Below are 112,328 nucleotides of genomic sequence, written 5' to 3' on the forward strand. Positions count from 1 at the left end.
GGAACGCGTCGCGCAGGACCGGTTCGCCGAGGGCACGGTGGCGGTCCTGCGTGCGGTGGGTGGCGGGGACGGGCTCGTCGAGTGCGGCGACGGACGCCAGGAACCGGCTGTGCTCCCGCTCGAAGACGCTGGCGTCGTGGTCGATGTCGGCTGCGGCGGCGATGAAGTTCTCGGGGCTCGCGCTCTCCTGCAGGCGACGGGCGAGGTACGCGATGGCCGAGTCGAACTCGTCCGGCTGCACGACGGGCGTGTAGAGCAGGATCTGCCCGACGTCAGCCCGGACGGCCTGGGCGTGGGTGGACGCCATGCCGAGCAGCATCTCGACGTCGACGGCGTCGGTGACCCCGCGGCGCTGCGCGAGCACCCACGCGGTGGCGAGGTCGAACAGGTTGTGCCCGGCGACCCCGATCCGCACGGCGTCGGTGCGCTCCGGCGTCAGTGCGGTGTCGAGCATCCGGAGGTAGGCGGTGTCGGTCTCGCGCTTGCTGCCCCAGGTGGCGAGGGGCCACCCGTGCAGGATCGCGTCGACGTGCTCCATGGCGAGGTTCGCGCCCTTGACGAGCCGCACCGTGATCGGGGCACCGCCGCGCGCCCGGCGTTCCTGCGCCCACTCGGTCAGCGCGTCGAGCGCCCCCGCGGCGTCGGGCAGGTAGGCCTGCAGCACGATGCCGGCCTGCAGGTCGGCGAACTCGTCACGGTCGAGCAGCGCCCGGAACACGGCGAGGGTGACGTCGAGGTCTCGGTACTCCTCGATGTCGAGGTTGATGAACTTGGCGGGGCGTCCGGCGGCCGTCGGTGCCGCGGCAAGACGGTAGAGCGGGACGAGCCGGTCGACGACGCGCTCGACCGTCTGGTCGAAGGCCCACGGCGAGGTCTGCGGGACGACGGAGCTCACCTTGATCGACACGTGGTCGACGTCGTCGCGGGCGAGCAGGTCCATGGTGCCCTGCAGGCGTCGGTCGCTCTCGGCGCTGCCGAGGACGGCTTCGCCGAGCAGGTTCACGTTCAGTCGCGTGCCCGGACCGCGGACCTTGGCGAGGGCCGGGCCGAGCTTGCTCGTGCTCGCGTCGATGACCAGGTGCCCGGTCATCCGGCGCAGGATCCGGCGCGCGGTCGGGATCACGGCCCACGGCGCCATGGTGGCGAACCCTCCGCCGAGCGTCACCGCCCCGCGCAGGTACCAGGCGAGGAAGTCGGGGACGTCACGGCTCAGCTGCTCGAGGTTCCGTGCCGCCACGCGGGGGTCTTCGGGGCGGACGACCTTGTCCACGAAACCCCGGGTGAAGTCGAGGCCCTGCTCGTCGCGCAGGACCTCGGCCAGACGGACCGCGCCCGGGTCGGGCTTCACCCCGGCGGACGCCGCCAGCCACCGGCGCACGAGCGCGACGGCGTCATCGGTGGTGTCCTGGAGGCGAGCACTCGGCATCCCCCGATCGTATGCCGCACGTCCGACGCGACCTCGGAGCACGCCGTACGTCGACCAGGAGTCATCCGAGCGGATGAAAGGGGTCGCTGCGCGGTCCGACCGTCCGCCCGGTGGATACGCTGGTCGGCATGTCGACGGAGGGCAACGGTGGCCACGACTGGGCCACCTGGGACGCGTACCACGACGTCTGGCGACGACTCGACCGGGCGCTCGACCGGGCCGTCCAGGCGGGTGCCGGCATCTCCGTCCCCGAGTTCGAGATCCTGATCGGCCTGCACCGCGACCCGGACCACCGTCTGCGCGTCCGGGACATCGCCGCGGGCATCGGCTGGGAGAAGTCGCGCGTCAGCCACCAGGTCACGCGGATGGTCTCCCGCGGCCTGGTCGAGCGGGCAGACTGCCCGAGCGACGCCCGCGGCAGCTGGGTGGTGATGACCGCGGACGGCCGTCGCGCGGTGCTCGCCGGCATCCGCGCGCACACCGGTGCGCTCGAGGACCTGTTCTGGAGGCCCGTGGGGACCGACGCCGAGACGCTGCGGTCCGTCAGTGCGCGCGTCCAGGAGGCCATCGGCCCCGACGACGCCTCGGACGAGGCCGACGTCGGCTAGAGCGTGACGACGGCGAGCGCGCCGCGCTCACCGCGCAACCGGACCTGCACGCTCTTGATCTCGTCCCGCGGGATGTCCGTCGACGCCGACAGCCCTCGTGCGTCCGCGCCGGCAGCCGTCCACGACCCCACGGTCTGCGTCGTGCCGTCCGTCCGGACGACGACCAGGTCGTAGAGGATCGACCCGTCCGGCGACCACTCCTTGCCGCCGTACGAGCACCCCCAGTCGAAGCGGGTGCCCCACTGCTCGCCGCTGATGGCGAGCTGGACGTCGAGTCCCTGCACGCCGGTCATGTCGTAGCGGTCGGCGGTGGCAGCTGCCGTCGGAGCGGCACCGGCCTGCACCGTGGTGCGCTCCCCCGCGGCACCGACCGCGAGTCCACCCAGGACGGCGGCGACCACCGCGAGCCCCGCGGTGGCGGCGACCCAGACCCGGCGACGGCGGCGACGGTGTCGGACGCGGTGCGCGACGGAGGCGAGGTCGCTCTCGGAACGGGTGTCGGGCCTCCCGTCCGGTTCTGCGATATCGATCGCCTGGTCGGCCGGCAGCTTGCCGAGCAGCCCCGGCAGACCGACCAGCTCGGCGACGGCGGCCGCACAGCGGTCGCACGTCTCGAGGTGCCGCTCGTACTCCAGGCGTTCACCGGCCGGGAGCGACCCCAGGACGTACGCCGCATCCCACTCCGCGTACTTGTCGTCGCTCATCGGGTCACTCCTCGTTCCTGCAGTGCGAGCCGGAGGGCTCGCAGCCCGTAGTGCAACCGCGACTTGGCGGTGCCCTCCGGGATGTCGTGTCGCCGTGCGATCTCCGGCACCGTGTGCCCGAGCCAGTACGCGTCCACCACCACGCGGCGGTGGTCCGGGGTCAGCGACGCAAGTGCGTCGGCGACCACGATCCGGTCCAGCACGGCGTCCGTGCTGTCCGACTCGATCCGTTCGACCTGGTGCTCGGTGCCGTGCTCACGCCGGTTGCGGGCCGACCGCGCGTCGTCGACCACCAGGTTGCGCGCGACCGTGAAGAGCCACGCCCGCGCGCTGTCGGGTGCCCGTTCGAGCACGGCCGGACGCTGCCAGGCGCGGACCATCGTCTCCTGCACGACGTCCTCGACCGTCGAGCCGTCCCGCGTGAGGTGCCGGACGTACCGCGTGAGCGCGTCACCGTGCTCGCGGTACAGCGTCGCGAGCAGCTCGTCCGCGGAACGACTCGTCACGGTCACTTCCCGAGGTCGAGGGAGAACTCGACGGAGCCCTTCCCGTCCACGGTGACGAAGCCGAGCGACGGGGCCTTCACGCCGTAGTCGGCGAAGGTGATCGGCACGGTGCCGGCGACCTGGACGGTCCCGCCCTTGCCGACCGCGACCTGCGCGTCGGCCGTGACCGGCTTCTCGACGCCGTGCAGGTCCATCGTGCCGGTCAGGGTGACGTCCTGCGTGGAGCCGTCGAGCGCCTTCGTGACGTCGACGGGCTTCGTCAGCTCGAACGTGGCAGTGGGGTACTTGTCGGTCTGCAGCGCGGTGGAGCGGAAGTACTCGTCGCGGGCCGCTTCGGGGGTGCTGATCTTGCCGACCTGGACGGTGACGGTCGCCTTGGTGAGGGAGCCGCCGTCGACGACGGCGGTGCCCTTGACGTCCTTCGTGCGTCCGACCACGTTCACATCATTCCCCTGCAGGACCTCGTGCACCCGGTACCCGGCGTACGAGCTGCTCTTGCTGGTCCAGGTGCCGTCGGCGTCCTTCGCGTCGAGGGTGCCGGACGAGGACGCCGACAGCGAGGGGGCTGCGGCGGCCTGGCCGTTGACGGTGTTCGCGTAGATGACCGGGCCGGCGATGACGGCTGCTGCCGCCACGACGACGACGCCGGCGGAGATCCCGATGATGACCTTGGTGCGTTTGCGGAGTGCCATACCCAGACGACGAGACGGCAGGGCGGATCGTTCAAACGGTTTTCAGTCGGAGGTGCGGGCGCGGTCCTGGTCGGCGCGGTCCTGGTCGGCCCGGTCGTCGTCCGCCGCTGTGTCGTCCGCGGTCACGGCGTCGGCGGCCGGGGTCTCGCCGCGCATCCGGACGAGGCTCGCCAGCGTCGACACGGCCATCGCGGCGACGATCACCAGCAGGGACACCCACGTGTTGATCTCCGGCGCCCACTCGATGTGGTGGCCGCCGTTCAGGAACGGCAGCTCGTTGTCGTGCAGCGCGTGCAGGACGAGCTTCACGCCGATGAAGGCCAGGATCACGGCGATGCCGTACTTCAGGTAGACCAGACGCTCGAGCAGTCCGCCCAGCAGGAAGTAGAGCTGGCGCAGGCCCATCAGCGCGAAGACGTTCGCGGTGAACACGATGAAGGGGCTCTCGGTGATGCCGAAGATCGCCGGGATCGAGTCGAGCGCGAACAGCAGGTCGGTGGTGCCGATCGCGATGAGCACGATGAGCAGCGGCGTGAAGTGCCGGACACCGTCGTGGTGGGTGCGGAACTTCATGCCGTCGTACGTGTCGGTGAGGCGGACCCGACGGCGGAGCAGCCGGACGATGAAGGTGTCCTTCTGCTCGTCCTCGTCCTCGCCGCGGAGCTGCTGGATCGCCGTCCAGATCAGCCAGGCGCCGAAGATGTAGAAGATCCACGAGAAGTTCTCGATGAGCTGCGCGCCGACCAGGATGAAGATCCCGCGGAGCACGAGCGCGATGATGATGCCGAGCAGCAGCACCTCCTGCTGGATCTTCTTCGGCACCGAGAAGCGCGCCATGATGATGACGAACACGAACAGGTTGTCGATGCTCAGGCTGTACTCGGTGAGCCAGCCCGCCAGGAACTGCCCGGCGGAGTCGCCACCGGCGAAGACCAGCATGAGCACCGCGAAGACCAGTGCGAGCCCGACGTAGATGCCCACCCAGATGCCGGATTCGCGCAGCGTCGGCACGTGCGGGCGACGCGCGACGATGAGCAGGTCGGCGAGCAGGATCGCGACCAGGGCGATCATCGAGCCGACTTCGAACACGACGGGGAGCTCGGGCATGCGGAGCCTTCCTTGCTGGTGGTGGGGCGGGCGGCTTCGTGAGCGACCCGCACCAGTCTCCGGCATGATCCGGGCGGTGGCGAACCCCGGGGCTGCGTGCGGCGGACAGAGCCGTGCCGCTCCCGGCCGTTCCCGCTGGTCGAACGGGCCGTAGCCTCAGCGCGTGCCGACTCCGCGAGCGATCTGCTTCGATCTGGACGGGACGCTGTTCGACCACCGCGGGTCCGCTCGCGTGGGCGTGACCCGGTTCCTCCAGGGTTTGGGCGTCGAGGTCACGGAGGCAGCGATCGGCGCCTGGTTCACCGCCGAGGACGAGCAGTTCGAGCGCTGGCGATCCGGGGTGATCGGCTTCCAGGATCAGCGACGCGCACGGCTCCGCACGGTCTTGCCGCAACTGGGCGTCGCGGTCCCCGGGAACGATGCCGGCCTGGACGCCGTCTTCGACGACTACCTGCGCGCGTACCGCGAGGCCTGGCGGCTGTTCCCCGAGAGCCTGGCGCTGCTGCACGAGTTACGCGACCTCGGACACTGCCTCGGTCTCTTGACGAACGGCACGGAGACCCAGCAACTCGACAAGCTTGCTCGGACCGGCCTGGCCGACGCGTTCGACGTCGTCTGCATCTCGGAACGCATCGGGTTCCAGAAGCCGGACGTCCGCGCCTTCCACGCCCTGACAGCACAGCTCGACGTCGACCCGGCGGACTGTCTCTTCGTGGGTGACGACCCCGAGCGCGACGTGGCCGGGGCCCGGGCAGCCGGGATGCGGGCGGTGCTGGTCGACCACGCGCAGCCGGAGGCCCCTGGTCTCCGGGCGCTCGTGCTGTCAGCGCTCTGACGTCACCGCGTCCGCGACGGCCCGTGCGACCTCGGTGGCGGGGACCTCGGTCGCGTCGATGACCTCGGCCTCGGCGTGCAGCCAGCCGCGCGCCGCCTCGGCGTAGGCGTCGACGTACGCGAACCGGAACGTCGACGGCCCCACGATCTGATCGTTCTGGATCCGGTCGCGGAGCGTCGACTCGTCGACGTGCAGCACGAAGTGCCGGACCGGGATCCCGTGCGAGGCGAGCCCCGCGGCGATCTCACGCCAGTAGGCCTCGACCAGGACCGTCATCGGCATGATGAGCGGCCCGCCCACGTAGTCGTGCACCCGGCGAGCGGTCTCGACCACGAGCGGCCGCCACGGATCCCAGTGCTGGAAGTTGTCGCTGGCCGGGAGCCCCGGCGTGACGTCCATCAGCACCTCGCCGACCTTTTCGGCATCCAGGATCCGCGAACCGGGCAGCAGCGGCTGGAGCAGTCGGCTCGTCGTCGTCTTCCCCGCCCCGTGGGTTCCGTTCAACCAGACGATCACACCAGGACCCTAGCCGCCGACCACCCCGTGGGGCGGTCGGCGGATGGTTTGTTCGTCGGCCCGTCGGTCAGCGACCGCTGAGGTCGTACGGACGCACGGTGGAGTCGACCGTCGTCAGGTACCCGCCCCCGGCGAGCGCCGTCGGCAGCGTGATGGTGCGGAGCACGGAGGGCTTCGAACCGGTGGTGTCGATCTGGGTGATCTCCCCCTCGTCACCCCTCGTCACGAACACACTGCGGCCGTCGTCGGTCGCCGCGGTGAACCGCACCGAGGCCCCGGCGGCGGACTGTCCAGCGACGGGACCCTTGCGCAACGGCGTGAGCGGGACCGAGGTCGTCGGGCCGGAGTAGACGCCGTCGGCCTGCTTCCGCACCAGGACGAGCGAGTCCCCGGTGCCGGACGTCAGCGCGACGGCGGCGAACCGGGCGGTGACGGCGACCCGGGTGAAGGACCCGGTGCCGAGGTCGACGCTGCGGATCCTGCTCGAGGACGTCGACGAGGTGGTCAGGTACGCGGGCACGGCGTTCCACGGGGTGCCCGCAGCCGTGCTGCCAGCCTGGGTGCCGACCACGGTCGTCCCGTCCGGCGCCATGCGGGGGCGGTAGCTCTGCACGCTCGGCTTCGGGTACGCGACGGACCGGGAGCCCGTGAAGCCGGTCCGCGTCACCCGGACGGTCTGCACGCCGGCGGCCAGGTCGGAACCGATCACGGTCCCGGTGGCGTTGACGATCGGGCCGTGCGGGTAGGCACCGAGGGGCGTGGTCGCGACGGGGCGCGGATGCGTCGCGCCGCGCATGATCGCGGACACGGAGTAGGCGTCGAGGCGTCCGCCCGCGGTGACGACCAGGCGCAGGGGGCTGCCGACCAGGAACGTCTCGACCTCTTCGGTGCCGCGCTTGCCGGTCGTGGCGAGCTGCACCGCCGAGGTGTCGATCCGGGCGGTGCGCTCCACCTTCCGTTGCAGGTCGATGACCGTGACCCGCTGCCGCTCGGAGCCGTCGAAGTCGGAGCCGACCGCCAGGTGCCGGCGCGCGGTGTCGGTCGACAACCAGCCGGCACGCTCCCAGCGCTTGTCGGCGTTGGGGATCGCGTAGTGCTGCGCGATCCGAGCCGTACCGTGCGGGCCGATGGCGAGGACGTCGAGCTGCGGCTTCGACTCGTCCATGAACGCGATCTGCCCGTGGCCGAGCTGGACGGAGCCCGCGTGGGTGCCGAACTCGATCCCGCTCAGGGTGGCGGTCCGCCGACCGGTCACGGCGTCGTTGACGTACACGCGCTTCGCCGTCGGGTCAGCCGTGACGAGCCAGCTGTGGTGGGCGGTCCGGGTCACGGCGGGTGCAGCCGACGCGGGGACGGCGATCGCGGTGCCGACGAGCGGGACGAGCCCGGCCAGGACGAGCGCGGGGAGGAGACGCAGGGATCGAGGGGACATGGAACTCCTGTCGAGAAGACGGACGGTGATCGTCTAGTTGAGAACCATTATCACCAAGCTCCCCGCCTTCCACCATGAGACCGTGCCAAGGTCGAGCCGTGCAGAACTCCACGACAGTCGTCATCGCCGGATGCGGCGACCTCGGGACCGAAGCCGGCCTGCGCTTCGCCGACCTGGGCCACCACGTGATCGGGCTTCGCCGCCGCGCCGAGCTGATCCCTGCGCCGATCACCGGCCGGAGCGTCGACCTGCGACACGAGGTCCCCGAGATCCCCGCCGGCACGAGCGTCGTCGTCGTGGCCTTCGCCGCCGGCAGCCGCGACGTCGACGAGTACCGCGCCACCTACGTCGACGGGCTGCGCAACGTGCTCGACGGCATCGACGCCTCGGAGGCCGACCCCCGGGTGCTCGTCGTGTCCTCGACCGCCGTGTACGACGTCTCGGACGGCAGCGAGGTCACCGAGGAAACTCCGGCGCGCGGGGCGACCCCGACCGCCGAGGTCCTGGTCGAGGCCGAGGTCCTGCTGCGCGAGCGCGCTCCCGGCGCCGTGCTGGTCCGGTTGTCGGGCGTCTACGGTCCGGGCCGCGAGCGGCTCATCGACCAGGTCCGGTCCGGTGCCGCACGGCTGGCGCCGGGGACCTCACCGCACACGAACCGCATCCACCGCGACGACGCCGCAGCAGCGCTCGTGCACCTGGCGGCGCTGCCGGACCCGGCACCGCTCTACCTGGGGACCGACGACGAGCCGAGTCGGCTGGACGACGTGCTGCGGTTCCTGGCCGAGGAACTCCACGTCGCCGAGCCGTCGACGGGCGACGGTGACGCGCGGCAGGCCGGCGGCGACAAGCGCCTGTCGAACGCGCTGCTCCGGTCGACGGGATGGACACCGCGGTACCCGACGTTCCGTGAGGGCTACCGCGCCGTGCTGGCGGGTGCGGGCACCCGCCACCCCTGACGCCCTGCGGGACACCGGTGTTCGCACTCCGAACACCCACGTGCCGGTGTGCAAAGCGCGAACACCGGTGTTCCGCGGACCCACACACCCGCCCGACAGACGTGCTCAGTGGCGCCGGTGGTCCTGGATCGTGATCCGCGGCCCGAACGACGGCTTCCGGAACCCGGAGCCGCCGATCAACCGCACGACACGCTCCCGGTGCCCGCGCCAGGGTTCGAGCAGCTCGAGCATCCCGTCGTCGTCGACCGGGGCGCCAGTGAGTGCCCACCCGACGAGCGCCGGCACGTGGAAGTCCCCCACGCTCGGTGAGTCCGGGTCGCCGTGGGAGCGCTGGGCGGTCTCGGCGGCGGTCCACCGACCGACCCCGGGGATCGACCGCAGCTTCGTGGACACGACCTCGCCGCCGCGGCCGTGCACCAGGGTCCGTTCGAGTGCCGGCGCGAGCTTCACGGCGCGCATCACAGTGGCCGAGCGCCCCGGTTCGATGCCCGCCCGGTGCCACTCCCAGCTCGGGATCCGCGCCCACGTCGGAGCGTCCGGCGGCACCATCATGCCCGCGGGTGCCGGACCGGGCGCCGGGGTGCCGTGCCGACGGAGCAGGTACCGCCACGCGCCCCACGCCTGGCGCGAGGTCACCTTCTGCTCCATGATCGCCGGCACGAGCATCGCGACCACGGTGTTCGTGCGGAGCAGCCGGAGCCCGGGCTGCCGGTGTCGTGCCGCGGCCAGGAACTCGTTGCCGGAGACGTCGAACGACGACCAGTCGTCGCCGCGTCCGAGCAGATCGGGTGCGTGCTCGACCGCCCACGCGGCTCCGCTGCCCCACGCCGACACCGCGATGGTGTCGCCGGCCCGCCGGATCGCCACGGAAGCGGGACCACGGGGCGTGCGCAGCGCGAGCCACACGACGCCGCCGACCACCTGGAAGGCCGGGTCGCCGGAGCCGCGCTGCAGGGGCCGCAGGGTCGACGCGACGTCCACCGCGCCTCCAGGCCGGTACACCGTGTCGACGCGAGACGCGTCACCGGACGCACCAGCGGCGTCGACGGCGGCGGAAGCGAGCAGGGACACACGGGGATGGTAATGCGGAACCACCGTCAGTCATGATGGGCACTGATTCCCCACCACCCGACGACGGAGTTTCCATGCGCATCGGCATCCTCACCTCCGGAGGCGACTGCCCCGGCCTGAACGCGGTCATCCGCGCGATCGTCCTGAAGGGCATCGCCATCTACGGACACGACTTCGTCGGCTTCCGCGACGGGTGGCGCGGAGTGGTCGACGGCGACATCGTCCCGCTCGGTCGCAAGGACATCCAGGGCATCGCGAAACAGGGCGGCACGATCCTCGGCACGAGCCGCACGAACCCGTTCGAGGGCCCCAACGGCGGGGTCGAGAACATCTCCGCGACCCTGCAGCGGCACGGGATCGACGCGATCGTCGCGATCGGCGGCGAGGGCACCCTCGCCGCTGCGAAGCGCCTGACCGACGCCGGCCTGAAGATCGTGGGCGTGCCGAAGACGGTCGACAACGACCTGGGCGCGACCGACTACACCTTCGGCTTCGACACCGCCGTCGCCATCGCGACCGAGGCGATGGACCGCCTGCGCACCACCGGCGAGTCGCACTCACGTTGCATGGTCGCCGAGGTCATGGGCCGGCACGTGGGCTGGATCGCGCTGCACTCCGGCATGGCCGCGGGCGCGCACGCGATCCTCATCCCCGAGCAGAAGACGAGCATGGAACAGATCGCGAAGTGGGTGCGGGCCGCGTACGACCGCGGTCGCGCACCGCTCGTGGTGGTGGCCGAGGGCTTCGTCCCCGACCACGAGGACACGGCGCACACGGAGCGCGGGCTCGACGCCTTCGGGCGCCCGAGACTCGGTGGCATCGGCGAGCGCCTCGCGCCGCTCATCGAGGAGATGACGGGCATCGAGACGCGGGCCACGACCCTCGGGCACATCCAGCGTGGTGGCACGCCGACCGCGTACGACCGGGTGCTGTCGACCCGGCTCGGGCTGGCGGCGATCGACTCGGTCGTCGAGGAGCGCTGGGGCCGGATGGTGGCCCTCCGGGGCACCGAGATCGAGCACGTCTCGTTCGAGGAGGCGCTCGGCGAGCTCAAGACCGTGCCGCAGGCGCGGTTCGACGAGGCCGCCATCATGTTCGGCTGAGTGCGCTGCTGGGGGCGGGGCTGGGCTGGGGGCGGGGCTGAGGCGGGGCTGGGGCGTACCTGGTCGAATCGGGCGTACCTGGTCGGTTGTTCTGCCCCGGTACGCCCGAATCCACCAGGCATCGCACGCGTTCTGGGAAAGAACGGACACCCCGACGAGCCCGCCGACTCTGCGCCGAGTCAGATCGGGTGTACCTGGTCGAATCGGGCGTACCTGGTCGGTTGTTCTGCCCCGGTACGCCCGAATCCACCAGGCATCGCACGCGTTCTGGGAAAGAACGGGCAGGCCGCCGGGAGGCCCAGGGTAGCGTCCGGCGCATGACCCGCGCCGTCCTCGTGTCCAGTACAGCCCCGCCCAGCGTCACCGACGTCGACCTGCCGGATCCGGCCGAGGGCGAGGTCCTCGTCGACGTCACGTACTCGAGCGTCAACTACAAGGACGGCCTGGCCCTCGCGCGGAACCCCGGCGTCGCCCGGCTCGATCCACTCGTGCCGGGGATCGACGTCGTCGGCACGGTGTCGGGGCTCGGGCCGGGCGTGCACGAGGTCGCGATCGGTGACCGGGTGGTGTTGAACGGCGCTGGCCTGGGTGAGACCCGGCACGGGGGCTGGGCAACGCAGGCCGTGGTGCCGTCCGGGTCGCTCGTCGTGCTGCCCGAGACGATCGACGACTCCTTCGCGGCGGCCATCGGCACCGCGGGGTTCACGGCGATGCTCAGCGTGCTGGCGCTCGAGCGCTTCGTCGCACCGGACGACGGGCCGGTGCTGGTGACCGGGGCGTCCGGCGGGGTCGGCACCGTGGCGATCGCACTGCTCGCGGCCCGCGGGTACCGCGTCACGGCGTCGACCGGTCGCGCCGCCAACACGGACTCGCTCCGTCGGCTCGGGGCGACCGAGGTGGTCGACCGCGGCACCCTGTCCGAGCCGGGCAAGCCGATGCAGCGCGCCACCTGGGCCGGAGCGGTGGACAGCGTCGGCGGGGCCACGCTGGCGAACGTCCTGGCATCGACCCGGTGGGGCGGTGCGGTGACCGCGTGCGGGCTGGCGCAGGACTCAGCGCTGCCGACGACCGTGCTGCCGTTCATCCTGCGGTCGGTCTCGCTGCTCGGGATCAACTCCGTCGATGCCCCGCTCGAGCTCCGACGTCGAGCGTGGGACCGGCTCGCGACCGACCTCGACGCGGCGCTCCTGGCTGACGTCACCCGCACGGTCACGCCCGAGCAGGCCATCGAGGTGGGGGCCGAGGTCGTCGCAGGCCGGGTGCACGGCCGGACGGTCGTCGCCGTGGCGGGCTGATCCGGAAAGCTTCTCCAGCGGTTGATTTAGCAAACGTTTGCATATTGGCACGCTAGGATTTCGAGTGTCGATTTCGTCCTCGAGGAGATGACATGCCGGTCCCCAAGTCCACCGTGGAGAGTTCTCCCCGGAAGCTCCTGCGCGACGTCGTCTACGACAAGATGCTCGCGGCCCTGCGCGACGGCACGCTGCAGCACGGCGAGCGCCTGAACGACGACGAGCTGGTCCAGTGGCTGGGTGTGAGTCGCACCCCGATCCGCGAGGCCATCGCGAAGCTCGTCGACATCGGCCTGGTCGAGATGGAGGCGAACCGGTACACCCGCGTCGCCACCCCGACCTTCGAGGACTGGGTCATCGCGACCCGCGCCACCGCCGGGTTCTTCGAGCTCAGCCTGCGCTGGGGCGTCCCCGAGTACAGCGACGAGGACGTCGAAGCCCTCACCGTGCTGCTCGACAAGGCCGACCGCATGCGCAAGGTGCGGGACTACGGCTTCAGCGGCGCCCTCACCGAGATCATCGAGTTCGCCGTCGAGCACTCCGGGAACCCCCTGGTGCAGAACGCGGCCGTCGGCGCCATGGAGCGGGTCCGCTTCACGCTCAACCCCACGCCGGCGTTCGAGCAGTACGGGTCCGAGGCGTTCTTCTCGATCCTGCACGAAGCCCTCTCCGAGCGCGACGGCGAAGGCGCTGCCGAGGCCGGACGAGCCCTCACCCGCAACTTCGAACAGCACATCGAGGCGGTCCGCGCCGACCGCGGCTGATCCCCGTGGTCGACGGCGAGTGGGGTGACGCCGACCCGTGGGCGGTGTCGAACGACGACGCGTACGAGGCGCTGCTCGCCCATGTCCGCGCCGGGCCCCGCGGACCCGTCGCCGTCGACCTCGACGCGCTGCGCTGGGCATGGGCCGTCCCGCGCGGCCACGTGCGGGGTGCGGCCGCACGTCTGGAGGACCTGGGGCTACTGACCCGACGTCCGGACGACACGTGGCTGTACGAGGAACTGTCCGACGCCGACCTGTCGGATGCGCTCGACGACTGGATCGCGCTGATCGGCCCGGCGCTCCGGACCACGATCCCGACGCTCACCGCCGAGCAGCGCGGCGAGTACGAGCGCTTGGTCGCACGTGCCGCGCTGACCGCGGCCCTGCGGCTGCCGGAGCGCCCCACGGCTTTCTCCGCCACCTGCCAGTTCTGGTTCGACCACTGCCCGAACGCCCTGGTCCGCGACCTCGGCCATCGGGCGTTCGAGCGGTTGCGCTGGGCCCGCGTGCCGACCCGGGCTTGGTCGGTCCACGACGTCGACGCCTGGTTCACCACGTCCACCCGGGCGCTGGACACCGGCGACCCGGCCGACGCCGCCGCGGCAGCCGAGGTGCTGGACGATCTGTTCGACGTCCACCGCCGGAACATCGGGGTCCCCCGGACGAGTCGACCGGCCGACGACGCCTCCGAACGGCGCGCGGGTTCCGTGCACCGCGCGCTCCTCCGCGACGTGCGTTCGGGTTCGCTGCCAGCGGGGTCGACGCACTCGCTCGAGGGCCTGGCGGTCCGGACGGGAGCCCCGCCCCAGGCGGTGCTCGAAGCGGTCCGGTGGCTGCACGACCTCGGCCTGGTCGAGGGTGGCGGCGGTGGGTACCGTGTCGTCGAGCCGTCGCTCACCACCTGGCGCGACACGATGGAGCTGATCAGCGGGGTGTTCGCCCACGCGACCGTCCGCGTCTTGCCCGGCCTCGACGGTCCGGCGCTCGACGAGTTCCACCGGCTGGTGGAACGCGCCCGCGCCGACGGCCAGGTCCGCGACCACCGCTACACCGAGAGCGCCTTCGCCGTCACCCGGTTCCTGTCCGAGCAGTCCGGCAACCGCTGGACGCGTGCGGCGCTACGCCTCGTGATGTCCAGGCTCGCGTACGCACTGCCCGAGGCTCCAGCGTTCCGGCAGTGGGACGCGGAGGCACTCTGGCTCTCGCTCGACGCCACCGCCGGCAGCGGTGCCGTCGGGACCGCTCGGCTCGCAGCTCGCTTGTTCGTCGACGTCGCACGGGCGCACGTGGACGACGTCACGGCGCGGTGGGGCACGATGGGGTCATGACCGACGCGCACGACGACGTCCTGATCCACGCCACCGGGGTCCGCGTCACGCGCTCCGGCCGCGACCTGCTGCACGACGTCGACCTGACCGTCCGGCGCGGGGAGCACTGGGCGCTGCTCGGACCGAACGGTGCCGGCAAGTCCACGCTGCTCGCCGTCCTCGGCGCGACCGGGCATCCCACCGCCGGTACGGTCGAGCTCCTCGGTCGCCGCCTCGGACGCGTCGACGTCCGGGAACTCCGGGAGCACATCGGCCACGTCGACCCCCGACACCGGATGCTCTCGCCGCTCACGGTGCTCGAGACGGTGCTCACCGGGCTGACCGGCACGACGGACCTCATGATGCGGTGGGAACCCTCGGCCGAGCAGGTCGCGCTCGCCGAGCAGCACATCGCCGACGTCGGACTCACCGCGCGACGGGACGCCCACTGGCCGGTGCTGTCGCAGGGTGAGCGGGGACGCGCCCTCATTGCCCGTGCCCTGATGTCCGAACCCCAGCTGCTGCTGCTCGACGAGCCGGCGACCGGTCTCGACGTCGCCGCACGGGAGCACCTGCTCGAGACCGTCGACACGCTGCGGCACCGGCACCCCGAGCTGGGCAGCGTCATGGTGACCCACCACCTGGAGGACCTGCCGGCCTCGACGTCGCACGCGATGCTGCTCCGCGACGGCGCCGTCGTTGCCCAGGGCACCTCGGACGAGGTCATCACGTCGTCGGCGGTGTCGCACGCGTTCGACTTCCCGCTCGCGATCCTGCGGTCGGAAGGGCGCTGGGCGGCACGCCGATCCGCCTGACGCGTGCTTGAATGGCCGTTCAGTGTCCGCGGCCCGTGTCGGGGAGGGACCCCGGCACCGCACCACGGTGTCACGCCGCGGACCGTCACCAGGGGGAACCATGACGAACACGCCGCCGCCCTACCCGGGGTCGGAACCGCAGCCGAACACGGGCCAGCCGAACGGCCAGCAGTACCCGCAGCAGCCCGCCGGCCAGCCCCAGCAGCAGCCCGCCGGCCAGCCGTACGCGCAGCAGCAGCAGCAGCAGCAGCCGCCCGCCGGCCAGCCCTCCGCGCAGCAGCAGCCGCCCGTCGGCCAGCCGTACCAGCAGCAGCAGCCCGCCGGCCAGCCCTACCAGGCCCCGGCCGGAGCCGCTCCCTACGCACCCCCGCCCAAGTCGTCCTCCCGCGGCAAGCGCGTCCTGATCTCGGTGCTCGGCGTCGTCGTGGCCGTGGTGGTGGCGTTCCTCGTCCGTCAGGGCCTCAACGCGGCCTTCAGTGACTCCACGGAAGAGAAGGTCTCGAAGGCCGTCGAGCAGATCCGCGAGCAGAGCGACCTGCCCAAGCAGGTCGACTCCGTCACGACGTGGACCGGGATCGAGGCCGAGGGCGCCGCGATCCACTACGACTACACGGTGTCGTCGAACGTGGACCCGGCCTCGATCACCGAGGGGGCCATCCGCGACGCCGTCGGGCCGAACCTCTGCTCGAACAGCGAGACGAAGAAGCTGCTCGACGAGGACGTCGACATGCGGTACACCTACAAGTTCGAGGGCTCGTCGAAGACCGTCGACACGACCTTCACGAAGGCCGACTGCTCCTGAGCCCCGACGCCCGTCACGCGGTCGCGGCGGCAGCAGCCTCCGCGCCCGTCACGCGGTCGCGGCGGCAGCAGCCTTCGCGGCCGCGGGCAGGGCGTCGAGGATCCGTCCGACCGCGCGGTCGTCGTGTGCGGCCGTGACGAACCACGCCTCGAAGACGCTCGGCGGCAGGGTCACCCCGGCGTCGAGCATCGCGTGGAAGAACGGCGCGTAGCGGAACACGTCCTGCGCCCGCACGTCGTCGTAGTTCCGCGGTGCCTGCTCGGTCAACGCGAACGAGAACAGGTTGCCGGCGCGCTGCACGGTGTGGGCGACGCCCTCGGCCGACAGGGCGTCCGACGTGGCCGCGGAGATGACCGCAGCCGTGCGGTTCAGCGACTCGTACACGGACGGCGTCGCGGCCCGCAGCGTGGCGATGCCGGCGGCGACGGCCAACGGGTTCCCCGACAGGGTTCCCGCCTGGTACACCGGCCCGAGCGGGGCGAGGAAGTCCATGACCTCGCGCCGACCGCCGAGTGCGGCGAGGGGCATGCCACCGCCGATGACCTTGCCGAACGTGATGAGGTCGGGCTTCCACCCGGCGCCGTCCGGCACGACCTTCGACGCCTCGAGGCCCCACCAGCCGGCCGCACCGACGCGGAACCCGGTCAGGACCTCGTCGACGATGAGCAGGGCCCCGTGCGACCGGGTGATCTGCGCCAGGGCACGGTTGAAGCCGCGCTCGGGTGCCAGGACGCCCATGTTCGCGGCGGCGGACTCGACGATGACGGCGGCGATGCGCTCGGAGTGCTCGTCGAAGGCCCGGCGGACGGCGTCGAGGTCGTTGTACGGCAGCACGAGGGTCTGCGCGGCGGTCTCGGCGGTGATGCCCGCACTGCCCGGCATGGCCAGGGTCGCGACGCCGGAGCCGGCCTCGGCCAGCAGGGAGTCCGAGTGCCCGTGGTAGTGCCCGGCGAACTTCACGAGCAGGTCGCGACCGGTGTAGCCGCGGGCCAGCCGGATCGCGGTCATCGTGGCCTCGGTGCCGGTCGACACCATGCGGAGCTTCTCGATGGGGCCGTCGCCGTCCACCGACACCCGCTGCTTGACGAGTTCGGCCAGCTCGGTCTCACCCGGGGTCGACGCCCCGAACGACAGTCCGCGCGCGGCGGCCTGCTGCACCGCCTCGACCGTGCCGGGGTGGGCGTGCCCGAGGATCGCGGGACCCCACGACGCGACGAGGTCGACGTACTCGCGCCCCTCGGCGTCGGTGACGTAGGCGCCCTTCGCGGACACCAGGAACCGCGGGGTACCGCCGACCGATCCGTAGGCGCGGACCGGGGAGTTCACACCACCCGGGATCGCGTTCTTGGCACGGCCGAACAGCTGGTCGTTCGTGGTCATTCGGGGGCCTTCCCGGTCGAGGCGATGCCGGCGACGTCCGCGGTGCTGCCCGAGGTGCGGAGGCCCGCTTCCTCGTTGAGCTTCCGCGCGATATCGACGGCGAAGTAGGTCAGGATCGCGTCGGCACCGGCGCGCTTGATGCCGACGAGCGACTCCATCGCGGCGGCGTCGCGGTCGATCCACCCGTTCTGCGCTGCTGCGGTGATCATCGCGTACTCGCCGGAGATCTGGTACGCCCAGACCGGGACCGGCGAGGTCGCAGCGGTCTCGGCGAGCACGTCGAGGTAGCTCATCGCGGGCTTCACCATCACGATGTCGGCGCCCTCGTCGACGTCGAGCTCGACCTCTCGGAGCCCCTGTCGACCGTTCGCGGCGTCGATCTGGTACGTGCGGCGGTCGCCGACGAGCGACGACGACACGGCCTCGCGGAAGGGCCCGTAGAACGCCGAGGCGTACTTGGCGGCGTAGGCGAGCAGCGCGGTGCCGCTGTGCCCGGCGCCGTCGAGGGCGTCACGTGCGGCGGCGATCTGGCCGTCCATCATGCCGCTCATGCAGACGAGCTCGGCCCCGGCTTCGGCCTGCGCGACCGCCATGTCGCGGTAGCGCAGCAGGGTGGCGTCGTTGTCGACGGAGCCGTCGGCTGCCAGCACACCGCAGTGTCCGTGGTCGGTGAACTCGTCGAGGCACAGGTCGGACTGCACCACGAGGGCATCACCGACCTCTTCCTTGGCCACCCGGATGGCCACGTTGAGGATGCCGTCCGGGTCGGTCGCGCCGGAGCCCTCGGCGTCCTTCGTGGTCGGGACGCCGAACAGGTTCACGCCACCCACACCGACCGACGCGGCCTCGACCAGCGCGCGGCGGAACGAGTCGAGGGAGTGCTGCTGCACCCCCGGCATGCTCGAGATGTCCACGGCGTCGGTCGCGCCTTCGCGGATGAACATCGGCAGCACGAGCTCGGCGGGGTGGAGCCGGGTCTCGGCCACGAGTCGTCGCATCGCGGGGGTGGCGCGCAGCCGACGGGGGCGGACCTGGGGGAAGCGTCCAGTCACGGGTGACCTTCCTGGTGGGGGGTGGTTGGGTTCAGTGCCTCGACGACGGCGTCGAGCAGGGCTTCTGCGGACCGGGTGCGTCCGACGGCGTGCACGGGCAGTCCGGCCGCACGGGCGTCGGTCGCGGTCCCGGGGCCGATGCAGGCCACGATGGTGCGGGGGTCGAGCGGGGTCATCCGGCGGGCGATCTCGCGGGCGACGCTGCCGCTCGTCACGAGCACCGCAGCGGGCGCCGTCTCGAGGGTGATCGGCTCGTCGCCGGTCCCCACGGTACGGTACGCGACCACGTCGTCCACGTCGATGCCGCGGGCACGGAGGCCGTCGACGAGCGTGGGTGCCGCGATCTCGGAGCGGGGGAACAGCACGGTGCCGTCGGTGTCCGGCAACTCCTGCACCAGGCCGGCTGCGGACGTCTCGTCCGGCACCAGGTCGACGGCCCAGCCCGCAGCGCGCGCGGCACGGGCGGTCGGCTCGCCGACCGCAGCGACGCGCACCCCGGCCGGGAGGCCCGTTACGCGTTCCGACAGGACCGTCACGGCCGTCGCACTGGTCACCACCACCCATGCATAACCAGCCACAGGGGTTCGGTCGCCGACCGCAGCGGGCGATCCGCTCCTCCCGACCGCACCGGTGGCGACCAGGCGCCGGACCGCAGCGTCGAGCGCGGAGGGGTCGTACGGCGGAGCGTCCGTGATGAGGGGGACGACGACGGGCGCGAGCCCTCGGGCCCGCGCCGCTTCGGCGACCCGGTCCCCCCACGCACCGCCACGCGGGACGAGGACGACCGGGGGTCGCGCCTCGTCCGTCGCTGTGGTGGAGGGTTCCGTGGTGACCGCCTACTCGGCCGGCGTCGCGAGGCCGGGACCCGCGGTGTACGGCCCGTCCGTGGTGTCCTCGGCGACCGTGGTCGCCAGGTCGGCGAGGTCGGCAGCGCCGTTCTCGAGCAGCTCGGTCGCCACGCGGCCGCCGACTGCGAGCGCCTCGTCGAGACGCTCCTGCGCCGACCCGTCGAGCACGGCCGCGTGCGACGCGGTGCGGTACTCGGTGCCGTCGGGGCGGTAGACGGTCGCGGACACGAGCAGCAGTTCGGCGTCCACGACGGCCGTCGCACCGATCGGGGCGGAGCAGCCGGCCTCGAGCTTGGCGAGGACCTCGCGCTCGGCCGTCACCGTCAGGCGGGTGGGGGCGTGCTCGATCTTGCGGAGTGCGGCGAGCAGCCCACGGTCGGTCTCGTCCGAGCGGATCTCCACCGCGAGCGCGCCCTGTCCGGGAGCACTCGGCCAGAAGCCGAGGTCGAGCAGTTCCGTGGCGGCCGACAGGCGGTCGATGCGCCCGAGGCCGGCGGCGGCGAGCACCACGGCGTCGAGGTCGTCCTCCACCCGGCCGAGGCGGGTGTCGATGTTGCCGCGGATGTCGACCACGTCGAGGTCGGGGCGCTGCGCACGGAGCTGCGCGGCACGACGGGGCGAACCCGTGCCGACCTTCGCGCCCTCGGGCAGGGTGTCGACGGTGGCGCCGTTCCGGGCGACGAGGACGTCACGGGCGTCCGCACGCTTCGGCACGGCACCGATCGTCAGGCCCGGGTACGGCGCGGTCGGCAGGTCCTTGAGCGAGTGCACGAGCACGTCGACCTCGCCCGCGACGAGCGCTTCACGCAGGGCGCTGGCGAAGACACCGGTGCCGCCGAGCGACGCCAGGGAGGCACGGTTCGTGTCGCCCTCGCTCGTGACGGTGACGAGTTCGACGGGCCGACCGGCCGCCTTCGCCAGGCGGTCGGCGACGTCCTGCGACTGCGCGACGGCGAGCCGGCTGGCACGGGTGCCGAGCCGGATCGGGGTCGGGCCGTCGGGCCCGGTGGCGCTGGGGTCGTTCACGGTCGTGTCGGTCACGGAGCGACGCCCGCGGCGGCGGGCTTGAACCCCGCTCGCACGTTCTCGCAGCATCCCGGACGGCACACGTCGTACCAGGGGCCGATGTCGGTCATGTGCGGGCGCTCGGCCTTGGGCGTGCCGTTGACCCGCTCGAGCACCAGGTCGACGAGACCGGACACGTAGGCCGGGTCGATGCCGGGGGTCTGCGTGCGGAGCGACCAGAAGCCGAGCTCACCGGCGGTCTCGGTGGCTTCCTCGTCGAGGTCCCACATGACCTCCATGTGGTCGCTGACGAAGCCGAGCGGGACGATCAGCACGGCACGCGTCGGGCCGCCCTTGAGGTCCTCGTTCATGTAGTCGTTGATGTCGGGCTCGAGCCACGGCTGCGTCGGGGGGCCGGAGCGCGACTGGTAGACGAGCTTCCAGGCGGGCTTCGACGTGCCCTGCAGGTGGGCGTGCTCGGGCTGCTCGAGGAGCTCGGCCCAGGCCTGGTCGAGGACGACCTCGCCGACGGCCAGGTGCTGCGCCTCGTACGCGCCGTGCTCGTCGAACCCGCGGTAGTCGGGGCCCGAGCGGGCGGCGTCGGTCGAGGGGATGGAGTGCGTCGAGAAGAGCACCTGCAGCTCGGTCGCGACGTCGAGGCCCTCGTTCTCGGCGATCGCGCGGGCCATGCCGTCACGGACGCCGTCGATGAACGGGCGGACGAAGCCCGGGTGGTCGAAGAACTGGCGGATCTTGTCGATCTGGATGGTGTCGATCAGACCGGTCTCGTTGAGCACGCGGGCGTAGTCCTCACGGTACTGCCGGCAGCTCGAGAACGACGAGTACGCGCTCGTGGCGATGGCGACGAGCTTCGTGTAGCCCTTGTCCGCCGCCTCGGTGAAGGCTTCTTCGAGGTAGGGCTCCCAGTTGCGGTTGCCCCAGAGGACCGGCATGTCGATGCCGCGCGACGCCAGCTCGGCCTCGAGCGCGGCCTTGAGCGCACGGTTCTGCGCGTTGATCGGGCTCACGCCGCCGAAGTGGCGGTAGTGGTGCGCCACTTCTTCGAGACGCTCGTCCGGGATCCCGCGGCCGCGGGTGACGTTGCGCAGGAAGGGGATGACGTCGTCCTGGCCCTCGGGGCCACCGAAACCGGCGAGCAGGATCGCGTCGTAGGCGGTCGGGGTCTCGACGTGCTCGGGACCGGACGCCGCCGCGGGGGTGGCGGCGAGGACCTGGCCGTTCGTGATCATGCTGGTGTCGGTCATGACAGCACCTCCGGGAGTTCGGCGGTCGTCACGCGACGACCCGTGAAGAAGGGGACCTCTTCGCGCACGTGCATGCGCGCTTCGGTGTAACGGAGATCGCGCATCAGGTCGACCAGGTCGACGAGGTCCGGGCTCTCGAGCGGCAGGATCCACTCGTAGTCGCTCAGGGCGAAGGTCGCGATGGTGTTCGTGAGCACGCGGCGGTACTTCGCGCCGGCGATGCCGTGGTCGCGGAGCATCTTCGAGCGCTCCTCTTCCGGCAGCAGGTACCACTCGTAGGAGCGGACGAACGGGTACACCGTGATCCACGCCTCGGGGTCCTTGCCGCGCAGGAACGCGGGGGTGTGCCGCTTGTTGAACTCGGCCTCGCGGTGCATGGCCATCACGTGCCAGACCGGCTCGGCGTCCTGGAACAGGCCGGTGCGACGGATCTCGCGCAGCACGGCCTGGATGGCCTGCGCGTCGTCGCCGTGCAACCAGACCATGACGTCAGCGTCGGCGCGGAAGGCCGAGACGTCGTAGAAGCCACGGATCGTGACCCCGCGCTCGGCGGCGCTGGCGATCACGGTGTCGAGTTCGGCCACGGCGTCGTCGCCGACGCGGTGGACCGGACCGAGGGGCCGGCGGAACACTGCCCAGAGGGCGTAGGCCGTCAGCAGGTTCGGGTCGATCCCGGAGTCCGGGTGACCGGTCTCGGCGGGTTCCGTGTGGGGGTGGTCGTGCGCGGGCACGGGCCCGGTGTTCGTGGGCGCGTCGGAGCTCATGGATCCATTGTCCTATCGGTTGCCAGGGTGTTGGCCGCCCCGCATCCGGTGGACCGCGCTCGGGCGGTCTACCGCCGTCGGAGCACCATCACGACGATACCCCCGACCACCGCCACGCCGGCTGCGAGACCGGCCAGGTAGGGCACCGGCTTCTCGTCGAGACCGCGCTTGAACTTCGACGCCGCGATCCCGATCTGCTTCGGGACGTTGAGCTTGTCCTCGATCGCGTCGAGGGTGTCGAACAGCTGGGCGCGGGTCGCGGCGACGCGAGCAGCGAGATCGTCGTGCGGGTCGGTCACGGTTCCTCCGTCGGTGGTGCGGCTGTCGGGGCTGTCGGCGCTCAGGAGCGGCCGTCGACGTCCGGCTTGCGGCTGCCGTACTGCGTCGGCGGGGTCGGCTTCTTGCCGAGGCCCTTCACCGCGTTGATGTCGTCCTTGACGCTGGCGATCGTGCGCTTCGGCGTGATCGGCAGGCCCTTCTTCAGGCGCTTCCAGCCGACCAGGCCGAGGATCGCGGCGATGATCAGCATCACCACGGCCACCACCAGTGCGGCCAGCCATGCCGGCATCACGGTCGCGAGGCCCATCACGGCTGCGGTCAGCAGGACGCCGACCGCGTAGAGCACGACGACGAGCGCACCGACCAGCAGACCGGCTGCGAGGCCGAAGATCTTCGCCTTCGCGAGCATCTCGGCCTTGAGCAGGTCGATCTCGCCCTTGACCAGGCCCTTGACGAGCTTCGGGACGTCGCCGACCAGGCCGAACAGCGAACGCGACTTGCGATCGCGGGTGTCGGTCATGAGGTGGTGGTGTCCTTCTTCTGGCCGACCTTGCGGACGGCCTTCTTGGTCGTCTCACCGATGAACTCGGCGACGTCCGGGGTCTTGTCGGCGATGAAGTCCTCGGCGACGTGCACGCCCTTCTGGACGCCGTTGCTGTTCCAGACCTTGCCGCTGACGGTCTTGATCTGCTCGTACCGCGCCCGTCCGGCTCGCGATCCCAGGACGTACCCGAGTGCGGCGCCGGCGACGAACAGGAGCTTTCCGCGCATGTGCGATTCCTCCGTGCATTGGTTGTGCGGTGGTCATGCACCGAACGGAATACGTCCGGCGGTCTGACCAACAGTAGCCCTCGGGGGCTGCGCGGTCCGCTCAGGAACCGAGGATCTCGTCGGCTGCCTTCCGAGCGGCGGCGATGATCCCCGCCAGGCCCCGTCCGGTCGATGCCTCACCGATGCCGACGACGCCCTCGGCCAATCCGGCCGCGGTGAGGTCCGGTCCGTACCAGCCGACGCGTGCGGCGCCGCTGACGCGGTCGGCCGTGATCGGCACACCGAGCAGCGTGGACGCGTCCTGCAGGGCACGGCTGCCGACGGGGTCGGTCGGGTCGACCGGGAGGCTCGTGGCCACGCCCGCAGGGTCCGTCGCGGTGGTCGCGTAGCTGAGCCGCAGGACGTGGCGTCCGTCCGCCACGTCGGCCAGCCACGGCCACTTCACCGTCGCGTGCGTGAGGGCCTTCGCCGACACCGCCTGGGCGTCCGGGTGCACGAGCATCCCGGTGCCGCGCGGGGCGGCGTCGAGCTCCGGCTGGTCGACGACGAGCGTGACGAGCTGGATGCCCGTCCGGTCGGGGGCTGCCGTGCGCTCCGGGTCGGCGACGGAGGACAGGGTGTGCTGGGCCGGTAGCCGTTCGGTCGTGCCGTCGGCGCTGACGATCTCGACCGCGTGCGCCTCGATGCGGGTCGCACGGGCGTGCAGCCGGACGTCCACCCCGTAGGTCTCCATGTCGGCGACGAGCTCGTCCACCAGGCGCACCGTTCCACCGCGGATCCCCTGCACCGGGGTTCCGGCGGCCGCGCGTGCCCGCAGCGACAGGACGGCCCGGGCGAGTGAGCCCTCGCGGAGCAGTGCGGCGCGCAGGCCCGGAGCCACCCGGTCAGGGTCGAGCTGGTCGGGGTGCGTGGAGTGGACGCCACCGGCGATCGGCACCACGAGGTCGTCGAGCACCCGCTCCCCCATGCGTCGACGGACGAGTTCGCCGAGCGACGAGGCCTTGGCGCCCACCGGTGCCGGCAGCAGCGAGTCCATCTGGGCGCGCAGCCCGCCCTTCTGCCCGACCACGGCCAGCACGTCGGCGGCCATCGGGGTGCTCGGGATGCCGAGGAGCCCGGTCGCCGGGATCGGGGAGGTTCGGCCGTCGCGGGTCATCAGCCAGGCGCCGCGCGGGTCGGGGGCGACGACGTCGTTGCCGAGTCCGAGCTCGATCGCCAGGCGGCCGACGGCGTCCGTTCGGGTGGCGAAGGAGTCCGCCGCCATGTCCAGGTCGATCCCGCCGACGGTGTGCCGACGGATCATGCCCCCGAGTTCGCCCCAGGACTCGACGAGCACCACGTGCGCACCGCCCTTGGCGAGGTCACGGGCGGTGACGAGCCCGGCGACCCCGCCGCCGACCACGACGACGTCGGTCACGCGTCGGCTCCGTCCTGCGCTGCGCCGTCGTCCGCGCGACCGTCGCCGAGCGAGTGGACCAGTTCGACCACCCGGGTCAGGACGGCCGGGTCGGTCTCGGGCGGGACCCCGTGGCCGAGGTTCACGACGTGGGCCCGTGCGGCACCGCCCCGACGGACGACGTCGCGGACGTGCGCTTCGAGGACATCCCACGGCGCCGAGAGCATCGCCGGGTCGATGTTGCCCTGCACGCTGACGCCGGTGCCGACGCGCTGCACCGCCTGGTCGAGCGGCAGGCGCCAGTCGACCCCGACCGCGTCGACGCCGACGGTGTCGGTGCCGAAGGTCGTCATGTCGGCAAGTACCTCGCCGCTGCCGACGCCGAAGTGGATCCGAGGCACCCCGAGCTCGGCGACGTGCGACATCGCCCGGGCGGAGTGCGGGGCGACGGACCGGACGTAGTCGGCGCGGGACAGCGACCCGACCCACGAGTCGAAGAGCTGCGCGGCCGAGGCCCCGGCGAGCACCTGTGCCCGGAGGAACATCCCGGACACCTCGGCGGCCCAGGCGAGCAGCCGCGACCAGGTCTCGGGGTCGGCGTGCATGAGCGTGCGGGCGCGGATGTGGTCCTTGGACGGGCCACCCTCGACCAGGTAGGCGGCGAGGGTGAACGGCGCCCCCGCGAAGCCGATCAGCGGGGTGTCGCCGAGCTGCTCGACCGTGCGTCGGACGGCCTGCTCGATCGGGGCGAGGGCCGCGGGGTCGAGCTGCTCGAGGGCGTCGACGTCGGCGGGGGTGCGGATCGGCGACGAGAGCACCGGCCCGCGACCGGGGACGATCTCGACGTCCACTCCGGCGAGCTTGATCGGCACGACGATGTCGCTGAAGAAGATGCCCGCGTCGACCCCGTGCCGGCGGACCGGCTGCAGGGTGATCTCCGACGCCATCTCCGGGTCGAGGCACGCGTCGAGCATGGCTGTGCCGATCCGAAGCTCCCGGTACTCCGGAAGGGACCGTCCGGCCTGCCGCATGAACCACACCGGGAGCGTCTCCGGACGGTCACCCCGCAGGGCCCGTACCAGGCGGGAACCACTCGTCCGCCCTGATGCCAGGGGGTGGGAGTCGGGGAGGGATGTGGTCGTCGCTTCGGTCACCGGATGATTCTCCCATCGAGCGCGTTACCATTGACTACGTGCTCATCTGTCTCACGGCGTCGCATCGCAACGCCAGCTTCGATCTCCTGGAGCGACTGAGCATCGGTGCACCCGCGGCAGCCAGCCGACTCGTCACGGATGCCGGCGTCCTGGACGGTGCCGTGGTGCTCGCCACCTGCAACCGCTTCGAGGCGTACCTCGACATCGCGGGCGACGAGAGCGACTCCGCCGTCTCCGCCACCGTGCAGGCCGTGGCCGCCGCGAGCGACCTGGACGCCACCGAGGTCCTGGACTCCGTCAACGTGCTGGACGGCAAGGACGTCGTGCAGCACCTGTTCGCCGTGTCGAGCGGACTCGAGTCCGTCGTCGTCGGCGAGACCGAGATCTCCGGGCAGGTCCGTCGCTCGCTCGAGGACGCCCGGTCGAACGGCACCACCACCTCGGACCTCGAGCGCCTGTTCCAAGAAGCCGCGCACACCTCACGCGGCGTCAAGACCCGCACCCGCATCGGCGCCGCCGGCCGGTCGCTCGTGCGCCTCGGCCTCGAACTCGCCTCGTCGCGGGTCACCGACTGGGCCCGCACCCGCGTGCTGCTCGTCGGCACCGGCAGCTACGCGGCCACCACCATCGCCGCACTGCGAGACCGCGGCGCCACGAACATCCAGGTGTTCTCGCCCTCGGGCCGGGCACCCTGGTTCGCCGCCAAGCACGACCTCGTCGCCGCCCGCGACCTGCGCCAGGCCATCGGCGAGAGCGACGTCCTGATCACCTGCACCTCGAGCGAGGTCCCGGTCGTCGCACCGGCAGACCTCGACGACGGGGTCCGCCGCATCGTCATCGACCTCGGGCTCCCCCGCAACGTCGACCCCGCGGCCGCCGGCGTCGACGGCGTCGAACTGCTCGACCTCGAGACGATCAGCATCCACGCCCCGATCTCCGAGCTGAACGCCGAGTCCGAGGCCCGCGCGATGGTCGACGACGCCGTGTCCCGGTTCCGCGCGCAGGCGATGGAGCAGTCGACGACCCCGGCGCTCGTGGCGTTCCGCAAGCACGTGTTCGACATCCTCGACGACGAGATCGAGCGGGCCAAGCGCCGCGCGGACGCCGACGGCGAGTCCGTGGAGCACACCGAGCGGGCGCTCCGGCACCTGGTCGGCGTCCTGCTGCACCGTCCCTCGGTCCGCGCCCGTGAGCTCGGTCGCGCCGGTCGCGGCGAGGAGTTCGTCGGGGCGATCGACTCCCTGTACGGCGTCCGCCCCGCGGCCGAGCCGGAGCTGCCGTCGCCCGTCGTCCCGCTGGCCGACCGCACGGCACTGGACCCGACCACCTCGGATCGCGACGACCAGGCGGACGCGAGCTGAGCCTCCAGGCCGCTCCGCAACCACCCACGCTGCGCGTGAGTGCGCTGCTGCTGGTGCGTGACCGACGCGTCCTGATGGTGCGCGCCCGGGCGCGCGACGTGCTCTACCTGCCCGGCGGCAAGGCGGAGCCGCACGAGACCGACGTCGAGGCCGCGGTGCGCGAGGCGTACGAGGAGACCGGCCTGCGGCTCACCGCCGACGACGTCGACCCGTTCGGCGTCGTGCTCGAGCCCGCCCACGGGCAGGCTCCGGGGACCATGGTCGCGATGACGCTGTTCCTGGTCCGGCCGGGAGGCCCGCTGGACTCCGCCACGCCCGTCGCCTCGGCCGAGGTGGACGAGGTCGAGTGGGTCACCTCCGCCGACGCGGACCGCTGCCCGCCTGCGGGCGTGGAGACGCTCCGCCGCCTGGTGGCGGCGGAGCTCATCGACTGACCATCAGGCGCAGAGCGACAACGCAGAGGAGCCCATGCTCAAGGATGAGTACTCATCCTTGAGCATGGGCTCGCTTCCGCTCGGGTTCGTCAGACCTTGTCGGTGTCGGTGTACTCGCCGACCTCGCCGTTCTGGGCCGGCTCGGCCTCGCCGGGGATGTCCGAGTCGACGTACTCGCCGTCGGGTCCGGCTCCGGTCGGACGCGTCTCACCGGGGATGTCGCTCGAGACGAACTCGCCGACGGGCTCCGTCGACTCGACGTGCTCCTCGCCCGGGATCTCGCTGTCCGTGAAGGCTCCGGCGCGGGGTTCGACCCCGTCCGCGCGACCTTCGTCGCCTCGTGCCTGTTCGTGCTTGCCCGTCATGTCCGACCTCCGCTGCTCGGGTTGCTTGCCTCGGAGTGTGCCCGTGGTCCCTGGACGCCGACCGAGCCGGATGCGGCGTTCGGTGGTTGCCTGTGCAACATGCAACGCAGCAGCCGATCGAAGTTCCTGCTCGTCGTGACCGGGCTCGTCGCCGTCGGGACCCTGGCGGGGTGCGCCTCGGACGGGCAGCCCGCCGCCACCGAGACCGTTACCGCGCCCGCGCCGTCGCCGTCCGCGTCGGCGTCCACGCCGCAGTCGTCCGCGGAGTCCGCCTCGGCGGCACCGTCCGCCGGGTCCGGCTCGTCCGCCGGATCCGGTACCACCGGCGAGGCGTCCGGCGAGCGGTGCGCGGTGTCGTCGCTGGCCGGACGCATCGAGGCCGGCAGCGGTGGTGCCGCCGGCAGCGTCATCGTGCACCTGGTGCTCGAGAACACCGGGTCGACGAGCTGCACCGTGCAGGGGTGGCCCGGCGTCTCGTTCGTCGGGGGCGGCACCGGCAAGCAGATCGGAGCGGCGGCCGTCGCGGAGAAGAGTTCACCGCACCCGACTTTGACGCTGGCGCCCGGCAAGACCGCCGTCGCACCGCTCAAGATCGTCCGAGCCGAGAACTACTCGGCGGGCGACTGCTCGCCCAAGACCCCGGACGGCTTCCGCGTGTACCCGCCCGGGTCGAAGCAGTCCCTGTTCGTGAAGGACACGGACTACCAGGCGTGTGCGTCGGCCGATGCGTCGGTGCTGTCCGTGCAGGCGTTCGTGCCGGAGGGGCAGGCGACGTCGTAGGAGTCGGGCACGATGGGCACCGTGACCACCACGATCAGCGACGAACGACCGGGCACCGATGAGCTGGTGGCGCTGTACGACGCCGTCGGGTGGACCGCGTACACGCAGGACCCCGCAGCCCTGACCGCGGCGATCGCCGGCTCCCACACCGTGCTGACGGCCCGCGACGACGACGGGTACCTGCTCGGTCTGGTCCGCACGGTCTCCGACGGGGTGACGATCGTGTACGTGCAGGACGTCCTGGTCCTGCCGTCCGCGCACCGGTCCGGCATCGGTGGTGCACTGCTCGACGCCGTCCTGCAGCGGTACGCCGGCGTTCGCCAGACGGTCCTGCTCACCGACGACGAGCCGGGGCAACGAGCGTTCTACGAGTCACGTGGCTTCGTGGAGGCCCACGACGTCGAACCACAGCCGCTGCGCTCCTTCGTGCTCCTGCGCTGAGCACGGATGGGTCTCGCGACCGATTCCACGCGCCAGCAGGGCGTTCCTAGACTCGGACGCATGGGGGCTCGCGCACGGACACGTTCAGCGGCAGCCCTCGCGACCGCGCTCGGTGTCGTGCTCACCCTCGCCGCGTGCACGTCGCCACCACCGCCGGCCGGGGTCGGAACCGGCGCTCGCGAAGCTCATCACCCGGGTCGAGCGGTTGCCCGGGGTCGACACGGCCGAGGGCGAGATCCGTCAGGTCGACGCGAAGGACGACCCGCAGAACTGGATCACCTCGCTCGAGGTTCAGGCCGACACGACGGACCTCGCCGTCGCCGAACGGATCCGGCACACGGCAGCGCGGGGTGTCACCGGCACGACGCTGTCGGTGACCGTGGACGTGCCCCGCGGCCGGGCGTCGGCGCCGGTCGCAGTCGACCCGATGGACCCCGACGTCGTCGACCTGGCCGCACGGCTGCGCGCGGAGCCCTTCGTGCACCGGCTGTGGGCGACCCCGGTCACGTTCCACGATCTGGCTCGTGCCGGGCGTCAGCTTCACCGACGCCGTCGCGCAGGCCCGTCCGATCGTCGGTGACCACCCGGCCTCCCTGATCCGTGGTGACGTTTCGGTGGGGATCACGGCGACGCACCCCGGGCGAGCACTCCTGCGCACGATCGACGGGTTCGACCGCGACGGTGACAAAGACTTCGAGGGCCTGTACTACTCACCGGGCACGACCTACGCCGACGCTGCGCAGGCCTCGGCCGACGCGGCGCAGGCTGCCACCGACACGGCTGCCGAGGCCGAACGCCCGTACCTGTCGATCGACGGCGAACGACTCGGCGCCGTCGCCGACGTCCTCGTCCGGACGACGGACGAAGCCGCCGATGCACACCGCGCTCCGCGTACCGCGTTCTCCGTCGGCCTCGACGGGACAAGTGGCTGGAAGGGACTCCCCCTCGACGCGAAGAAGCCTCTGGACGCCACCGCCCCGGGCACCCCGACGTCCGGACCGTCGCCGACCCCGTGGGTGGCCGCCGACGTCAGCGACCGGGCCGCGACGCTCCGGGCGTTCCTCGAGCGCCCCGCCGACGCTGCCGGGGTCCCGGCGACCGTGACCACGGGCACCGAACAGTGCGCGCCGCCCGGATCGACCTGGTCACCCGATGCGACCGGCACCCGCGCTACGGCGTCCAGCATCGTGCCCGTGTTCCAGATCGTCGACGACGCGCAGGGGCCGTTCGACGCCGTGACCGCGCTGTGGACGTCAGAGGGCCTCGAGGTCAGCGGCCGGGCGATGGGGCGGGACTACTGGTCGTCGTCAACGGATGCGGATCCTGCCACGGCGAGCATCCGGGGCACGGTCGACTGCCTGAGCCTGAGCGCGGAGTCGGTCTGCGTCCCGCGGCCCTGACACGCCGACACCGCGTTCCGGCACCCGCCCGTAGCGCCCGCGGGTCCCCGAGTCTCGGCCCCGCGGACAGTATCGCCGTTGCTGCGCCCGCGATCTGTCCGCCGGACCGAAACTCGGCACGGGCGCCGAGCGCCGAGCGGCTACGGCGAGCGCCCTCAGCGACGAGCCGGGGCGTGCACCGCCTCGAGCACCTCGGTGCCCATGGTCCGCAGCGCCTCGACGACGGCCAACCGCCGCTGCAACGAGGCGTCGTCGAACGTCACCGTCACCGCGTAGCTGACCGACGACCCGGGCCCCCGCAGGATCCCCGCCTCGGCCCGCACGCCGGTGCTCGACCCGGTGACCGCGACGACCTGCAACCCGTGGTCGAGTGCACGGTGCGCCAGGGGGTCGAGCCCGAAGGACCCGGCGACCAGGTTCAGGTCACTCGCCAGGGACAACCAGCCGAGCACGCGGTTGGACACCGCCTCGTCGACGACCTCGCCGAGCGCCAGTCCGCGCATCACCCACGACAGCTCCCCGGTCGGTGCGACGGAGGCGTCGGGGGCGTCGTCCGGTCCGCGGCGGTCCCGCACACGGTCGATCAACGCCGTGCGCTCGATGCCCAGGGACTCCGCACGCTCGCGGACGGCGTCGATGCCGACGGTCGACAGCAGTGCGTTCATGGCCCAGGCGTCGGCGGTGGCCCCGACCAGGGTCGCCAGGTCGGGCACCTGCATGGTCGGCTCCTGCAGGAACTGCCACAGGCCGGCACCGGTCGCGGTGTCACGGGCCATGCGCTGCAGTCGGTCACCGTGCAGGCGGCCGTCCTCGAGCTGGGCGGCGACCTCGATGAGCAACAGGACGCGGCCCAGGCTCGCGACCGGCTGCACCAGGGTGTCGTCGATCGCGAGCAGGGCCTTGCCGCTCGAGGTGTCGATCACCGAGGCGCTGACCCCGGCGCCCTCGAGCGCGAGGGCGCCGAGGGCCTCGGTGGTGGCGGTGAAGCGGTCGTCGGACCGGCCGCTGTGCCGCCCACGACCGCGGCCGCCACCTGCTGGGCGGTCGTCCGGTCGCCGGCGGCGCGACGACCGGGCCGCGTCCGGCTCCGTCATCACCAGATCGCGACGCGCTCGGCGGGGTCGAGGTACATCGCGTCCTGCTCGGTCACGCCGAAGGTGTCGTACCAGACGTCGATGTTCCGCACGACCTGGTTGCAGCGGAACTCGTTGGGCGAGTGCGGGTCGATGCTCAGCAGACGAGCCGCCTCTTCCGGGCGGATCGCCATGCGCCAGGCCTGTGCCCAGCTCAGGAAGAAGCGCTCGGCACCGGTGAGGCCGTCGACGACCGGGGGCTCCTGGCCGTCGAGCGACAGCAGGTACGCCTTCCACGCGATCGACAGGCCACCGAGGTCACCGATGTTCTCGCCGATCGTCAGGGCACCGTTCACGTGGCCGTCGGGCACCTCGGTCGGCACCAGGGCGTCGTACTGGGCGATGAGGGCCTTCGTGCGCTCCTCGAACGCCGCGCGGTCGGCCTCGGTCCACCAGTTCTCGAGCTTGCCGTCGCCGTCGTACTGCGACCCCTGGTCGTCGAAGCCGTGGCCGATCTCGTGGCCGATGACGGCACCGATCGCGCCGTAGTTCGCGGCGGCGTCGCGGTTCGCGTCGAAGAACGGGAACTGCAGGATGGCGGCCGGGAACACGATCTCGTTGAAACCGGGGTTGTAGTACGCGTTGATCGTCTGCGGGGTCATGAACCACTCGTCACGGTCGATCGGCTTGCCGATCTTGCCGAGCTCGCGGTCGACCTGGAACGAGGCGACCGCGCGGACGTTCGCGACCAGGTCGTCGGCACGGACGGGCAGCGCCGAGTAATCGCGCCACTTCACCGGGTAGCCGATCTTCGGCGTGAACTTGTCGAGCTTGTCGAGCGCACGGGCACGGGTCTCGTCGGTCATCCAGTCGAGCGCGGTGATGCTCTGCCGGTACGCCTCGACCAGGTTGGCGACGAGGTCGTCCATCTCGGCCTTCGAGGTCTCGTCGAAGTGCTCCTGCACGTAGATGCGGCCGACGGCCTCGCCCATCGCGCCCTCGACCAGCGAGACGCCGCGCTTCCAGCGGTCGCGCTGCTTGGGCGCACCGGTGAGTGCGGTGCCGTAGAACGAGAAGTTCGTGGCCGAGAACGCGCTCGTCAGGTACGCGGCGGAGCCACGGATGACCTGCCAGCGCAGCCAGTCCTTCCAGACCTCGAGCGGCTGGTCGTTCAGCAGGTCCGCCAGGCCGGTGATGAACGAGGGCTCGCGCACCACGACGGTCTCGAACGCGCCAGCCGGGGCGTCGATGGCCTGCCACCAGGTCTGCAGGTCGACGCCCTTCGCGAGCGCGGCGACCTCGGCCCAGGGCAGCTTGTTGTAGGTCTTCTGGCTGTCGCGGGTCGTGACGTTGTCCCAGTGCTGGGCGGCGAGCGCCGTCTCGAGCGCGATGACGTGCTCGGTGCGGGCGCCGCCGTCGTCGAGGCCGGCGAGCGGGAACATCGCCGCGACGAACTCGCGGTACTTCTCGCGGATGTCGGCGAAGCGGTCTTCGCGGTAGTACGACTCGTCGGGCAGCCCGAGGCCGGACTGCTCCAGGAACACGACGTAGGACTCGGGGTCGCCCGGGTCGTTGTCGACGAAGAGCTGCAGGAAGCTCGGCAGGCCGATGCGCTCGAAGCGGCCGACGGCGGCGATGACCTCGGGCACGGACTGGATCTCGGTGATCTCGGCGAGCAGGTGCTCGATCGGTGCGGTGCCGAGCTCCTCGAGCCGCGCTTCGTCGGTGAACGAGGTGAAGAGGTCACCGACCTTGCGCTCCTCGGTGCCGGGGGCGGCCTGCTGCGAGCGCTCGATGATGTCGCGCACGGCGATCTCGGCGGCTTCGGCCAGCACCGTGAAGGAGCCGTACCGGGCCTTGTCGTCGGGGATCGGCGTCGCCTCGATCCAGGTCCCGTTCACGTGGCGGTACAGGTCGTCCTGGGGGCGCACCGCGGGGTCGAGTTCGTCAGTGTGGATGCCGGAGGCACGTGCGACGTCGGTCATGCGGTCCACGATAGCCACCGACCCCATGGGGCAGGTCGATCCGGGTCGTCACCGGCACACGGCTGCCGGTACGGTCATCGCATGGGACTTCCGTGGAAGCTGCACGGAGACGGCAAGACCGTCTCCGCGACGACGATCGTGGCACCCGACGAACGGCTCACCTGGCCCCGGACGATCGGCCTCGGGGTGCAGCACGTCGTCGCGATGTTCGGCGCCACGTTCCTGGTGCCGCTGCTGACCGGGTTCCCGCCGTCGACGACGCTGCTGTTCAGCGGTATCGGCACGATCCTGTTCCTGCTCATCACGGGCAACCGCCTGCCGAGCTACCTCGGCTCGTCGTTCGCGTTCATCGCCCCGATCGGTGCGGCGACCAAGATCGGCGGCATCCCGCTCGCCCTGTCCGGCATCATCGTCGTCGGTGCGCTGCTCGCGATCGTCGGACTCGTCGTCCACCTGGCCGGTGCCGGCTGGATCGACCGGCTGATGCCCCCGGTGGTCTCCGGCGCGATCGTCGCCCTGATCGGCTTCAACCTGGCTCCGGCGGCCCGCGACAACTTCACGGCGGCCCCGGTCATCGCGCTCATCACCCTGGCGGCGATCATCCTGGTCACGGTCCTGTTCAAGGGCCTGATCGGCCGGCTGTCGATCGTCATCGGTGTGCTCGTCGGCTACGTCGCGGCGCTCATCGGCGGCCAGGTCGACTTCTCGAAGGTCGGTGACAAGCCGTGGATCGGCCTGCCGGAGTTCACCGCTCCCGCGTTCGACCCGTCGCAGCTCGCGATCTACCTGGCGTTCGTGCCGGTCGTCCTGGCGCTGGTCGCCGAGAACGTCGGCCACGTCAAGGGCGTCGGGCAGCTGACCGGCCGTGACCTCACGCCGCTCACCGGTCGCGCGCTCTTCGCCGACGGCATCTCGACCGTGCTGGCGGGCGTCGGCGGCGGCTCCGCCACCACCACCTACGGCGAGAACATCGGCGTCATGGCCGCCACCCGCGTCTTCTCGACGGCCGCCTACTGGGTCGCCGCCATCGCGGCCGTCCTGCTCGGCCTGTCGCCGAAGATCGGCGCCGTCATCTCCTCGGTGCCGGCCGGCGTGCTCGGCGGCGCCACCACCGCGCTCTACGGCCTGATCGGCGTCATCGGCATCCGGATCTGGGTCGAGAACCGCGTCGACTTCTCGAAGCCGAAGAACCAGCTGACGGCCGGCATCGCCCTGATCATCGGCATCGCGAACTTCACGTTCACGTTCGGCCAGGCGAGCTTCGGCGGCATCATCGTCGGCACGATCGCCGCGATCGTCGTCTACCACGTGATGGACGTCATCGGCCGGGCCCGTGGCACCGACGAGCCCTCCACCGAGGTCGCCGACCCCGCACACGCCGCCACCGGCGCCGTCCCCGCGGAACCGCGCGCCGACTGACGCGAGTGGGCGGCCGGAACGCGCGTCCGGCCTGACGACGTGGGACCACCGGACTGGAGGCCCGTGGCGGACACGGCCACGGGCCTCCAGTCCGTCACGGGGTCAGCCGCGGACGGAGATCGCGTTCTGCGCGTCCGGACCGGAAGCCGCTCGATCCCATGCCCTCGGAGCTCGCCGGAACTCGACCTACGCGACGGCGACGATCTCGAGGAACGTCTGCTCCGTGACGATCTCGATGATCTGCCCCGTGGCGGCGAGGTCCTTTGCTCGTTGGACCTTCCCACTGAGGGTCGTTCCGGGGCGGAGCGTTGCGGGGTCGAAGCCACCCATCACGACCAGCGTGGTCTTCTTGGTCACGTTGCCCGAGACGACCGCTCCGAACGAAGCGACGAGCGTCTGCGCCTCGGCGCGGGTGTAACTGTCGAGGTCGCCAGAGAAGCACACGACCTCTCCGAACAGGGGATGAGCCGGATCCGCCTCAGTGGCCGGTTGAGGAAGGTCGGCCTTGCGCTGGTACACACGGCCAGCTCGGTTGCTGCCCGTCGACCGGGTTGGCACGGCAGCCCAGAGTTCCTCGACGCTGTCGATCTGTTGCTCCTCGGCGATGCGCAGGATGATCAGCGCGCAGGCGAGCGAGTCAGCGCCGGCTTCGTGGTGATGGAAGTCAGGTAGAGCAAAGTGTTCGACGACCAGCGGAAGACGGTGGCTGGGCAGTTTGCAGTGGTGCCGGACCACGGCAAGAGCATCGAGGAAGTCCAGTTGCGGGTCGGGCGCTCCTGTGAGCGCGTTGGCCGCGTTGTAGACGCCCTTGTCGAAGGGACTGTAGGCGACGACCGGAAGTCCGTTCGTGACGGTGCGCAGCTGCTGGAGGGTCTCAGGCCAGGTCGGGGCGCCGTCGACGTCGTCCGGCCCGATGCCGTGGAGGTACGTGTTGGTGAAGTCCAGCCCGGTGGGCGGTTCGACGTACCAGGACGTCGTGGACTGGACAGCCCCGTCGATGACCGTGGTGAGGCCAACGGCACAAACCGATGCACGGTCGAAGTTGGCCGTCTCGAAGTCGAGGGCGACGAAGCTCAGCGTCATGCTGGCAGCTTAGGTGAGAACCGCTCGTTCTTCGCTCCATCTGCCCCTCGACTGGAGTGTCCGGTCATCGCTCGAGGGTCACCGCCAGTCGAGCGAGTGCAGGGTGATCAGCGTCGACTGCGCAACGGGATGTGGCCCCACCAGCCCAGGCCAGCGGCGTCGAAATCGAGGATGTCGAGGTAAGCGCCAAGTGGTTCGCCGATGTTGAAGTCCGCGACCTCCTGTCCGAACTCCTCTGGAGTCGGCTGGTCGCCGGTTGCGTAGGCGTCCGTGCGGTCGATCGTCGTCCACCGGTCGCGGATGATCCCGACGCGAGGACCTTGCCACGGGGAGTCGTAGACGACGCGGAACTCGTCAGCCGTGGCCCAGGCGTCGTGCACGACGACGCTTGCCGCCTCGGTCGGGCCGCCGTCGCGGAGCTTTCGGAGACATGCGAGCAGAGCGCGCGGACCCCATCCCTCGGCACGAGACACCTCGAGCTCTGCGATCAGCTCAGCATGTCGAACGCTCTCCACGTGGCGAACGTATCCCGAACTGGACGGTTCACGAGCCGAGGGTGTCCCTCTGGGAGTCCGACGCGATCGCCGAAGGCGAGGTCTTCGAACCGCGCGGGCAACATGGCCGGCACAGCAGCGGTCGGCTGGGCGAGCAGGTCCCACCGGCGCCGTCCCCGCGGAACCGCGCGCCGACTGACGCGAGTGGTCGGCCGGAACGCGCGTCCGGCCTGACGACGTGGGACCACCGGACTGGAGGCCCGTGGCGGACACGGCCACGGGCCTCCAGTCCGTCACGGGGCCGCGTCCACCCCGCCCGGCGACGACGACGGGTCGGCATCGCCGACAGAATGGGTCGGTGCACCGACCGACGCGACCCGCTGTGACCGCTGAGCGGCGCGCGGTCGACCGCGACATCGTGCGGCTGGCGGTGCCGGCGCTCGGAGCACTCGTGGTCGAGCCGCTGTTCCTGCTCACCGACACCGCGCTCGTCGGGCACCTCGGGGCGACGCCGCTGGCGGCCGTCGGGCTCGCGAGTGCCGTGCTGTCGACGGTGACCGGGCTGCTGGTGTTCCTGGCGTACTCGACGACCCCGGCCGTGGCACGGGCGCTCGGTGGTGGCGACCGTCGCGGAGCCGTGCACGCGGGCATCGACGGGATGTGGCTCGCGCTCGTGCTGGGGGTGGTGCTGGCGCTGGTCGGGTGGCCGCTCGCCGGACCGCTCGTCGACCTGTTCGGCGCCTCGGCCGAGGTGTCGGCCGCGGCGACCGCGTACCTGACCATCTCGCTGATCGGGCTGCCCGGCATCCTGGTGGTGACCGCCTCGACCGGACTGCTGCGTGGGCTGCAGGACACGAAGACCCCGCTCGTCGTCGCGACCATCGGGTTCGTCGCGAACGGGCTGCTCAACGCCGTCCTGATCTACGGCGCCGGTTGGGGCGTCGAGGGATCCGCCGCCGGCACCGTCATCGTGCAGTGGGCGATGGCCGTCGTCTACGTGCGCATCGCGGTGCGGGCCGCTCGGTCGTCGGGGGCGCCGCTGCGGCCGGGCGCCTCGGGCGTCGCACGGGCCCTGCGGTCGGGGGCATGGCTGTTCCTGCGGACCGCGTCGCTGCGGATCGCGATGCTCGCGACCGTCGGGGCCGCTGCCGGGCTGGGGACCACCGGGCTGGCGACGACCCAGGTAGGGCTGACCGTCTTCTCGACGCTGGCGTTCGCGCTCGACGCCCTGGCGATCGCCGGGCAGGCGCTCGTCGGGCACGGACTCGGCGGACGCGACCCGGAGCGGGTGCGACTGGTGACGCGACGGCTCGTGCTGCTCGGGATCGCCGGCGGTGTGCTGCTCGGGGTGCTGACCCTGGCCGTGAGCGGGGTGCTCGGGCCGGTGTTCTCGGACTCGCAGGCGGTGCGGGACGCCCTGCCCGTCGTGCTGGTGCTCATCGCCGTCGGGATGCCCGTCGCCGGGTACGTCTTCGTGCTCGACGGGGTGCTGATCGGCGCCGGGGACGCGCGCTACCTGGCCGTCGCCGGAGGCGTGAACCTCGTCGTGTACCTGCCGCTGCTCTGGTGGGCCGGTGGGACGCTCGCGGGGTTGTGGGCGGCCTTCGCCCTCGGGTACATCGGGGTCCGGGCGGTGACGCTCGGGGTGCGGGCGCACCGGCGCGGCTGGGTGGAACAGGCGTTGGCGCGGTGAGCGGGCCGTCTCCGGCTGGGCCCGCTTCGTCCGCCGGGCCTGATTCTCCTGCGGCACCGTCGTCCTCGGTGGCTTCGTCGGCCGTGCTCGCCACGGTCGGCATCGGGGTGCAGGGCATCGCGAAGCTGCTCGTGACCGTCGTCGTCGGGCGTGTGTTCGGCACCGAGACCCTCGGGCAGACCACCGCCCTGCTGTCGCTCTCGGTGTTCGTCGCCCTGCTCTGGCCGAACGCCGCGGGCAACACCGCATCGCGGTTCCTGGCGATCGCGCTACGGCGTCGGCACTCCGATGCCGCGGTGAACCGGCTGCTCGGGGTGTCGATGCTGGTGTCGAGCGTGGTGCTCGCGGCGGTCACCGTGCCGATCGCGCTGGCCTGGGGCAACGGCCCCGGGATGGTGCTCGGTGGTGCCGCGGTCGTCGTCGGCTACGGCCTCTACTGCTACGCCCGCGGCGCGCAACTCGGCTACGACCGGGCACCCCGGGTCGCACTCTGGGACTCCGTGACCAGCGTGCTGGCGCTCGGGTTGCTCGTGGTGGCGTGCGTCGCCCGGCTCGAGCCGTTCGTACTGCTGCCCCTGGCCATCGGGTACACGGTGTTCGCGATCGCGTGCTGGCCCCGGGGCAACGGCTTCTCGCCGGCTTCGCACGAACCCGCTGCCGGGGTGCTCGGGTTCGCAGCGTGGAACGTGCTGGCGGTGGTGACCTCGAACGGGTTGCTGCAGTTGACGATGATCTCGGCGCAGGTGACCTCCTCGGCGCACGCCGCCGGTGTCTACGCCGCTGCCTTCACCCTGGCGACACCGGCGTCGATGCTCGGGCAAGCGTTGGGGCAGGTGCTCGTGCCGGCGTTCGCGCACCGGACCGATGGTGGATCGTTGCGCTCCCGCGGAGCGCTGCTGCTCGTCGTCGGGTTCGCTGCTGCTTCCGCCGTCGTCTTCGGCCTGGTCGCCCTGCTCGCCGGGTGGTTCCTGCCGATCGTCTACCCCGCCGAGGGTGCCGCTGCCGTCGCGGACCTGCGGTACCTGATGGTCGCGGTGTGGGTGTTCACCGTCGGACTTGTGCCGGCGGCGTTGCTGCTCGCCGCTGGGCGCTCGCGCCAGGTCGCCCTCGCCTCGGTCGCCGGGTTCGTCGTCGGCGCTGGGCTCATGGCGGTGCTCGGACCCGTCGCGGGTGTCGCAGGTGGCACCACGGGGTTCTTGGTCGGGAGTGCGGTTAACCTGGTCGCGGTGGTCGGGCTCGGGGTGCGCACCAGCGCCGTGCCTCAACAATCCGTAGGGAATGTCGCATGAAGCTCGCACGGAACCACTCGCGGACCCCGCTGCTCACGAGCATCGGGATCGTCGCCGCGGTCGCGTTGGCCGGCTGCTCCGGACACAACGTCCCGACCGATGTCGGAGGCGAACCCTCCGACGCCTCGGAGACCGCCGCGAGACAAGCAGCGGTCGAGGGTCTCGAGGAGCACGACGAACACCGCTTCGTGTCGGCGGTGGGACAGGATCAGCGTTCCGGCGCGGTCACGGCGTGGAAGGTCTGCGAGCCGCTCCTGACACCGGGTGCGAAGGTCACCTCGAACGATGCGGTGGTGACGACCATCGTCGGCGTCTTCGTGCACCCTGCGGACAAGCGGGCGAAGGACTGCTGGGTCACGCTGTCGTGGACGGAACGTCAGGGTTGGAGCATGACGGCGGAACTGTCCGCCGAGAAGGACTAGCCCGCACGCGCCGCGTTGTTCCTGTCGCCGGTCAGTTCACGGAACCCCCGATGGTGCGCGTCAACAACTCGAGCTGGCTCCGCAGCTGCTGCGCTCCATCGGTTCCGAGGACGCGCGTGACCTCCTGCTCGACGGCGTCGATGACGACCTCCGCGTCGATCAACACCGCATGTCCGGGAGCGGTCAGGTGCAGCTCGTGCACGTGTCCGTGCCGCGGGTGTGCGCGCCGTTCGACGAGCGCTCGCTCCTCGAGCCGCCGGACGAGCGAGGCCACCGCCTGCGGGGTCACACCGAGCCGCCGGGCGAGTTCGGCGCCGGTCAGTCCTGGTTCGGCCTGCAACGACGCGAGGAAGGTGTAGTGCGCTGGCGCGAGACCGAGCGGACGCAAGCCCCGCTCCTTCTCAGCCTGCACGACGAGCTCGGCTCGCCGGAGCGCCCACACGACCCGATCGGCCGGAGCAGGCGCTGGAGAGGGCCTCTGGTCGTCAGTCACGATTCCGATGCTACATCGACTGATGGGTATAAAGTGCTTGATAGTTGACAACCACGTTAGGAATCTGATGACTCGACCCCTCGCCCTCGTGACCGGCGCCAGCAGCGGCATCGGCGCAGCCATCGCAACCGATCTCGCGAAGCAGGGCCACGACCTCGTCCTGGTCGCGCGCCGTGACGACCGCCTCCGGGCAGCACGGGACCATCTCGCTGAGCACGGAGCATCGGTAGAGGTCCTCGTCGCAGACCTGTCCGACCGCGCCGCCCTGGAACGCGTCGTCGATCGCGCCGGATCCGGAGACATCGACGTCCTGGTCTCGAACGCCGGCGTCAGCGCCTACGGCCCGTTCGCGGAGATCGACCCGGACGAGCTCCGGCGGGCGTGGACCCTCAACGCGGACGCGACGCCGCTCCTCACCCGAGCGGCTCTTCCCGGCATGTTGGACCGCGCACGGGGCGGCATCATCGCGATCGCATCGAACCTGGCGTTCAGCGCTGGCGTCGCGAATGCGCCTGCCGGTGGTCGCGGGCTCCCGCACCGGGCCCTCTACGTCGGTGCGAAGGCGGGGATGGTCGCGTTCACCCGTGTGCTCGCCTCGGAACTCGCCGGCACCGGAGTGCACGCGACGGTCGTCTGCCCGGGGCTCGTGTCGTCGGAGTGGAACGGTGGCGCATCGGTGTCGCCGATGGCGATGACACCGGACGACGTCTCCGTGGCCGCCCTGGCGGCCTTCCGGAACGGCGAAGTCGTGTGCTTGCCGGGCCTGGAGGACGAGGGTCTGCTGGCGCAGCTGGGCGAGACGGAACGGGCGATCCTGTCCGGCAACATCAAGCCGGGCCTCGCGCAGCGCTACATCGCCTGAAGAACCGGAGGCGCTACCGGGCTGCGAACGCGTCGCTGCGGTCCGTCGCCACCAAGGAAGCCGCCAGCGCGTCACGGCGCCGGATGAGTTCGTCAGCCCGTGCGGCCATCTCGTCACGGAGCTCAGCGACGCGGCTCCGCACCACCTCGCAGCTCTCGACTTCGCCGATCCGATCGCAGGAGATCACTTCGCCGATGACGGCCGTCGAGAACCCGAGGCCCAGCAGCGACTTGATCGTCTCGACTTCGGCCACGGTTGCCGCGTCGTAGTCGCGGTAGCCGTTGGGCTGACGGCTCGAGCTGATCAGGCCCAGGTTCTCGTAGTACCGCAGCGACCTCGCGCTCGCGCCCGTCCGCCGGGAAAGTTCGCCGATCTTCATCGTTCCTCTTGACCTTGACGCTGATGTCAATGTTTAGCGTAAGGCCAGTAGCGACCGCCGCACCAGAACGGACTCCCATGGCTCCCTCCGCATTCACCGCACACACCACGTCTCCCGGCAAGGCCAGCGTGCGGAGCCGACTCCTGTCGACGATCATCGGCATGACCCGAACTCGGGAGACACAGTTCGACCCGGCACGGTTCACCGGTGCCCCCTCGACGCGCAAGGCGTTCGAACCGCCGCGGAAAGCTCGCCGTGCGGCGAACATCGTCGAGTCGGACTTCCAGGGGTGGCCGGTGTTCTCGGTGGCTCCGCGCTCTGGAGCGACGACGGGTTCGGTCCTCTACCTGCACGGTGGAGCGTGGGCAGCGGAGATTCGCGCCGGGCACTGGACCTTCGTCGCCGCGCTCGCTGCGATGACGGGCCGGACCTTCGTCGTTCCGATCTACCCGCTGGTCCCCGCGATCACCCACGCGGACGTCAACCCCGTCCTCGTGGACCTCTGGGACTCGCTCGCCGGGGGCGGCCCCGTCGCGCTGATGGGTGATTCGGCCGGAGCGACGATGGCGATGAACCTGCTCCGTTCGCTCCCCTCGGACACTGCCCGGCCGGACACGACGATCCTGCTCTCCCCGACCCTCGACCTGACGCTGTCCAACCCGGACATCGCCGCCGTTGCCCCGCGCGACCCGCTGCTCCGCGCGGATCACCTGCGGGCCCTCGGCACGCTCTACGCAGGAGCGGACGGAGTCGAGAGCCCGACGGTCAACCCGATGCAGTCCGACCTGGACGGCATCGGACGGGTCCACGTCTTCACGGGCACGAGGGACATCCTCAACCCCGACGCACACCGTTTCGCTGCCCGAGCCAGCGCGGCGACGGACGCGACCGTGACCGTGACCGTGCACGAGAGCCCGGAGATGCTCCACGACTGGATGCTCATGCCCATCCCCGAGGCTGCAGCAACCACCCGAGCGGTCAGCACGCTGCTGCGCGGTTGAACGACCCGCTGCCGGACCGTCCAGGTCCGCCCACTCTCCGCGCTGCCCCGCCGACGGAGCCCAACGACGACCCCGACACCCGCAACAGAACAGGACGAACCATGCTGCAGATGAAGACCCTCGACCCGGCCACGAACTTCGGCGACCAGCACACGGTCTCGACAGGACCGGTCACGATCATCAACACCTTCGTCGCTCCGGAGGGCAAGAAGGCGGAAGTCCTCGCCGCCTGGAAGGCCGACGCGGAGTACATGCAGCAGACCGGCGACCTCCTCGCCGTCCAGCTGTACGGCGGCATCGCAGGGAGCAACCTCTTCACCAACGTCGCCGTGTGGGCCTCACCGGCGGCACTCGAGCGCGCCCTCCACACACCCGAGTTCGCAGCGCACGCCGCGAGCTACCCCGACGGGACGCTCGCCTACCCGCACCTGTACCAGAAGGTCGCGGTCGACGGGGTCTGCGCCGGGGAGCCTGTCTGACCCGTGACGGTGCCGGAACGCCCCGGAACGGGTCAGCGCCCTTCGGGACGAGCCTGACCAGCGAGACCTGCGAGCCGACGCAACCGCGCCTGCGAGTCCGATCCCGGCTCTGCGGTCCACAGGACGATCAGCTGATCGTGGTCCATCGCTGAGGCGAGGATCTCCCAGTCCAACTCGACCTCCCCGACGACCGGGTGACGAAGGGTCTTCCGGCCGGTGCCACGGCCAGCGACCACGTGCGCCGCCCAGGTCGCTCGGAACTCGGGGAACTCGGCCGACAAGCTGTCGACGAGCCGACCCAGATCCGGGTCGTCCGGGTACCGAGCGCTGTCCCCGCGGAGCTGGGCGATGGCGAGGGCCACGACCTCGTGCCAGTCGGCGTAGAGGCTCCGCATCGCCGGGTCGGCGAACAGGAGACGGATGAAGGTGCGCTCGCCTGGAGGGATGGCCGCGAAGTCGGTGATGAGCGCGGCGCCGAGGCGGTTCCAGCCGATGATCTGCGTCAGGCGTCCGAGGACGAACGCGGGCGTCGTCGCGAGGTCATCGAGCGCGCGCTGCAGTGCCGGTTGCACGACCTGCGTCCGTTGCAGCGGCGGAGCGGTCTCGGCCTTGCCGGTGAGGTCGAACAGGTACGCCCGGTGCTCGTTCGTCAGACGGAGCACATCGGCGAGGTCAGCCAAGACCGGCGCGGAGACGGCGATGCGACCCTGCTCGATGCGGGTGTAGTACTCGACGCTGATCGACGCGGCAGCCGCGACCTCTGCACGGCGGAGTCCCGGCACCCGTCGTCTCGCGTCCGCGGGCAGATCGAACGCTGCCGGGTCGAGTTCCGCGCGCCGAGCACGCAGGAAGTTCCCGAGCTCTTCCGCGCGCACGTCCATCGCCACGACGGAGAGTCTGCCACCGGGCGGAGCGGGGGAGGAATCCGTGCCCTCCACAGCGTGCGCACCGGCTGGCATCGTCGTCTGCATCCACGACCACGAAGGAGCCGCCATGAGAGCGATCGGTCTGACCGAGTACGGAGCACCCGGGGTGCTGCACGAGGTGCAGCTGCCGGAACGGCACGCGGGACCGGGCGAGGTCCGAATCCGCGTCCGTGCCGCTGCGGTGAACCCCGTCGACGCCATCATCCGATCCGGTGGGTTCGCCGGCAACGACCGCGCGATCGCCGAACCGGTCGTCCCCGGCACCGACGTCGCCGGCGTCCTCGACGAGGTCGGCCCGGAACAGCCCGACGGGTTCGACCTGGTCGTCGGTGACGCCGTCACCGGGTTCGTCGTCCCCGACGGCAGCCACGGCGGCTACGCCGAACAGATCGTCCTGCCGACCCTGTCGGTGACACGGATGCCGTCGAACGGCTCCTTCGCCCACGGGACGGCGTTCCTGTCGAACGCGCTGACGGCGGAGATGACCCTCGAACACCTCGCCCTCGACGAAGGCCAGACCCTCGCCGTGACCGGCGCGACCGGCGCCGTCGGCGGGTACCTGGTGCAGCTCGCCGCCGCCCGTGGCATCACCGTCATCGCCGATGCGCGACCCGCCGATGCCGAGCGCGTCCGGGACCTCGGTGCGGCGGTCGTCCTCGACCGTGCGGCGGACTTCGCCGCAGGGGTCCGGGACGCAACGAACGGGCACGGCGCCGACGCGGTCGCGGACCCCGCGATCCGCACCGACCAGATCATCGCCGCTGCCCGCGACGGCGGACAGGTCGCGTTCTACCTGCCGACCGACGTCGACCCGGGCCGCGGCATCAGCGTGTTCGGGTCCTACGTGATGCGCTCGAACCTCCGCCACGACGCCATCGAGCGGCTCGCCCGATCCGTCGAGCGCGGTGAGCTCACGGCCGACGTCGCCGACGTCATCCCCGCCGCGGACGCTGCCACCGCGCACGAACGACTCGAACGGGGCGGCGTCCGCGGCCGGCTCGTCCTCGACTTCTGATCCACACGAACCCGAAGGAACCCCTCTTGGACACCACCGCAACCCTCCCCGCCGTCGGACAGACCTGGCTCGCCGACCTCGGTCCGGACACGCCCCTCGGACACTTCACCGTCGAGATCACCTTCGACACGGACACCCAGGTCACCTTCCACGTCACCGGTGGCGCCATCGCCGGACGGACCGAGACGATGCCGTACACGACCGCGAAGGTGCGCGACGGGCTCTACGTGGTCCGGTGGACGGAAGCCGACGCCGGCGACCACGTCACCCACATCGAGGACTACGACGCCGGGACCTGCATAGCCAGCTCCGTGGTCGGCGGGGAGTTCATCCAGCTCAGCGGCACCTGGACACGCGTCCGCTGACCGCCCTGCTCACCACCAGAACGGCGCCTGGGGCTGGTAGGGCTCCTCGATCACGGCCGCCTCGTCATCGGTGAGTTCGATGTCGAGCGCAGCGACCGCGTCATCGAGGTGGTTCGGCTTGGTGGCCCCGACGACGGGTGCGGAGACGACCGGGTTCCGGAGCACCCAGGCGAGGGCGACCTGCGCCATCGGGACGCCCCGGTCCTCGGCGATCTGCTGGACCGCGTCGATGACGGGGCCGTCGGCATCGGAGTCGAACGCCTTGGCCACCTCGTCCACGCTCGACCTCGCGGTCTCCACGCCACGCGGTCGGGTGAGGCGGCCCTTCGCGTTCGGAGAGTACGGCACGAGTCCGACGCCCTGATCGGCGCACATCGGGATCATCTCCCGCTCTTCCTCACGCTTGAGCGCGTTGTACTGGTCCTGCATCGTCGCGAACGGCGTCCAGCCGTTGACGGTCGCAGCGGTCTGCATCTTCGCGAACTGCCAGGCCCACATCGACGACGCGCCGAGGTACCGGACCTTTCCCGCCCGCACCAGGTCGTGCAGCGTCGCCATGGTCTCCTCGACCGGCGTCTCCGGGTCGAACCGGTGGATCTGGTACAGGTCGATGTAGTCGGTGCCGAGGCGGGAGAGCGAGGCATCGACCTGTTCGAGGATCGCCTTCCGCGAGAGCCCCGATCCCCCGGGGCCGTCGTGCATCTTCCCCGACACCTTGGTGGCGAGCACGATGTCCTCACGTCGCGAGAACTCGCGCACCGCGCGCCCCACGAACTCCTCGCTCGAGCCCTGCTGGTAGACGTTCGCGGTGTCCCAGAAGGTGATGCCGAGCTCGACGGCCTGCCGGAAGAACCCGCGGGCGGCGTCCTCGTCGATGGTCCAGGAGTGCAGGCCCCGCGCAGGGTCGCCGTAGCTCATGCAACCGAGGGCGAGACGACTCACGACGAGTCCGGTCGATCCGAGGCGGGTGTGGTGCACGGTGTCCTGCTCTCTCGAGGCCAGTGGCGGTGACGGTCACCTCCGACGATAGGGGCGATCCGCCCGGAGAAGGTGCCCCAGGAGGGCACCCCTCGTGCCTCGCGATCCTCGTACCGTCGGTGGTGTGCAGACGAACCCCTGGAACCCCGAGACCATCGCAGCGATCGCAGCGAGCGACGACCTCCACGTGAGCCCGTTCCGATCGGACGGGACGACCTACGGCACGCCGACCTGGATCTGGTCGGTCGTCGTCGACGGGGAGCTCTACGTCCGCGCCTACAACGGGCAGCGCTCACGCTGGTACCGCTCCGCCATCGAGCAGGGCGCCGGCCGGATCAGCGCCGCGGGAGCCGAGCACGAGGTGGTGTTCGAATCGCTCGGTCCCGACCTGAACAGCCGGATCGACCTGGCGTACGAGACCAAATACGCCGGCAGCCCGTACCTCCCGCCGATGCTCCAGGACGGACCGACGTCCGCCACCGTGCGCATCCGCCCGCGCGCGTGACCGCGCCAGGGGCGCCCCGGACGACCCCAGGGCGGACTGGAGGCGCGGTGCCAGCTGGCAGCGCGCCTCCAGTCCGATGCCCCGGCAGTGCACCCCGCGCACCGGCGCGGACTCGTAGGGTCGCCTCATGAGCACGAACCGGGAAGACGTCAGGGACTTCCTCGTCAGCCGCCGTGCCCGGGTGCGCCCGGAGCAGGTCGGTCTGCCCGGCGGACCGAACCGGCGGGTCGCAGGACTGCGACGCGGTGAGGTCGCGATGCTCGCCGACGTCAGCGTGGAGTACTACTCCCGGCTCGAGCGCGGCAGCCTCGCCGGCGTCTCCGACGGCGTCCTGCACGCCGTCGCCGGCGCACTGCTCCTCGACGACGCCGAACGCGACCACCTGTTCGACCTCGCGCGGGCCGCGAACGCCTCGCCGGTCCGCGGTCAGCGACGCGCAGCCACGCCGAAGGCGCTGCGCGTCGGCCTGCAGTACACGCTCGACTCGTTCACCGGCGGGCCCGCGTTCATCCGCAACGACCGCCTCGACGTGCTCGGTGCGAACGCCCTCGGCCGGGCGCTCTACGCCGACCTGTTCCGGAAGTCGGAACGGCCGAACCTGGCCCGGGCCGCGTTCCTTGACCGGGACTGGGCCGAAGCGTTCCATCCGGACTGGGACCTCGCCGCCGATCAGAGCGTCGCGATCCTCCGTGCCGCCGCCGGCCACGACCCGCACGACGAGGACCTGCAGGCCCTGGTCGGAGAACTCTCGACGCGCAGCCCCGAGTTCCGGGCGAAGTGGGGCGTGCACGACGTCCGCCGGCACGCCACCGGCGAGAAGCACTTCGTCCACCCGGTCGTCGGCGCGCTCGACCTGCACTTCGAAGGCACCCGGCTGATGAGCGACCCGGGACTGAGCCTCCTGCTCTACAGCGCGGAGCCCGGCTCCCCGACCGCGGACGCGCTCCGGCTGCTCGGTTCGGTCGCTGCGACCGACCGATGCGACGCGGTGGACGCGGCTGGGCGTGGCGCGACGGACCGGCGCTGACGCTGCGTCGACACGACGTCCGGGTCACTCGGTCCGGATGCGCATCGCTGCCAGTGCCGCGACGACCAGCACGGCGGCCGCCACCACGAAGCTGATCTGCGTCCCGACGACGAACTGCGACCGGTCCGCCAGGAACGCTCCGAAGACCGCGATCGCGACGGCGCCGCCGACCTGCCGGAAGGTGTTGAACACCGCGCTCGCGGTGCCCGACCGCTCGGCCGGGACACTCGCCAGGACGACCGACGTCGCCGGCGGCATCGCGACGGCGCCACCGGCACCGGTCAGGACCGTGCAGACCGCGACCGCCACGACCGAGTCCGACGGTGCGAGCACGATCATCACCACCAGGCCGAGCGCCATCGTCGAGAGTCCCGCGACCACGGGGACGCGGGCACCGAACCGGTTCACGAGCGTGCCGCTGACGACGTTCCCGACGATGCTGAACGCCGCGGAAGGCAGGAACACCATCCCGGCGGCCAGGGGCGACAGGCCGAGGTGCTGCTGCAGGTAGAGGCTGAGCACGAACACGCTGCCGAAGTTGCCGACCATGAACGCGAACCCGACGCCGAGCGCGACCCGCATGCCGCCGGAGCGGAACAGGTCGAGCGGCATCATCGGGTTCCGACCGTGGGCCTGCACCAGCAGGAACCCAACGATGGCGACGGCCGCGAGCACCAGCGCGACGACCACGAAGCACCGGTCGAAGCCCGTCGCACCGCCTTCGATGAGTCCGAAGACGAGCCCCGCGAGCGCGAGCAGCGCAAGGACCTGCCCTGCCGGGTCGAACCGGGCCGGACGCTGAGGCGACGGTGTCACCCGAACGAGCATCACGAGCATCGCCGCGCACACCGGCAGGTTGATGGCGAACACGAGTCGCCAGTCGAGGGTCGTCAACGCTCCGCCGAGGATCGGCCCCACCGCACCGGCGACCGCCCCACCGACCGCCCAGATGCCGAGGGCGTGCGCCCGTTCGCGCGCATCCGGGAAGGCTTCGCGGATCAGTGCCATCGAGGCCGGCAGCATCACCGCTGCGGCTGCCCCTTGGAACGCCCGCGCTGCGATCAGCGCACCGAGCGTCGGTGCGAGGGAACACGCCACGGACGCCACGAGGAACCCCGCGATGCCCCAGCCGATCGCCCGTTTCGCCCCGATGCGCTCGGACAGATTGCCCGCGAACAGCAGCAGCGAGGCGAACAGCAGCGTGTACGCGTCGATCACCCACTGCAGACCCGAAGTGGTGCCGCCGAACTCCTGACCGATCGTGGTCAGGGCGACGTTCACGATCAGGATGTCGAGGGTGATGAGGAAGAAGCCGAGCGAGGCGAGCAGGAGTGCCAGCCTGGCAGCGCCGCGCGACACTCTGGTGGTCGGGACATCGGCCTTCGTCGGAACGGTCACCGTTCGATCGTCCCGCCCCGGAACCAGACCGGGGATGCCCTGACGGGGAACCCCTGCCGGGTGTGAGCAGCGGACGCACGACGTCTCGCACACCGATCTCGAACCGGATCAGGACGATCCGCAGCACGTCACCGGGCTCGGCTGGTTCGAGCACCCCGTCGCGTTCGCGAAACGAGCCGTGCTCGGAAATCCACACCTGGGGCGCTAACGGTGCAGTGCTCGAGCTCGTGGTGACGTGCGTCGCTCGGCTCGAGCCCTTCGTGCTGCTGCCCCTGGCCATCGGGTACACGGTGTTCGCGATCGCGTGACCCGGGCTGCCCGATGATCTATCGCCGGTGCGCGCCACACAGCCCGACAGCGCTGCCTCGAGAGCGGGGCATTTTCACTACTCCATACCCCGAAAGCGCGGCACACCTGCAGCCCGCTATGCGAAACGAAGGCGAGGCTTGAACGTATTGCCTCCCAACTCGGTGTAATGAGCGCCCGTACTACCGCAGAAGCCGGACAGTGATCACCTCCAAGGTGCTCGAGTGCCCGCTCTGGCAGACACTCTTGCAACACGCGGACGTGTCTTCGGAGGAATAAGCGTCAGTTCCTGCGCAGTTGGCCGCGCACTGACCGTAGATGCAGTTGCCGCGCATCTCTGTCAGAGTCGAGCCCTACCAACCGGGAGACTCGCAACTCCCTGCGGACACACCAGCGTTATTAGCGTGGTGATCATTTAGCAGGCGGTTCCGCAGATTCGCCCTTGCTTTCCTGCACATGACGGAAATATGAGCTGACGTCGGGACGCTTCGGCTCCCTATCACCACGGTCTTCGTCATCCTCGCTCATCTCAACCTCACTCCGCGTCCTTGGATTCGAACGTTTCGCCACCGTCGCTCGAGTGCGTGACAGGCTTCAGGTAGTCATCTACGCCCGGTCGATCGATAGCAGCGTCATCGTCAGATGGCTGCTGAGGTGGGGGTTTGCGTGCCATACGGCTCTCCTTCGGGTGGAAATTGACCGGCGACCAGGACGAAAACAAGAAGCGACGTCACCGCCAGGAGCAGCATAACGAATCCGACCGTCACGATGCGAGCCTGCCTGTCGCTGTCGCCCTCCCTCCGTAGTACTTGCACTGTCCGTATTTCTAGAAGGATGTCCTCAAGCTCGTCAGGCGTGATCGGTTTCTCTACAAAGTCGTTTACGATCTTGCGGGTATCCGGGACGTCAATCGTGCGCGCCCAGAATGCCCAAACCGCGGAAGCCACGCCGAGCAAAGCGAAGCCAATGGGTATACCAGCCCAGGGTGCGAGGGGTGATGCTGCGGCCCTCAGCACACTGCTTCCAGCAACCAGGCCAGACGCCGTGACAATGAATACGGCCTTCGCATCGAACCGGGCTCCTCGCCGTATGGCGGCCTCGAGGTGCCTATCCACCTCGGCTGCGAGCAATCTCACACGTGCAGACCTCTGGATCTCAGTCCTCTTCCGACGCCTCATCACCGCATCCTACGGCTCTCGCGCACAAGGCATGGCAACCCGCTTGACTAAACCAGTAGATCACAGGACATGCAGATATAAAACGAGTGTCGCCCGCTCGGGGATCACTCCGGCTGACACCCCTGCTCTGGGTCCGGTCTGCCACCTGCCGGACCGTGAAGTTGAACGTACGCAAACATCCGCCATCTCAAACTACAAAATCGACGGGCCACTCGTGGGGACTAGGGGCCCTTTCCGATCGCGTCTCGCGGCCGAACCTACTCGGCACAGGGATAGCTGCTGGCCAGCGCTATCGAGCCCCAATTCACTTCAGCATGTACATCACGGGCTGTCAGTGCTGGCAACGCGACCCCCAATGAGCAAGCGCCCAATCCGCTCAGCACGCCGGCCAGCCTCGATACTCTTCTGCCAAGACGGGCCGACAGGCCCGGACCCGCAGCTGCGCATCGCCTCGCCGTCGACCCTAACAAGTGCACACTTCTAGCCAGCAAGGGCTCGTGCCAGAGCGAATCAGTCGGACGACCCCGGCTCGATAAGGCGGCCATTCTTCCCCTGAGAGGGCGAGTAAAGATGGCTGTCGAGTAGAGCGATTACGTTATACCACCGAAAGCCCTCGCTGTTGACATAGTCCTCAAGCAAAGCCTCCAGTTCGATCAGCTCCATCCGCTTCGTGAGCTGCATGCACGCGGCCGCTCGCACCGACGCAAGCGCATCATGCAGACCTTCCGTTAGTTCTTGCCGCGTGCGCTCCGGGCGATTCATAAGCCAAACCGCCACAGCCTCACGTTCGCCCGATCGCTCGCTGAGCGCCAACCCCGAGGCCACGAGCTCCCCAAGGGGCTTGTCAAGGAATTCAATCGACAACCCGAAACCGAGCACATCCGCGTATTTATTGAAGTAGCCTTCTGGCAGCCTCGTAAGCGAAGCTTCGGAGAGCTGCAGCATGACCTGCCAAACCTCATTAGAGATGAACCCGGAACCCGCAACCGCATCAAACCAGTGCAGTACTGATTCGATGTCACCGTCGATATGATGATCATTCGACGCGCGCACCAACAGGCCGGCAGCCGCGCGCTTCAACTCGTTGACGGCATATCCAACCAGGTTGGCAGGCAATTCCGCGGTCAAACGTTCTCGCAGTTTGGAATCATCCATCAACAGCGATCTTGCCTCAAAAAGCATCTCCCGAGGCCGGACTAGGGTGAGAGCTTCCCAGGCTTCGACATGCCAGGCGCGGTCCCTCATGGAGCGGTCAAGCTCATCTGCCGACAGAACAAGCGCAGTTAGTTCGGCTCGCACAGCGGCCGCAGGAGCCTTCCCCGCTGGCGCGTCCTCGGCTAGACGATGCAGGCGTTTCGCCAGATCCCTGTCGCGCCGGGCCTGGCTGATCACCGTGGTCTGCAAGTCGTCCGAGCCGCCCGACAGTAGGCCGAGGAGTGTCGAGTCCGAGAGGACCTTTTCCTGCAAACCTCGGACGACGATCGCACGATGGAGCGAGGAATCTTTGACGCGCCCGGCGAGTCCGTCGATTTGTTCGGTATCGATCTGTTCTACGCCAAAACTCAGAGTGTGCCAAATCGAAGCCGCGTCCGAGGAGTAAACTAGGCGATTTGCTAAGGCGCCAACATCACCCCGCAGTCCGTCGGCCACCTCAGCTAGGAAGGTTTTTCTCTCCGAGTGGAGGCCGGCCGGACTCCCAACCGCCTCCAACAGACCGAGGATCTGCGCCGACGAAAGGTGATTGGCTTTCGCCCCTTTCAGGAGATAGACAATGACGTCGTCGCTTGAGGGATTAGCATTAAGGAGAGCTAGCCATTGGGGCGCCGACGACGCAACATCATTCCACATGGTCGAAGGATATGAATCAGACCTTAGAGCTTCGAGCAAGGCCCCTTGCCCGACGACCCCTTCCTCCGATGCCAGATCGAGGAGTTCCGACATTGGATCCTCCCAAACCTTTCTGACCAGCGCCCATCCTGGTATCACACGCTCGGTGGAATCACGATTTGCTCCCACATCGGCCAGGATAGTTCGAACCCACGCAACGCTCTCACCCTGAACAAGTCGAAGATCGTCCCTGCGCCGATATAGCCGATTGATTAGATGAGTGCTCAAGAGGCTCCGATCGACCCCTACCGCGGAAGCGAAGAGTTCGAGTCGGTCCCTATCTAAGGACCGGATGCGCTCTCTGCTGCCCATGAGGACAGCCTTTAGGCCCTCGACCACCTCGATAACTTGCGCCTGCGCCCCGTCGGGAATGGTCGCACTCGTATCTTCAAGAACATTTTCGTCCCGCGACTGCTGGACGGCGGGAGCTCCCGCTGGAGCCGCGGGAGCAAATCGATCGAACGCGGCTTTGAGTAGGATTTCATGTAGCAGGTCGAACACTTTCGTAACCAGATTGGCCGGATCGGTGAAACTGTCATGTAGGCCAATGTGCTCGCGTTCAAATCTTTTCTTGAACTGTAGAACCTTGCGCAGGGCTGGACCGGCGTCGTCCAGCTCGTATTGTGGAAGCTCCGCAAAATACATTGCGATATACGGGTCGACGCCCGAGGCCTTACGCCGCTGTATAGCACGTTCGAATTCCTCGGCAAATCCAGAATCCGCTTCGCCCGTCGGCGACCCCCACCTTCGCCTTAGAATACCGACGAAGATGTCGCACTCGTCAACCAAGGGATTGATCTGCCCTTGTGGTCGCCCGAACCCGGACGGAAGCTCTTCCCATCCCGTTACTCGAACTCGCACCCCCGCCGATCTAAACCGCGTGTTCACTCGCTGTTCGAGGTCGCGAAGGGCAGCCCGTTCGGTCACCAGATCGCCGGGGGAAGCAATGAAGACGAGTAGTTCATTGACGTTAGGCATGAGGCATCGTCGACGATTCTTGCACGATGGGCTGTCACGGAGAAGCCCGCTCCGGGGCTTCTGGCACGATGCGACGCTTGCTCCCTGGAGGCATCTGTGCACCACTCAGCCGACATGGTCGGGAAGCGGCGTATTGAGGCCCCATACGCGTCCACCACAGGAGGTGCACGGGAGTGGATTCCCCGCCGAACTATTGCCTCGGCGATGCTGACATCAGCGGTCGCGTGACCCAGGCGCCCCCGTCGTATCCCCCACTCGCAACTCCGACGTGAACGACGCCGGTTGCGGCTCCGCACCCTCGAGCATGGCCAGGGCGGCACGGGCGGCGGCTTGGCCCTTCTGCACGAACGGCTGCACCAGGGTGGTCAGGTGCCGGATCGGGGTGCGGTGGAGCAGGCTGTCGTCCACCGTGATGCCGTCGAAGCCGACGACGCTGACGTCCTCGGGCACACGGAGTCCGGCATCGAGTGCGGCTGAGATCACCCCGACGGCGATGAGGTCACTCTGCGCGATGACGGCGGTCGGGCGGGGGCCGTCCGGCGCGAAGAGCTCTGTGCCGGCGAGACGCCCCTCTTCCACCGAGCTGCCGGCGGTCTCGATCGCGACGGCGTCCGGGTAGACCTGGCGCACACCACGCAGGCGTTCGAGCGTGGTGAAGGCGATGCCCTCGTCCTGCCGGGCTGCGTCGATCGGACCACGGCGGCGTGCGGCATCGAGGGGCAGGGTCACGACGGTCACGTCCTGGTGGCCGAGCTCCTGCAGGTACTCGGCAGCACGGCGTGAGGCATCGCGGTTGTCGAGCTGGACGGGGACAGCACCCTCGATCTCGTCCGCCTCGATCGCGACGACGGGGATCTGCCGACGCCGCAACACGGCGACGGCGGGGTCGATCCGGACGTTGCACCCGACGAGCACGACAGCGTCCATCGGGGCATCTACCAGCGGGCCGGCACCCTGCTCGTCGTCGAGCGGACTCCGGACGAGCAACAGAGAGGCACCGGCAGCACCGGCGACCTCGGCGATGCCGTCGAGTGTCAGGACGTTGACCGGGTCACGGAAGGCGTCACTCAGACGCTCGTCCATCACGACGCCGATGACGCCGGAACGACCGCGCCGCAAGGATCGAGCGCGGGGATCGGGGCCGCCGTAACCGAGGTCGGCGGCGGCGGCGAGCACGCGGGCCTTGGCGTCCTCGGACACCGGGCCGAGACCACTGAAGGCGAGCGAGGCCGTCGACGGCGCGACACCGGCGGCACGGGCGACCGCTGCCAGCGTCGGGCGCGACGGACGGGTGGCGCCGCCGCGGGAAGGCGACGCGCCGGGTCCTGTTGCCGGTTCGTCCATCGCCCGTTAGCGTAGCCGGAAGGAGCAGTCGAATCGATTCGACAGTCGCAAGACCAGCACCGACACGCACCAGAACGCGCAGCACCGAGCGCGCCGCAGCACGATGGGAACCACCATGACGACGCCGTCCACCCGCACCGTCCCGACCACCAAGGCCTGGATCATCGCGGTGTTCGTGGTGTTCACCCTGTCCGGGCTCGACATCGCGACGTGGCTGGGCCGGATCCCGAGCGTCCGCGACTCCCTCGGGGCGAGCACGTTCGAGATGGGCCTGCTCGTGCTCGGCATGGCCGTCGGCTCGATCGGCGGTCTGACCTTCGCCGGGCACATCGTCGCGAAGCTCGGTGCGAGGCGGGGCGTGCAGGTGGCTGCGGCGTGCCTGGCGGTCGGGATGATCTTCGCCGGGGTCGCGGTCACGCTCGGATGGGGCTTCGCCGCGATCTGGATCGCGCTCATCGCGTTCGGCTTCGGCAACGGCCTGTGCGACGTGTCGATGAACGTCTCCGGCGCCGCCGCCGAGAAGGCCGGCGGACGCACGATCATGCCGCTGTTCCACGCCGCGTTCAGCCTCGGGACGCTCGCCGGTGCAGGCCTCGGTGCGCTGGCCGAGCGGTTCGAGATCCCGGTGTCGTGGCACTTCATCGTGCTCGTCGTCATCACGAGCGCTGCCATGCTCGTCGCCGTCGCGAAGTTCCAGGACGAGCACCGCTTCGAGCAGCCGGTGTCGACCGACACCAGCCCGGTCGCGACGCCGCTCACCCGCTGGCAGGTCTGGGCACAGCCCTCCACCCTGCTCATCGGCGTGATCGTGCTCGGCATGGCGCTGGCCGAGGGGTCCGCGAACGACTGGCTGCCCCTCGCGATGATCGACGGCCACGGGCTCGACAACGCCGGCGGTGCCGCCGTGCTGACGGTGTTCCTCGCCGCGATGACCGCCGGCCGCGTCGCCGGCAGCCCGCTGATCGACAAGTTCGGCCGCGTGCCGATCCTGCGCATCAGCGCCGCCGTCGCGGTGGTCGGCCTGGGCATGCTCATCTTCATCGACAACGTGCCGCTCGCGATCGTCGGCGTCGTGCTCTGGGGCCTCGGCGCGAGCCTCGGCTTCCCGATGGGCATGTCCGCCGCGGCCGACGACCCCCGCACCGCGGCCGCCAAGGTCAGCGCCGTCGCGACGATCGGCTACGTGGCGTTCCTGGCCGGGCCGCCGCTGATCGGGTTCCTCGGCGAGGAGATCGGCCTGCTCGGCGCGCTGCTGATCGTCTTCGTGTTCATCATCGCGGCCGGCCTGGCCTCGGGTGCGGCGCGCGAGACCGGTGCCGCCGCCCGGCCTGCCCGCGGGGCCGACAGGACGAGCGGGACCACGAAGCGCGAGACCGAGAACGCCAGCGACCGCAGCTGACGCGCCCCGCCCCTCAGCCGCCGTCCCCCGCCCGCGCCCGCGTCGCCAGGTGCAGGGCGAGGCGGGTCTCCGGGTCTGACAGGTCGACCCCGAGCAGCCGCTCCACCCGCGCGATGCGGTCGGACACGGTGTTCCGGTGGACGCCGAGCACCGCGGCGGTCTCGGCGATCGACGACTCCGCGTCCAGGTAGGCGGCGAGCGTCGTCAGGAGCGCCCCGCCACCGCGCTCGAGCGGTGCGAGCAACTGCCGAGAGGCCGGCAGGAACGTGTCGGTCTGCGTCCACGCGAGCAGCAGCTGCGCGAGCCCGAGCCGGTCGACGTGCACGAAGTGCCCGGACTCCGGACGGCTGGCGGCCAGGCGGGCGGCGTCGCCCGCCTCACCGAGCGTCCGGACCAGCCCGGCAGGGCCCGCCTGCAGACTGCCGACGCCCACGTTGGTCTCCACGGTGGTGCGGAGCGTGTTCTGCGCGCGCCGCAGCCGACCCGCGATGTCGGCCACTGCCTCCCGGCCGGGTTCGTCGGGTTCCGACAGCCACAGCACCCAGCCGTCCGCCTGTTCGACGACGACCGCGTCGAGTCCCTCGGCGCGCACCGCGGCGTCGACCTGCTGGCGGAGCGCGACCAGGTCGACGCCCTGCCGCGCGACCACGCGCGCGCCGACGTGCCAGGCGTCCAGCCGCCACCCGGCGGCGATCGTCCGCTGCACGAGCTGCGGGGCGGGCGCCCCGTCGGCCGCGCGGAGTTCGTCGAGCATCGCCATCCGGTAGCGGGCGTCACGCTCGTCGTCGAGCCGGGTGAGCAGCAACCGGTGCCCGACGGCGACGGCGGCCACCTGCAGGGCACTCGCGACCACCTGCTGTTCGGCGGTGATCGGGACGGGCAGGCCGACGGCCAGCCAGGCGCGCGGTCCGATGCCGGTGCCGACCGGGATCGCCACGAGCGTCTCGTCGACGCCCTCGGCGGTCAGCACGTCGCTCGTGCCGGCGCGGCGGACGAGCACGGCGCGGGCCGCGTCGTCGACGGCGGCTCCGCGGAGTGCCAGGCCCGAGGCGTCGAGGAACCGCACCGGGTGGCCGAGCGACCGGTCGAGCCGGGCGAACAGGTCGTCGAGTTCGGGGCCGGCGTCGAGCGCGACGCGGGAGGCGTCGAGGGCTGCCCGGGCCGCCGGCCCCATCCCGGTGCCGATGAGTTCGTGCAGGCGGACCGAGGTCGCCCACGGGTCCGGGGTGGCGAGCACGGCGACGCCGAGCCGGTCGGCGAGCGTCGTGCTGCCGGGGCCGAGTTCCAGTGCCCCGTCGACGACGAGCAGGGTGGTGCCGGCCGCGGACGCCCGGCGGAGCAGCACGTCGAAGCGCGCGTCCGCGCGGTCGACGGGGGTGAGCAGCACGACGACGTCGTCGCCCTGCGACAGGGACCGGCCGACCTGGTCGGGGGTCCCCACCACCCCGCGGACGCTCCGGACCGCGGTGCTGCCGGGGCCGACGAGCAGGCGGGTGCCGGGCGGCAGGAGCGGGAGCAGGTCGCCGACGGCGTTCACGCGAGCACCTGGCCCACGGCCTCGGGCACGACGTCGGCGTCGATGCCGAACGCCCGCGGCCCCATGCGCGCGGTGCGGTCGGGGTCCGCCCACCACCACGGCGCCGACGGCAGCACGAGCACCGCGAGCTCGTTGCCGACCCGCGTGCGGTCGGTCGCCACCGGCGCGAGCGACCGCGCGTCGACGACGGTGATGACGCTCGGGGTGCTGGCGACCGGCAGGCCGTCGACCAGGCAGTGCACGTACTCGCTGCCCGCCTCGACCCGGGCGACCGCACCGGTGCCGGCGTCACGGATGGCCAGGCTGCTGCGCACGAACGCGAGGGCGTCACCCTCGCGCTGGACGTCGATGACCCGGCCCTGCGCGACGACCCGGCCGCCGATGAGCGCGGCGAGTTCCGCCGCGTCGCGTGCGCCGCCCGCTGCGCGTCCGATCCGGAGGGCGCGCTGCACGCTGCCGACGACGGCCCGTTCGCGCAGCAGCGCCACCGGGACCGGGCCGATCGCGAAGGCCGCCCAGCCGCCGCTGTGCGAGACGGCCTCGCGCCAGACGGTCTCGACGTCGTGGGGGTGCCGGGCGTCGACGACGATCCGCAGGCCGCTCGTGGTGGCCGCCGCTGCCGTGACCGTCGTGGTCGGGCCGACGAAGACCGACAGCTGGTCGATGCGCGGGACCGCGCGGCCGACCAGGTCCGCGTCGACGAGCGGCAGCCCGGCGGCGTGTGCGGTGAGGGCCGCGGCCGGTCCGGTCACGCCGCCGATCTGCGCGGCGACGACGGCGTCGGCACGGGTGCCCGTCCAGCGTTCGACCGCCGCGAGCGCGGCCGGCAGCTCCTCGCCGCTCGGCATCTTCTCCTCGAGCACTGTCGTCGACCCGATCAGCCCGACGGCCACCACCGATCCGAGCGTGGGGTCATCGAGGTCGACGACCGGCACACTGCGGTCGCCGAGCGCGAAGCGGAGCGCGCTGACCATGTGGTCGACGCGGCCGCCACCACCGCAGCCGAGCAGGGCGGTGCCGCGTCCGAAGACGGTCGCGTCGTCGGCCTGGAGGCCCGCCACACCGCCGCCCCGCCGCTCACCCTGGTCCATGGGTCCATTCTGCTGCCGTGGTCGGGTTTCGGGGCCGGAGCCCGGGGCCGGGGTCGGGTGCACGGGCCGGGCGCCGGGGTCGGCGCGCGGCCGTTCGTCAGCCGGCCGCCGAGGCGGCCGGGCGGACGTGCTCGTGCAGGTCCTCGACCGGGACGAACGGTTCGTCGAGTCCGAAGCACGACGGCCCGAACACGGCGAGCGCCTCCGGGGTCCGCATCAGGTCGGGGGTCGAGATGCCGATCACCCGGACGCGCTGGCCGAACCGCAGGCGTTCGGTGGTGATCGGCTCGGCGGTCTCGGCGTCGAGGACGCAGATCAGGTCGGGCACGACGGCGACGAGGCGGCCGTCCCGCCGGGCGACGAGGTTCTCGTTCTGGAACCGGAGCTCGAGCTCGGAGCCGTCGGTCCCCTGCACGGTGGCACGACCGCGGGCGAACCCGTCGACCGTGCGGCGCTCGACATCCACGACCTTGCCGTCGAACAGCTCGCGCAGGTGCGTGTAGATCGTCGTGCCGAGGGCCTCGGCGAGCGCGTCGATGGGGTCGCGGTGGGCTTCGCGGGCGACCCGGATGGCCCGACCGACGGCGAGTGCCAGGGAGAGCGTGCGCGGCACGGCGGTCTCCTTCACCTGGCGGCCGGACATGGCGTACTCGGCGATGTAGGCGACGCCGCCGAGCCGGATGGTGACCCCGCGGGCGAGCCACTCCATCTTCTTGTTGTCCGTGCCGGTCTCGATGATGACGCCGTGGCCGTTCTCGTCGCTGATCGCGAGCGGACTGCCGGGGACCCCGTAGACCGAGAACGTCTCCATCTGCAGCTCGGGGAACGCACGGCCCATGCCGTCCGCGTCGACGACGGGCAGGCCACCGGTGGCACCGACGAGCAGCGGGATCATCGAGTTGATGCCGCCGCACTCGATGGGCATCGTGGCGGTCGCCGTCCGGCCCAGGTGGGCCTCGAGCCGACGGAGGGCGCCGAGGGGTTCCGGTCCGGCGGGGATGCGTTCGAGCACCACGGTCGGTGCGCCCATCTGCGCGGTGGGGATGACGAGGGCGTCGTCGGGCACCTCGGACGGGTCGAGGATCGTGACGGGGCCGTGCTGTTCGATCGCGGCACGGACCAGGAGCATCCCGATCGTGGGGTCGCCTCCGCCGCCGGTGCCGAGCAGCGCGGCACCGCGGGCCAGGTCGGGCAGGTCGTCGACGTCGAGGATCCAGCTCATCGGTTCTCTCCCGTGCTCAGTTCCCCCGCGCTCGTGGTGCCGTCGTGGCGGACCGCGGGGGTGTCGTAGCCGAAGTACCGCGGGCCGGCCAGGCGCAGGCCGTCCGGGGAGTGCCAGCGCTCGTCGGCCGGTGCCGCGACGATCCGGATGCGGGCGCCGAAGCGCAGGGCCTCGGTGGTGATCGGCTCGCCGGTCTCGGCGTCCAACGTGATGATGAGGTCGGGAGCCGTGGTGCGGACCTGGCCGGCCACCTCGACCAGCAGGTGCTCGTTCTGGAACCGGAGCACCGCCTCCAGGCCGGTGTCGCTGCCGGAACCGGCGATGCGGGCCGTGCCACGGGCGAACCCGGTGACGGTCTTGCGCTCGATGTCGGCGACCTTGCCCTCGAACACGACCGTGCCGCCGAGCACCTCGGTGACCGCCGTGACGGGGTCGGCGTTCTCGCTGCGTGCGCGCACCAGCGTCTCGCCGAGCCGGACGCTCAGCGACAGGCTGCCGCGGACGAACGACTCCTTCACCTGCGCGCCGGACATGGCGTACTGCGCCGTGATCGCGGAGCAGCCCATCTCGACCGTCGCCGTGCGGGCGAGCCGTTCCGCCCACCGGTTGTCCACCGTGTCGAAGACGACGGTGTTGCCCTTCTCGTCGGCCAGGGCCATCGGTGTCGCGCTGACGCCGGACAGGGTCGGCAGCACCATCTGCACCTCGGGGAAGGCGCGGCCCATGCCGTCGCCGTCGACCAGGGGCAGGCCGAGCTCGGCCGCGGCGACGATCGGGGTCGTCGAGTTCACGCCGCCGACCTCGATGCAGGCCAGGTGGGTCGGGGTCACGTTGAGGAACGCCGACAGGCTGCGGATGGCCTCGGCGAACTGGCCGGCGGACGGCAGCTTCTCGACCATCACCGTGGGAGCGCCGATCATCGCGACCGAGAGCACCACGGCGTCGTCGGGCAGGTCCTCGACCTGGACGATCTCGACTGGGCCGTGGGCGCGGACGGCGGCCTCGGCGAGCAGGCGTCCGATGTAGGGGTCACCGCCGCCGCCGGTGCCGAGGATCGCGGCGCCGCGGGCGAGTGCGGAGCAGTCGGCGCCGATGGCGGTGAGGAGGGGTGCTGTGGGGGCGGCTTGCGTGGTTGCGGCGTGCGCGGCTGCTGCTTGCGCGGCTGCGGCGCGGGGCGCGGCTTGCGTGGCGCTCATCGGACCAGCGCCCCGAGTGCCAGGTCGCCGACGGCCTTGGCGCGGATCCGTGTCGCGTTGCCCGGCAGGTACGGGATCGGGACCTCGTCGAAGTCGACGATGTCCACCGAGCCGGGGTCGGCGCCGGCCGCGATGGCACGGTCGACGGCCTCTTGCCGGGCCTCGTCGACCACGGCGGACCGGCGGCCGTCGCTGATCGCGTAGACCTTGTCGACCTCGCCGCTGACCTGCGCGATCGCCGCACCGATGGCGTTCGCGACCGAGTAGTGCTCCGGGCGGTGCACGGTGCCGAGTCCGGGCAGGGTGTCCGGCAGCAGCACCGAGCCGCCACCGACCGCCACGACGGGCAGCGGGTCGGACGAGGTGCGCATGCGTTCGACGATGTCGGCGACGCGCTCCGCGATGACGTCGAGCGCGCGGGCGGCGACCTCGGCCGGCACCCCGGCGACGAGCGACGGGTCCCCGATCGCGCCACGGCCGCCGCGGACGGCCACGTCGGTGGCGGTCAGGGTGGAGCCGCCGAAGACCAGGCCCTCCTCGGTCAGGCGGTACCCGACGGAGTCGGGCCCGACGACGCTGCCGTCCTCGCGGATGCGGGAGCCGCCGCCGATGCCGACGGACAGGACGTCGGGCATCCGGAAGTTCGTGCGGATGCCGGCGACGGCGACCTCGCCGGTGGCCTCACGCGGGAAGCCCGCGGTCAGGACGCCGACGTCGCTCGTCGTGCCGCCGACGTCGACGACCGCGCAGGTGTCGAAGCCGGACAGCACCGCTGCGCCACGCATCGAGTTCGTCGGGCCCGAGGCGAACGTCGCGACCGGGTAGCGACGGGCGTACTCGACGTCCATCAGGGTGCCGTCGTTCTGGCTCAGGAAGAGCGGTGCGTCGATGCCGCTGCCCGTGACCGACCCGGACAGGCCGTCGACGATGCGGTCGGCGAGCTCACGGAGCGCCGCGTTGATGATCGTCGCGTTCTCGCGCTCGAGCAGGCCGATGCGACCGATCTCGGACGACAGCGAGAACGCCACGTCGGGCCCGAGCTCGGCGGCCATGATCTCCTGCGCGCGCTGCTCGAACTCGTCGTTGATCGGGGAGAACACCGACGAGATCGCGACGGAACGGATGCCCGCGGCCGCTATGGCACCGGCGTGCCGCTTGAGTTCCTCGGGGTCGAGCTCCGAGATGACACGGCCGTCGAACTCGTGGCCGCCGTGGGCCAGGAACGGCTGCGCGTGCACGGCCGACACCAGGTGCCCGGGCCAGTCCGTGAACGGGGGCAGTGACGCCGTCGCCGGCAGGCCCAGACGGACCGCGGCGGTCGGGGCGAGGCCGCGTGCCTCCACCAGGGCGTTGATGAAGTGGGTGGTGCCGATCATCACACCGTCGATGTCCGTGGGGCCGAAGGCGTGCTGCTCACGCAGGCCGTCGAGCGCGGCGACGATGCCCGAGGTGACGTCGGGGGTGGTGGACCGCTTGACCGCCGCACGGACGGTGCTGCCGTCCATCAGGACGGCGTCCGTGTTGGTGCCGCCGACGTCGATGCCGATGCGCATGGGGGTTCCCTTCGGTGGTGCGGGTGCGGGGTGCGGTGGTGCGGGTGCGGGGAGGTGCTGGTTCGTGGGGTGGTGCTTGTTCGTGGGGACCGGCCGCGCCGTCGCGCGGATCAGGGGTGCGGCGACGCGACCGGCCGTTCGGGGACCGCCCGGGTCAGGCGGCCGGGGTGGCCGGTGCGGCGACCGGGGCCGCCTCGGTCCGACTGACACCGACGCCGCGGATCAGCCCGACCTTGCCGGCGACCACGTAGAGCACGAAGGCGATGACCACGGAGTTGATCGACGGGATGCCGACGGCGACGAAGTACCCGATGAGCGATGCGATCGCCCAGATGACCAGGGTGGCCGGCACCCAGGTGGGCGAGGTCGCCGGGATGTTCTCGGCGTCGCTCAGCTCGCGGCGCCAGCGCTTCACGACGAAGTACTCCGCCACCATGATCCCGGCGATGGGCGGGAAGACGACCCCGAGCACCGACAGGAACGGTGTCAGGGCCCCGAGAAACCCGACCGCGGCGAGCACCGAGCCGACGACGCCCATCACGAGCGTCACGAGCCCGCGGTTCACCTGCTTGCCGAACACCGCGTCGATGAAGTTCGTGACGCCGAGGCTCGAGCTGTAGATGTTCCAGTCGTTGATCTTGAACGTGCCGAGCAGGATCACGAGGATGCCGACCCAGCCGACGCTCGACGTGATCACGCGGGTGATGTCCGCGGAGCCGACGGCGTGGGCGAGCAGGACACCGGCCAGGCCGATGACGTACTCGCCGAGGGTCACGCCGAGCAGCGTCTGCTTCACGACGTCGCCGACCGACCGGTTGAAGCGGGTCATGTCCGGCGTGATCACCGCACCGACGATGAACCCGCCGGCCACCAGGGTGGTCCCGGCCACGAAGCTCAGCTCCGGACCGGCCGGGGCACGCGCCGCGAGCTCGGCGATCGAGTGCCGGCTCAGCTCGACGATGACCGCCCAGCCGACGAGCACCAGGAACAGCGGCACGGTCACGTTCGCCAGCCACTGCATCGAGTGGAACCCGCGCAGGACGATCGCGGTGACGAGCAGCCCGAACACGAGCGACCACGCCCAGGCGGGCAGGATCGGCAGGATCGAGACGAGGCCGGCCGCCGAGACGCCCGACTGGATGCCGAACCAGCCGATCAGGCTCAGCCCGATCGCCAGCCCGACCAGCGCCGAGCCGGCCTTGCCGAAGCCCGTCCAGCGGGCGATGACCGAGGTGTTCAGGCCCTCCTTGACGCCGATGACGCCGACGAGCACCGAGACGATCTCCAGGATCACGGCGCCCAGGGTGATCGCCCAGAAGGCGTCCCAGAAGCTCATGCCGAAGCCGAGCGTCGCACCGAGCAGGAACTGGGACAGGGCCGAGATCTGCCCGAAGCGCTGCACGGCGACCTGGAACCAGCCGTAGCGTGCGGACATCGGGACTCGGCTGAGCGAGTAGTCGTCGACGGCGACCGACTCGGAACGGGGGGTTCGTGGTGCTGACACTGCGGTCTCGCTGGCCATCGTGGCTCCTCGGGGAGGGGTGTCGGCGTGGGCCGATCGGGGTGGGAGCCACGGTAGGACGGCATCGGATTGCGGTACATGTGCAGAACGTCGTTACAGCCATGTGAATCCGTGCATGGTGCACGGGCCGCGCGCCTCGTCCGGTCGACGACACCACGCCGGTTAGGCTTCCGGGGTGCGTCTCGTCATCGCCCGGTGCTCCGTCGACTACGCGGGCCGGCTCTCAGCCCACCTGCCGCTCGCGACCCGCCTGCTCATGCTCAAGGCGGACGGCTCCCTGCTCGTGCACTCCGACGGCGGCAGCTACAAGCCACTGAACTGGATGAGCCCGCCCTGCTCGATCGAGATCACCGAGCCGGACGACGAGCAGTCGAGCGCCGGCATCACGCAGGTGTGGACGGTCACGCAGAAGAAGACGCAGGACAAGCTCATCGTCTCGCTGTACGAGGTCGTGTCCGACGAGACCCACGACCTGGGCGTCGACCCGGGCCTGGTGAAGGACGGGGTCGAGGCGCACCTGCAGCAGCTCCTGGCCGAGCAGATCGAGCTCCTCGGTGACGGCCACACCCTGGTCCGCCGCGAGTACATGACGGCGATCGGCCCGGTCGACATCCTGGCCCGCGACGACGCAGGGGCGAGCGTCGCGGTCGAGATGAAGCGCAACGCCAACATCGACGCGGTCGAGCAGCTCACCCGGTACCTCGAGCTCATGAACCGCGACCCGCACCTGCGTCCGGTGCAGGGCGTGCTGGCGGCGCAGACGGTGGCACCGCAGGCACGAACCCTCGCCGAGGACCGCGGTATCCGCGTCCTCGTGCTCGACTACGACGCGATGCGCGGCATCGAGGGCGGCCACACCCGCCTGTTCTGAGCCGCGGCGGACCGTCCGGCCTGGAGGCACGGCGCACCCCCGCCCCGCCGCCGACGGATCCCGGATGGTCGCCGCCACGGCCCGGCTAGGGTGGACAGGACATGACCAGCCCGTTCTCCGCCATCCTGTTCGACCTCGACGGCACCATCAGCGACTCCGCGCCGGGCATCCTCGAGAGCCTGACGCACACTTTCCGCACCGTCGGCGTCCCGGTGCCGGACCACGACACCCTGATGTCGTTCGTGGGCCCGCCGATCATGGACACGTTCCGGGTCGCGATGGGCATGGACGACGAACTGGCCGACCGCACCCTCGCCGTCTACCGCGAGCACTACTTCTCGCACGGGGCGCTCGACTCCGAGATGTTCCCGGACATCGACGTCGTGCTGCGCACCCTGCACCAGGCGGGGCTGCCGATCTCGACGGCGACGAGCAAGCCGGAGACCCCGGCGACCTACATCCTCGAGCACTACGGGCTCACCGGGGACATCGACATCATCACGGGCGCGAGCGACGACGAGGTGCGGTCGAGCAAGGCCGACGTCGTCGAAGAGGCACTACGACGACTCGAGGCCCACGGCTTCGACATCAGCCGCCCGGTGCTGATCGGCGACCGGAAGCACGACGTCGAGGGCGCGACCGTGCACGGCGTCCCGGTCGTCTTCGCCGAGTGGGGCTACGGCTCCCCCGACGAGGCCGAGGGCACCATCGCCCGCGCCGCCACCCCGCTCGACCTGCTGCCGATCCTGCTGCCGTCCGCGACGCCGTCCGCATGAGCGGCGACGTCGTCCGGCGGGGGCTCCGCGGTGCCGCCTGGCTGCTGCCGGCGGCCATCGTCCTGATCGCACTGAACTTCCGCGGCCCGATCGTCGCGACCGCCCCGGTCATCAGCGACGTCCGCGCCGACCTCGGCCTGACCGCGACGATCGCCGGGCTGCTGACGACGATCCCGGTGCTGTGCTTCGCCCTCGCGACGCCGTTCGCCAGCTGGGTCATCGCGAAGGCGGACCCCGAGCGCGCGGTCTCGCTGTCGCTCGTCATCGTGCTCGCCGGCACCGTCGTGCGCTCGATGCCCTCGTCGGCGGCGCTGCTGATCGGCACCGCGGTCATCGGCATCGGCATCACGATCGGCAACGTGGTGATCCCGGTGGTCATCCGGCGGGACACCTCACCGGAACGCGTCGGCCTGGTCACCGGCGTGTACACGTCGGCGCTCAACGTCGGGTCGATGATCACGTCGCTCGGCACCGCTCCCCTGGCCGCCCTGTGGGGCTGGCCGGTCGCGATCGCGATCTGGGCGGTCTTCGCACTCATCGCCGCCGCTGCCTGGACCTACGCGGTCGGCGCTCGGGCCGCCTGGCGCCGCCCGCTGCCGTCCGAGCGGGACGAACCGCTGCCCGTCACCGGGCCCATCGACCAGGTGCTCGACACCGGGGCGATCCGGACCGCCCGCGCCGCCGAGGCCGCGCGGGTCGCCGCCGCCGAGCCCATCCGACCGGCGAGACGGCTCATCACGTGGGGCCTGACGCTCGCCTTCGGTGGTCAGGCGTTCTCGTACTACGCCCTCACCGCGTGGATCCCGACGCTGCTGCACGACGAGATCGGCTTCTCGAAGGCGTCGTCGGGCGCCAGCTCGTCGGTGTTCCAGATCCTGGCCGTCGTCGGGGCGCTCGGTGTCCCGCTGCTCGCGACCCGGTGGCGTCCGGCGGCGATCATCGCCCTGGTCGGCACGCTGTGGCTGGCGATGCCGCTCGGGCTGCTGTTCGCCCCGCAGCTCTGGTTGCTGTGGTCGGTGCTCGGCGGCGCGGCCCAGGGTGGCGGCATCACCGTGATCTTCATCGTGATCGTGCGGATCGTCTCGAGCGACGCCGATGCCCGCCGGATGTCCGCGTTCGTGCAGGGCGGCGGGTACCTGCTCGGGTCGGCCGGGCCGCTCGTCGCCGGTGCCCTGCACGGTGCGACGGGGAACTGGACGGCACCGCTGCTCGTCGTGCTCGTCGCGGTGCTCACCCTCGGCGTCGTCGGGACGTTCGCCGCCCGACGGGTGTCCTGACCTCGAACCCGAAGGCCGGCTGAGACCCCGCTCCGGCTCGCCCCCTGAGGGGCTGACCGACGGGGCTCGCACCCGCACGACCCCTCAGCGCACGGACCGGCTTCGGGGCGAGCTGGCGGCACGGTCCCGGCCGGTCGTCACCCCGGACCGCCAAGGTCCGGAGGGTGGACATTGGACGACCCGCCCGGTGGCGGGACCAGCCGCTCGCAGCACGGCTCACCCTGCTCGTCATCGCGGCCGGCACGACCGTGCTGCTCGCCTGGAACCTGGGCCGTGGCGGGGACTTCAGCTTCTACCAGGCCTCGGCGCGGTCGATGTCCGAGTCGTGGCGGGCACTGCTCTCCGGTTCGTTCGACCCGTCGGCGACGGTGACGCTCGACAAGCTCAGCGGCTTCGCGGTGCCGCAGGCGCTGAGCATCCGGCTGTTCGGGCACTCCACCGCCGCGATCGCGTTCCCCCAGGTCGTCGAGGGGCTCGTCACCCTCTGGGCCTGCTCGTTGGTCGGACTCCGCTGGGCCGGGGTCGGCACGGGCCTCGTCGCCGCCGCCGCAGCCGGGTCGACGCCGGTCTTCGTGTCGATGTTCGCGCACCCGATGGAGGACGGCATGGTCACGGCCGCGCTGGCCGTCGCCCTGCTGTGCTGGCAGCACGCGGCACTGACCGGACGCTGGTGGCCGCTCGTCGCCGCGGGCCTGGCGATCGGCGTCGGGTTCCAGGCGAAGATGGTGCAGGCGTGGTTCGTCCTGCCGGCGCTGCTCCTCGGCACCCTGCTCGCCACGGCGCGGCACGACGGCGGCCCGCTCCGCCTGGGCATGCGGATGGTCCGCGCCGGGGTGCTCGGGATCGTCGCGGTCGGGGCGTCCCTGTCGTGGGTCACCGCGCTGGCACTCACCCCGTCGGGTTCGCGGCCCTGGGTGGACGGCTCCACCGACGACAGTCCGCTCGCGATGGTGTTCGGGTACAACGGCATCGACCGGTTCCTTCCCGGCGCGGTCCCCGGGTCCGTCCGGGCGTTCACCGCGCCGGTCGGCCCGCACACCTGGCGTGGCGGTCCGGCCGGGTTCGGCAAGCTGCTCGGGCCGCACCTGGCGTCGCAGATCGCCTGGCTCCTGCCCGCGGCGGTGTTCGGCGTGGTGGTCGCGGCCGCGGTGCTCGTCCGGCGACGAGTGGAACGGCTCGACGGCCCCGGCTCCTCGTTCGGGCACGCGTTCGACACCCGTGCCGGATCCGCCACCCTGGCCGTCCTGGTCGTCTGGTTCGGCACCGCGGCCGCCGTGCTCTCCGTGGCCGCGGTGCCGCACACCGCCTACGTCGCCGCGATCGGCGTGCAGCTCGCCCTGCTCGCAGCCCTCGGGTGGCGCGGTGCGGTCGGACTGGTCCGGGCCCAGTCACGGGTGCTCCGGGCGCTCCCGGTCGTCCTCGCCGTGGCGCAGCTCGGCTGGGTGGTGTTCCTCGCCCGGGGCACCGCGATGCCGCGCGTGCTCGCCGGGCCGGCGATCACGCTCGCGACGGTCGCCGTCGTCGCGGGCCTGGTGGCGGTGTGGTGGCGACCCCGCTGGGAGGCGGCGCGCGGACCGGGCCGGCACCGGGCCTCCCGGACGGCGATCGCGGTCACAGCCGGACTCGCGCTGCTCGCCGGACCCGCCGCGTTCTCCCTGCAGGCCCTCGACGCGACCCGCGACGGCAGCGGCGTCGACGCGTCGGTCGGGCCGTGGCCCGCACACTGGCCGGTCCCGATCGGCAGCCCGGACGTCTTCCACGTGTCGCGCCCGGACCCGTGGGGCGGGTCGACGCCCTACCCGCGTACCCTCCGCCGGCTCGTCGCGACCGCGCGACGACTGGAGGGGGACCGGCACGACGAACCGCTGTTCCTGACGGACACGTGGCGCGTCTCCGCGCCGATCATCGACGCGACGGGCCTCCCGGTGCTGACGGACGGCGGGTTCTCGGGTACCGTGCCCGTCTTCACGGCGCACCAGATCCGCCGGAGGATCGCCGACGGCCTGCGCGTCCTCGTCGTCGAGGCCCACGCGCCGCGCACCGACCCGGTCCTGCGCGCCGCACTGTCCGGGGGCTGCCGCGCGGTCACCGGAGTCGCGCGGCACGCACGTCCGCCGGTGCGACCGCGCCGGGCCGCCGGCACCACGTGGATGGTGTGGCACTGCGGGCTGCCCGGGCCGTCGGTCGGACCCGGTGCGCACCACCACCGCCGAGGATCAGCTCGCGGCGAGCACCTCGCGCAGGGACATCGGCGGACGCCCGGTGATGCGTTCGACGTCGCCGGACATGTGCGCGAGCGCCCCCTCGGCGATGGCCGTGTAGGTGCTCACCCAGGCGTCGGCCTGCCACGGCTCCGGGTTCCACCGCGCACGTGATGCGTACGCCTCGTCGAGGGTCTCCGGGTGGTAGCTGACGGTGCGGCCGCGGACCCCGGACACGATCGCCGCCGCCTGGGCGAGGGTGATCGCCTCGGGGCCGGTCAGCTCGTACGTCTGGTCGCGGTGGGCGTCCGGGTCGTGCAGCACCGCGGTCGCGACGCGGGCGACGTCGGCCCGGGCGACCGCGGCCATGGCGCCGTCGCCGGCCGGACCGCGGATCACGCCGTCCTCGCCGACCAGGTCCTCGACGAAGTCCAGGTAGAAGCTGTCGCGCAGGAACGTGAACGCCATCCCGCTGTCGCGGATCGCCTGCTCCGTCGCCCAGTGGTCGCGGCCGAGCGTGAAGGTCGCGTCGGGAGCCGCGCCGAGGAACGACGTGTAGACGACATGCCGCACGCCCGCGTCGGCCGCGGCGGCGACGAACGACCGGTGCTGGTCGAGGCGGTCCTGGGCCTCGGCCGCCGAGACCATGAGCAGCACCTCGACGCCCTCGAGCGCCGCTCGGCTCGCGTCGACGTCGGCGAAGGTCGCGACGGCGACCTCGGTGCCCGGAAGCTCCGGCGCACGCGAGGCGTCGCGCACGAGCATCCGGAACGGCACGGCGTCCGCGGCGAGCGCCGCGCTCACGGCACCCCCGATGTTGCCGGTCGCTCCGGTGATGGCGATGGTCATGGTCGCTCCTCGTGTCGGTGTCGCGTGGTGGTGGTCCGGGTCGTCGTGGTCACGTCAAGATCGTCCTGGAGGCCCGGATCACCGTGGGCGCGACCCTCGCGGCGTTCACGCCGTCCACCTCCACCGCCCACGCGCGGGCGGCGTCGTGGTCGCGGCCGTGCCGCATGTGCCGGCCGACCAGGCGGTCGAGCCGCACGTCGTCGGCGACGGCGCAGAACCAGGTCTCGGTGAAGAGTGCGGCCAGCGCCGACCACGGAGCGGTGTCGTCGAGCAGGTAGTTGCCCTCGGACACCACGAGTCGGGCCGCGCGGGGCACCGCGATGCTGCCGGCGACGGGTTCGTCCACGCGACGGTCGAAGTCCGGTGCCCACACCACGTCCTCGTCGGCGGCGACGAGTCGGCGGACGAGCGCGACGTACCCGTCGGCGTCGAAGGTGTCCGCCGCGCCCTTGCGGTCGTGCCGGCCGAGGGCCTCGAGCGCCGCGTTCGACAGGTGGAAGCCGTCCATCGGGACCTGCACCGCGGTGCCCGCACCCAGGCGGTCGTCGACGGCGGTGACGATGCGGCGGGCGAGCGTGGACTTGCCGGCGCCCGGTGCTCCGGCGATCCCGAGCACGGTGCGGTGGCTCGAACGGGCCAGTTCGACGGCGCGCTCGACGGCTTGGTCGACGGTCGTGCCGGAGTCACTCACGGCTTCATCCTCGCAGAGCGCACCGATGCCCGACCGCAGTGGTTCACTTGCCGCATGGTCGATGCGACGAAGGCGTTCAGCGGGTTCTCGGTGCGCGACGTGCCCGAGGCGAAGGCGTTCTACGAGGACGTCCTGGGGGTCGAGGTCACCGAGGACCACGGCATGCTCTTCCTGCAGCTCGGCGGCGGACACCAGGTGCTCGTCTACCCGAAGGGGCCGGGTCACGAACCGGCGGCCTTCACGGTGCTGAACTTCCCGGTGCCGGACATCGACGCCGCGGTCGACGAACTCACCGCGAAGGGCGTCGTGTTCCTGCAGTACGAGGGGATGACCGACGACCGGGGTGTGAACCGGAAGGGCGGGCCGCCCATCGCCTGGTTCACCGACCCGTCGGGCAACGTCCTCAGCGTCATCGAGGAGTGACGCCAGCGGTCAGCGGGACAGGGCACCCGCCCAGCCGAGGGCGATCGGCACGAGCAGGCCGTGGCGGTGGTGCGGGAGCTCGGCGACGGGGATCCACCGTGACTCATCGGTCGAGCCGTCGAGCTCGTGCCGCAGGGCTCCCCCGGTGATGGTCGCCCGGAAGACCACCTGCACGGCCTTCATCGGCCGGCCGTTGGCGTGGATACGGCGTTCGGCGGGGACGATGTGGTGCCGGACCCCGAGCAGGGCACCGGCCTGGGCCTCGTACCCGGTCTCCTCGCGGATCTCGCGCACGACGGCCTGTTCGACGGTCTCGTCGAACTCGACCCCGCCGCCCGGCAGCGTCCACGTGCCCGCATCGGGGTGTCGCAGCTTCGCCAGGAGCACGCGGTCACCGTCCGTGATCACGCCGTAGGCGGCGAGCCGGGTGTCGTAGTCCGTGTACTCCATGGGCCGACCATGCCAGGTGGGTGCACCGACGTTCGCCAGCCGCGCCGGGCCTCCAGGCCGTGAACCGGGGTGGGGCGGACGCTCCACCAGCCCGCCGACCGGTCACGACCCCCGCGTCCCGCACGCCGAGCGGTCACCGACCGTCGGCCCCGCCGCCCGCGAACGACGGAACGTGACCACGCGAGGCAGCCCGTGCGGTGTGTCGCGACCACCCCGCGGGCCGGGAGGCGCGAGTCGCCGCCGCCACGGGCCTCCCGGCCGTCCGGCGTGCCACCGGGACGCCCACGCCGACGCGCGGTCAGGACACCCCGATGGCTGCCCGCCGAGCGGTCACGAACCGTTGCTTGCGGCACCGCCAGACGCCGCAACACGACCGCGCGACGCTGCACGCGCGGGGAGTCGTGACCGCTCGCCGCTCGCCGCTCGAGGCCCCGGGCCCCGGGCCCGCATGGTGCCGACCGGACCCGACGTGCTCACCCGACCCGGATCAGGCGTCGACGCGTGCCGCTGCCCAGCCCACGCGCATCCGGGCGACCGCCCGGTCGAAGGCGCTGATCGGCTCCCCGTCGTCACGGATCACGGACTGCAGCTGGAGCCCCTCGTACAGGGCCATGAGCTGCTCGGCGGCGTGCCGGGGCGAGGCGCCGCGGGGTTCCCGGCCGGCGACGACGTCACGGACCAGGGCGAGGGTGACGTCCTCGAACGCCCGCGTGTACTGCGTGCGGAACCACCCGGCGGCGGGGTGGTCGGGGTTCGAGGCGGCGCTGAGCACCGCGACCCGGAGCCGCACGAGGGCCGGGTCCTCGACGCCCGCGGCGAGCCGGGCTCGCAGGTAGGCGACCGTGCCGTCCCGCTCCGCGATCGGCCAGAGCTGGCGCCGGCTGCCGTTGTTCCACTTGTCCATGACCGCGACCACCAGGAGTTCCCACGTCGGGTACGCCCGATGGAACTCGTCGGCGGTGACCCCGGCGTGCTCGGCGACCTCGTCGGGCCCGACACGGTGGAAGTCCCCGGCTCGGTAGGCACTGATCGCCCCGGCGACGATGCGTGCGCGGAGGTCGACGTCGGTCGTGGGCATGCTGACGATTGTGCGGGGCCGGTCAGCGGCCCGCGACCGCCAGTTCAGGGGGCGCGGCCACAGTCGCCGGCTCTGGGTCAGCCGCGGTCGAACGTCAGCGTCTCGTCATCAGGGGCCCGGACCTCGCCGGTGCGGGCGAAGTCGGCCCAGATCGCCCGGAATGCCCGGCCGCGGCGCTCGACCTCGGGCCAGTCCCGTTCGGGGACGAACCGGGTGCCGGCCCAGGCCTCGCGGCCTCCGAGCAGCAGCGGCAGGTCGCTCATGTGCACGGCTCCGGTCGGGGCGCTCGTGACGCCGCGGTGCAGTCGGTACGAGGTCGCCCGGCCGCCGGCGCGTCGGTGCCGTTCGGTGAACCGTCGGGCGTCGCGGCCGTAGATGACGTCGGACAGCGGACGCACGACCCACCACCGCAGGGCCGACCGCAGCACCCGCGACCGGGTCACCCGACGCAGGCCGGGCACGAGCGGCACGTACATGCCGGCCTCGTCCGAACCGGAGCCGATCAGGACGTCGACGTCGGGCGCGACCCGGCTCCACGCGGCGTCGAGGTCACGCTCGGCGGGCAGCGGCGCGAACCCGTACTGGGTGCCGAACGGCATGCCGGCGGAGAGTCCGTACGGCGCGGCGGCCCGGGTACCGAGCGCCTGACGATCGAGCAGGTCCTCGAGCGGGGTGTCGGCGTGCACGGTGCCGACCGCCCGGACCATCGCGCGGTTCATCCGTGCCCGACGGCGGGACAGCCCGAGCGGCGCGCTCTGGATGATCGCGCGGCGGAAGAGTCCTCCGGCGCCGGCACTGATCATCAGGTGCGCGGCCGCGTCCCCGCCGGCCGACTGCCCGAAGACGGTGACCAGGTCGGGGTCGCCGCCGAACGAAGCGATGTTCGCGCGCACCCAGCGGAGCGACTCGACCAGGTCGAGGAGCCCGAGGTTGGCCGGGATCGTCTCGCCGTCACCGAGGAACCCGAGCACGCCGAGCCGGAACGTGACCGACACCACGATCACGCGCTGCTCGGTCACCAGGTCGCGGGCGTCGTAGATCGGCAGGTCGCCACCGCCGATGACGTACGAGCCGCCGTGGATCCAGACCATCACCGGCAGCTGCTCCCCCGGACGGACGTCGGCGGGCAGCGTGATCGAGAGCCGCTGGCAGTGCTCGTCGACCTCGATGCCCTGGATCGGGTTGAGCAGCAGGTCGACGAACTCCTCGTGCGGCTGTGGTGCGACCGGCGCCGGGGTCGACGCGTGCAGCTCTCCCGCGAACGGTGGCATCGGTTGCGGCGGAGCGAACCGTTCGGCCTGCGCGTACGGGATCCCGAGCACCCGCACCACGTCCCCGTCGAGCATCCCGACGATGCGGCCGGCGGGGGTGTCGAACGGGGCGGGCGTGGCGTCGAGCATGTGGGTCACGCTATCGGGGCCCGCTGACGCAACCAGGCAGACGGACGGGAGGCCCGTGGCGGCGTCGCCACGGGCCTCCCGTCCGTCTCCTGGTCGCGTTGCGCGACGGGCGCTACCGCACCCGCTTGATGGGGATCACGACGAGTGCGCCGATGATGGCGATCGCGCCGGCGGCCCAGCACATGAGCGTGTAGTTGTCGGCGGCGTCCCCGGACCCGATCTTCAGGAAGAACAGGGCGACGGCCGGGGCGAGCGACTGCGGCAGGGCGTTGGCGATGTTGATGACGCCGAGGTCCTTGCCGGGACGGTCCGCGTTCGGCAGGACGTCGACGACGAGCGCGGTGTCGATCGCGGAGTAGATGCCGTAGGCGAAGCCCATGATGACCTCGGCGACGTAGAAGCCGTTGACCGTGTCGGCGTGCGCCAGCACGATGAGTCCGACGGCGAACATCGCCGTGGAGCCACCGACGAACACCTTGCGGCGACCGAGCTTGTCCGAGGCCCAGCCGGACAGCGCCGCACTGACCAGCAGCGCGATCGTGTAGAGCAGCACACCGAAGGCGACGGCGGCCGTCGCCTCCTTCGCGCTCTCGATGCCGAGGTGCTGCTCCATGTAGAGCAGGCGGTACGTCGTGAACATGAAGGTCGCGAAGATGATGAGGAAGCGCGACCACCACGCCAACGCGAAGTCCGGGTTCTTGACCGGGTTCGTCCAGAACGACGCGATGAGGTTCAGGAACGTGAACTTCTTGAGCTTGTAGGTGGGCAGGTCGTCCCGCGCGACGACGGCGTACACGGCGACCAGGATGATCGCCAGGATGCCGGGCGCGATGAACAGCACGGGCAGGTTCGCGACGAAGAAGACCGACAGGTAGGTGCCGGCGAGCACGGCGATGTTCTGCGCGAGCGCGATGATGCTCGAGGACCGGCCGCGCTGCAGCTGCGGCACGTTGTCGGCGAAGCTCGCGAGCAGGGTGGCGAGCGTGGCGTTCGCGGCGAGCTGGGCGAGCAGCCAGGCCAGCGTCAGGTTGAGGACGTCGGGCGAGTAGGCGATCCAGGCGAGGGCGATCGCGAAGACCACGACACCGCTGAGCAGCCAGGGGCGACGACGGCCCCAGCGCGTGCGGGTGCGGTCGGACAGGGCACCCGCGAGGGGGTTCATGATGAGCGCACCGAACGCGCCGATCGGCAGCACCGAGCCGATGACGTTCGCAGCGTCGTCGCCGACCAGGGCCTGCGCCTTGAGCTGCATGCTCACGTAGACGGGCGCCATGAGCGCGACGAAGAGGCCGAACTGCCCGAGGAACAGGGCGATCTGGTAGCCGATGCCCACCTTGACCGTGCTGACGGGCTGGGTGATGCCCTCTTCCGGGTTGAGCAGTGCCGGGCTTCCGGGTTCGGGTGTGCTCATGACGCCTCCTTGAGTCGATAAAAACCTTACCTGACAAGGTTTTTCCGACGCGAGCATACATCGACACGTGTTGCCTGCAACACCGGCCGCGTCACACGGGGCAGCAAAAACTACACACCGGGTGGTTTTTGGGGTAGCGTCGTCATCGATCTCGCCGCGGAGCATCGCTCCTCGACGGGCCGCGACACCCAGACAGGATCGAAGGAGCCTCTGCAATGCCCACCACTTCTGTGCAGCTGTACTCACTGCGCGACGCCATCGCCGAAGACCTCGACAAGGCCATCGCCCGTGTCGCCGAGATCGGGTACGAGAACGTCGAGCCCTACGCGTTCGTCGAGCGCGCCACCGACCTCGAGCGTGCGTTCGCGGCCACCGGCCTCAAGGCTCCGTCCGGCCACGTCGCCGTGATCGACGCCGAGGACACCGCGCCGATCTGGGACGCCGCCGAGCGCCTCGGCATCCGCACCGTCATCGACCCGTTCATCCCGACCGACCGCTGGCAGACCGCCGACGACGTCGCGAAGATCGCCGAGCGCGTCAACGAGCTGACCGCCGAGGCCGCCGGCCGTGGCCTGCAGTTCGGGTACCACAACCACCAGTGGGAGTTCACGAACAAGGTCGACGGCCGCACCGTCTACGACCTGTTCGTGTCGCAGCTGTCGCCGGAGACCGTCCTCGAGGTCGACACCTTCTGGGCGACCGTCGGTGGCGCCGACGCCCCCGCCGTGCTCAAGGGCCTGGGCGACCGCGTCGTCGCGATCCACGTCAAGGACGGCAAGGTCGACGGCGACATCCGCACCGCGCTGCCCTCGTCCGAGAGCGCCCTCATCGTGCCCGAGGCGCTGCAGCGCGCCTTCGAGAACCAGACGCCGGCCGGTCAGGGCGACGTCGACGTGACCGCGATCCTCGCCGCCGCACCGCAGGCGATCCGCGTGGTCGAGTTCGACGCCTACAAGGGCGACGTCTTCGAGGGCATCACCGAGTCCCTCACCTGGCTCAAGGACAACGACAAGTGAGCCGTGTCGGGATCGGCATCATCGGTGCCGGCAACATCTCCACCCAGTACCTCGAGAACCTGACCAAGTTCGCCGACGTCGAGGTCCGCTTCGTCGCCGACGTACTGCTCGAGCGTGCCGCTGAGCAGGCGGCCACGTACGGCGTCGCCTCGTCGGGATCGGTCGAGGAACTCCTCGCCCGCGACGACATCTCGATCGTGATCAACCTGACGATCCCGGCCGCACACGCCGAGGTCGACCAGCAGATCATCGACGCCGGCAAGCACGTCTGGAGCGAGAAGCCGATCGCGACCGACCACGCGTCGGCCGCCGCGGTGCTCGAGTCGGCGAAGGCCAAGGGCCTGCGTGTCGCGACCGCTCCGGACACCGTGCTCGGCGCGGGCATCCAGACGGCGCTCCGGGCCATCGCCCGCGGTGACATCGGCGAGCCGCTGTCCGCGACGACGCTGTTCCACGTCCCCGGGCCCGAGGCGTGGCACCCGAACCCGGACTTCCTGTTCGCCACCGGTGCCGGCCCCCTGTTCGACATGGGCCCGTACTACGTGACGACCCTGGTGCACGCGTTCGGCACCGCCTCGCGCGTGCAGGCCGTCTCGTCGAAGTCGCTCGACCGTCGCACGATCGCGTCCGGCCCCCGCGTCGGCGAGACGTTCCCGGTCGAGGTCCCGACGCACCACGCGGCCCTGATCGAGTTCGCCGGCGGGCAGTCCGCCCAGTCGACGTTCTCGTTCCAGCACGCCCTGCCGCGCATGGGCTTCGTCGAGATCAACGGCACGCTCGGCACGATCTCGCTGCCGGACCCGAACACGTTCGAGGGCTCGTCGCAGCTCTGGCGCTACGGGCAGGACGAGCCCGAGACGCTCGAGGCGGTCGGCTCCACCTGGGGTCGTGGCACCGGTGTCGTCGAGCTCGCCCGCGCCATCGCCGAGGACCGCCCCGAGCGCGCCTCCGGCGCCGTCGCGCTGCACGTGCTCGACGTGCTGCTCGGCATCCGTGACGCGGCCGAGTCGGGTTCCGCCGTCGACATCACGTCGGCCGTGGACGCGATCCCGCCGCTCCCCGAGGACTTCGACCCCGCGGCAGCCGTGCTGACCGCGGGCGCGAACGCCTAGGAGCGCCGCGCGCACCACGCGCACCACTTCGTGAGCAGCAATGGTCGGGTCCCGAACGGGGACCCGACCATTGCTGCTCACCAGGGTGTGTGATCGCCCGACCCTGCGCTCCGTGGACCGGACCGCGCGGTTCGGCCAACGGATCCGCGCTCGTCGACCATCTGGAACGGCCCGAAGTCACACCCTCCTTCACTCGGGTGATGAGAACCATGGGTGTGGAGGAGGAGCTGCTCCTCATCGACCGGTCGACGGGTGTGCCCGTACCGGTCGCCGACGGTGTGCTGGCCGGCGCGAAGGCGACACGGGTGCCCGATCCCGGCGGGGTCGTGGGCGAGATGCAGCGCGAGATGATCGAGGTCATCACCCGCCCGCACACCTCCCTGGCGGCGCTCGGCGGGCAGGTGCTCGACAACCGGGCACTCGTCGAACAGGTCGCGAACGGCTTCGGTGCACACGCCGCCCCGCTGGCGACGTCGCCGACTCCGGTGACCCCGCACGTGAGCGACGGCGACCGGTACCAGCGGATGATGCAGCGCTACGGTTCCATCCCCCGGCAGGGGCTGACCTGCGGCCTGCACGTCCACGTCGCGATCGACTCCCCCGCCGAGGGTGTCGCCGTGCTCGACCGGATCCGCACGTGGACACCGGTGCTCATCGCCCTGAGCGCGAACTCCCCCTTCCACGCTGGGGTCGACACGGGTCATGCGAGTTACCGTTCGATTGCCTGGAGCCAGTGGCCGTCGGCCGGCCCGATGGAACGGTTCGGGTCGGAGGAGCGCTACCGCGCCGTCACCGAGAGCATGCTCCGCACGGGCGCCCTGCTCGACGCGGGGATGCTCTACCTCGACGCGCGGCTGTCCCGAGCGCACCCGACCGTCGAGGTGCGCGTGGCCGACGTCCCGCTCGACCCCGGTGTGACCGTGACCATCGCAGGACTCGTCCGGGCGATGGTCGACACCGCCGCGGAGGAGTGGCGCTCGGGGTCGCTCGAGCGCGACACCCCCGCCTGCAGCGTCCGGCTCGCGAACTGGCGCGCTGCGCTCGAGGGCCTGGACGGTGAACTGGTCGACCCGTTGACGGGGCGCGCCGCACCCGCACGCGAGGTCGTCACGCTCCTGCTCGCCCACGTGCTGCCGGCGCTCGTCGCGAACGGCGACGACCAGCTCGTCGAACGCGGCCTGGCCGACCTGTTCGCGCGGGGCACCGGGGCGTCGAGGCAACGTGCGGCCTACGCGGCGACCGGTGATCTCGGGCAGGTCGCACTCGCCGCCGCGATGACGAACATGCGAGCCCGCACCGGTCGAGTCGCCGCGGGCCTGTGGTCCAGCGCGGACACCGGTTCGGTCATCGGGGGTCACCCGGCGAGCTCGGGCCTCAGCGGTGCGGTCGGCTGATGGGTTCCAGGTGGCAACCCTGCCCCCGGATCGCTCGTCGACACCGGGCGTCATCGCACTCGTGAACTCGATCTCGAACGCCTCGGCCCAGCCGGTGCTCGACGATTCGACGTCGAGCAGGAACTCGACCGGGGTCCACTCCGGGTCGTCGCAGCCGGCCGGTCGGACGGGCAGGACGCGGGTGGAGAAGCCGACCACCCAGGCACGACGGAGGACCCCCGGCAGGCTTAGTGCCCGGACCTCGCGGGGCAACACGACCCGTATCCACATCTCGCTGCCTTCCGCCCGTTCCTTCGGACGCTATGCGCACCCGATGGACAGAATCAACGCGACCGCACATCACGGTCACATCAGCCTCGCGCTTTCGGAACGATCCGATGGGAGCACCCCGTGACCGACCTCGAGAACCCGCCCGTCCTCGGCGAACACCCGGCGGACGTCGGCCCCGGACGTCCGGTGAAGCTCGGTGCGCGGTTCGTGTACTGGCACACCACCACCGACCACAAGACGATCGGCAACCTGTACCTGGTGACGTCGTTCGGGTACTTCTGTCTGGCCGGGGTGATGGCGGTGGTGATGCGGACGGAGCTCTTCACCCCCGGACTCGACGTGCTCGAGACGCGTGAGGAGTACAACCAGCTGCTCACCATGCACGGCACGGTCATGCTGCTGTTGTTCGCGACCCCGCTGTTCTCCGGGTTCGCCAACGCGATCATGCCGCTGCAGATCGGTGCCCCCGACGTCGCGTTCCCCCGGCTCAACGCGTTCTCGTACTGGCTGTACGCGATGGGCAGCCTGGTGACGATGGGCGGGTTCCTGACACCGGGCGGAGCTGCCGCGTTCGGGTGGACGGCCTACGCACCGCTGTCGGACACCACCTTCGAACCGGGCATCGGCGGGCACCTCTGGGTCGCCGGCCTGAGCATGACCGGCTTCAGCACGATCCTCGGCGCCGTGAACTTCATCACGACCGTCATCACCATGCGCGCCCCGGGCATGACGATGTTCCGGATGCCGATCTTCACGTGGAACGTGCTGATCACGTCGATCCTCGTGCTGATGGCGTTCCCGGTGCTGGCGGTGGCGCTGTTCGGCCTGCTGCTCGACCGGGTCTTCGACGCGCAGATCTTCAACCCGGCCAACGGTGGCCCCCTGCTGTGGCAGCACCTGTTCTGGTTCTTCGGACACCCTGAGGTCTACGTGATCGCCCTGCCGTTCTTCGGCATCGTGTCCGAGGTGTTCCCGGCCTTCAGCCGGAAGCCGATCTTCGGCTACAAGACACTCGTGTACGCCACGATCTCGATCGCGGCGCTGTCCGTGTCGGTGTGGGCGCACCACATGTTCGCGACGGGTGGCGTCCTGCTGCCGTGGTTCTCACTCATGACGATGCTGATCGCCGTGCCGACAGGCGTGAAGATCTTCAACTGGGTCGGCACGATGTGGCGGGGGTCGGTGACCTTCGAGACGCCGATCCTGTGGGCGATCGGGTTCCTCGTGACCTTCACGTTCGGCGGGCTGACCGGCGTGATCCTGGCGTCGCCGCCGCTCGACTTCCACGTCCACGACACCTACTTCGTCGTGGCGCACTTCCACTACGTGGTCTTCGGAACCGTCGTGTTCGCCATGTTCTCCGGCTTCTCCTTCTGGTGGCCGAAGTTCACCGGCAAGATGCTCGGCGAACGGCTCGGCAAGGTGCACTTCTGGATGCTGTTCATCGGGTTCCACATGACGTTCCTGATCCAGCACTGGCTCGGCGTCATCGCGATGCCCCGTCGGTACGCGAGCTACCTGCCCGAGGACGACATCACCTGGCTGCACCAGGTCTCCACGGTCGGTGCTGTCCTGACGGCGGCGTCGATGATCCCGTTCTTCCTGAACATCGTGCAGACGATGCGGAAGGGCCGCAAGGTGCTCGTCAACGATCCGTGGGGCTACGGCCGGTCGCTCGAGTGGGCGACCAGCTGCCCGCCGCCCCGGCACAACTTCACCTCGGTACCGCGGATCCGGTCGGAGTCGCCGGCGTTCGACCTGAACCACCCCGAGGCCGGTGTCCCGGTCGGGGTGGGTCCGGCGATGGACGCGCCGGACGCGGCCACCCACGACCAGGCGACGGGCAAGACCCGGCACCCGAAGGAGACCGACCAGAAGTTCTGACGGCACCACTTCGTGAGCAGCAATGGTCGGGTCCTGAGTGGGGACCCGACCATTCCTGCTCACGAAGCGGAGATCACGACACGAGCGACGATCACGACGCCACCAACGCGAACGAACGCGCCCGTCAGACCAGCGCGGTGAAGGACGCGTCGCGCACGAGCAGCGTCGCCGCGTCGCCCACCACGGCCTGGTCGGGGTCGCTCGACAGCCCGAGGGACCAGCTGCCCCCACCCGGCCGCTCCGGCAGCGTGAACTCCACCGTGGTGTCCGACGCGTTCAGCAGCACGGCCACGGTGTCGTCACCCTGGTGCAGCACGAGCGTCACGGCCCGGTTGCCGCCGTCCGCCCAGTCGCCGTCCTCGAACCCCGCGGCGTCGGCACGGAGCACGGTCACCGTCGACTCCGAGTCACCCGGCGCGGTGCGGAACCACTCCGGACGCAGGGCCTGGTGCTGCCGACGGAACGCGATGGCCGCCGTCGTGAAGGCGAGCAGGTCCTGGTCGGCGGCGGCCCAGTCGAACCACGAGATCTCGTCGTCCTGGCAGTACGCGTTGTTGTTGCCGCCCTGTGACCGGGCGAGCTCGTCGCCACCCAGGATCATCGGCACGCCGGCGGAGAGCAGCAGGGTGCCGAGGAAGTTGCGGCGCTGCCGGTCGCGGTAGTCGTTCACCGCACCGTCGTCGGTCGGGCCCTCGATACCGCCGTTGAACGAGGTGTTGTCGCTCTCGCCGTCGTTGTTGTCCTCGCCGTTCGCCTCGTTGTGCTTGTCGGCGTACATCGTCAGGTCGGCCAGGGTGAAACCGTCGTGGGCGGTCACGAAGTCGATCGAGCAAAGCGGGGAGCGCCGCGAGCCCTCGTAGACGTCGGGGCTGCCCAGGACCCGCTGCACGGCGTCCCCGAGCGCGCCCTCGTCGCCGCGCCAGAAGGCCCGCAGGTCGTCGCGGTACTTGCCGTTCCACTCGGACCAGTCGGCCGGGAACCCGCCGACCTGGTAGCCGGCGGTGTCCCACGGCTCGGCGATCATCTTGACCTCGCGCAGCACGGGGTCCTGGTGGATGATGTCGAGGAACGCGGAGTGCTTCTCGGCCTCGCCGTCCTGGCGGGTGAGCGTCGTGGCCAGGTCGAACCGGAAGCCGTCGACGTGCATCTCCTCGACCCAGTAGCGGAGCGAGTCCATGATGAGTCCGAGGGCCGCCGGGTGCCCGACGTTCAGGCTGTTGCCGGTGCCCGTGGTGTCGAAGTAGTTCGCCTCGTCACCCTCGACCAGCCGGTAGTACGACTGGTTGTCGATCCCCTTGAACGACAGCGTCGGGCCCATGTGGTTGCCCTCGGCGGTGTGGTTGTAGACGACGTCCATGATGACCTCGAGCCCCGCGGCGTGCAGGGCCTTCACCATCTCCTTGAACTCGGCGACCTGCTGCCCGGCGGTGCCTGCGGACGAGTACTCGTCGTGCGGCGCGAAGAAGCCGATGCTGTTGTAGCCCCAGTAGTTGCGGAGGCCCTTGTCGAGGAGCGTCGAGTCCTGCACGAACTGGTGCGTCGGCAGCAGCTCCACCGCGGTGACGCCGAGGTCGGTGAGGTGCTTGATCGCCGCCGGGTGGGCCATGCCGGCGTAGGTGCCGCGGATCTCCTCGGGGACGTCCGGGTGCTGCTTCGTGAAGCCCTTGACGTGCACCTCGTACACGACGGTGTCGGCGAGCGGGGTCCGCAGCAGGGTGTCGCCGTCCCAGTCGAAGGACCGGTCGGCGACGACCGACTTGGGCATCGCGCTGGCCGAGTCGGTCTCGTCGATCTTCTCGGGCTCGTCCATGTCGTGGCCGAACAGGGCCTGGCCCCACTCGTAGGTGCCGTCGACGGCGGTGGCGTACGGATCGAGCAGGAGCTTCGCGCCGTTGTGGCGGAGGCCGTTCGCCGGGTCCCACGCGCCGTGCACGCGGAAGCCGTAGCGGGTGCCGACCCTCACCCCGGGGACGACGTCGTGGAAGGTGTAGCCGGTGCGGTTGCGGAGCTCGGTGCGGTGCTCGGTGCCGTCGTCGTCGAAGGTGCAGAACTCGACCCGCTCGGCGGTGCTCGAGAACAGGGCGACGTTGGCGCCCCCGTCGACGAGCGTGACGCCGAGCGGGGTGCGCGTGGAAGTGGTCATGCTGCCCTTCTACCGGCCGGTCGCTGTGCCACCGGCAGCGAGGCGTACCCCGTGGCCGCTCAGCGCACCGGCGGGACCAGTTGCTCGAGCAGCCGCAGCACCCGCTCGCCGTCGACGGCGTCCGGGTCGAGCAGCCACTGGACCTGCAGTCCGTCGGACGCCGCGATGCTCAGGCTCGCCAGGTCGACCGGGTCCAGGTCGGCGCGGATCCGGCCACTCGCCTGGTCCGCCTCGATCAGTTCGGCGAGTTCGGCGCGCAGCCGGGCGAAGCGTTCGCGCATGAAGTCGCGTGTGGCCGGGTGGCCCTCCTGCACGGCGTCGGCCGCGAGGGTCGTGTACAGCTGCACCAGCCCCGGCACGGCCCGGTTGCGCGATGCGCTCTCGCGCATGTCGCCGATCGCCGACTTCATCCGGTCGGGCGCGCCCTGCTCGCGGACCTCGTGCTCCCGGTAGACGGCGAGCAGCAGTTCGTCGCGGCTCGGGAAGTAGTGGCGGAGTGCCGCGTGCGTGATCCCGAGGGCTTCGGCCACCGAGCGGAGCGACGATGCGTCGACCCCCTGCTCCGCGACCATGCGGATCATCTCGTCGAGGATCTGCGTGCGCCGCTCGGCGCCCTTGCGGTACCCGCCGCGGCGCGGCTGGGCCGCGTCGGCGTCGTCCGCGGGGTGGGTCATGCACCCAACTTACCGCTGGAAGGTTTTCTCGCCACCGTCCGGCCTGGAGGCCCGTGGCGGGCGCACCACGGGCCTCCAGTCCGTATCGGGGTCGCGTCGCACCCGCCGGGTCGCGTCAGCCGGGCGCGCTCGCGTCAGTCCTGGTCGTCGACCGTGTACTCGTCGACCGGCGCGGGCGTGCCCGCGGCGAGCGCGTCGACGATCTTCGTGAGCGAGTCGGCGAGGACGGCGTTGTCCGCGTCGGGGAGTTGCTCGAGCACCTCGACGACGGCAGCGTGGAAGCGCGCGTACGAGGCGTCGATCTTCTCGGCGGCCTGGTCGGTCGGGGCGAGTACCTGCGCACGACGGTCCGTGGGGTGCGCCGTGCGCGACAGCAGGCCCTTCTGCACGAGCCCGTCGACGATCTTGGTGACCGAGGCGTTCGAGACGGCGAGCATCACGGCGAGGTCCTTCGGGCCCATCGTCCGGCCGTCCCGGTGCGCCTGGAGCATGTACCGGACGGCGAGGAACTCGTTCTTCGACAGGCCGCTCTCGATGCGGGCGGACTCGATCTGCTGGTCCTCGGCGTGCTGCAGGCGCAGCAGCGCGTCGACGGCGGTCTTCGCGACCCCGGACGCGGGTTCGCGGGCGTAGAGGTGGACGTGCTCTCGACGGACGACGGTCAACGGCATGGGGTCATGCGCTCCTTGCTAAACGGCAGGCGTGCTGAAGAAGTCCGCGTAGGACGGTTCGGAACGACCGGCGAGCAGCGAAGGGTCCTGGATGCGACGCTCGACGTACGCGTCGATGATCGCCGGGTCGGTGAGACCGACGCGCGTGTGGCTGCCACCGATCCGTGCCGTCCGAGGCATCCCGGAGTACGTGCTGTGCATGTCGTGTCCCGCCCTTCTTGCTTGCCGTGTGTCCCCTGTGGACGCCTGAACTCTTTCACGAAGTGAACGATCAGTTCAACGAACCATTCGCACTGTGTACGTTTTGCGCGCCGAACGGTTCGGCGGCATCCGTCAGGGTCGTCAGGAGCTGCAGGAGCGCCGCCCGTCGCGGCTCGTCGAGCGGTGCGAACAGGGAGTCGAGTACCCCCTCGGCGATGCGGTGTCCCTCGTCGAGCACCCGCCGTCCGTCCTCGGTGACGGTGTGCTCGATCCGGCGGCCCCGCCCGGCGGTCCGGGTGATGAGACCACGGTCGAGCATCCGGTTCGCGAGGGTGCCGAAGGCCTGGTCACTCTGGAACGTCGCGACGGCGAGGTCGTGCCCGGAGGCGCGGGGCATCCGGTCGATCGCGCGCAGGGCGTCCCACTGCACGAGCGTCACGCCGAGGTCGCGCAGGGCGGCGTCCATCGTGCGGTGGTTGCGGTACTGCGCCCGCTTGACGGCGTGGCCCAGGGCTTCGAGGTCGGTCGGCATGGTGCTACGGTATCAACACTCGTACATAAACATGTTGATACGGAGAGCCCATGACCGACACCCGCACCCGCACCGCGCTCGTCCTGCACGGCGGCGGTGGCCCCCGGACCGTCGCGCCGATCGTCGCGCACCTCGCACCCGCCTTCCACGTCGTCGCCCCCACGCACCCGGGCTGGGACGGCACCCCACGCCCGGACGGGATCGACTCCGTCCCGGCCCTGGCGACCGCGTACCTCGAGCAGCTCGTCACCGCCGGGGAGCAGGACGTCGTGGTGGTCGGGTCCTCCATCGGCGGCTGGATCGCCCTCGAGATGGCCGTGCAGGCTGCTGCCGACGACCGGTTCGCCGGGGTCGTCGGCACCGTCGTCGACATCGACGGCGTGGGTGCGGTGGTCGAGGGCGAACCGATCGCCGACTTCTTCGCCCTCGATGCCCGCGGGCTGGCCGAGGTCGCCTGGCACGATCCCGAGCGGGGGTACCAGGACCCGGCGTCCGTCACCGACGAACAGCGCGCGGTGCAGCGGTCGAACGGGCAGACCATGGCGGTCGTCGCCGGCCGCTCGATGAGCGACCCGACGCTGCTCGGTCGGCTCGGTGCCGTGCGGGTGCCGACGCTCGTCGTGTTCGGCGCGAGCGACCGGGTCGTGACCCCGGCGTACGGTCGCGCGGTCGCGGCGGCCGTGCCGGATGCGGTGTTCGCCGAGGTCCCGGCGGCCGGGCACCTGCCCCACCTCGAGGCCCCCGACGCGACGTGGGCGGTCATCGACCCGTTCCTGGCGCCCCTGCTCGGCTGAGTTCTCGGCGTCCTCCGAGCGATCTCTTGGCACTCACCAGGGTCGAGTGCTAAAACGGTGGCAGTTGAGTCGAGGGGACTCAACGAGAACCACGAAGGAGTTGATTTCGATGACGATGAACTTCGATCCGTTCCGCGAGCTCGACCGACTCGCGGGTTCGCTCCTCGGCACCGCCGCCGGCCCGCGCTCGATGCCGATGGACCTGTACCGCACCGGGGACCACTACGTCCTCGACGTCGACCTGCCCGGCATCGACCCGGGCTCCGTCGACATCGACGTGGACGGCCCCGTCCTGACCATCCGCGCCGAGCGCACCCTGGGCGCGCCCGAGGGCTCGCAGTGGCTCACGCGTGAGCGCCAGCCCGGCACGTTCGTCCGGCAGCTGACGCTCGGCGACGGCCTGGACGCCGAGCGCATCACCGCCGGGTACGACAACGGCGTGCTGAGCGTCACGATCCCCGTCAAGGAGTCCGCGAAGCCGCGCAAGATCGCCGTCACCGTCGGTGGCGCGTCCGAGCAGCTCGCGGTCGGTTCCGGCACCGCGGCCGAGTGAGGAGCTGAGCGATGACGTCCGTCCTGCTGAACGCGGTGGTCGCGGTCCTCGTCGTCACCGCGGCGCTCGCGCTGACGAGCCTGGACCGGCGCACCGCCGTGCTCCTCGGGGCCACCGGCAGCCTGACCGGCACGTTCCTGACCTGGGTCGCCGCGCCCCGGCTGTTCGAGCAGTCGCTCCTGGCCCCCTGGGTCGCGGCGGTCCTCGGCACGGCCCTGCTGATCGCGGGGTGGAGCGCGGTGCGCGCCTACTCGGGCATCTTCGAGGCACCACGCGACGAAGAACCCGAGACGGGGGCGCTGATGACCGTGGGCGGGTCCGCCCCGTCGGTGCGGTGACCACCTGACGGACAGGAGGCCCGGTGCACGTCGTGCGCCGGGCCTCCTGTCATCCGTCGGTCGCGTGGGCGACCGTCGGGACTACTCCTTGTTCAGCTTGTCCTGCACCAGGCCGGCCGTCTTCTCGACGACGTTCGGCAGCTCGGTGGTGCCGTAGAGCCGGACGTCGGGGTGCGTGGGCGGGGGCATCGGGACCGAGGTGGTCGGGCCGTCGTGGTACGAGTACTCGCCCTTGCCGTCGAACGAGGGACCGCTCGCCCACGGGCCGTTCTTCGCCTCGGCACCGTCGGAGAAGTTGAGGTACTGGTAGTTGACCTCCTGGTTCTCCTTCGACTGCGGGAAGTTGCTCGGGACGGGGAAGCCCTCGACGCCCTTCTCGCGTAGCTCGGCGGCAGCGGTCGCCCACATGTTCTGGTGCATGGTGTCGCGGGCGATGAGGAAGGACAGCAGGTCCCGCACGCCGTGGTCGTCGGTCATGTGGTAAAGCCGGGCGGCCTGCACACGACCCTGCATCTCGGCGTTCTCGTTCGCCGTGAAGTCGGCGAGCAGGTTGCCGCTGGCGGTGATGTACGAGCCCTGCCAGGGGTTGCCGTTGCTGTCCACCGGACGGGCGCCCGCACCGGCGACGATCGCGTGCTGGACGTCGGTGCCGCCGACGATCGCGGCGACCGTGGGGTCGTCCTGCAGCGCGTCCTCGGTGATGCCGAGCGGGGACTTCTCGAGCAGCTGCGCGATCATCGTCGCGAGCATCTCGACGTGGCCCATCTCCTCGGCGCCGATGCCGAACACCATGTCGCGGTACTTGCCGGGGATGTGCATGTTCCACGCCTGGAACTGGTACTGCAGCGCGACGGAGATCTCTCCGTACTGGCCGCCGAGCACCTCCTGCAGCTTGCGGGCGTAGATCGCGTCGGGCTTGTCGGGCGTTGCCGTGAACTGGAGTTCCTGCTTGTGGAAGTACAAATCGTGCTCCTTCGTGTCGATCGAGCGATTGCACGGCCGATGGTTCGCCGGGGGCACTGAGCGGCCGTCCAAGGTGGCCGGATCACGCAGAGGGTGTCCTGGATGCGCCGTTCGACGGATCCGGGACCACCGTCGGCTTCACCCGGCAGGACGAGTCCCTTCGGTCGACCGCCCGATGCTCGCCGCCGTCCGGTTGCGCAGGCTGGGAGCATGCAGACCTCGACCAAGCACACGATCGCCACCCTGCTGCTCTGCGCGGCGATCGTGGTCGCCACCGTCATCGCACTCATGGCCATGACCCCGCCCGCGTGACGCCGGTACGGCATGGGAGGATCGCTCTCGTGACCGAACGGGGCAGGTTCCTCCGGCCGCTCGCCACCCGGTCGATCGCCGTCGACGTGGCCTGGGCGGCCCTGGCGGCGTTCGTCTTCCTGCTGCCCATCGACCTCGAGCTCGAGCACGCGAGCCTCGCCGCGGTGCTGTCGGCCTCGGTGGCGATCGCCCTGCGTCGTATCTCCCCGTCCGCCGCGATGGCCATGGTCGTCGTCCTCGGGGTGATCCAGGTCGGCGGCGGCGAGCGCCCGTCGCTGGTGGACCTCGCGCTCTTCGTCGTGATCGGCACCGCCGCCGTCGTGGGCACCCGCACCGAGGTCGTCGTCTCGGGCGTACTCGCGGTCGTCGCCGGGGCGGGTGCCACGGTCTACCTGGCGTCGACCGGCTTCCGGTTCCTCGTGCTCATCAACGGCCCGCGCGACCAGGCCTTCCTGGCGATGGCCGCCCCGGTGACCGCGCTGCTCGGGGTCTGGGCGGGCGGCGTCGCCGTCCGGGCCTTCCGCTCCCGCGACCGCGAGTCGGAGCGCCGTGCCGACGCCGAGGCCGCAGCATCACGTGCCGAAGCCGTCGCCACCGAGGCCGAGGCCACCGCCACCCGCGCCATCGACGTCGCCGAGTCCGAACGCATCCGCGCGGACATCGCCCGCGACGTGCACGACGTCGTCGGCCACTCGCTCGCGGTCATCATCGCGCAGGCCGACTCGGTGCCGTTCCTCGACGACGAGGCGCGCATCCGAGCGGTCAGCGCCACCATCGCGAGCACCGCCCGGAGCTCCCTGGTCGAGGTCCGACAGGTCCTCGGGCACATCGACGGCTCCGCCGAGGCGACCGGCCCGGGCTCGCTCGAGGAGATCGTGCAGGGCATCCGCGACGCCGGGGTCGACGTCGACCGCACGGTGCGCGGGGTCCCGCTGGCCCTGCGCCCGGACACCGGCACCGCCGCCCGCCGCGTGCTGCAGGAGATGCTCACGAACGCCCTGCGCCACGGCGCCCCCGGCAACCCGGTCGTCGTGCGGGAGACCTGGCGGAACGCCGACCTGGTGCTCGAGGTCGAGAACGTCGCCGGCGACGGCACCACCGCCGGCTCGGGCCGCGGGATCGACGGCATGGACTCGCGCCTCGGCGCCCTCGGTGGGTCGTTCGACGCCGCCGTGCTGGACGACGTGTTCACGGCACGCGCCCGCATCCCGTTCGACGTCCAAGGGGGACCCGTCCGATGACCGAACCGATCAGGATCCTGCTCACCGACGACCAGGCGCTGTTCCGCGCCGGGCTCCGGGTGGTGCTCGACGCCCAGGACGACATGCGCGTGGTCGGTGAGGCCTCCGACGGCGCCGAAGCGCTCGCGCTCATCCCCGAGGTGCGCCCCGACGTGGTGCTGCTCGACATGCGGATGGCCGGCATGGACGGGGTGGAGACCGTCCGACAGCTCTACTCCGGCGCCGTCCCGGGCCCGCTGCCCCGCGTCGTCGTGCTCACCACCTTCGGGCTCGACCCGGCGGCGGCGACCGCGATCCGGCTCGGCGCCAGCGGGTTCCTGCTCAAGGACACCACGCCGCCGTTCCTGTTCGCCGCGGTGCGGGCCGTGCACGAGGGCAGCTCGGTCATCGCCCCGAACGACCTCGCGCAGCTGTTCGGCACCGACGTGGCGCGGGCCCCCGCACCGCAGCCGCCGGAGTTCGCGACCCTGACCGAGCGGGAGCGCGTCGTGTTCGGGTGGGCGTCCCGTGGGCTCTCGAACGCCGAGATCGCCACCAGGGAGTACGTCACCGAGTCGACGGTGAAGACCCAGATCTCGAGCATCCTGGGCAAGTTGTCGCTGCGCGACCGGGTGCAGCTCGTCGTCTACGCCCACGACCACGGGCTGGCGGGCGCCCGCGAGGACTAGTCCGCGGCGATCCGGTCGAGCCACTCCGCGAGCATCGTCCGCTCGGCGGCCGACAGTCGATCGAGCCGGGGCGCTGCGGCACGGAGCGTGATCGCGGCGCTCGTCACGGGGTCGGTCCCCCGACCGCGACCACCCGGGGCCGCGCCGCCGTCGTCCCTCGTCGGCCCGCTCGGCACGAGGATCCGCCCGAGCACCGCGTCGAGGACGTCATCGGCGAGTGACGGGTCCCGCTCGTCCGCCGGAGCGGCCAGGATCGCGAGCACCGCACCGGTGCCTGCCGCGTGCACGAGCTCGACCGCGCGGTGTTCCGGCACGGCCAGTCGTCCGGCCTCGGCCACCCGCCGGATGCGCTCGGCGAGCAGCGCGGTACCGGCTCGGGCGGCTGCCGACCGACGGCCGCGCTCCGGGTCGCTCAACAGCACGAACAGGTCGGGGTTCGCCAGCCCGAAGCCGATCGTCATCGACCACCCGGTGCGCAGGTCCTCGACGGGGTCGGTCGCCTCGTCACGAGCAGCCCGGACGGCGTCGGCCTTCATCGCCGAGAACGTCGCCATCGCGTGCTCGGCGACCGCTTCCAGCAGACCGTCCTTGTCGCCGAACAGCCGGTAGATGGTCGGTGCCTGGACGCCTGCGCCGTCCGCGACCGCCCGCGTGGTCACCGCCGCGGCACCGCGTTCACGCAGCATGGTGCCGGCGACCTCGACGATGCGCGCACGCGTCTCGTCGCGTTGGCTTCCCTGCTCGATCACGAAACAACGATAACGGATCTGTGCTATCACTGTGTTACCAGCGCTACTAGCGCACTGTTTCCACCGATACGGAGAAGTCATGATCGTCATCACCGGGGCCACCGGAGCCCTCAACGGCGCGACCGCCGACCACCTGCTCGAGCACCTCGCGCCGTCCGACCTGGCGGTGGTGACCCGTGATCCGGCCCGAGCACAGCGGTTCGCCGACCGCGGTGTCGAGGTCCGCCGCGGCGACTACGCCGAACCGGAGACCCTGCCGGCAGCCTTCGCGGGCGCCGATCAGCTCCTGCTCGTCTCGTCGAGCGACCCGGCCGCCGACGCCGTCGCGCTGCACCGCGCCGCGGTCGACGCAGCCGTCGACGCCGGCGTCGGCCGGGTCCTGTACACGAGCCACCAGGGCGCCGCGCACGGTTCGCCCTTCGTGCCCGCAGCGCACCACGCCGCCACCGAGGACCTGCTCCGCGACTCCGGGCTGCCGTGGACGAGCCTGCGGAACGGCTTCTACGCGCACAGCGCCGCCTGGATGACGGGCCCGTGGCAGGAGACCGGCACGGTGTCCGTCCCCGTCGACGGCCCGGTGTCGTGGACCGCCCGCGAGGACGCCGCCGAGGCTGCCGCCGCGATCCTGCTCGCCGACCAGCCGTTCGACGGGCCGGTGACGCTCACCGCTCCGGACGCGCCGACCTTCGCCGACCTGGCTCGGCAGGCGTCCGAGGTGTCCGGTCGGACGATCGGGTTCGAGGCCCTGGGTGAGGACGAGTGGCGTGCCCGTGCGCTGGCAGCGGGGCAGGACCCGCACATGGTCGCGTTCCTACTCGGCATGTACCAGGCCGCCGAGCGGGGCCTGTTCGCCGGCACCGATCCGCTGCTCGGCGAACTGCTCGGTCGCGCCCCACGGCCGGTCCGCGACCAGCTCAGCTGAGCGCCGCGACCTCGTCGAGGATGGCCTCGACCGCCGCGGGGTCGTGGGCGAACCGTCCGAGGAACAGCCCGCCGATCCGGCCCTGCCCCCGGGTCAGCAGGCCTGGTCCGGCACTGCCGCCGTAGAGGACGGTGCTGCCGTGCAGCTCAGGCCGGGTGGCGAGGTGCTGCTCGATCCCGGCGAGCACCGCCACGATGTGGTCGTCCGGTGCGGGTGCCGGTGCGCCGATCGCCCACACCGGTTCGTAGGCGACGGTCAGGGGCCCGGCGAGACCGTCCGCGACGGCGGTCGAGACGGCCCGGTCGAGCTGCGCGGTCACCGCCGCCACGGCTTCCGTCGGATCGGAGGCCCGGTCCGGCTCCCCGACGCAGACCAGCGGACGCAGGTGGTTCCGGAACGCCGCGTGCACCTTCCCCGCGATCGTCGCGTCGTCCTCGTGGAACAGGGAGCGCCGTTCGGCGTGCCCGATCTCGACCAGGTCGACACCGATCTCCCGCAGTTCGGCGCCGGAGACCTCGCCGGTGAACGCACCCGCATCGGCCCACGACAGGTCCTGCGCGGCGAGCTGCACACCGGTGCCGGCGAGCAGGTCACGCACCGGGACGAGGGCCGGGAACGTCGGCGCCACGAAGAGCGACGCCGCACCCGAGCGCACCGCGGGGTGTCGCCGGGCGATGTCGCCGACCTCGGCCGCCCACGACAGCGTCCGGGCGTGCGAGAAGTACGTCTTCAGCGACACCCCGACGGTGATCACGGGGCGACCGTCTCCACGACGAGGGCGAAGGACAGCGCACCGGGGTCCGCGGTGCCGACGGCCTGGTCGGCATGGGTGCGCGCCCGGCCCATCCTCGGCACCAGGGACTCCGTCGCGTCGGCGGCTTCGCGAGCGGCACGGACGGCGTCGCCCCAGGCCTCGGCGAGCGCCGCCCCGGCGTCGAGCCGGGTGCGGAGCACCTCGTCGAACGGCACCAGGGCGTCCACCATCGTCTTGTCACCGACGGTGGCGCCGAACGCGAGCACGGCCTCGGTGGCCGCGCGGACCCCCTGCGCGACGGTGGCACCAGACGGACGCGAGTCGTCCCCGACCACGCGACCCAGTGCCTCCAGGGCGGCACCCCAGATCGCACCGGACGTGCCGCCGGCTTTGTCGGACCAGGCGTCCGCGGCGACCAGCAGGACGGTGCCGGCACCGGCACCGCGGGTGACCGCGTCGGCGGCGGCGACGTCGGCGGCGTGCGATCCGCGCTGCATCCCGATGCCGTGGTCGCCGTCACCGGCCACGGCGTCGATGCGCCCGAGTTCGTCGGCGTGCTCGTCGAGGACGGCGCGGACCGCGGCGAACCCGGCGGCGACCTGCTCGGCGACCGCGCGGGACTCGTCGGTCGCCGGGCCGATGCCGACGCCCTCGGCGTCCGCCGCCACGGTGGACGGGTCGACCCGCTGTTCGGCGACCACACCGCCCTTGCGGTAGGCGGGCGTGTCCGCGGGTGCTGCCCAGAGTTCCTCGAGCTCGTCGTCGAGCCAGAACAGCGTCAGGGAGACCCCGGCCATGTCGAAGCTCGTGACGAGTTCGCCGACCTCGGGCTCCACGATGACGACCCCGGCGTCCGCCAGGCGCCGCTGCACCGAGCGGTAGACGACGAAGAGCTCCTCGTACTTGACCGAGCCCAGACCGTTCAGGATCGGGACCACTCGCTGGCCCCCGAGCGCCACGCCGTCGGGCAGTTCGTCGAGCAGACGGGACACCAGCAGCTCGGCCAGACCGTCGGCGGTGGGCACGTCCGTCTCGTCGATCCCCCGCTCGCCGTGGATGCCCATGCCGACCGCCATCCGGCCCTCGGGCACCGTGAACAGGGGTTCCTCGGCGCCGGGCAGGGAGCACCCGGAGAACGCGACGCCGAAGCTGCGCGTCCGGTCGTTCGCCCGTTCGGCGACCGCGGTGACCGTGTCGAGGTCGTCCCCGCGCTCGGCGGCGGCGCCGGCGACCTTGAAGACGCAGAGGTCACCCGCGATGCCGCGGCGCTTCGCGCGGTCGTCGGCCGGGGCGCTCGTGACGTCGTCGGTGACGCGGACCGTCCGGACCGGGATGCCGTCGGCCTCGAGCGTGCGCGCCGCGGCGTCGAAGTTCAGGACGTCACCCGCGTAGTTGCCGTAGCTGAGCAGCACCCCGCCACCGTGCTCCGCTGCCTTCGCGACCCCGGTGACCTGCTGCGCGCTGGGGCTGGCGAACAGGTTGCCCATCGCGGCACCGGCGGCCAGGCCGTGTCCGACCAGTCCACCGAACGCGGGGTAGTGGCCCGAGCCGCCGCCGATCACGACCGCGACCGTGCCGTCGGGGCTCGTGGTGGAGCGGGCGACCCCGCCGTGCACCCCGCGCACCCACCGCTCGTTCGCGGCGACGAAGCCGTCGGTCGCCTCGTCGGCGAAGTCCGCCGGGTCGTTGAACAGTCTGGTCATCGCTTGCTGCCCTTCGGGTCGGTGGTGCGGACGTGCGAGGTGTCGAGCAGTTCGTCGGCCTTGGCCCCGCGGAAGAACTTGGTGCAGAAGATCATCACCGCGGCGACGAACGCCAGGACGCCGAGCGAGACGATGCCGAACGCACCGCTGTCGGTGGGCACCACCTCGTTGATCGCGGTGCGCATGATCGGGGCGACGAACCCGCCGAGGTTTCCGAGCGAGTTGATCAGGCCGATGCCCGCGGCGGCTGCGGCACCGGTCAGGAACGCCGTCGGGTACGCCCAGGTGATCGGGCCGACGGCCAGGAAGCTCGCGACGGCCAGGGTGATGAACAGGATGCCGAGCACGGGCTGCCCGTTCGCACCCGCCCACGCCGAGCCGAGGATCGACAGGCCGGTCGTGACGTAGAACAGGGTTCCCCAGCGACGACGGCGACCGACGGAGTCCGCACGCGACCCGATCAGGTAGCAGGCGACGAGCCCGACGAGCCACGGGATCGCGGACACCAGACCGACCTGCCAGCCGACGTCCTGCCCGAGCAGCGAGGACACCTGCTGCGGCAGGTAGAACGTCGTGCCGTAGACGGCGACCTGCAGGCAGAAGTAGATGATCGTGAAGTACCAGACGCGCCCGCTCGCCATCGCGCGCCAGATGCCCTTCGGGCCGTCCTCGCTGCGGGCAGTGTCCTCGCGCTCCATGGCCGCGGTGAGCGACGCCTTCTCGCCCGGTTCGAGCCACTTCGCCTGCTGCGGACTGTTCGTCAGGAACACCAGGGCCGCGATGCCCGCCAGCACCGCGAGGATCCCCTCGCCGGCGAACATGACCTGCCAGCCGTGGAACGGCGTGACCTGGTCACCGACGCTGATGAGGCCGCCGGACAGCGGGGCGCCGATCATCTGCGAGAACGGCTGCGCCAGGTAGAAGATCGCGAACATGCGCACGCGCACCTTGTTCGGGAACCACTCGGACAGGTACATGATCACGCCCGGGAACAACCCGGCCTCGGTCACACCCAGGATGAACCGCAGGATGATGAACATCGTGTCGTTCGTCGTGAAGGCGAACAGTGCGGCGACGATGCCCCACGTGACGGCGATCCGGGCGAGCCAGAAGCGCGCACCGAACCGCTTGAGCAGCAGGTTCGACGGGATCTCGAAGATCGCGTAGCCGATGAAGAAGATGCCGGCGCCCAGGGCGAAGGCGGCGTCGGAGATGCCACGGTCGACGCGCAGGGCCTCTTCGGCGAAGCCGACGTTCGTGCGGTCGAGGAACGCGACGAAGTACAGGATGACGAGCATCGGCATGAGGTGCTTCGTCGCCTTGCCGATGGCGGACTTCAGGCCGGGGTCGTTGGTCGACCCGAGCGCGGGGGCAGGGGGTAGTGACACGGGTTCGCTCCTTTGCGAGCACGGTGCGGTCGTTCTGGCGTCCGGCGGTCGGTTCGGTCGTCCGGACGGGAGGCACGGATCACGTCGCCCGGTCGGCGCGCGTTCCGTGGGCGGCTGGCCCTAGTGCATGTACAGGCCGCCGTCGACGTTGAGCGTCTGGCCCGTGACGAACCCGGCGTCCTCGCTGATCAGGTACGCGACGGCCGCGGCGATGTCCCGCGGGGTACCGATGCGCGGCAGCACGCCGTCGGCGGCCATCTCGGCCTTCCGCTCCTCGGACAGGGTGCCGCCCATGATGTCGGTGTCGATCGGACCGGGGGCGATCGCGTTGACCGTGACGCCGCGCGGGCCGAGCTCGCGCGCCAGGCCACGGGTCAGGCCGATCACGCCGGCCTTCGCCACCGTGTACGGGGTCTTGCTGAAGGTGCCGCCGCCGCGCTGGGCGGAGACCGACGACAGGTTCACGATGCGCCCGTAGCCGGACCGCACCATCGACTCCGCCGCCCGCAGGCTGGCGAAGTGCACACCGTCGAGGTTGATCGACAGCACACGGTGCCACTCCCCCTCGGGCAGGTCCAGGTAGGCGTGCGCCGACGAGACCCCGGCCAGGTTCACGAGTGCGGTGATCGGCCGGAGCTCGGCCTCGATCGTGTCGAAGGCGGCACGGACGGCGGACTCGTCGGCGACGTTTGCCCCGACGCCGACGGCCCGCACGCCGTGCTGTTCGCGGATCTCGGCGGCGACCTGCTCGCTCGCCGTCTGGTCGAGGTCGATGATCCCGACGTCCCACCCGGCCTCGGCCAGGTGGTGGGCGGTGGCGCGGCCGATGCCCCGCGGTGAGGCGGCCCCGGTGAGGACGACGGTGCGGTCCTGGTGCTGGCCGACTGACTGGTTCTGGTCGCTCATGGTGTCCCTCCCGCCTCAGTGGATCGGTGCCGGGCCGAGCTCGTCGAGGAGCTTCTGCATCGCGACGTACGCCTTGTTCCGGTAGGCGACGAGTTCCGGCGTGCGGTCGGCGGGGACCTCGAGGTACCCGGCGCCGGACTTCGTGCCGAGCTCACCGGCGTCGACGTGCTGCTGCAGCGACGGCGGGGTGGCGAAGCGCTCGGGCCAGCGGGTCTGCAGCGACTCGAAGCAGAACGCGTAGACGTCGAGCCCGGCCATGTCGGCGATCGCGAACGGGCCGAAGAACGGCAGGCGGAACCCGAACGTGGTCCGCACGATGGTGTCGATGTCGTCGGGGCTCGCGATGCCCTCGTCGGCGATCTTCGCGGCCTCCTCGAACAGCGCGTACTGCAGGCGGTTCAGGACGAACCCCGTCGAGTCCTTCACCCGCGCCGACTGCTTGCCGGTCGCGGCGACGACGGTCTCACCGACCTCGATCGCGTGCTCGTTCGTGGTCGGGTGCGGGATGAGCTCGACGCCGGGGATGAACGGTGCCGGGTTCGAGAAGTGCACCCCGAGGAACCGCTCCGGGCCCACGACCGCCTCGGCAAGCGACTCGATCAGGATCGTCGAGGTGTTCGAGCCGATCACGGCGTCGGGGCGGGCGGCCTCGCTGATCCGGCGGAGCGTGGCGTGCTTGATCTCGAGCTTCTCGGGCACGGCCTCCTCGATGAAGTCCGCCGTGGCGACCGCTTCCTCGATGGAGGCGGCTGCGCTGAGGTGGGCCTCGACGCGTGCCACGGCGTCCGCGGGGAACAGGCCGTCCGCGACGAACTGCTCGGTCTCTGCGATGAGCCGGGCTCGGCTGGACGCGGCGATCTCGGCCGAGACGTCGGCGATCCGGACGGTGTGGCCGGCGAGGGCGAGGACCTGGGCGATCCCGCCGCCCATGTAGCCGGACCCGACGACGGCGATGTCGAGGGTGCTCATCGGATTGCTCCTTCGGTGCTGGTTGCTGCAGTCGGGGTCGCCGTCGCGTCGAGCTTCGTCGTCGCGAGGACGGACCGGATGTACTGCTGGTTGGTGGCGCAGACGCCGAGGCTGTCCCCGCCGTACTGCTCGGTCATGACGATCCCGCGGAACCCGTCGGCGACGGCGTCGCGCAGGACCTGGCGGTAGTTGATGAGGCCCGTCTCCATGGTGCTCGGCGCACTCGTCGCCCAGCTCCCGTCGCCGGCCTCGTCACGCGTGTAGTTCTTCACGTGCAGGTAGTTCGTGTGCGGCATCGTCTTCGCGAAGAGCTCCCGCCAGTCCTCGATCGGACGGTGCAGCCGGATGAGGTTCGCGACGTCCGCGTTCAGCCCGACGTTGTCGAGCCCGATCTCCTCGACCAGACGGACCGCGCTGTCGGCGGTGCCGAGGTACGTGTCCTCGTACAGCTCGAGCGCCATCGGCAGCCCGACGCTCGCAGCGTGCTCGCCGAGCTCCCGCAGTCGCTTGACCGCGGCGGCCCAGACCTCGGGGTCGTCGGGGTCCTTCGGGCCCGGTGCCGTCCAGAACCACAGCGCGCGCTTCTGGGCGTCGGTGAACGGCTGGTGCAGCCCGGTCGAGAACACCTGCATGCCCCACTCGGCCGCCGCGTCGATGGTGCGGTGGGCGTAGGCCAGGTTCTCGTCCTCGTGCCCGGGCTGGATGACGCTCTTGCGCTGTAGGTGCACGGACGGGATCCCGATGCCGTGCGACTTCGCGACGGCGAACAGCTCGTCGCGGCGCGAGGCTTCGAGGTCTGCGGGCCGGATGTGGCTGTCGGCGAGTTCGGCGAGCGAGAAGCCGACGGCCTCGATCTGCCCGAACACCTCGTCCCACACCTCGGCGGGGGCGTCGTGGAAGGCCGTCCCGTCGCGGGTGACCTGCGCGAACCCGTGCAGGCACGCGGCGATCGGCCAGGTCTCCGACGTCCAGGTGGTGGGGTCCCAATCCTGGTCGACCCAGTCCTGTGGAGTGGTCACGGAATGCTCCCTTGCATGTCGTGGTGGTTCAGCCTTGAACCTCTTTCCTATAGGAAAGATACTCGCACGTCGCTGGAACGCAACCCCGCTGCCTCAGCTCGTGTGCGACGCGTCCGCGCGCGAACGCAACCGGACGGCGTCGATGTGGAGCCGCATCGCGGCGACGGCCGACGTCGGGTCCGCAGCCAGCGCCTCCAGGATGGCCCGGTGTTCCTGGACCGCACGATCCGTGTCGTCCCCGCCACCCTCGACGATCTGCCGCATGCGGTGCACGCGCGTCGTGATGATCTCGGACATCTCCTCGAGGAACGGGTTCCGCGTCGCGTCGAAGATCAGCTGGTGGAACTGCCAGTCACTGCGGAAGAAGCGGGCCATCAGCTCCTCCGGGGCGTGCGCAGCCCCGACCGACGCGACCTCGGCGGCCACCGCAGCCTGCTCGTCGAGCGCTGCCGCCAGTCGCTCGCGCAGGCCGTCGACGTCACCGCGGGCCGCGAGCTCGACGGCACCGCTCTCCACGATGAGCCGGGCGTCGAACAGGGCCTCGAGCTGGTCGCCGGCCAGCGGCGGGGAGACCCGGTACCCCTTGTTCGCTTCACGGGTGACGAGGCCGGTGCGTTCGAGTTGCACCAGGGCTTCACGCACCGGGGTCGGCGAGACCCCGAGCGAGCGAGCGAGGCCGTCGATCGACAGCCGCATGCCCGGTTCGACGTCGTGGCCCATCAGGACCTCGAGCACCCGGTCGTAGACGCGGTCACGCAGACCGAGCTGCGTGATGCGCTCCGTCCCGAAGCCGGGCATGGTCGTGGACATGGGTCGATCCTAGAGAATCCACGAAGGCGTCCCGATCAGTAGATCGCGTCGATCCCCAGCAGGTCGCCGAGGCCGAGGCCGCGCTGACTCGTCTCGCACGTCGACACCGACGGCTTCATCACCAGGCCGCTGTTCGCGGCCGTGTGCCCGAGCCCGTAGGCGTGACCCCACTCGTGCGTGGCGACGCCACGCAGGTCGAACCGTGCCCCGGAGCAGGTCGCGGCGGCGGACCAGTTGACCGACGTCGAGTACCGCTGGTCCGTCTCGACGGCCGTGCCGGAGCGCGACCACACGCAGGTCACGCCGAGGGTGTCCTTCGGCAGCGACCCCCACCCGACCACGCTCGACGCGTTCGCGGCTCCGCAGCCTCCGGTCGCGGTGACGCCCATCGCCTGCTTGAGCACCCCGAGGTGCTTCTGGTCGGCGGTCGACGTGATCGTCCGACCGCACGACGAGACCGGACCGGTCCAGGCGTCGGCTCCGGCCCCGATCGCCGACGGACCGGTGACCTTCTGGTTGTTCGGGTTGTAGCTCCAGTTCACCGGGCCCGCCCAGCGGAACCCGAGCCGGGTGTACGAGGTGTTGGTGCAGCTCGTGGCCGCCTTCGTGGCTGACGTGGTGGCCGCTCCGCGCGTCACGACGGCGGCGGCCACCCGGTCGCGCAGCGCCTGGCGTTCCTGCCGGACGGCGGCCGCCGACCCGGACCACGCGTCGTCGACGCGCACCGCGACACCCGCACGGCCGGTGTTCGTGATCGACACGTCCCCGCCGTCGTCGACGCCCGACGCGGCCACCGGTAACGCGGAGACCGTCGTGCCCGGTTCCGGCACGACGAACTGCCGACCGTCGGGCAGCACGATCGTCGGCGTGGCCACGGCGCACCCGCTCGCGAGCTGCTCCAGGGTGACACGGTCCCCCTTGCACGCCGGCGCTGCGACCGCCGGCGAACCCGGGCCGGTCGAGACGACGACCGCGGCCAGCGCGATACCGAGGGTGACCGCACCTGCGGTCCACGACGACGTCCTCACGATGATGGTTCTCCTGTCATGACGCGCCGAGGTCCCCCGGCGACCAAGACAGTGTGCGGAGCGCCACTCGGGGCAGTCAACCCCCCGAACTGCCGCTCCCGGTCGGCCGATCGCTCCCGTCCGGCACCCGCACGAACCGCGGCGCCCCACGGTCCCGCAGGCGGAACCCCAGGTGCTGGTACAGCCCGATCGCCCCGGTGTTGCCGGCGGCCGCGTGCATCAGGGGGATCTCCCCGCGCTCCCGGATCCCGTGCGCGACGGCGAGCACCAACCGACGCCCGAACCCCTGCCCCCGGTACGCCTCGTCCGTGCACACCGCGCTGATCTCGGTCCACCCCGGCGGGTGCAACCGCTCCCCCGCCATGGCGACGAGCCGCCCGTCCCGCCGGATGCCCAGGTACGTGCCGAGCTCGATCGTGCGCGGCAGGAACGGCCCCGGCTTCGTCCGCTCCACCAGGGCGGTCATCTCCGGCACGTCGTCGGGCGTCAGCACGACGGCTTCGTCGTCCGGCGCACCCTCGATCGCCTCACCGGTCAGCTGCACGCCGCCGGCACCCTCGACGAGCTCCCACCCCTCGGGCAGGACGGCAGCCGCACCGACGCCGAGCATCCCGCCCGACCCGAGCAGCGCCCGGACGTCCTCCCAGTCCTGCGCGGTGGGTCGCTCGGGGATCCCCGTCCACACCGACACGTCGGTCTGGTAGCGGACCACGTCGCCGCGCCGCTCGGCGAACCGCGCGTGGTGGCTGTTCAGCGCGGCCATCGCGGGTGCGTCGAGCATGCGCGTCGGGGTGCCGTCGTCGGCGATCGTCAGGTCGAGGGTCCGGAGCGCCTCGCCGCGGGCATCACCACCACGGAACCCGAGGTCCTCGATCCGCCGACGATCACCGTCCGCCCACCCGGCGGTGTCCGCGACGACGCCGGAGGCGTACTGGTTGGTGGCACGGTGGACGACCTGCTCGACCTCCGCTGCCGAGGCCACGAGGACCTCTCCCGGTCGGGGCAGCGCGGTCGAGGTCGGCGCAGTCGTCGTCATGCCACCATTCTCCGCCCGCGGCGAGCGCCGCCGACGCATCGTTGCACCCGGTGACGCCGAGCCGCGGCTCGCACGGTGCGAGGGGGCCCACGGCCCGTGCGAGGTTCCGTACTCGGTGCGAGGGCACGTGCGCCGCACGGAGTACGGAACCTCGCACCACGAGCACCAGACCGAGCGCCCCGCCCCGCCAGGCCTCACCCCAGCCGCGCCGCCACGAACTCCACCATCCGCCGCACGAGCAGCGCCTGCGACGACGCCCGCCGGTACTCGTGCCCCTCACCCTCGAGCTCCAGGTACTCCACGTCGTGCGACCGCTCCCGCAGCGCCGCGACGACCTGGTGCGCCTCACCGATCGGCACGTTCGTGTCGAGCTCACCGTGCACGACGAGCAGCGGCGCCGTGACGTCGTCGATCGCGCGCATCGGCGACAGTGCCGCGAGCAGGGCCTCGTCCTCGACGGGGTGGCCGTACTTCGTGGCGGCAGCGGCCGCGATCCACGGTTCGGTGTCCCGGTAGAAGGTCGCGAAGTCGCTCATCCCGCACACCGCGACCCCGGCCGCGAACACGTCGGGCGTGAAGGCCAACGACGCGAGCGTCGCGTACCCGCCGTACGAGCGTCCCTCGACGGCGACCCGGGAACGCTCGGCGTACCCGTTGGTCACCAGGAACCGAGCGCAGTCGACGACGTCGGCGAGCGCGTTCCACCGCAGCGCCAGGTCGTCGGCGTGCACGAACTCGTGGCCGTACCCGGAGGACCCGCGGATGTTCGGTGCGAACACGGTCACCCCGGCGGCGGCGAGCGCCTGGTGCTGCGGCGAGAACGTGGGTCGTTCCTGCGACTCCGGTCCGCCGTGCAGGTGGACGAGCGCTGCGCGGCCGGGAGGCACGGCACCAGCACCAGGGTCGGCATGCGCCGCCGACGCGGTCGGCTCCACGGCCCGGTACAGCCACCCGGTCAGCTCCAGTCCGTCGCGGGCGGCGAACCGCTCGAGCGTCGGCTCGACCAGCTGCACGTCCGGCAGCACCGGTACGTCGGTGACCCGGCTCCAGGTCAGCGCGTTCGTGTCGAGTCGCCACAGTTCGCGCGGCCGGGTCGGTCCCTCGACGGCGAGCAGCACGCTCCGGCCGTCACGGCTGAGCACGGGATCGGTGACGACGTACCCGGGCAGGTCCGGCACGGGGGTGCGCGAGGCGTCGTGGGTGTTGATGAGGTCGAGTTCACTGCGACCGTCGACGTTCCAGACGAGCAGCAGGGTGCGGCCGGCGTCGTCGGCGTCCAGGTACTCGAGCTCGGCGTCGTCGCGCTCGACGATCCGCCGCGGTGTGCCGCGCCAGCCGTGCGGCCCGACCGGCTGCGCGACGAGTCCGCGGCGGGGCAGTCCGGCCTCGGTGGCGACGTAGGCGACGAGCGGACTGGTCTCGCTCGCGGGCGAGGGCCGCAGGAACGCGATCTCGGCGGACCCGTCGGGGTCGTCGGCGAACAGGGCGTGGCTCTCGTCGGTCAGCCGGTCGACGACCACGACGAACTCCTGGCCGCGCTGGCCGTCGCTCAGCACGACGAGCCGTTCCTCCACCGACAGGTCGAGGATGTGGATGAGCTCCCCCACGGCCAGGTCGTCGCGATCACCGGTGACCGGGTCGACCAGGTACGCACGGGCCGGCTGCTCGGGCTCGGTCGAGGGCAGGGTGATGACGACCCGGTGGCCGCTGCGGCTCCACGGTCCGAGTTCGGCATGCTGGTACCGCGAGCCGGCGATCTGCGCGGCGTCGGAGCCGTCCGGCCGCACCACCCAGACCTGCTGCTTCACGCCCCCGTCGGTCGCGATGGCGACGGCGAGCCACTCCCCGTCGGACGACCACGACACCCGGATCACCGGGTCGTCGGACAGCGCGATCCGCACCGGTTCCGGCAGCTCGCCGTCGACGACGACGTCCTGCACGAAGACCTCGGGGGTGCCGTGCCGGTCGCTCACGAACGCCACCCGCCGGGCGTTCCGGGTCATGGTCGGTCCCCACGACCCCCAGGCGCCGGTGAGGCGCGCACCCAGGTCGGCCGCGGCCCTGGTGGTGACCGACGGCTCGACGGTGGCCGACGACGCGACGCCCTGCGCGCCTCCGGTCCGGACGGAACCCACGGTCACCGCACCCCCTGCTGCTGCAGCCACATCTCGATCAGGCCGAGCTGCCAGAGCGCGTTCGCGCCGATCGCGGTCCTGGTGCTGTTCGGGTCCTGCAGCATCCGCTCGACGGTGGCGGGGTCGAAGAGCCCGCGCTCCCGCGCCTCGGGTGCGTGCAGCGCGTCGCGGACGCGCTCCAGGTACGGGCCCTCGAGCTGCCGGATGGCGGGGACCGGGAACGAGCCCTTGCTGCGGTCGATGACGGCGTCGGGCACGATCCCGCGCGAGGCGCGCTTCATCACGCCCTTGCCGCCGTCGGTGAGCTTCATCGACGGCGGGATCGCGGCGGCGAGCTCGACGAACTCGTGGTCCAGGAACGGCACGCGGGCCTCGAGCCCCCACGCCATCGTCATGTTGTCGACGCGCTTCACCGGGTCGTCGACGAGCATGATCGTGGTGTCGCTGCGGAGCGCGGCATCCACGCTCGTCTCCGCGCCCGGCCGTGCGAACTGGCGGTCCACGAAGGCCGACGGGGTGTCGTCGTCGCTCTTCCACCGCTCCCCGAGCAGGCCCTGCAGCGCGGACCAGCGGCGGTCCATGAACACGGAGCGGTACGCCTCGGCGGCCTGGTCGCGCGGGACGTCGGCGAGCGGCGGGTACCAGTCGTACCCGGCGAGCACCTCGTCGGCGCCCTGGCCGGACTGCACCACCTTGACGTGCTGCGAGACCTCCTGCGACAGCAGGTAGAAGGCGACGCAGTCGTGGCTGACCATCGGCTCGCTCATGGCGGCGACCGCACCGTCGATGCCGTCGAGCAGGCGCGACGAGGGGATGTGGATGCGGTGGTGATCGGTGCCGAAGTGCGCAGCGACCTGGTCGGAGTACTCGAACTCGTCACCGGACTCACCGCCCGCCGCCTCGAACCCGATGCTGAACGTGGCGAGGTCCTGCTGCCCGGCCTCGGCGAGCAGCCCGACCACGAGCGAGGAGTCGATCCCGCCGGAGAGCAGCACCCCGACGGGGACGTCGGCGACCATCCGGCGCTCGACGGCGGTGCGGAGCGAGCCGATGAACGCCTGCTCCCAGTCCCGCTCGGACCAGTCGGCCCGGGCGGGGTCACGCTCGAAACGCGGCTCCCAGTAGACGGTGTCGTGCGCGGTGCCGTCGGGCTCGATCACCCGGACGGTCGCCGGCGGGAGCTTGCCGACGCCGGCCAGGATCGTGCGGGGCGCGGGGACGATCGAGTGGAAGCTCATGTACGAGGCGAAGGCGACGGGGTCGATGGACGTGTCGACTTCCTTGGTGCCGGTGCCCGTGCCACCGCTGCCGCTCGTGCGGCTGCTGCCGGCGTCGCCCGCCAGGATCGCCGGCAGGGAGCTCGCGAACCGGAGGCCGCCCGGGACGGGCGCGACGTAGAGCGGCTTGATGCCGAGCCGGTCCCGCGCCAGCACGAGTCGGCCGCTGCCGTGCTCCCAGATGGCGATGGCGAACATCCCGATCAGGTGGTCGACGAACGCGGTGCCCCACTCGGCGTACGCCAGGGCGATGACCTCGGTGTCCGACGTCGACGCGAACCGGTGCCCCTTGCCGTGCAGCTCGTCACGGAGCTGCCGGTAGTTGTAGACCATCCCGTTGTAGGCGATCGTCAGCCCGGCCTCGGCCAGCACCATCGGCTGCGCGCCCGCGGTGGACAGGTCGACGATGGACAGCCGTCGGTGCCCGAGCGCGACCGGGCCGCGAGCCCACAGACCGTCGCCGTCCGGGCCGCGGTGCGTCATGCAGCCGGTCATCCGGGCGACCGCCCCGACGTCCGGCGCTCGGCCGTCGAACCGGATCTCGCCCGCGAGTCCACACATCAGCGCTCTCCCTCGGTGTCCGCCGGGGCGGGTTCGGTGTCCGCCGGGGAGGGTTCGGTGTCCGCCGGGGCGTTCCCCACGATCCACGTGTCCTTCGCGCCGCCGCCCTGCGACGAGTTGACGACCATGCTGCCCTCGGGCGCCACGCGCGTCAGGGCGACGTCGGCCAGGTGCACGTCGTCCGGTCCGGTCCCCGTCGCGTAGACGAAGGCCCGCAGGTCCACGTGCCGCGGGTCGAGACCGGCGGGTCCGATCGTCGGGTGCGAGGACAGCTGCACCACCTCCTGCCCCACCCACCCGGCTGGGTCCGCGGCGATCTCCCGCCGTCGCTCGGCCACCTCGGGCGCGCTCGCGCTCGGTCCGATCAGGACCCCGCGGCCGCCCTCGCCGTCGACCGGCTTCGTCACGAGTTCCCCGACGCGGTCCAGGACCGACAGCCGTTCGACCTCGATGCTCGTGCGGTACGTCGGCACCGATGCCAGCAGGGGTTTCTCGTCCAGGTAGTACCAGATCAGGTCCGGCACGGTGACGTACATCGCCTTGTCGTCGACAAGCGCGTTGCCCGGCGCGTTCGCCAGGTAGACGCGTCCTGCCTCCGCCGTGTCGAGGATCCGCGCACCCAGGTCGGGAGCGTGCTCCGCGGTCAGCGCGCTGACGTCGCGGTCGATCCGCAGGTACAGCCCGTCGAGCACGTCACCCGTCGTCGCGTCGACCACGCGTCCGTCACGGACGTCCAGGTCCGACCCGGACAGGAGGCGCAACCCGGCCCCGTCGGCCAGCCTGCGGTGCTCGAACCACGCGCCGGCGGCGGGGCCGTCGCTGACCAGCGCGATCACGGGGTCGGTCGCGCCCGTCACCGCGGTGGTGTTCGCGCAGAGGGTCCGGCGGAGCCGGTCGGTCACGCCGTGCGGGTCGCGCAGGTGCGCCGGCCGCGGGGCGTCCGGCACGACGTCGTCCATCAGCTCGCGCAGGGCGATCCCGTACGCGACGCCCGAGGGCGAGCGGACGTTGTCCTCGAGCACCCGCCAGCCGCCGAACTCGTTGCGGACCAGGTCGAACCCGAGCACCGGCGCACGGACGGCGGTCGCCGGCAGCCGGGTGGCGTCCGGGTCCCAGCCCTTCGCGCCGACGAAGTGCTCCGCGTCCAGCACGCCGTCGGCCACGATCCGCCGGTCGCCGTACGCGTCACGCAGGAACAGCTCGATCGCGCGGGCCCGCTGCCCCAGGCCGCGCTCGAGCTGCGACCACTCGTACGCGCTGATCGTCCGGGGCACCAGGTCGCAGCCGAACTCCTGCGCCCCGCCGTCCACCACGAAGCCGACGTGGTGCTCGCGGGTCCAGACGTCGCGGGCAGTGCAGCGCTCGATCGCGGTCTCGGCGTCCCAGCCGTCGAAGAACGCCGCCAGGTCACGGAACGCCGGACGAGGGCGTGCCCCGGGGCCGACCGCCTCGTCGCCGGCGCGGACGCGGTACCCGGCGATCGGGACCACCGGGTCCTCGTCGCGTCCGGACGGGAGCCCCGCGGTGTCCTCCACCACCAGGGCGACGACGTCGTCGATCTCCCCACGCTCGGCGTACGCGGTGCGCTGCCGGTCGGTGGAGTTGCCACGGGCCAGGGTCGCGTCGAGCAGCTCCGTCACCGTCCCCCAGTCGCCGAGCTCCTCGAGCTCCGGGCGCAGGCGGGACACGAGCTGGCGCACCGCGACCTCGGCTGGCAGGCGTTCGGGGTGCTGCCCGAGGCCGACCAGCTCGCCGCTCAACCCGGAGCGGGCCGCCTGCCACATCGCCGCACGGTGCAGGGGTTCGCTGCGCGGGTGCCACTCGGCGCCGGACACGACCGACTTCTCGGCCTTGCGCACGGCGGCGCGGAAGAGTCCGGCGATGAGCACGGCGTCGTCCACCACCGGGGTCGCGTCGCAGACCCGGAGTTCGAGCGTCGGTGCGTGCGACGACGGCCGCACGTCGAAGTAGGCCATCTTCTTGTCGGCGATCACGCCCGAGGCGATCAGGTCGTCGAGCACCCGGTCGTACTCGGCGGCGTCCTCGACCGGACCGAAGCTGCCGGCCGACGGCCACCGCTGCCAGATGATGCTCCGGAACGAGGCGTACCCGGTGTCCTGCCCGTTCCAGAACGGACTCGACGCACTCAGGGCGAGCAGCACCGGGAGCACCGGCGCCACCCGCTGGGCGATCAGCACCGCCAGGTCGCGGTCGCTCACCCCGACGTGCACCTGCAGGCCGCAGATGAGCTGTTCGTCGACGAGCATCCGGTACTGCTCCTGCATCCGGCCGTACCGACCGCCGGAGCTCAGCTCGAAGTCGGCGTACTCCGACCTCGGCGCGGTGCCGACGGCCGCGATGGTGACGCCGGCCGGGGCGATCGCGGCGCTGAGCTCACTGCGCAGGTCGACGATCACCCGCCGCAGGTCGTCGAGGGTCCGCACCACCGGGGTGTTCGTCTCGATCGTCGTGCGCTGCAGCTCGGCGCCGAAGCGGTCGGTGGGCAGTTTGGGCAGAAGGCGCGGGGCCTTCGCGGAAAGTCGGCCGGACTCGAGGTCGATGAGGTGCAGCTCTTCCTCGGCGCCGAGCGTCAGCTCTGCACTCATGGCTGGAACCTACGCGTGTGCCGTGTGGCGTGTCCGCCGCCGCTCCGCTCGACTCACGCTCGTAACATATGTAATATACTGGTCGGATGACCTCTCTCATCTCCGCCGTCGGGTTGACCCGCTCCTTCCGCGGCCCCGGCGGGCGGGCAGCCACGGTCCTCGACGACATCACGGTGTCCGTCCCCCGTGGGGAGTTCGTGACCATCGTCGGACCCAGCGGGTCGGGCAAGTCCACCCTGCTGCAGTGCCTGTCCGGGCTCGACTCCCCCAGCTCCGGCTCGGTCCACATCGACGGCACCGACCTGGCGACGCTCCGCGGGGACACCCTCGCACGGTTCCGCCGCGACCACCTCGGTTTCGTGTTCCAGTCGTGCAACCTCATCCCGGCACTGACGGCGTTCGACAACGTCGCCCTGCCGCTGCGCCTGGCGTCCGGCTCACTCGATCGGTCGGCCGTCCACGACGCCCTCGCCGCCGTCGGCCTGTCCGACGTGGCCCGGCAGCGACCGGGGCAGCTCTCCGGCGGGCAGCAGCAGCGGGTGGCGATCGCGCGCACGATCGTCACGGCCCCCGACGTGGTCTTCGCCGACGAGCCGACCGGTGCCCTCGACTCCGAGTCCGGCGCGAGGGTGCTCGCCTTGCTGCAGGGCGCTGCCACTGGATCCCGCTCCGTGGTGATGGTCACGCACGACCTCGAGGCGGCGGCCCGTGGCGACCGGGTGCTCGTCCTGCGTGACGGACGCCTGCACCGCGAACTCGTCGCACCGACCGCGGCCGACGTGCTGCAGGCGGTGTCCCGGTGATCGCCCGACTCGTCCTCTCGGAGGTGGCGCGGTCGTGGCGTCTGTGGACCGCGGCCTTCGTCGTGATGGTGCTCGCAGCCCTCGTCGCCCTGGTCTGCGCCGGGGACGTCTCGACCGCTGCCGCCGTCACCGACCCCGTCGACGCAGCCGGACTCCGGAACCACGCGCTGGTGTTCGGGGGGATGAACGCGATCGTGGTGATCGGTGCCCTGAACGTGCTCGTCGGCTTCTCGATCCGGACGCAGCGTCAGGACCACGCACGCTGGCAGCTGGTGGGGATCGGTCCCGGACTCATCGAGCGCGTGGTGCTCGCCCAGGCCGCGACACTGGCCCTCGCCGCGTTCGCCACGGCCCTCGCAGTCGTGCCGCTCGTGCTCGGCGCCCTGATGGCGTTCCTGTCGGCACCGCTGCGGAACCCGGGTGCAGCGGTGCTCCAGCCGCGACTCGGGGGCGTCGAGACCATGGTCGCGCTCGTGGTGTTCGTCCTCGTGGTCCTGCTGAGCGCCATCGGGGCGGCACGCGCGGCCTCGAGGACCCCCGCACTCCTCGCCGTCCGGGAGCCCGAGCTCGAGCCGACGCGCCCCGGTCGCGCTCGACTCGTCACCGCGTACGCCCTCGGCGGCATCTCCCTGGCGATGTACGCCGCGACGCTGCTCGGCGAACGCGGGATGTCGATGCTCTTCCTCGTCCCGGCGATGGGCCTGGTCGTCACATCGGCACCGTGGCTGTGTGGTTGGCTGGTCTCGGCGTGGACCACAGCAGTGCCCGCGGCGACGGCCCCCTGGTTCCTCGCCCGCGAGTCACTGCGCTTCCACGCTGCACGGAGCCACGCGGCGATCGCACTGCTCGCCGTGGCCGTGATGCTCGCCGCGCTCACCGGTCTGGCCGGCGTCTGGGACTCCCCGGCGTACTACCTGGGCGGCCTGGCGATCTTCGGCGGGCCGGTCCTGATCGTCCTGTTCACCGGCGCCGCGACCGTCGTGATGACCACGTCGGGTCGGCGGCGCGATGTCGCCCTGCTCGTCGTCGCCGGCGGGACGTTCCGGACCGCACTCGTCGGAGCCGTCCTCGAGGCCGTCGCGCTCGTCGTGACCTCGGTGCTCATCGCGCTGCCGTTCGCACTCGCGAGCATCCCCACCGCCCTGACGAGCTGGACCGACCCGCTCCGACCGGTGCCGTTCGTGATCGCGATCGGCCTGCTGATCATGCTCGTCGCGACCGTCAACCCCGTGCTGCAGGCCCGACGCCGGGCACTCGGCCCGCAGCTCGCCGACACCGCCCCCTGATCACGACGGAGGTCTGAAATACCACATAGGCTTGCCGAACGGGTCGCGTCTCCGCCGGGAAGCGACCCCAGGGCAACGATGAAGCCCACCACCGGTAGGACGGTGATGGGCTTCGAGTTGCTCTCCGAGTGGAAAGCCGGGACGGGCAACAGCCGTTCCCGAGTCGTAACGCTCGGGTCCAGTGTAATCGCGCTCCGGCTCGATTGCACGCCCGTCCCGGTCCACCGCTCCTCGTGTCCGCCGGCGCTGACACCGGAGGTGGTCTCGATGTCGAACGACACCGATCCCAAGCCCAGGCGTCGGGTGTTCTGGCTGGGGGTCGCGGGCTTGCTCGTGAACCTCACCAGGCTCCTGGTCGACCTGGCCCGGAAGGACTGAGACAAGGACGTGCCGCACCGATCGCGATCGGTGCGGCACGTTCAGGGACGATGGCTCAGCCGCGGGTCCGGGCCAGCCGCCGGTTGAGCGCCCCGTTCAGCAGCGCGACGAGCAGCCCCACCGCGAACACCAGCGTCCCGAAGCACAGCACCTGCGGCGGCATCCCGGCCTTCGCGGCGCCGTAGACGAACAGCGGGAAGGTCACCGCGGGCCCGGCGACGAACGAGGTGATCACGTAGTCGTCGATCGACATCGCCAGCGCCAGCAGCCCGGCGGCGAGCATGCCCGGTGCCAGCAGCGGCAGGGTGACGAGCCGGAAGGCCTGGAACGGCGTCGCCCCGAGGTCACCCGCGGCCTCCTCGAGCGCCCGCGAGGTCCCCGCGATCCGAGCCCGCAGCACCACGACCACGTACGCGACGTCGAACGCCACGTGGGTGATGAGCACGGTCAGGAACCCGGTGCCGAGCCCCACCGACAGGAAGAACGAGAGCGACGCGGAACCGACGACGATCGACGGCGCAGCGATGTCGGCGAACACGACGGTGTTCACGACACCGCGACCCGGGAACCGGTACCGCTCCAGCGCCAGCGCGAGGGGCAGCCCGATCGCGACGGAGATGATGGCGGCGAGGAACGCGACGAGCACCGAGGTGACGAACGCCGCCCCGAGCCCGGACACGTTCACCAGGTTCGCGTACCAGTAGGTCGTGAAACCGTTCCAGGCGAACGACAGCCGGTTGGTGGGGGCGTCGTTGAACGAGTACACGATCATGTAGACGATCGGCACCAGGGTGATCGCGATCGTCACCCAGTACACGATGGCGAGCCAGGGCCCACGACGGTTCACCCCGTGACGACGCGGACGGCCGGCGACGGAACCGGTCACGGGCGAGGCCGGAGCGGCGGCGGATCGGGACGGTGCGACGGCGGTCATACGAGGTCCTCGAGGTCGTCGGTTCCGGAGACGCGGGCGTAGATGAACAGGATGATGCCGAGCACGACCATGAGCACGGTCGACAGGGCTGCGGCGACGTTGTACTGCTGGTTGCCGGAGTAGGCGTCCTGGATCGCCTGA

The 112,328-nt window shown here is 71.2% G+C and carries 108 protein-coding genes and 1 pseudogene (2 of these 109 only partly in view); 44 read left to right on the forward strand and 65 right to left on the reverse strand.

The genetic code is table 11. The features are described 5' to 3' along the window. Window positions 1-1,426 carry the 5' portion of a bifunctional proline dehydrogenase/L-glutamate gamma-semialdehyde dehydrogenase gene (locus HQQ79_RS03190; protein ID WP_173032471.1) on the reverse strand. Its footprint begins 2,144 nt before the window's first position, so 1,426 of the gene's 3,570 nt are visible here — the first part of the coding sequence; its start codon is at window positions 1,424-1,426; the stop codon falls past the left edge of the window. 128 nt (window positions 1,427-1,554) lie between these two features. On the opposite strand from HQQ79_RS03190, the gene HQQ79_RS03195 reads away from it, so the two are divergent. Beyond that, window positions 1,555-2,034 carry a MarR family winged helix-turn-helix transcriptional regulator gene (locus tag HQQ79_RS03195; protein WP_111057257.1) on the forward strand — a complete coding sequence of 160 codons (480 nt, stop codon included), beginning with the start codon at window positions 1,555-1,557 and terminating at the stop codon, window positions 2,032-2,034. Here the strand turns inward: HQQ79_RS03195 and HQQ79_RS03200 are convergent. Genes HQQ79_RS03200 through HQQ79_RS03215 form a run of 4 tightly spaced genes read right to left on the reverse strand, consistent with a single transcriptional unit; the run spans window position 2,031 to window position 5,043 of the window. Continuing rightward, complete coding sequence (locus HQQ79_RS03200; protein ID WP_173032472.1) at window positions 2,031-2,738, reverse strand: zf-HC2 domain-containing protein; 708 nt, start codon at window positions 2,736-2,738, stop codon at window positions 2,031-2,033. The two genes, HQQ79_RS03195 and HQQ79_RS03200, sit on opposite strands and share 4 nt — an antisense overlap. Further along, entirely contained in the window at window positions 2,735-3,250 is a 516-nt protein-coding gene (locus tag HQQ79_RS03205) for a sigma-70 family RNA polymerase sigma factor (RefSeq protein ID WP_071245305.1), read from the reverse strand. Before HQQ79_RS03205 ends, HQQ79_RS03200 begins: the two co-directional genes overlap by 4 nt. Continuing rightward, window positions 3,247-3,936 (reverse strand): YceI family protein, encoded by a 690-nt coding sequence (locus HQQ79_RS03210; protein WP_111057259.1) that lies wholly within the window; start codon window positions 3,934-3,936, stop codon window positions 3,247-3,249. The genes HQQ79_RS03205 and HQQ79_RS03210 overlap by 4 nt, the downstream gene beginning before the upstream one ends. 42 nt (window positions 3,937-3,978) lie before the next feature. Further along, window positions 3,979-5,043, reverse strand: coding sequence for a TerC family protein (locus tag HQQ79_RS03215; RefSeq protein ID WP_173032473.1), 1,065 nt, complete (start codon window positions 5,041-5,043; stop codon window positions 3,979-3,981). A 163-nt stretch (window positions 5,044-5,206) separates the two neighbouring features. Here HQQ79_RS03215 and HQQ79_RS03220 point away from each other — a divergent pair, with 163 nt between their 5' ends. Further along, window positions 5,207-5,878: an HAD family hydrolase gene (locus HQQ79_RS03220; protein WP_173032474.1), complete on the forward strand. Its 672-nt coding sequence runs from the start codon at window positions 5,207-5,209 to the stop codon at window positions 5,876-5,878. Here the strand turns inward: HQQ79_RS03220 and HQQ79_RS03225 are convergent. Continuing rightward, window positions 5,867-6,394: an AAA family ATPase gene (locus HQQ79_RS03225; protein WP_173032475.1), complete on the reverse strand. Its 528-nt coding sequence runs from the start codon at window positions 6,392-6,394 to the stop codon at window positions 5,867-5,869. The genes HQQ79_RS03220 and HQQ79_RS03225 overlap by 12 nt on opposite strands. A gap of 67 nt (window positions 6,395-6,461) precedes the next feature. After that, on the reverse strand, window positions 6,462-7,826 hold the full coding sequence (locus HQQ79_RS03230; RefSeq protein ID WP_173032476.1) for a hypothetical protein: 1,365 nt from the start codon (window positions 7,824-7,826) through the stop codon (window positions 6,462-6,464). Window positions 7,827-7,924: 98 nt separating this feature from the next. Between HQQ79_RS03230 and HQQ79_RS03235 the strand changes: the two genes are divergently transcribed. Then, window positions 7,925-8,782, forward strand: a complete 858-nt coding sequence (locus HQQ79_RS03235) for an NAD-dependent epimerase/dehydratase family protein (protein WP_367948046.1) — start codon at window positions 7,925-7,927, stop codon at window positions 8,780-8,782. Between the two features lie 105 nt (window positions 8,783-8,887). On the opposite strand, the gene HQQ79_RS03240 is transcribed toward HQQ79_RS03235, so the two are convergent. Then, window positions 8,888-9,853: a DNA-3-methyladenine glycosylase 2 family protein gene (locus HQQ79_RS03240; protein WP_173032478.1), complete on the reverse strand. Its 966-nt coding sequence runs from the start codon at window positions 9,851-9,853 to the stop codon at window positions 8,888-8,890. Window positions 9,854-9,927: 74 nt separating this feature from the next. Between HQQ79_RS03240 and HQQ79_RS03245 the strand changes: the two genes are divergently transcribed. The 6 genes from HQQ79_RS03245 to HQQ79_RS18370 all read left to right on the forward strand — a co-directional run bounded on the left by HQQ79_RS03245 (window position 9,928) and on the right by HQQ79_RS18370 (window position 15,936). Further along, window positions 9,928-10,956: a 6-phosphofructokinase gene (locus tag HQQ79_RS03245; RefSeq protein WP_027467034.1), complete on the forward strand. Its 1,029-nt coding sequence runs from the start codon at window positions 9,928-9,930 to the stop codon at window positions 10,954-10,956. A gap of 317 nt (window positions 10,957-11,273) precedes the next feature. After that, a complete protein-coding gene (locus HQQ79_RS03250; protein ID WP_173032479.1) occupies window positions 11,274-12,251 on the forward strand; it encodes an MDR family oxidoreductase in 978 nt (325 codons plus the stop codon). A gap of 92 nt (window positions 12,252-12,343) precedes the next feature. Further along, window positions 12,344-13,012 (forward strand): GntR family transcriptional regulator, encoded by a 669-nt coding sequence (locus tag HQQ79_RS03255; protein ID WP_138802280.1) that lies wholly within the window; start codon window positions 12,344-12,346, stop codon window positions 13,010-13,012. 5 nt (window positions 13,013-13,017) lie between these two features. After that, the gene (locus HQQ79_RS03260) at window positions 13,018-14,340 is read left to right on the forward strand and encodes a hypothetical protein (protein WP_173032480.1); all 1,323 of its coding nucleotides are present in this window, start codon (window positions 13,018-13,020) and stop codon (window positions 14,338-14,340) included. Continuing rightward, on the forward strand, window positions 14,337-15,134 hold the full coding sequence (locus HQQ79_RS03265; RefSeq protein WP_173032481.1) for an ABC transporter ATP-binding protein: 798 nt from the start codon (window positions 14,337-14,339) through the stop codon (window positions 15,132-15,134). The genes HQQ79_RS03260 and HQQ79_RS03265 overlap by 4 nt, the downstream gene beginning before the upstream one ends. A 100-nt stretch (window positions 15,135-15,234) precedes the next feature. Further along, the gene (locus tag HQQ79_RS18370; protein ID WP_216852156.1) at window positions 15,235-15,936 is read left to right on the forward strand and encodes a hypothetical protein; all 702 of its coding nucleotides are present in this window, start codon (window positions 15,235-15,237) and stop codon (window positions 15,934-15,936) included. Between the two features lie 48 nt (window positions 15,937-15,984). Here the strand turns inward: HQQ79_RS18370 and hemL are convergent, their stop codons facing one another. The 11 genes from hemL to hemE form a co-directional block, all read right to left on the reverse strand. Continuing rightward, window positions 15,985-17,316, reverse strand: coding sequence for a glutamate-1-semialdehyde 2,1-aminomutase (gene hemL / locus HQQ79_RS03275; protein WP_173032482.1), 1,332 nt, complete (start codon window positions 17,314-17,316; stop codon window positions 15,985-15,987). After that, on the reverse strand, window positions 17,313-18,368 hold the full coding sequence (gene hemB, locus HQQ79_RS03280; protein WP_367948047.1) for a porphobilinogen synthase: 1,056 nt from the start codon (window positions 18,366-18,368) through the stop codon (window positions 17,313-17,315). Before hemB ends, hemL begins: the two co-directional genes overlap by 4 nt. Further along, entirely contained in the window at window positions 18,365-18,946 is a 582-nt protein-coding gene (locus tag HQQ79_RS03285) for a uroporphyrinogen-III synthase (protein WP_367948048.1), read from the reverse strand. The genes hemB and HQQ79_RS03285 overlap by 4 nt, the downstream gene beginning before the upstream one ends. Before the next feature lie 258 nt (window positions 18,947-19,204). Next, window positions 19,205-20,257 carry a hydroxymethylbilane synthase gene (gene hemC, locus HQQ79_RS03290; protein ID WP_367948049.1) on the reverse strand — a complete coding sequence of 351 codons (1,053 nt, stop codon included), beginning with the start codon at window positions 20,255-20,257 and terminating at the stop codon, window positions 19,205-19,207. Then, window positions 20,254-21,486, reverse strand: coding sequence for a ferrochelatase (locus HQQ79_RS03295; protein WP_027467028.1), 1,233 nt, complete (start codon window positions 21,484-21,486; stop codon window positions 20,254-20,256). Before HQQ79_RS03295 ends, hemC begins: the two co-directional genes overlap by 4 nt. Next, window positions 21,483-22,250 carry a hydrogen peroxide-dependent heme synthase gene (gene hemQ / locus HQQ79_RS03300; RefSeq protein ID WP_228513031.1) on the reverse strand — a complete coding sequence of 256 codons (768 nt, stop codon included), beginning with the start codon at window positions 22,248-22,250 and terminating at the stop codon, window positions 21,483-21,485. Before hemQ ends, HQQ79_RS03295 begins: the two co-directional genes overlap by 4 nt. Before the next feature lie 68 nt (window positions 22,251-22,318). Continuing rightward, a complete protein-coding gene (locus HQQ79_RS03305) occupies window positions 22,319-22,549 on the reverse strand; it encodes a DUF3618 domain-containing protein (RefSeq protein WP_027467026.1) in 231 nt (76 codons plus the stop codon). Between the two features lie 41 nt (window positions 22,550-22,590). Next, entirely contained in the window at window positions 22,591-23,049 is a 459-nt protein-coding gene (locus HQQ79_RS03310) for a phage holin family protein (protein ID WP_173032483.1), read from the reverse strand. After that, window positions 23,046-23,300 carry a hypothetical protein gene (locus tag HQQ79_RS03315; protein WP_017887727.1) on the reverse strand — a complete coding sequence of 85 codons (255 nt, stop codon included), beginning with the start codon at window positions 23,298-23,300 and terminating at the stop codon, window positions 23,046-23,048. The genes HQQ79_RS03310 and HQQ79_RS03315 overlap by 4 nt, the downstream gene beginning before the upstream one ends. A gap of 100 nt (window positions 23,301-23,400) precedes the next feature. Then, entirely contained in the window at window positions 23,401-24,717 is a 1,317-nt protein-coding gene (locus HQQ79_RS03320) for an NAD(P)/FAD-dependent oxidoreductase (RefSeq protein WP_367948050.1), read from the reverse strand. Then, window positions 24,714-25,850 carry a uroporphyrinogen decarboxylase gene (hemE, locus tag HQQ79_RS03325; RefSeq protein WP_173032484.1) on the reverse strand — a complete coding sequence of 379 codons (1,137 nt, stop codon included), beginning with the start codon at window positions 25,848-25,850 and terminating at the stop codon, window positions 24,714-24,716. Before hemE ends, HQQ79_RS03320 begins: the two co-directional genes overlap by 4 nt. A 38-nt stretch (window positions 25,851-25,888) precedes the next feature. Here hemE and HQQ79_RS03330 point away from each other — a divergent pair, with 38 nt between their 5' ends. Together HQQ79_RS03330 and HQQ79_RS03335 are read left to right on the forward strand one after the other, a co-directional pair. Beyond that, entirely contained in the window at window positions 25,889-27,211 is a 1,323-nt protein-coding gene (locus HQQ79_RS03330) for a glutamyl-tRNA reductase (RefSeq protein ID WP_173032485.1), read from the forward strand. A 35-nt stretch (window positions 27,212-27,246) separates the two neighbouring features. Continuing rightward, complete coding sequence (locus tag HQQ79_RS03335; RefSeq protein ID WP_083404464.1) at window positions 27,247-27,645, forward strand: NUDIX domain-containing protein; 399 nt, start codon at window positions 27,247-27,249, stop codon at window positions 27,643-27,645. Window positions 27,646-27,734: 89 nt separating this feature from the next. Here HQQ79_RS03335 and HQQ79_RS03340 read toward each other — a convergent pair whose 3' ends face one another. Further along, entirely contained in the window at window positions 27,735-28,010 is a 276-nt protein-coding gene (locus HQQ79_RS03340; RefSeq protein WP_027467022.1) for a hypothetical protein, read from the reverse strand. 99 nt (window positions 28,011-28,109) lie between these two features. On the opposite strand from HQQ79_RS03340, the gene HQQ79_RS03345 reads away from it, so the two are divergent. From HQQ79_RS03345 to HQQ79_RS03360, 4 genes are all read left to right on the forward strand, one after another. Beyond that, window positions 28,110-28,790 carry a DUF4232 domain-containing protein gene (locus tag HQQ79_RS03345; RefSeq protein ID WP_173032486.1) on the forward strand — a complete coding sequence of 227 codons (681 nt, stop codon included), beginning with the start codon at window positions 28,110-28,112 and terminating at the stop codon, window positions 28,788-28,790. A 12-nt stretch (window positions 28,791-28,802) separates the two neighbouring features. Further along, on the forward strand, window positions 28,803-29,231 hold the full coding sequence (locus HQQ79_RS03350; protein WP_173032487.1) for a GNAT family N-acetyltransferase: 429 nt from the start codon (window positions 28,803-28,805) through the stop codon (window positions 29,229-29,231). 112 nt (window positions 29,232-29,343) lie between these two features. After that, window positions 29,344-29,811 carry a hypothetical protein gene (locus HQQ79_RS03355; RefSeq protein ID WP_216852158.1) on the forward strand — a complete coding sequence of 156 codons (468 nt, stop codon included), beginning with the start codon at window positions 29,344-29,346 and terminating at the stop codon, window positions 29,809-29,811. Next, window positions 29,756-30,631: a hypothetical protein gene (locus HQQ79_RS03360; protein WP_173032489.1), complete on the forward strand. Its 876-nt coding sequence runs from the start codon at window positions 29,756-29,758 to the stop codon at window positions 30,629-30,631. Before HQQ79_RS03355 ends, HQQ79_RS03360 begins: the two co-directional genes overlap by 56 nt. A gap of 155 nt (window positions 30,632-30,786) precedes the next feature. Here HQQ79_RS03360 and HQQ79_RS03365 read toward each other — a convergent pair whose 3' ends face one another. Both HQQ79_RS03365 and HQQ79_RS03370 read right to left on the reverse strand, forming a co-directional pair. Next, on the reverse strand, window positions 30,787-31,725 hold the full coding sequence (locus HQQ79_RS03365; RefSeq protein WP_071248868.1) for a serine hydrolase: 939 nt from the start codon (window positions 31,723-31,725) through the stop codon (window positions 30,787-30,789). Then, entirely contained in the window at window positions 31,725-33,689 is a 1,965-nt protein-coding gene (locus HQQ79_RS03370; RefSeq protein WP_173032490.1) for a M13 family metallopeptidase, read from the reverse strand. The genes HQQ79_RS03365 and HQQ79_RS03370 overlap by 1 nt, the downstream gene beginning before the upstream one ends. Window positions 33,690-33,770: 81 nt before the next feature. Here HQQ79_RS03370 and HQQ79_RS03375 point away from each other — a divergent pair, with 81 nt between their 5' ends. Continuing rightward, complete coding sequence (locus HQQ79_RS03375) at window positions 33,771-35,108, forward strand: uracil-xanthine permease family protein (RefSeq protein WP_173032491.1); 1,338 nt, start codon at window positions 33,771-33,773, stop codon at window positions 35,106-35,108. Window positions 35,109-35,294: 186 nt separating this feature from the next. Here HQQ79_RS03375 and HQQ79_RS03380 read toward each other — a convergent pair whose 3' ends face one another. Together HQQ79_RS03380 and HQQ79_RS03385 are read right to left on the reverse strand one after the other, a co-directional pair. Further along, the gene (locus tag HQQ79_RS03380; RefSeq protein ID WP_173032492.1) at window positions 35,295-36,191 is read right to left on the reverse strand and encodes an exonuclease domain-containing protein; all 897 of its coding nucleotides are present in this window, start codon (window positions 36,189-36,191) and stop codon (window positions 35,295-35,297) included. Between the two features lie 107 nt (window positions 36,192-36,298). Beyond that, the gene (locus tag HQQ79_RS03385; protein WP_216852159.1) at window positions 36,299-36,571 is read right to left on the reverse strand and encodes a hypothetical protein; all 273 of its coding nucleotides are present in this window, start codon (window positions 36,569-36,571) and stop codon (window positions 36,299-36,301) included. 496 nt (window positions 36,572-37,067) lie between these two features. Between HQQ79_RS03385 and HQQ79_RS03390 the strand changes: the two genes are divergently transcribed. The 3 genes from HQQ79_RS03390 to HQQ79_RS03400 all read left to right on the forward strand — a co-directional run bounded on the left by HQQ79_RS03390 (window position 37,068) and on the right by HQQ79_RS03400 (window position 40,089). Beyond that, a complete protein-coding gene (locus HQQ79_RS03390) occupies window positions 37,068-38,378 on the forward strand; it encodes an MATE family efflux transporter (RefSeq protein WP_173032494.1) in 1,311 nt (436 codons plus the stop codon). A gap of 68 nt (window positions 38,379-38,446) precedes the next feature. Further along, window positions 38,447-39,667 (forward strand): lipopolysaccharide biosynthesis protein, encoded by a 1,221-nt coding sequence (locus tag HQQ79_RS03395; RefSeq protein WP_173032495.1) that lies wholly within the window; start codon window positions 38,447-38,449, stop codon window positions 39,665-39,667. Further along, window positions 39,664-40,089, forward strand: coding sequence for a hypothetical protein (locus tag HQQ79_RS03400; RefSeq protein WP_173032496.1), 426 nt, complete (start codon window positions 39,664-39,666; stop codon window positions 40,087-40,089). The genes HQQ79_RS03395 and HQQ79_RS03400 overlap by 4 nt, the downstream gene beginning before the upstream one ends. A 31-nt stretch (window positions 40,090-40,120) precedes the next feature. On the opposite strand, the gene HQQ79_RS03405 is transcribed toward HQQ79_RS03400, so the two are convergent. After that, window positions 40,121-40,582 (reverse strand): MarR family transcriptional regulator, encoded by a 462-nt coding sequence (locus tag HQQ79_RS03405; protein WP_216852160.1) that lies wholly within the window; start codon window positions 40,580-40,582, stop codon window positions 40,121-40,123. A gap of 67 nt (window positions 40,583-40,649) precedes the next feature. Between HQQ79_RS03405 and HQQ79_RS03410 the strand changes: the two genes are divergently transcribed. Continuing rightward, window positions 40,650-41,444 (forward strand): SDR family oxidoreductase, encoded by a 795-nt coding sequence (locus HQQ79_RS03410; protein ID WP_173032498.1) that lies wholly within the window; start codon window positions 40,650-40,652, stop codon window positions 41,442-41,444. A gap of 13 nt (window positions 41,445-41,457) precedes the next feature. On the opposite strand, the gene HQQ79_RS03415 is transcribed toward HQQ79_RS03410, so the two are convergent. Then, the gene (locus HQQ79_RS03415) at window positions 41,458-41,823 is read right to left on the reverse strand and encodes a MerR family transcriptional regulator (RefSeq protein ID WP_173032499.1); all 366 of its coding nucleotides are present in this window, start codon (window positions 41,821-41,823) and stop codon (window positions 41,458-41,460) included. 77 nt (window positions 41,824-41,900) lie between these two features. On the opposite strand from HQQ79_RS03415, the gene HQQ79_RS03420 reads away from it, so the two are divergent. Together HQQ79_RS03420 and HQQ79_RS03425 are read left to right on the forward strand one after the other, a co-directional pair. Beyond that, the gene (locus HQQ79_RS03420) at window positions 41,901-42,824 is read left to right on the forward strand and encodes an alpha/beta hydrolase fold domain-containing protein (protein ID WP_173032500.1); all 924 of its coding nucleotides are present in this window, start codon (window positions 41,901-41,903) and stop codon (window positions 42,822-42,824) included. Between the two features lie 101 nt (window positions 42,825-42,925). Continuing rightward, a complete protein-coding gene (locus HQQ79_RS03425) occupies window positions 42,926-43,303 on the forward strand; it encodes an antibiotic biosynthesis monooxygenase (RefSeq protein ID WP_173032501.1) in 378 nt (125 codons plus the stop codon). A 32-nt stretch (window positions 43,304-43,335) separates the two neighbouring features. Here the strand turns inward: HQQ79_RS03425 and HQQ79_RS03430 are convergent, their stop codons facing one another. Further along, window positions 43,336-44,184, reverse strand: coding sequence for a helix-turn-helix domain-containing protein (locus HQQ79_RS03430; protein WP_173033090.1), 849 nt, complete (start codon window positions 44,182-44,184; stop codon window positions 43,336-43,338). A 112-nt stretch (window positions 44,185-44,296) separates the two neighbouring features. Here HQQ79_RS03430 and HQQ79_RS03435 point away from each other — a divergent pair, with 112 nt between their 5' ends. Then, on the forward strand, window positions 44,297-45,244 hold the full coding sequence (locus tag HQQ79_RS03435) for an NADP-dependent oxidoreductase (RefSeq protein ID WP_173032502.1): 948 nt from the start codon (window positions 44,297-44,299) through the stop codon (window positions 45,242-45,244). A 26-nt stretch (window positions 45,245-45,270) separates the two neighbouring features. Beyond that, window positions 45,271-45,609, forward strand: a complete 339-nt coding sequence (locus tag HQQ79_RS03440) for a hypothetical protein (protein ID WP_173032503.1) — start codon at window positions 45,271-45,273, stop codon at window positions 45,607-45,609. A 9-nt stretch (window positions 45,610-45,618) separates the two neighbouring features. Here the strand turns inward: HQQ79_RS03440 and HQQ79_RS03445 are convergent, their stop codons facing one another. Continuing rightward, a complete protein-coding gene (locus tag HQQ79_RS03445; protein ID WP_173032504.1) occupies window positions 45,619-46,587 on the reverse strand; it encodes an aldo/keto reductase in 969 nt (322 codons plus the stop codon). 124 nt (window positions 46,588-46,711) lie between these two features. On the opposite strand from HQQ79_RS03445, the gene HQQ79_RS03450 reads away from it, so the two are divergent. Beyond that, window positions 46,712-47,092, forward strand: coding sequence for a DUF2255 family protein (locus tag HQQ79_RS03450; protein WP_173032505.1), 381 nt, complete (start codon window positions 46,712-46,714; stop codon window positions 47,090-47,092). A 127-nt stretch (window positions 47,093-47,219) separates the two neighbouring features. After that, entirely contained in the window at window positions 47,220-48,119 is a 900-nt protein-coding gene (locus HQQ79_RS03455) for a helix-turn-helix transcriptional regulator (protein WP_173032506.1), read from the forward strand. A 24-nt stretch (window positions 48,120-48,143) separates the two neighbouring features. Here HQQ79_RS03455 and HQQ79_RS03460 read toward each other — a convergent pair whose 3' ends face one another. From HQQ79_RS03460 to HQQ79_RS03475, 4 genes are all read right to left on the reverse strand, one after another. After that, window positions 48,144-49,517 carry an MFS transporter gene (locus tag HQQ79_RS03460; RefSeq protein WP_216852161.1) on the reverse strand — a complete coding sequence of 458 codons (1,374 nt, stop codon included), beginning with the start codon at window positions 49,515-49,517 and terminating at the stop codon, window positions 48,144-48,146. Window positions 49,518-50,461: 944 nt separating this feature from the next. Then, window positions 50,462-51,001: a hypothetical protein gene (locus HQQ79_RS03465; protein ID WP_173032507.1), complete on the reverse strand. Its 540-nt coding sequence runs from the start codon at window positions 50,999-51,001 to the stop codon at window positions 50,462-50,464. 510 nt (window positions 51,002-51,511) lie between these two features. Next, complete coding sequence (locus tag HQQ79_RS03470; RefSeq protein WP_173032508.1) at window positions 51,512-53,866, reverse strand: DUF4062 domain-containing protein; 2,355 nt, start codon at window positions 53,864-53,866, stop codon at window positions 51,512-51,514. Between the two features lie 213 nt (window positions 53,867-54,079). Further along, window positions 54,080-55,210, reverse strand: coding sequence for a substrate-binding domain-containing protein (locus tag HQQ79_RS03475; RefSeq protein ID WP_173032509.1), 1,131 nt, complete (start codon window positions 55,208-55,210; stop codon window positions 54,080-54,082). A gap of 115 nt (window positions 55,211-55,325) precedes the next feature. On the opposite strand from HQQ79_RS03475, the gene HQQ79_RS03480 reads away from it, so the two are divergent. Beyond that, complete coding sequence (locus HQQ79_RS03480; RefSeq protein WP_173032510.1) at window positions 55,326-56,609, forward strand: MFS transporter; 1,284 nt, start codon at window positions 55,326-55,328, stop codon at window positions 56,607-56,609. Between the two features lie 13 nt (window positions 56,610-56,622). On the opposite strand, the gene HQQ79_RS19090 is transcribed toward HQQ79_RS03480, so the two are convergent. From HQQ79_RS19090 to HQQ79_RS03510, 6 genes are all read right to left on the reverse strand, one after another. Then, complete coding sequence (locus HQQ79_RS19090; RefSeq protein WP_173032511.1) at window positions 56,623-58,146, reverse strand: helix-turn-helix domain-containing protein; 1,524 nt, start codon at window positions 58,144-58,146, stop codon at window positions 56,623-56,625. Further along, window positions 58,143-59,237 (reverse strand): DUF917 domain-containing protein, encoded by a 1,095-nt coding sequence (locus tag HQQ79_RS03490; protein ID WP_173032512.1) that lies wholly within the window; start codon window positions 59,235-59,237, stop codon window positions 58,143-58,145. Before HQQ79_RS03490 ends, HQQ79_RS19090 begins: the two co-directional genes overlap by 4 nt. Before the next feature lie 97 nt (window positions 59,238-59,334). Beyond that, the gene (locus tag HQQ79_RS03495; protein WP_173032513.1) at window positions 59,335-60,459 is read right to left on the reverse strand and encodes a DUF917 domain-containing protein; all 1,125 of its coding nucleotides are present in this window, start codon (window positions 60,457-60,459) and stop codon (window positions 59,335-59,337) included. Then, window positions 60,456-61,655: a DUF917 domain-containing protein gene (locus tag HQQ79_RS03500; RefSeq protein ID WP_216852162.1), complete on the reverse strand. Its 1,200-nt coding sequence runs from the start codon at window positions 61,653-61,655 to the stop codon at window positions 60,456-60,458. The genes HQQ79_RS03495 and HQQ79_RS03500 overlap by 4 nt, the downstream gene beginning before the upstream one ends. Beyond that, a complete protein-coding gene (locus HQQ79_RS03505; RefSeq protein ID WP_071404451.1) occupies window positions 61,652-63,208 on the reverse strand; it encodes a hydantoinase/oxoprolinase N-terminal domain-containing protein in 1,557 nt (518 codons plus the stop codon). The genes HQQ79_RS03500 and HQQ79_RS03505 overlap by 4 nt, the downstream gene beginning before the upstream one ends. Before the next feature lie 154 nt (window positions 63,209-63,362). Next, window positions 63,363-64,730, reverse strand: coding sequence for a cytosine permease (locus HQQ79_RS03510; protein WP_173032514.1), 1,368 nt, complete (start codon window positions 64,728-64,730; stop codon window positions 63,363-63,365). A 175-nt stretch (window positions 64,731-64,905) separates the two neighbouring features. On the opposite strand from HQQ79_RS03510, the gene nucS reads away from it, so the two are divergent. The 4 genes and pseudogenes from nucS to HQQ79_RS18550 all read left to right on the forward strand — a co-directional run. Then, window positions 64,906-65,601, forward strand: coding sequence for an endonuclease NucS (gene nucS, locus HQQ79_RS03515; RefSeq protein ID WP_027466993.1), 696 nt, complete (start codon window positions 64,906-64,908; stop codon window positions 65,599-65,601). Window positions 65,602-65,702: 101 nt separating this feature from the next. Then, entirely contained in the window at window positions 65,703-66,377 is a 675-nt protein-coding gene (locus HQQ79_RS03520) for an HAD hydrolase-like protein (protein ID WP_173032515.1), read from the forward strand. Further along, the gene (locus HQQ79_RS03525) at window positions 66,374-67,654 is read left to right on the forward strand and encodes a CynX/NimT family MFS transporter (RefSeq protein ID WP_173032516.1); all 1,281 of its coding nucleotides are present in this window, start codon (window positions 66,374-66,376) and stop codon (window positions 67,652-67,654) included. Before HQQ79_RS03520 ends, HQQ79_RS03525 begins: the two co-directional genes overlap by 4 nt. A 314-nt stretch (window positions 67,655-67,968) precedes the next feature. Further along, a pseudogene (locus tag HQQ79_RS18550) lies at window positions 67,969-68,514 on the forward strand (ArnT family glycosyltransferase); the annotation flags it as partial. Between the two features lie 1,356 nt (window positions 68,515-69,870). Here the strand turns inward: HQQ79_RS18550 and HQQ79_RS03530 are convergent. Both HQQ79_RS03530 and HQQ79_RS03535 read right to left on the reverse strand, forming a co-directional pair. Continuing rightward, window positions 69,871-70,704: an SDR family oxidoreductase gene (locus tag HQQ79_RS03530; RefSeq protein ID WP_173032517.1), complete on the reverse strand. Its 834-nt coding sequence runs from the start codon at window positions 70,702-70,704 to the stop codon at window positions 69,871-69,873. Window positions 70,705-70,753: 49 nt separating this feature from the next. Next, the gene (locus HQQ79_RS03535; RefSeq protein WP_173032518.1) at window positions 70,754-71,395 is read right to left on the reverse strand and encodes a nucleoside/nucleotide kinase family protein; all 642 of its coding nucleotides are present in this window, start codon (window positions 71,393-71,395) and stop codon (window positions 70,754-70,756) included. A gap of 54 nt (window positions 71,396-71,449) precedes the next feature. Between HQQ79_RS03535 and HQQ79_RS03540 the strand changes: the two genes are divergently transcribed. Next, a complete protein-coding gene (locus HQQ79_RS03540; RefSeq protein WP_173032519.1) occupies window positions 71,450-71,818 on the forward strand; it encodes a VOC family protein in 369 nt (122 codons plus the stop codon). 9 nt (window positions 71,819-71,827) lie between these two features. Here the strand turns inward: HQQ79_RS03540 and HQQ79_RS03545 are convergent, their stop codons facing one another. From HQQ79_RS03545 to HQQ79_RS03560, 4 genes are all read right to left on the reverse strand, one after another. Continuing rightward, a complete protein-coding gene (locus HQQ79_RS03545) occupies window positions 71,828-72,268 on the reverse strand; it encodes an NUDIX hydrolase (protein WP_027466986.1) in 441 nt (146 codons plus the stop codon). Window positions 72,269-72,755: 487 nt separating this feature from the next. Continuing rightward, entirely contained in the window at window positions 72,756-73,346 is a 591-nt protein-coding gene (locus tag HQQ79_RS03550) for a TetR/AcrR family transcriptional regulator (protein ID WP_173032520.1), read from the reverse strand. 77 nt (window positions 73,347-73,423) lie between these two features. Further along, window positions 73,424-74,746 carry a carboxylesterase family protein gene (locus HQQ79_RS03555; protein ID WP_173032521.1) on the reverse strand — a complete coding sequence of 441 codons (1,323 nt, stop codon included), beginning with the start codon at window positions 74,744-74,746 and terminating at the stop codon, window positions 73,424-73,426. A gap of 112 nt (window positions 74,747-74,858) precedes the next feature. Then, a complete protein-coding gene (locus tag HQQ79_RS03560) occupies window positions 74,859-76,157 on the reverse strand; it encodes an MFS transporter (RefSeq protein WP_173032522.1) in 1,299 nt (432 codons plus the stop codon). A gap of 215 nt (window positions 76,158-76,372) precedes the next feature. On the opposite strand from HQQ79_RS03560, the gene HQQ79_RS03565 reads away from it, so the two are divergent. The 4 genes from HQQ79_RS03565 to ctaD all read left to right on the forward strand — a co-directional run bounded on the left by HQQ79_RS03565 (window position 76,373) and on the right by ctaD (window position 81,833). Further along, complete coding sequence (locus tag HQQ79_RS03565) at window positions 76,373-77,173, forward strand: sugar phosphate isomerase/epimerase (RefSeq protein ID WP_171907779.1); 801 nt, start codon at window positions 76,373-76,375, stop codon at window positions 77,171-77,173. After that, on the forward strand, window positions 77,170-78,285 hold the full coding sequence (locus tag HQQ79_RS03570) for a Gfo/Idh/MocA family protein (RefSeq protein WP_173032523.1): 1,116 nt from the start codon (window positions 77,170-77,172) through the stop codon (window positions 78,283-78,285). The genes HQQ79_RS03565 and HQQ79_RS03570 overlap by 4 nt, the downstream gene beginning before the upstream one ends. A 200-nt stretch (window positions 78,286-78,485) precedes the next feature. Further along, window positions 78,486-79,679: a glutamate--cysteine ligase gene (locus HQQ79_RS03575; RefSeq protein ID WP_173032524.1), complete on the forward strand. Its 1,194-nt coding sequence runs from the start codon at window positions 78,486-78,488 to the stop codon at window positions 79,677-79,679. A gap of 456 nt (window positions 79,680-80,135) precedes the next feature. Beyond that, a complete protein-coding gene (gene ctaD, locus HQQ79_RS03580) occupies window positions 80,136-81,833 on the forward strand; it encodes a cytochrome c oxidase subunit I (protein WP_367948065.1) in 1,698 nt (565 codons plus the stop codon). Window positions 81,834-81,957: 124 nt separating this feature from the next. Here the strand turns inward: ctaD and glgX are convergent, their stop codons facing one another. The 5 genes from glgX to HQQ79_RS03605 form a co-directional block, all read right to left on the reverse strand. After that, the gene (gene glgX / locus HQQ79_RS03585; RefSeq protein ID WP_173032526.1) at window positions 81,958-83,976 is read right to left on the reverse strand and encodes a glycogen debranching protein GlgX; all 2,019 of its coding nucleotides are present in this window, start codon (window positions 83,974-83,976) and stop codon (window positions 81,958-81,960) included. 59 nt (window positions 83,977-84,035) lie between these two features. Then, window positions 84,036-84,650, reverse strand: coding sequence for a TetR/AcrR family transcriptional regulator (locus HQQ79_RS03590; RefSeq protein WP_027466979.1), 615 nt, complete (start codon window positions 84,648-84,650; stop codon window positions 84,036-84,038). 134 nt (window positions 84,651-84,784) lie between these two features. After that, window positions 84,785-85,321, reverse strand: a complete 537-nt coding sequence (locus tag HQQ79_RS03595; RefSeq protein WP_173032527.1) for a MarR family winged helix-turn-helix transcriptional regulator — start codon at window positions 85,319-85,321, stop codon at window positions 84,785-84,787. An 18-nt stretch (window positions 85,322-85,339) separates the two neighbouring features. Continuing rightward, window positions 85,340-85,522, reverse strand: a complete 183-nt coding sequence (locus tag HQQ79_RS03600) for a hypothetical protein (protein WP_071248776.1) — start codon at window positions 85,520-85,522, stop codon at window positions 85,340-85,342. A gap of 70 nt (window positions 85,523-85,592) precedes the next feature. Continuing rightward, window positions 85,593-86,054, reverse strand: a complete 462-nt coding sequence (locus HQQ79_RS03605) for a MarR family winged helix-turn-helix transcriptional regulator (RefSeq protein ID WP_051597040.1) — start codon at window positions 86,052-86,054, stop codon at window positions 85,593-85,595. A gap of 50 nt (window positions 86,055-86,104) precedes the next feature. On the opposite strand from HQQ79_RS03605, the gene HQQ79_RS03610 reads away from it, so the two are divergent. The 3 genes from HQQ79_RS03610 (at window position 86,105) to HQQ79_RS03620 (ending at window position 87,739) form a co-directional block, all read left to right on the forward strand. Then, window positions 86,105-86,848, forward strand: coding sequence for an alpha/beta fold hydrolase (locus HQQ79_RS03610; protein ID WP_173032528.1), 744 nt, complete (start codon window positions 86,105-86,107; stop codon window positions 86,846-86,848). Between the two features lie 109 nt (window positions 86,849-86,957). Further along, window positions 86,958-87,401 (forward strand): Hsp20/alpha crystallin family protein, encoded by a 444-nt coding sequence (locus tag HQQ79_RS03615; protein WP_173032529.1) that lies wholly within the window; start codon window positions 86,958-86,960, stop codon window positions 87,399-87,401. Between the two features lie 11 nt (window positions 87,402-87,412). After that, complete coding sequence (locus HQQ79_RS03620) at window positions 87,413-87,739, forward strand: hypothetical protein (RefSeq protein ID WP_071248763.1); 327 nt, start codon at window positions 87,413-87,415, stop codon at window positions 87,737-87,739. An 81-nt stretch (window positions 87,740-87,820) separates the two neighbouring features. On the opposite strand, the gene HQQ79_RS03625 is transcribed toward HQQ79_RS03620, so the two are convergent. After that, window positions 87,821-88,702, reverse strand: coding sequence for a manganese catalase family protein (locus HQQ79_RS03625; RefSeq protein ID WP_027466970.1), 882 nt, complete (start codon window positions 88,700-88,702; stop codon window positions 87,821-87,823). A 341-nt stretch (window positions 88,703-89,043) separates the two neighbouring features. Between HQQ79_RS03625 and HQQ79_RS03630 the strand changes: the two genes are divergently transcribed. Together HQQ79_RS03630 and HQQ79_RS03635 are read left to right on the forward strand one after the other, a co-directional pair. Then, the gene (locus HQQ79_RS03630; RefSeq protein ID WP_232536553.1) at window positions 89,044-90,255 is read left to right on the forward strand and encodes a sensor histidine kinase; all 1,212 of its coding nucleotides are present in this window, start codon (window positions 89,044-89,046) and stop codon (window positions 90,253-90,255) included. Continuing rightward, complete coding sequence (locus HQQ79_RS03635; protein WP_071248761.1) at window positions 90,252-90,923, forward strand: response regulator transcription factor; 672 nt, start codon at window positions 90,252-90,254, stop codon at window positions 90,921-90,923. The genes HQQ79_RS03630 and HQQ79_RS03635 overlap by 4 nt, the downstream gene beginning before the upstream one ends. On the opposite strand, the gene HQQ79_RS03640 is transcribed toward HQQ79_RS03635, so the two are convergent. Next, window positions 90,920-91,672, reverse strand: coding sequence for a TetR/AcrR family transcriptional regulator (locus HQQ79_RS03640; RefSeq protein ID WP_367948051.1), 753 nt, complete (start codon window positions 91,670-91,672; stop codon window positions 90,920-90,922). The two genes, HQQ79_RS03635 and HQQ79_RS03640, sit on opposite strands and share 4 nt — an antisense overlap. 79 nt (window positions 91,673-91,751) lie before the next feature. Here HQQ79_RS03640 and HQQ79_RS03645 point away from each other — a divergent pair, with 79 nt between their 5' ends. Further along, window positions 91,752-92,594, forward strand: a complete 843-nt coding sequence (locus tag HQQ79_RS03645) for an NAD(P)H-binding protein (RefSeq protein WP_173032531.1) — start codon at window positions 91,752-91,754, stop codon at window positions 92,592-92,594. Here HQQ79_RS03645 and HQQ79_RS03650 read toward each other — a convergent pair. From HQQ79_RS03650 to HQQ79_RS03705, 12 genes are all read right to left on the reverse strand, one after another. Beyond that, complete coding sequence (locus tag HQQ79_RS03650) at window positions 92,587-93,348, reverse strand: triose-phosphate isomerase family protein (protein WP_173032532.1); 762 nt, start codon at window positions 93,346-93,348, stop codon at window positions 92,587-92,589. The two genes, HQQ79_RS03645 and HQQ79_RS03650, sit on opposite strands and share 8 nt — an antisense overlap. Then, window positions 93,345-95,051, reverse strand: a complete 1,707-nt coding sequence (locus HQQ79_RS03655; RefSeq protein ID WP_173032533.1) for a dihydroxyacetone kinase family protein — start codon at window positions 95,049-95,051, stop codon at window positions 93,345-93,347. Before HQQ79_RS03655 ends, HQQ79_RS03650 begins: the two co-directional genes overlap by 4 nt. Beyond that, window positions 95,048-96,439, reverse strand: coding sequence for an MFS transporter (locus HQQ79_RS03660; RefSeq protein ID WP_035809316.1), 1,392 nt, complete (start codon window positions 96,437-96,439; stop codon window positions 95,048-95,050). Before HQQ79_RS03660 ends, HQQ79_RS03655 begins: the two co-directional genes overlap by 4 nt. Window positions 96,440-96,559: 120 nt before the next feature. Next, window positions 96,560-97,345, reverse strand: coding sequence for an SDR family NAD(P)-dependent oxidoreductase (locus tag HQQ79_RS03665; RefSeq protein ID WP_111022467.1), 786 nt, complete (start codon window positions 97,343-97,345; stop codon window positions 96,560-96,562). 15 nt (window positions 97,346-97,360) lie between these two features. Then, on the reverse strand, window positions 97,361-98,314 hold the full coding sequence (locus HQQ79_RS03670) for a 3-hydroxyacyl-CoA dehydrogenase family protein (RefSeq protein WP_173032534.1): 954 nt from the start codon (window positions 98,312-98,314) through the stop codon (window positions 97,361-97,363). Then, a complete protein-coding gene (locus tag HQQ79_RS03675; RefSeq protein WP_173032535.1) occupies window positions 98,311-99,333 on the reverse strand; it encodes a sugar phosphate isomerase/epimerase in 1,023 nt (340 codons plus the stop codon). Before HQQ79_RS03675 ends, HQQ79_RS03670 begins: the two co-directional genes overlap by 4 nt. A gap of 93 nt (window positions 99,334-99,426) precedes the next feature. After that, complete coding sequence (locus tag HQQ79_RS03680; protein ID WP_017887786.1) at window positions 99,427-100,143, reverse strand: GntR family transcriptional regulator; 717 nt, start codon at window positions 100,141-100,143, stop codon at window positions 99,427-99,429. 35 nt (window positions 100,144-100,178) lie between these two features. Beyond that, on the reverse strand, window positions 100,179-101,171 hold the full coding sequence (locus HQQ79_RS19095) for a matrixin family metalloprotease (RefSeq protein WP_173032536.1): 993 nt from the start codon (window positions 101,169-101,171) through the stop codon (window positions 100,179-100,181). A gap of 76 nt (window positions 101,172-101,247) precedes the next feature. Beyond that, window positions 101,248-102,207: a GNAT family N-acetyltransferase gene (locus HQQ79_RS03690; RefSeq protein WP_173032537.1), complete on the reverse strand. Its 960-nt coding sequence runs from the start codon at window positions 102,205-102,207 to the stop codon at window positions 101,248-101,250. A 194-nt stretch (window positions 102,208-102,401) separates the two neighbouring features. Further along, window positions 102,402-104,348, reverse strand: coding sequence for a prolyl oligopeptidase family serine peptidase (locus HQQ79_RS03695; RefSeq protein ID WP_173032538.1), 1,947 nt, complete (start codon window positions 104,346-104,348; stop codon window positions 102,402-102,404). Beyond that, window positions 104,345-106,180: an N-acetylglutaminylglutamine amidotransferase gene (locus tag HQQ79_RS03700; protein WP_173032539.1), complete on the reverse strand. Its 1,836-nt coding sequence runs from the start codon at window positions 106,178-106,180 to the stop codon at window positions 104,345-104,347. Before HQQ79_RS03700 ends, HQQ79_RS03695 begins: the two co-directional genes overlap by 4 nt. Next, window positions 106,180-108,786: a carboxylate--amine ligase/circularly permuted type 2 ATP-grasp protein gene (locus tag HQQ79_RS03705; protein WP_173032540.1), complete on the reverse strand. Its 2,607-nt coding sequence runs from the start codon at window positions 108,784-108,786 to the stop codon at window positions 106,180-106,182. The genes HQQ79_RS03700 and HQQ79_RS03705 overlap by 1 nt, the downstream gene beginning before the upstream one ends. A gap of 86 nt (window positions 108,787-108,872) precedes the next feature. On the opposite strand from HQQ79_RS03705, the gene HQQ79_RS03710 reads away from it, so the two are divergent. Beyond that, complete coding sequence (locus tag HQQ79_RS03710; protein WP_173032541.1) at window positions 108,873-109,589, forward strand: ABC transporter ATP-binding protein; 717 nt, start codon at window positions 108,873-108,875, stop codon at window positions 109,587-109,589. Continuing rightward, entirely contained in the window at window positions 109,586-110,875 is a 1,290-nt protein-coding gene (locus HQQ79_RS03715) for a hypothetical protein (protein ID WP_173032542.1), read from the forward strand. Before HQQ79_RS03710 ends, HQQ79_RS03715 begins: the two co-directional genes overlap by 4 nt. A 433-nt stretch (window positions 110,876-111,308) precedes the next feature. Here the strand turns inward: HQQ79_RS03715 and HQQ79_RS03720 are convergent, their stop codons facing one another. Next, window positions 111,309-112,187 carry an ABC transporter permease gene (locus HQQ79_RS03720; RefSeq protein ID WP_027466954.1) on the reverse strand — a complete coding sequence of 293 codons (879 nt, stop codon included), beginning with the start codon at window positions 112,185-112,187 and terminating at the stop codon, window positions 111,309-111,311. Next, on the reverse strand, window positions 112,184-112,328 hold the final stretch of the coding sequence (locus HQQ79_RS03725; RefSeq protein WP_173032543.1) for an ABC transporter permease. Its footprint extends 788 nt past the window's final position; 145 of the gene's 933 nt are visible here — the last part of the coding sequence; the start codon falls outside the window, past its right edge; its stop codon occupies window positions 112,184-112,186. The genes HQQ79_RS03720 and HQQ79_RS03725 overlap by 4 nt, the downstream gene beginning before the upstream one ends.

This window comes from Curtobacterium sp. VKM Ac-2852 (assembly GCF_013205045.1).
In the GTDB taxonomy this organism is placed as follows: Bacteria; Actinomycetota; Actinomycetes; order Actinomycetales; family Microbacteriaceae; genus Curtobacterium; species Curtobacterium flaccumfaciens.

Bases quoted from the DNA above. Each gene is read 5' to 3' on its own strand.
- HQQ79_RS03540 (WP_173032519.1), top strand. From the start codon at position 71,450: ATGGTCGATGCGACGAAGGCGTTCAGCGGGTTCTCGGTGCGCGACGTG.
- HQQ79_RS03665 (WP_111022467.1), bottom strand. From the start codon at position 97,345: ATGAGCGACCAGAACCAGTCAGTCGGCCAGCACCAGGACCGCACCGTC.
- HQQ79_RS03495 (WP_173032513.1), bottom strand. From the start codon at position 60,459: ATGAGCTGGATCCTCGACGTCGACGACCTGCCCGACCTGGCCCGCGGT.
- HQQ79_RS03545 (WP_027466986.1), bottom strand. From the start codon at position 72,268: ATGGAGTACACGGACTACGACACCCGGCTCGCCGCCTACGGCGTGATC.
- HQQ79_RS03655 (WP_173032533.1), bottom strand. From the start codon at position 95,051: ATGACCAGACTGTTCAACGACCCGGCGGACTTCGCCGACGAGGCGACC.
- HQQ79_RS03690 (WP_173032537.1), bottom strand. From the start codon at position 102,207: ATGACGACGACTGCGCCGACCTCGACCGCGCTGCCCCGACCGGGAGAG.
- HQQ79_RS03195 (WP_111057257.1), top strand. From the start codon at position 1,555: ATGTCGACGGAGGGCAACGGTGGCCACGACTGGGCCACCTGGGACGCG.
- HQQ79_RS03610 (WP_173032528.1), top strand. From the start codon at position 86,105: ATGACCGACACCCGCACCCGCACCGCGCTCGTCCTGCACGGCGGCGGT.
- HQQ79_RS03555 (WP_173032521.1), bottom strand. From the start codon at position 74,746: ATGCTCGACGCCACGCCCGCCCCGTTCGACACCCCCGCCGGCCGCATC.
- HQQ79_RS03475 (WP_173032509.1), bottom strand. From the start codon at position 55,210: ATGGACGAACCGGCAACAGGACCCGGCGCGTCGCCTTCCCGCGGCGGC.
- HQQ79_RS03490 (WP_173032512.1), bottom strand. From the start codon at position 59,237: ATGGACCAGGGTGAGCGGCGGGGCGGCGGTGTGGCGGGCCTCCAGGCC.
- HQQ79_RS03425 (WP_173032501.1), top strand. From the start codon at position 42,926: ATGCTGCAGATGAAGACCCTCGACCCGGCCACGAACTTCGGCGACCAG.
- HQQ79_RS03200 (WP_173032472.1), bottom strand. From the start codon at position 2,738: ATGAGCGACGACAAGTACGCGGAGTGGGATGCGGCGTACGTCCTGGGG.
- HQQ79_RS03210 (WP_111057259.1), bottom strand. From the start codon at position 3,936: ATGGCACTCCGCAAACGCACCAAGGTCATCATCGGGATCTCCGCCGGC.
- HQQ79_RS03340 (WP_027467022.1), bottom strand. From the start codon at position 28,010: ATGACGGGCAAGCACGAACAGGCACGAGGCGACGAAGGTCGCGCGGAC.
- HQQ79_RS03550 (WP_173032520.1), bottom strand. From the start codon at position 73,346: ATGCCCACGACCGACGTCGACCTCCGCGCACGCATCGTCGCCGGGGCG.
- HQQ79_RS03345 (WP_173032486.1), top strand. From the start codon at position 28,110: ATGCAACGCAGCAGCCGATCGAAGTTCCTGCTCGTCGTGACCGGGCTC.
- HQQ79_RS03700 (WP_173032539.1), bottom strand. From the start codon at position 106,180: ATGTGTGGACTCGCGGGCGAGATCCGGTTCGACGGCCGAGCGCCGGAC.
- hemQ (WP_228513031.1), bottom strand. From the start codon at position 22,250: ATGAGCTCCGACGCGCCCACGAACACCGGGCCCGTGCCCGCGCACGAC.
- HQQ79_RS03605 (WP_051597040.1), bottom strand. From the start codon at position 86,054: ATGCCGACCGACCTCGAAGCCCTGGGCCACGCCGTCAAGCGGGCGCAG.
- HQQ79_RS03510 (WP_173032514.1), bottom strand. From the start codon at position 64,730: ATGGCCAGCGAGACCGCAGTGTCAGCACCACGAACCCCCCGTTCCGAG.
- HQQ79_RS03370 (WP_173032490.1), bottom strand. From the start codon at position 33,689: ATGACCGACGTCGCACGTGCCTCCGGCATCCACACTGACGAACTCGAC.
- HQQ79_RS03710 (WP_173032541.1), top strand. From the start codon at position 108,873: ATGACCTCTCTCATCTCCGCCGTCGGGTTGACCCGCTCCTTCCGCGGC.
- HQQ79_RS03430 (WP_173033090.1), bottom strand. From the start codon at position 44,184: ATGGACGTGCGCGCGGAAGAGCTCGGGAACTTCCTGCGTGCTCGGCGC.
- HQQ79_RS03245 (WP_027467034.1), top strand. From the start codon at position 9,928: ATGCGCATCGGCATCCTCACCTCCGGAGGCGACTGCCCCGGCCTGAAC.
- HQQ79_RS03530 (WP_173032517.1), bottom strand. From the start codon at position 70,704: ATGACCATCGCCATCACCGGAGCGACCGGCAACATCGGGGGTGCCGTG.
- HQQ79_RS03415 (WP_173032499.1), bottom strand. From the start codon at position 41,823: ATGAAGATCGGCGAACTTTCCCGGCGGACGGGCGCGAGCGCGAGGTCG.
- HQQ79_RS03635 (WP_071248761.1), top strand. From the start codon at position 90,252: ATGACCGAACCGATCAGGATCCTGCTCACCGACGACCAGGCGCTGTTC.
- hemL (WP_173032482.1), bottom strand. From the start codon at position 17,316: ATGACCACGAACGACCAGCTGTTCGGCCGTGCCAAGAACGCGATCCCG.
- HQQ79_RS03575 (WP_173032524.1), top strand. From the start codon at position 78,486: ATGAGAACCATGGGTGTGGAGGAGGAGCTGCTCCTCATCGACCGGTCG.
- HQQ79_RS03525 (WP_173032516.1), top strand. From the start codon at position 66,374: ATGAGCGGCGACGTCGTCCGGCGGGGGCTCCGCGGTGCCGCCTGGCTG.
- HQQ79_RS03720 (WP_027466954.1), bottom strand. From the start codon at position 112,187: ATGACCGCCGTCGCACCGTCCCGATCCGCCGCCGCTCCGGCCTCGCCC.
- HQQ79_RS03315 (WP_017887727.1), bottom strand. From the start codon at position 23,300: ATGCGCGGAAAGCTCCTGTTCGTCGCCGGCGCCGCACTCGGGTACGTC.
- HQQ79_RS03435 (WP_173032502.1), top strand. From the start codon at position 44,297: ATGAGAGCGATCGGTCTGACCGAGTACGGAGCACCCGGGGTGCTGCAC.
- HQQ79_RS03295 (WP_027467028.1), bottom strand. From the start codon at position 21,486: ATGACCGACACCAGCATGATCACGAACGGCCAGGTCCTCGCCGCCACC.
- HQQ79_RS03465 (WP_173032507.1), bottom strand. From the start codon at position 51,001: ATGAGGCGTCGGAAGAGGACTGAGATCCAGAGGTCTGCACGTGTGAGA.
- HQQ79_RS03600 (WP_071248776.1), bottom strand. From the start codon at position 85,522: ATGCACAGCACGTACTCCGGGATGCCTCGGACGGCACGGATCGGTGGC.
- HQQ79_RS03680 (WP_017887786.1), bottom strand. From the start codon at position 100,143: ATGTCCACGACCATGCCCGGCTTCGGGACGGAGCGCATCACGCAGCTC.
- HQQ79_RS03480 (WP_173032510.1), top strand. From the start codon at position 55,326: ATGACGACGCCGTCCACCCGCACCGTCCCGACCACCAAGGCCTGGATC.
- HQQ79_RS03410 (WP_173032498.1), top strand. From the start codon at position 40,650: ATGACTCGACCCCTCGCCCTCGTGACCGGCGCCAGCAGCGGCATCGGC.
- HQQ79_RS03590 (WP_027466979.1), bottom strand. From the start codon at position 84,650: ATGACCCACCCCGCGGACGACGCCGACGCGGCCCAGCCGCGCCGCGGC.
- glgX (WP_173032526.1), bottom strand. From the start codon at position 83,976: ATGACCACTTCCACGCGCACCCCGCTCGGCGTCACGCTCGTCGACGGG.
- HQQ79_RS18370 (WP_216852156.1), top strand. From the start codon at position 15,235: ATGACGAACACGCCGCCGCCCTACCCGGGGTCGGAACCGCAGCCGAAC.
- HQQ79_RS03705 (WP_173032540.1), bottom strand. From the start codon at position 108,786: ATGAGTGCAGAGCTGACGCTCGGCGCCGAGGAAGAGCTGCACCTCATC.
- HQQ79_RS03470 (WP_173032508.1), bottom strand. From the start codon at position 53,866: ATGCCTAACGTCAATGAACTACTCGTCTTCATTGCTTCCCCCGGCGAT.
- HQQ79_RS03560 (WP_173032522.1), bottom strand. From the start codon at position 76,157: ATGAGCACACCCGAACCCGGAAGCCCGGCACTGCTCAACCCGGAAGAG.
- HQQ79_RS03505 (WP_071404451.1), bottom strand. From the start codon at position 63,208: ATGCGCATCGGCATCGACGTCGGCGGCACCAACACGGACGCCGTCCTG.
- HQQ79_RS03350 (WP_173032487.1), top strand. From the start codon at position 28,803: ATGGGCACCGTGACCACCACGATCAGCGACGAACGACCGGGCACCGAT.
- HQQ79_RS03620 (WP_071248763.1), top strand. From the start codon at position 87,413: ATGACGTCCGTCCTGCTGAACGCGGTGGTCGCGGTCCTCGTCGTCACC.
- HQQ79_RS03400 (WP_173032496.1), top strand. From the start codon at position 39,664: ATGAAGCTCGCACGGAACCACTCGCGGACCCCGCTGCTCACGAGCATC.
- HQQ79_RS03670 (WP_173032534.1), bottom strand. From the start codon at position 98,314: ATGAGCACCCTCGACATCGCCGTCGTCGGGTCCGGCTACATGGGCGGC.
- HQQ79_RS03420 (WP_173032500.1), top strand. From the start codon at position 41,901: ATGGCTCCCTCCGCATTCACCGCACACACCACGTCTCCCGGCAAGGCC.
- HQQ79_RS03375 (WP_173032491.1), top strand. From the start codon at position 33,771: ATGGGACTTCCGTGGAAGCTGCACGGAGACGGCAAGACCGTCTCCGCG.
- HQQ79_RS03455 (WP_173032506.1), top strand. From the start codon at position 47,220: ATGAGCACGAACCGGGAAGACGTCAGGGACTTCCTCGTCAGCCGCCGT.
- HQQ79_RS03230 (WP_173032476.1), bottom strand. From the start codon at position 7,826: ATGTCCCCTCGATCCCTGCGTCTCCTCCCCGCGCTCGTCCTGGCCGGG.
- HQQ79_RS03310 (WP_173032483.1), bottom strand. From the start codon at position 23,049: ATGACCGACACCCGCGATCGCAAGTCGCGTTCGCTGTTCGGCCTGGTC.
- HQQ79_RS03615 (WP_173032529.1), top strand. From the start codon at position 86,958: ATGACGATGAACTTCGATCCGTTCCGCGAGCTCGACCGACTCGCGGGT.
- HQQ79_RS03215 (WP_173032473.1), bottom strand. From the start codon at position 5,043: ATGCCCGAGCTCCCCGTCGTGTTCGAAGTCGGCTCGATGATCGCCCTG.
- HQQ79_RS03365 (WP_071248868.1), bottom strand. From the start codon at position 31,725: ATGACGGAGCCGGACGCGGCCCGGTCGTCGCGCCGCCGGCGACCGGAC.
- HQQ79_RS03500 (WP_216852162.1), bottom strand. From the start codon at position 61,655: ATGAGCGCCACGCAAGCCGCGCCCCGCGCCGCAGCCGCGCAAGCAGCA.
- HQQ79_RS03255 (WP_138802280.1), top strand. From the start codon at position 12,344: ATGCCGGTCCCCAAGTCCACCGTGGAGAGTTCTCCCCGGAAGCTCCTG.
- HQQ79_RS03380 (WP_173032492.1), bottom strand. From the start codon at position 36,191: ATGACGCTGAGCTTCGTCGCCCTCGACTTCGAGACGGCCAACTTCGAC.
- HQQ79_RS03250 (WP_173032479.1), top strand. From the start codon at position 11,274: ATGACCCGCGCCGTCCTCGTGTCCAGTACAGCCCCGCCCAGCGTCACC.
- HQQ79_RS03265 (WP_173032481.1), top strand. From the start codon at position 14,337: ATGACCGACGCGCACGACGACGTCCTGATCCACGCCACCGGGGTCCGC.
- HQQ79_RS03645 (WP_173032531.1), top strand. From the start codon at position 91,752: ATGATCGTCATCACCGGGGCCACCGGAGCCCTCAACGGCGCGACCGCC.
- HQQ79_RS03595 (WP_173032527.1), bottom strand. From the start codon at position 85,321: ATGCCGTTGACCGTCGTCCGTCGAGAGCACGTCCACCTCTACGCCCGC.
- HQQ79_RS03565 (WP_171907779.1), top strand. From the start codon at position 76,373: ATGCCCACCACTTCTGTGCAGCTGTACTCACTGCGCGACGCCATCGCC.
- HQQ79_RS03520 (WP_173032515.1), top strand. From the start codon at position 65,703: ATGACCAGCCCGTTCTCCGCCATCCTGTTCGACCTCGACGGCACCATC.